This window comes from Cytobacillus solani (assembly GCF_001420595.1).
Classification (GTDB): Bacteria; Bacillota; Bacilli; order Bacillales; family Cytobacillaceae; genus Cytobacillus; species Cytobacillus solani.
This window is the reverse complement of the sequence record NZ_LJIX01000006.1, coordinates 304,361-419,703: the sequence shown is the minus strand read 5'-3', so window position 1 is coordinate 419,703 and position 115,343 is coordinate 304,361. Positions and strand designations below refer to the sequence as shown.

Below are 115,343 nucleotides of genomic sequence, written 5' to 3'. Positions count from 1 at the left end.
TATTAATAGAGGACTCTTTTTTTCCTTGCTTAATTAAATCAACAAAAGCCCTTGCTTCATCATACATCCCATCCCCTTCCTGCATAGTAGAAATAACTTCTTTTTTTCCATCCCGATAACGAATTTCTACATGTCCAGGTGCTGCAATATGATCAATGATCATCGTTCCCTCCTCCCCTTGTATTTCTGAAGGCAAGTTGGAATCTGTAATTTTTGAGTGCATAATAACTGCCTCCATTTCATCATACTTTACAAGAAGGCTTCCCTCTCCATCAACTCCAGAGTCAAGCATGAAACAAGTTGCCTTGACTTCCTTTGGCTCACCAAACAAGACAACCATTGGGTAGATGCAATAAACCCCTAAATCCATTAATGACCCGTTAGAGAAAACAGGGTTAAATGCATTCAAAACGGTACCAGCCTTATAAGTGTCATATCTAGAGGAATACTGACAATAGCTTGCTGCATACCTGCGGATTTTGCCAAGCTTATACAGATTCTCCTTAATAAGAGTAAAATTAGGAAGGAAGGTTGTTCTCATTGCTTCCATCAGCAGTACATCATTCCTTTTGGCTGCTTCAATCATTTTCTCTACTTCTGCTGCATTTGAAGCGAATGGCTTCTCACACAATACATGCTTGCCATGATTTAACAAGGTAATCGCCTGACCTGCATGGAATGAATTCGGACTGGCAATATAGACAGCATCCAGCACCTCACTTATAGCCATTTCTTCAATAGATGTAAATGTATGATGAACCTGATACTTTTCAGCAAATTCACGTGCTCGATCTGAAGTCCTTGAATAAACAGCAGTTAATGAAAAGTCATTCATTTCCTTTACCGCCTGTAAAAATCGATCAGTAATCCAATTCGTTCCTATTACTCCAAAGCGTATCATTTCTTTGCCTCCATTCAGCTATCGGATGAGCAATCTGTATGCATTCCTTATATTCATTAGTTTAGGTACTTTTTCTGTTTTTAAGGCATTAATCTAATAAATTTTGTAATTTCATTCATTTTTATCTATGACAACAAAAACAGCACCCCGCTAAGGAGGCACTGCTAAATAAATCATCTAATATTTTGCTCATGGTAAGCTTGTTTATCTGCCTTAATCTTTTTTGCCTTTTTCGTCTTTGGTCCCATATTATTAAATCGTGCTTGTTCATAAACAGCCGTTCCTACGATTTCAGCCACATCCTCTAGCTTTTCTTTGCTAATTTTATCTATGGTATCTTCTGGTGTATGATACCAAGGCTCCGATGGACTATGAATGAATAATGCGGCAGGGATTCCAGCTTCTGCAAATGGAACATGGTCGCTTCTTCCACCCTGTGAATATGGAGTTGGTTCTCCGTTTAATCTCGTACTAGATGCCTGTGCAAGCTCAGTGACAAGGTTCGGCTGACCATCTAGAGTGGCCATAATTAAATCACCAGCATCCTTGCTTCCTACCATATCAAGATTAAAGTTTGCAATGATACGATTTTTTTCATCATCTGAAAGGTTTGCAACATAGTGTGTTGAGCCAATCAAGCCTAATTCTTCAGCACCAAATGTAATGAAGCGAATTTCGGAATCAGTCGGTAAATCTTTAAATACACGAGCCAGTTCAAGTGTCATAGCAGTTCCGGAAGCATCATCATTCGCTCCAGGTGCACCGGCTACTGAATCGTGATGAGATCCTACTACGATCACATTATTTGTATCCTTCTTTTTATTAGTTGGTTTTTTCGTTGCGATTACATTATGAGAAACACTTTCCCCCGTTCTTGCACCTTCAATCTTTAAAGTTGCTGTGTGTGTTTCCCCATTACTTAAGGAAGCGGCAAGGGCATCCCCCTCTGCTTTCGATAAAGACGCAGCAGGAACATATTGATCATTTGCCTCTCCAAGCGTACCGTTCATGGCGCCTGAAGCATTATTGAAAATCAAAACGCCTGATGCACCTTTATTAGCGGCATTTAACACTTTTTCAGCAAATGAAATATCCCCGCGTTTAATCAAAGCTATTTTCCCAGTAAGATCCAAACCTTCTAAGTCACTTGCTGTACCTAATCCAGCGTATACAAGTTCACCTGATACCTCTCCACTCACTGTATAAGTAAAGGAACCTGGATTTAGCTGTCCATCATAACCGTTTACATCCAGCTCAATTGTATGAGGAGGAGTATAACCATAGAAAGTAAATGGCTGCAAATCTACTTCATACCCATAGGATTCGAACTGCTCTTTGATAAACTTAACAGCCTTATCTTCTGCTTCCGTACCTGCAACCCTAGGAGTCTTCGATAAATATTCAATATTCTTATAAATATTTTCTACATTAAGCTTGTTAATCACCTTATGATCAAATACTTTAACAGGCTGATTTTGAGCAATTTCTGCCGGCTTTGCGAAAACTGCCTGTGAACCGACTGCACCAAATGCTAGTGTACTGGCTAGAACAATTGTTAATACTGGCTTTTTCATATAGTTCCTCCTAATAGATTAATAGATTCTACTTAAGATATTATAATATTTAAATAATTCAAATAAGAGTACTAAATACTAAGTTTAGCTAGTCATAAACTTCTAGTTACAAATAAATATGAACCTTACAGTCCATTAATCATAGGCAAGAACACATAAAAAAAACCAGTCTCTACCAAATTGGTATGATACCGGTTTTGAGCAAATTATTTATTTCATTATGTCATGGTCAACATATCGCTCACCATTTAATTCACTGATTACGTTAATCGCTACTCTTGCGCCATCGCCAGCTGTAATGATTGTATGCATACTTACACCAGCAACTGTGCCTGCTCCCCAGATACCTTCGATATTTGTCTTCCCATTGGCATCCAAGTCTAAGATCGTCTTAATACGCGGCTCTGTACCAGGCTTTGTATGTAAACCAATTTTTTCTGCTAGATCTGTCAGCATCCCAGTTGCAAAGATAACATGCTTCGATTCAAATGATTGATCACCCGTATGAATCGTGAAGCCAGATTCAGTTTTCTCGATATTTTCCACGGTTGCTTTTTTAAGCTCTGCGCCAAATTTAGCTGCCTGTTTTTTACCTGTCTCAACTAACTCAGGGCCAGTAATCTCCATTACTCCATAATGGTTTTCTACCCATGCACGCTTTGTAACACTTTTATCACTATCAATAACCAATACTTTTTTTCCTGCTTTTGCAGCAAATAATGCAGCACTTGCCCCTGTAGGACCAGCCCCAATAATTGTAATATCAAACATGTTCGTTCCCCCTTTGAATATTTTCTATTTATAGACTATATCAAATAATTTTAATTGTAAAACAATGTGTTTTAGAAGACGCAATTACCTTTAATCTTCATCCTTCACATCTACATCTTCTGGAATTGGTTCATTTAGGATTTCTTCTACAATTTCCTTATATTTTTCGACTTGCCGTAAATGAGTAGTAAATTGATCTTTATTGATTAAATATTGCTGTCCATCAAAAATTGCACGAATTCGTTTTTGTTGAACTAGGCCTTCAATATATGATTCTGGATAAGAGAGATACTCTGCTGTTTCTTTAATTGTCAAATACATAGTGAATCATCCTTTTTTAAAAGTATATGAGTCATTATAACAGAAGAAAATAATTCTTATCGGCAGCCTAAAGCAGAAGAGCACGTATGAATCAAATGTTTGATTCATACGTGCTTCTTCAAGGTACTACTTATTGTCATCCTTTAATTTCTATTAGCTTTTGCCTTAAATCACTTTCCATTGCTGCCAGTTCATTTTCAGCAAGACGGCGTTTATGACGGCCTTCCTCTTGAATTTTCAGCGTTTCCTCTAAGGTGGAGATCAGGCTTTCCTGTGTTTTCTTCAATGTTTCAATATCCACAAGCCCTCGCTCATTTTCTCTCGCTGTTTCAATGGTATTCGTTTTAAGCATTTCAGCATTCTTTAGAAGCAGTTCATTCGTCGTTTTAGATACTTGTTTTTGTGCCTCTACTGCATGACGCTGCCTGATTAGAGTTAGCGCAATCGCAACTTGATTCTTCCAAAGCGGAATCGCGGTCATAATCGATGATTGAATTTTTTCAACGAGCGCTTGGTTCGTATTTTGAATCAGGCGAATTTGCGGAGCGCTTTGGATAGTTACCTCTCGGCTTAATTTTAAATCATATAAACGTTTATCTAATCGATCAGCAAATTGGATCATATCATTTACTTCTTGAAACTTCATCTGGTCATTTGAGCTTTCTGCAGCTTTCTTCAGCTCTGGAATTGTTTTTTGATGTAATTCCTCAAGCTTAATTTCTCCTGCTGCAATATACACATTCAAAGCGTGAAAGTACTCTTTATTATTTTCATAGAGTTTTTCAAGCATGACAACATCTGATAATAGAATATTTTTGCTGCGTTCCAGCTTCACACTAATACGGTCGATTTGTGCCCCTGTTTTTTGATATTTGGAAAGAGTTTCTTGGATGGAACTCGATAACTTTCCAAACATCTTAGCAAAGAAGGATGGCGGCTGTGCATGTAATTCATCAGGATTGACCTCATTAAACTTTTGCATTAATTCACTAATTATTTCCCCTACTTCTCCAATATCCTTCTTCTGGACATGCTCTAACATCGTATGAGAAAAGGTTAATAGCTTCGATTGTGCAGGTGTCCCATACGAAATCATTGCCTGGTGGTTTTTCGGATCAATTTGTTCAGCAAGCTGATAAGCCTTTATTCTGTTTTCCTCTGGAATGACATCAATAAGCTTAACAGGCTTTTCCTCCTTGGTTTGCATACTCGGAAGTTCCTGTTTTTCACCAAACGGATTGGAAAGAAGATCATCCATTAAATTTGCCTGACTTGTATTTTTCAACAGGGATGGATTGTTTTCACTCATTTTAATCGCCTGCTTTCATTAAGATTTCGGGAATCTTTTATCGTTTTAATTGAATGCTTTGCCACATCGATTTCGAAATTCAGGTGATCAATATCATCTGAAATGACTTGATACAAATCTTCCTCTACTAATGAAGATAACTGTTCCAATGTCTTACGTGTCTCATATAAAGACTGATCTAACTCATATGTTTTCTTTGGCTGAGCAGATAAGAATACATATTTCTCAGATAGCTCCACCGCCGAATCCAAATGAGAAAAATAAAATTGTTCCGCCTTGTAAAATCGCTTTGGCTCTTTTTTGGTTAGACTGTATATTTTTCGTGTTGTCCGGGTAAAATCCACTCTCTGCTTAAGTGAGGGAATATGGCGAATAGAAAGCAGCGATTTATGCAATCGATTAATTTTCCCTTTCGCTTCATCTAAATTTTTCTTAATATACTGGTATTCTTTCCTTGTTAATTGATGCTTTTTCAAAAAGCGTTTCTTTAGAACCAGTCCACTTATCAAATAAGTGAGATACCCAGCTCCTAGAGAAATAGCACCCGATAGTAAAAACGTTTGATCGAATGCGAAAAAACTTAATAACCAAACAATAAAGGTCGTAGGGATGCTTAGTAACATTCGCACAATAAAGACTAAGAACTGATTCATCACACAATCGACTCCTGACATTTAATCCTTATTATTTATACGTATGAACGAAATCAAAGTTTCAGCTTAAAAATAAAAACAATTCCATCCTTACCAATAAGGATACATGATATACACAATCCCTTCCATAGACCACAACCTTAAATCCAACTAAGACTTAAGACGTATTTAAAAGTGTTCGCGATTGCCTTGCACCACTAGCGGACATTCAATCTTAATCAAGATAAAAGTGGCTTTCCTATTTACACTTTAGTAATAAATGTTATATTGCAAATCAATACAATTTATCATGTAGGATACCGGAATTACAGAACTAACAAACACAACCACTGTATTTAATGATGTTTTACAAAATAGCATGGATAATAAAGAAATGAGCCAGAATACAGAAATGGATATTCAGTTATTGTCTAATCTTCTAATAGAAATTAATGAGGCTGTTTCAACTGAGGAATTAAGGACAACAATTTCAAATTTTTAAAGCATATGGCAAAGCCTCGATAAAGCAGGTTATCGAGACTTTTTAATAAATTTTATGAAAGATTATTTTAATTCAAAACAGAACGATGAATTGCCTCTTCAAAAGTATGAATAATATCATCCACATGCTCAATCCCCACTGAGATTCGGACAACTTCTTCTGTGATCCCTAAGGCTTTACTTGCCTCCGGCGGCAACGCACGATGAGAAGTAGTGAGCGGATGAGAAACCGTTGTTTCTACCCCAGCTAATGTAGGAACAATTTTTATCCAGGAAAGTGATTTGAAAAATTGATGGATGTCCACATTCTTTGCAAGTTCAATTGATACCATCGCGCCGTATCCTAATTCCAGCTCATTAAACGGATAATAAACTTTAGCAACATTCGAGTTTCCTAAAAATGCCTCAGCTAGCTTCCTGGCATTGAATGATTGTGATTTCATGCGCAGTGCAAGTGTTTTTAATCCCCGGCATGTTAGCCATGCCTCAAACGGACTTACATTTGTCCCAAGATTCACTACCTTTGCCCGCGCTAATCTAACTAAGTCTTCCCTTCCAACAACCACACCTGATGTCACATCGCTATGGCCTCCAATATACTTCGTTGCGCTATGGATAACTAAATCAACACCTAATAGATAAGGATTACAATGAAACGGTGTAGCAAAAGTATTATCAACAAGTGTGTGAAGATTGCGTTTTTTTGCAAGATCAATAACCGCTTCTAAATTCTCCACTCTTAGCAGCGGATTTGTAATTGATTCTGTATACAAAAGCTTTGTATTCGGTTTTATCGAATCTTCAACCTTGGAAAGGTTAGAAAAAGCAACAAAGGTTGTTTCAATGCCAAGCTGACTTAATTCCTCTTTTAGCAGATGAAAGCTTCCGCCATATACATCATCAGCTGCTATAATATGATCCCCGCTTTTCACTACAGCAAGCACCCCTGCTAAAATAGCAGATAAGCCTGATGAAGTTGCAACGCCTGCTGGTGCACCTTCAATCGCTGCAACCGCCTGACCCAGTTCATCCGGATTCGGGTTCCCTGTACGAGAGTATAAGTAATTCCCTTCTCCTTGATAAAACCCTTCTAAATCATCTAAATTATCAAAAGTAAATGCAGATGTTTGATAGATCGGTGTAATCTTGCTTTTAATCGGCTTTTTTTCCTTCTTAACACTATGTAATAACATTGTTTCAAACTTTTTCTCCATTACACTCACCTTCCTTTTTAGATGCCTGCCACCACTCGAGATGGATAAAACCTTTAATCAAACGTTTGATTAATGTTTCTATTATAAGCCCATGGGCATACATTTTCATTAATGATAAATGTTTATTTCAAAAAAATAGTTGCTTTCCTCATAACCAACTGGCATGCTTAAGAGACTTTAAAGTAAAAGAAAAGCAGGTGGCATAACTATGATTGAAATCAAAACGTCCACACTCAGTGATGGAGAATTTAATAGAGGCGTATTTGCAACGCGTGATATAGCAAAGGGCGAGCTTATACATGAAGCACCCGTAATTGCATATCCAAACAAAGAGCATGAATTTATCGAGAAAACGATACTTGCTGATTACGCATTCGAGTATGGCAAAAATCATAGCGCCATTCTTCTTGGGTATGGAATGCTATTTAACCATTCATACCAGCCGAATGCCACTTATGATATTAACTTTGATAACCATACATTTGACTTCTTTGCCTACACAGACATAAAAGCAGGAGAAGAAATCCTGATAAATTACAATGGAGATGTCGATGATATGGATCCGTTATGGTTTAATAAAGAACAATAAAAAGAAGGGACATTCATATATCGAATGTCCCTTCTTTTCTTCTTATATTAATTCTCCGCTAATTTTGTAGTAACTTTTTCTTCTGTTTTTTTCACCATCGGGTCTTCCGCTTGTTTTGCCCGCTTTATAAACAAGGCAAGAACAATGGCAACAGCTGCAATACCTGTTGCAACTAAGAATGCATCATTAATCCCTTCCAGCATCGCTTTCATCGCAATTTGCTGTTTCATTTCTGCTAAAACAGCTTCTGTTGGTTGTGCAGTTAGATTTTTCATCGCATCTTCAGCAATTTCAGTTGCATATGTTTCTGTGCGAGTTGACATAACAGTAACTAACAATGCAGTACCAATCGCTCCTGCTACCTGGTTTAGCGTATTGTTCATCGCAGTACCGTGTGGATAGAATCGAGCAGGCAATTGATTTAATCCGTTTGTTGAAACTGGCATCATAACCATTGACATTCCAAACATCCGTACAGAGTTTAAGATAACTAAATAAGTATACGTCGTTTCATCTGTTAATTGGCTAAAGAAGTACGTTGTTACTGTCATAATGATCAGTCCAGTAACAGCAAGAATACGTCCGCCGAATTTATCAAATAGTTTCCCTGTAATTGGTGACATGAAGGCCATGACAAGTGCTCCTGGAAGCATCATTAGACCTGCATCCATTGGGGAAATTCCACGAATCGTTTGAACATAAATGGGAATTAATAGCATACCAGCAAACATAGCCATATTTACAATCATCGTAATCGATGAGGATAATGCAAACATTGGATATTTATAAACCTTGAAGTTAAGCATTGGACGATCCATTTTCAACTGACGTAAAATGAACCACACAAGAGAAATCACACCCACGGCAATTGTTCCATAGACATAAGGACTATCCCATCCCTTGCTGCCTGCAGAGCTAAATCCGTATAAAATTCCGCCAAAACCGATACTTGATAATAATAATGAGAATATATCTAGACGGATATTAACTTTTTCCTTTTTATCTTTAAGTAAGAAAAAGCCAATTAAAATTACAATAATGGCAATTGGCGTAACAAAGTGGAAAAGCATTCTCCAGTCATAATGTTCAATAATCCATCCGGATAATGTTGGTCCAATTGCAGGTGCAGCCATTAAAATTAAACCGAACACACCCATTGCTGCTCCCCTTTTTTCAACTGGGAAGCTTACAAGCATAACATTCATTAAAAGAGGCATCATGATGGCAGAACCTGAAGCCTGAAGCATCCGACCTGCTAATAATAGAGGAAATGAATGTGCGATCCCAGCCACAAGCGTACCTATTGTAAATAAGCACATAGCTACTAAGAATAGACGACGTACAGAATATTTTTCAATTAAGAAAGCTGTTGCTGGAATTAGGATTCCGTTTACAAGCATAAAGCCGGTCGTCAACCATTGTACTGTTGATGCATCAACTTCTAAATCAGCCATAATTGAAGGCAATGCTACATTTAATAACGTATTGTTCAAAAAAGCAATAAAAGCACCAATCATCAGGACAGCTAATATCCCATACGGTGGACGATCAGTCTTTTCTATGGAATGGTCCATGTTGTTTTTTCCTCCTATATACATTAAGTTCATTATTTTGTACTGATGTTTCACATAAGGTATATCATAAACTATGAGTTCAATTTATGCAATTAAAAAATACCTTGATATTTATGTGTTTGTGTTAACCTTAGAAATAATATACTATTAATTTTATACAGGTAGTTCAACAATTATTAAAGGTGATTATATGAACGCTAGGAAAAAGCATGTGATAAAAATGGCTCACCAATTATTTATCGACAAAGGCTTTCAGGCAACTTCCATTCAAGACATATTAGAATATAGCGGCATTTCTAAAGGAACATTTTATAATTATTTTTCGTCTAAAAACGAATTATTAATCGCCCTTTTCAATACAATCTATAAAGATTTAGAAAAGGAACGGAATGAATTATTGATTGGCCAGGATCCTTCTAATATTGAAATCTTTATTAAGCAAATTGAATTACAGTTGAAAACAAATCGAACAAGCAAATTAATATCTCTTTTCGAAGAGGTTTTCGTTTCAAATGATGAAGACCTTAAGCAATTCATTAAGCGTGGCCATTTTCGAATTCTTCACTGGCTATTCTATCGGTTCATTGATCTCTTTGGAGAAGAAAAAAGACCCTATTTATTAGACTGCTCGATCATGTTCATGGGGATTCTTCAGCATAACCTTAAATATGACGCCTTGGCAAACCAATCGCATGCCAGTATTCATAAAGTAGTTCGATATAGTGTAGATCGCATCGTGAAGATAGTTGATGAAGTAGCAGAAGCTAGTGATCAGTTAGTTCGTCCGGAGCTAATTGAGAGCTGGGTTCCTGTTTGCAAGAAACTGGATCGATCTTTTCAGCAAAATCTTTATCATACGGTATTAGCTTTAAAAAAGACGCTTAACCATAATGAAGATAACTCACAGCATATTGAGTTATTAGATTTTATTCAAGAAGAGTTGCTCCACTCAAAGAGCCCACGGAAATTTCTAGTAGATAGTGCGTTATTATCTTTGAAGACAAATAAATTAATTCTTGGAAAAATTGAATTTCAAAAGATTGAACAGCTTGTTTCTGACTTTTTTGCGCAAATAGAAGAATAACATATTAAAAATTTAGGAGCCAGTTTTAGTTGCTACATTCAAAGCAGAAACTGGCTCCTAATTTAATTATTAATGAAATATCCCACTTTCATTCGACTTTTTCCTTAATTTATAAGTAATCTTGTTAATAGGCTCTTTCAAAAATACACCTAAAAGGATAGCAATAACAGCGAAGATAAGGAGGAATAAGATATCCGTTCTGACATTCTCCCATACAATCCCTCCAACCGCTTCACGCATTAAATCAATGGAATAAGTAAATGGCAAAAATGGATTGATCATTTGAAAAAATCTTGGAATTAATTGTACAGGATAGGTTCCACCTGCTCCTGCAATCTGTAAAACAAGAAGAACAATCGCCATCGCTTTGCCAACATTCCCGAATATCGAAACGAGAGTAAAGACAATAAGAATAAAGACAAAGCTAGAAAGCAGCCCAAATAAGAGGAACCAGCCGGGACTATGGATATAAATATCCTTCAATAGAAAAATATCTCCTAAAGTAACGATCAAAGTTTGCAAAAAACTAAAGGTCCAAAAGGTTAACAAACGACCAAAATAAATTTCATGACTTGCATACTCCTCATAGTGTGCTGGATCAACAGACAACAGCGAAATTAATAATAAGCACCCGACCCAAATGGCTAAAACAGTATAAAAAGGATTCATACCTGAACCGTAGTTTGGCAATGAAAATAAGAGATTACTTTCAATTTTCACCGGATTAGCCAAGAAGTTACTTTCTGAATTTGGATTATTTCGCAGGAGGTCTATGAGTTCATTAAGATTTGTTTCGTTCTGCAGCCTTTCTATCGTGTCAGTTAACTCTCCAACTTTTTTGACAATCATTGGATATTGCTTGTTCGCTTCTTGTAAAACCTTCTCCCCTTCATGGAGAGTACCTGCAGCATTATTAATGGCACTTGCTATAGAAGGAAGAGTCACAACTAATTCTTCTAAAATGCCGTTCGCCTTTTGTAGAGTCTGTTTTGTCTTTAGGACTTCATTGTTAATAACTGACTCTATTTTTTGTTTGTCCTCTTCTGTTATCTGATTCACTACTTGCTGAATATTATTAATAACAGATTTGAAACGATTCATTTGATCTAGAGAAGGGACCTCCCCATTAGCTAACATATTTCGTAATTCCAAGGAAATAGCTGCAGCATTTTTTAAATTTGTATGGATCTGTTCGAGATGGTTTATATGCCGTTGCAGATGATTCATTACTTTTTCATTTGCATTGTTATTCTGTGCTATCTTCAAAGCATCATTTACTTTCCTTTGAATAATTCCTGTAACCTCTTCCCCCTTTTTTAGAAGCGGATCAATCTCCTCCAATATCGTTTGTAATTTTTGTGGATCGATTTCCAGTGCTTGAAGCTGATTGATTTTTGTTTCTGCAGAATCAGTTACCATTTTTAGTGTTTGTATATCCTCTTTAATGTTTGGTTTGAAAGCATCTATTTCCGCTTCCGCCTTACTAATAACCTGGTTTGCTTTATCAATAAAGCCCATTCCTTCATTAGCTATTGCTTCAACCTTTGGAACAGCTTGCTGAACCTTTCCTAGAATATCATCCGCACCCTCTGCATAGGACATGGATTGATCGAGCAAAGCCTTAACTTCTGGAAGTTTCTTCTGGAGCTTAAAGATGAATTCTTCAAATTGCTTAATAGCCGGAAGCCTATTTTCCAACTCTATTCCAATCTGATTAAATAAATCAAAAATCACACCATTAACCGTTGCAACAAATTTACTGCTTACTTGCTCGGCAATGGCACTCGCTCCTTTTGAAGTTATTTTTGGAGCTATGGCGTTCTTTTTATCGTTCTCATAATACTCAATTTTTGCCTGCTGCTGTTTGTCATTAACTATCGTTGCAAGATCCTTAGAAAATTCACGAGGAATAATAATGGTAGCAAAGTAATCCCCTGACAAAACCTTTTCCATCCCGCTATTTTTATCAACAAACCGCCAGCCTAAATCTTTGTTGTTCTTTAATTCCTTTACAATCTCCTCTCCCGCATTAATTTGGGCTCCATTAATTTCAGCCCCTTTATCTTCATTAACTACACCAACAAGGATATTTTTTGTATTTCCATAAGGGTCAATCGATGCCTGAATATTGAACCAGGCATATAAGGATGGCAGCAGGATAAGACCTCCGACTAAAATAGCAGCAACCCAATTTGTGCTTGTCTTCTTCAGGTCATTTGAATAAATTCCCCAAATATTTTTCACCTGGCACCATTCCTTTCTTTATCCCCACACATTTCCAGCTATTACATTAATGTGCATCGAATAAACACTTTTATACCCAAGTCAACTCCCCTAGAATGAAAAAAGAGATTAACTTCAATAAGAAGTAATCTCCTCTCTTCCCTTTGTTTATCTAAATAAATTCTGCGATATCCTTTAACGGAATGCGCGTAGTTTTAAATGGCGGTGCTGCTGCTTTCCCTATAGCAATGAGCACCATAGGCATATAACGTTCAGACACATTAAACCTTTCGATAAATTTCACTTTATCAAAGCCTCCCATCGGTACAGTGTCATACCCCTTTTCTTTAGCAATGAGCATGAGCTGCATTGACACTAAACCAGCATCAAAAGATGCGATATTTTTCCTGACTTCTTCAGATATATTTGGGTACAGGCTATTTGCATTGTGCATTAATCGATTCACATTTTCTTCGTCCATAAAACCTGCTTCATAGCCGCTTCGATATACCTTTTCAATATTCATATACATTTCCTTATCACCTAACACTGCTATAACAGCAGAAGATGTCTCAATCGGTTCTTGGTTATTGGCAATTAAACGCAGTTCCTTTTTCACTTCTTCGTTATCAATAATGATAAATCTCCATGGCTGAAGATTACTAGAAGATGGTGCTAAGATGGCTCCATTTAATATGTCTTCAATTTCTTCTCTTGCAATTTTATAATTAGCATCATATTTTCTAACAGAGTGACGTTCTCTGATAACAGTTGATACGCTTTGATCAGTTTTAGGCGACATTCTTATTCCTCCTAGTTGTACATAACTTACTAATAGTAAGTTTAAATATAGCTTACTATTAGTAAGTTAATTGGTCAAGCATAAAAGTATTTATGGTAGAATAGAGAGAATGAAGAAATTAAATGGGGTTTTAATATGAGTGAATCAATGCTTGAAAACAATAAACAAAAGGATTGCCAGAATATATGCAATGACTTCCATAGCACCATCGAATTTCTTGGAAAGCGTTGGATAGGAATAATTATTTATAGTTTATTTAAAGGACCTAAACGCTATCATGAAATTCTGGAAAACATTCCTGGCATTTCTGACAGGTTATTAACCGAACGATTGCGTGATTTAGAAAAAGAAGGATTGATTGTAAAAAGGATTCTAACTACCCCAAAGAGGAAAGTAGAATATGAATTAACTCAGTCTGGAAAAAAACTTGAAGATGTATTTTTAACAATCGTAACGTGGACACAAGCCAAAAATGATTCATAAATTGATTCAAAAAAACCTCCTTATTGATAAGGAGGTTTTTACATGATCTATACAATTATTTCTGTTTGTTCTTCTTAGTCAATCTGCCTAATAGGAAAGCTCCCGCAGCTACGCCAAGGACTGTATTTGTCTTCTTGTTAAATACTTGCTTAGCAACAAGATTTAAATTTTGCGGTCTTTCAGCAAGACGTCTCATGAAATAGCCGTACCAGTCTTTTCCAAAAGGTACATACGTACAGAAGTTATAGCCTTCGCTTGCCAATTGTAGCTGAAGCTCTTTTCTGAAACCGTAAAGCATTTGGAACTCAAATTTATCATTTGGAATATCATTCTTCTTCACAAAATCTTTCACATGGTTAATGATATTATGATCATGAGTAGCAATGGAAGTAAATTTTCCATTTAATAAATGCCATTCAATTAATTTAATAAAGTTAGCATCAATTGCTTTTTTATCTTGATAAGCCAATTCCTCAGGTTCTTTATAAGCACCTTTTACGATACGAAGACGATAATTTTGATATTTTTGAATATCCTCTTCTGCACGGAAGAAATAAGCTTGAATCACTGTTCCTACATTATCATATTCCTTTGATAGCTCATCAAGAATATCAAATGACGGATCTAAATGGCCATGGTCTTCCATGTCAAAGTTAACAAAGATATCGTAGCGGCTTGCTTTATTTACAATTTCTCTTAAATTATTCAAACAAAAATGATAGTCAATATCTAATCCTAGTTGAGTAGGCTTTAAAGAAATATGAGCATCTACTTCATTCTCATGGATCGCTTCGATGACATTAAGAATTTGTTCCTTAGCTTCAGTTGCCTCTTCTTTTTTAAAGACGAACTCTCCCAAATTATCCACCGTACAAGAGATTCCGTGTGCATTTAATTCTTTAATGCTCTTGATGGTTTCCTCTATATTTGTTCCCGCTACGACACTTTGCGCCCCCAATTTTAGCCCGTACTTCTTCGCAGCACTATTTAGTAATTGGTTTTGTGATAGGCCGATAAATAAATCTTTCAACATAGCGATTACTCCCAACTATTTTATTTTTCAGAGTAATTATATCATACGTATTCGACAAAAATCGATTGCTGAAATATTCAAAAAATAATTATATTCGCTCTCCATTTTATGCCTTTTACTAAAATTAGGAAACTATAATATTATTTATCCGTAAATGTAAGCTACAATGTAATTATATCTTTTACCAAAAAAGGAGGAGCTATGAAAACTTTAGTACGCGGTGAAAAAATTAAACTCTCAGATCTTACGGCGCTTACTCAATTACAAATAGAAATCAATGTCACATCCAGCTTTGAAATTGATATTACTTGTTTCGGATTAAATGAGGAAAAAAAACTTCGCGATGATCGTTATATGATTTTCTATAATCAATTACAATCGCCTTCTAACGAAATTCAGCTCCAAGCCCATCGCAGTGGGGGAGGAACATTCTTCATTGATTTATCAAAGCTGCCCATTTCTGTTCAGCATCTAGTATTCACAGCGACCATTGATGGGAATGGAACAATGGGGATGGTTTCATCCGGTTCATTCATTATCAAAGCGAACGGTGAACCAATACTTACCTATTCCTTTAATGGAAATGATTTTAAAAATGAGAAAGCAATCATTATGACAGAAATTTATTTTAAAGATGTATGGAGAGTTTCTTCTGTTGGCCGAGGATTTGATGGAGGGCTGGGAGCGTTATTGAAGGATTTTGGCGGTGAGGTTGCAGAAGAACAATCACAACCTGCCCCTCAGGCAGCACCGTTGCCGACAGCTCCTTCTGCTCCAATCAGCAGCAAAAAAATATTACTTGAAAAGAAAATGGAAGTACAGGCACCTAAGATTCTCGATCTTTCCAAAAAGGCTAAGGTTTCTTTAGAAAAGGTTGGGCTGCAAAATCATAATGCAAAAGTTGCTTTATGCTTAGATATATCCGGTTCGATGTCTGGACTTTATCGATCTGGGAAGATTCAAGAATTTGCGGAACGGATCTTAGCATTAGGGACTCGCTTTGATGATGATGGATCAATTGATATATTCTTATTCGGCGCAAATGGCCATGAGGCAGGAGAACTAACCATTGATAATTTTAACGGATTCATCAATCAGCTGATTAGACGATATCCTTTAGAAGGCAGTACTTATTATGGAAAAGTAATGAAAATGATCCGTCAGCATTATTTTGGCTCAGCTAGCAAGCGAAGTCAGCCGATCTCTAAGGAAATGCCTGTCTATGTTATGTTCGTAACAGATGGAGCAACCTTTGATGAGAAGGATACGATCAGCCATATCCAAAACTCTTCCTACGAGCCGATCTTCTGGCAATTTATGGCCATAGGGAAATCAAATAAAGGACTAAAAGGCCGTGGTTTCTTCCGAGCTTTCCAATCAGACTTTACTTTCTTAGAGCAACTGGATAACTTATCTGGCCGTTATCTTGATAATGCTGATTTCTTTAGTGTCGAGGACCCTCAGCATATCTCAGACAACGAGCTCTATGATTTACTAATGAAGGAATATCCAGAATGGGTGAAAGCTGCTACTGCTAAAGGGCTTATTCACAAGCAGTTTAGCCGATTGGGGTCATGAGATTAATAAGCACAATCCCTTTCGAGTGGGATTGTGCTTTCTTGTTAATAGTTAGATCAAATCGTAAATTTTTTGATCAAACCTTTTAAATCCTCAGCCATTTTTGCTAATAAGGAAGAAGAAGAAGTTACTTCTTCTATTCAATTCGTACTATCACTCCTAATTCACAAAAAAAATAACCCTTCTAAACAGAAGGGTCTCAAAAAATGAAAACGGTCGTTTTCAGCAACTGGCTGGCTTGGTATACTCATCATACTTTAGCCCCTATAGTTTTGCGTCTCTATTTTTCAATAGATTTGCCCCTTACCAAATATCCATTACTATATTACTATATTTTATCACAAACGCATCAAAAAGGCCGGATTTTTATCAGAGGACAGAGGCGGTACAGGTCCCTTGTCCCGTTTTCTTTAAGGCATACGACCAAGCCCGTATAAGGTACAGTAAGTAACAGGTTTTGTGCCAAAAACAATAAATACTCATATGGTATTTATATGAATACTTTGGTGGGAGGTTTTAAATTATGTATTACCACATCATTAAACCCAGAGAAACACTTTGGTCGATTTCCGAGGATTATCGCGTCCCCTTTCAATCTCTTATTCAAGCAAACCAAATAGTTAATCCTAATATGATTAATGCAGGCCAATCCATTATTATTCCGGGACTGCCTAATCCCAATCAAATCCCTTATTCTATTCATGTTTCCGTCAAAAATAAAACATTGACATTAATGCGTAATCAATCTCCGATAAAAACGTACCCTATTGCAGTCGGTAAAATTCTTAACCAAACTCCCATTGGTGACTTTGTCGTAATAAATAAGGCCCCTAACCCTGGTGGACCTTTCGGAACAATGTGGATGTCTCTCTCAAAAAAGCACTATGGTATCCACGGTACGAATAATCCTTCTTCAATCGGTAAAGCCGTTTCAAAAGGGTGTATACGGATGTACAATGCGGATGTCGAAGAGCTGGCACGTACAATTCCGATTGGCACGCGGGTTCTTATTCGGTAATCTGCTAAAACAAGCGTTTCTAATATGAGTATAAATCATAGTTGTTTCAATGGAAGAATGCCCCAATTGTCTTCTTGGCATTGGTACATCATTTATTTCAGCGTGATATCTTGTAGGAAACGAATGGCGCAACTTGTGTACCGATAATGAAGGTTTACCGAAGGCTGCGGTGTATTTTTCTATAAATTTTTCTATAGCTCTTGCTGATAATCTCCTGGTCGTCCTTTGGGAACCATTGGAGCTGAGATAAGCATTGAATTAAAATAAAAAAGTAATCCCCTTAGCTTTGAACTTGGATTACTTTTTTATATCATTTATCAACCCTTAAATAGGTATATTAAGCTTTTTTTACACATTTATACAGTTTGAAGTAGTGGAATTTTGCAAATTATCAGATCTAAGATTATATGAAGCAACTTTCTTTTTCCACTGCTTAACTACAAAAATTTGATCATCCTCACAATAAACAAAGAAATTCATGTCTCTTTTACTATTCTTTACATTAATGATAAATGGAATAATATTAGTCTCTGGGCGTAGAAATAATTTTTCATCACCTGGGAATATATCGTTCCTTTCTAAGAAAGAAGCTTTATTAAAATAGTCAGTAAAACTAATTTTTTCTTCCCCTTCTAAGTACTTTCCATTAAATGATTATATCCGCGCCTACAGAATATGCTTGAACAGCTTAAGTTGGTGTCAAAACGCCTGGTATTGAAATTTTCACAAAGCAATTTGTTATTTGAATGGTCTTTATATCAAAGATTGGTGAGTAAATGAAATCTGAACCCACGTCTATTGCTGATTTTGCGAAGGTATCATCTAATACTGTACCTGTACCAACAAGAACTTTGTCTTGGTATAGATTTTTCATGTTATTTATCATTTGTAAATAACTGGTGTATCTTGTGTAATTACAAGAGCTTTAACCCCTCCATTAACAAGTGCTTCAGCTATCGATAATATTGTGATTGTTTAGGTCTTCGAACAACTGCCCCTAGTCCCGATTCTTCTAAGGACTTTAATTTTCCCCATTTTTTTCTATTTTCCTAGAATAATTAATATTTTAATTGTTAACCATTGGTTTTTTTATTCATTTTTTAGAGTTAACATATAAAAAGTAACTATATTTAATTTTTGGATTTTTAGCTCCAGTTTGGTGAATGAGATAATTCAACCAAAGCGATGACAATATTAATCATAAATATTGCAATGACAATTGGTATAAAAAGAAAAATACTTTTCCCAAACTTTAACCTAATAATTGAAATATAGTAGCCACAAAGAATTAATACAAAACATGCAGTAATAAGCATGATAAGTAAAATAATGTACATAGAGTTCCCTCACTACATTTTATAGTAAAATATTTTAAAGCATTTACTGATTTTATATGTGAAAGGTTATTCCTTAGATCGAAAATAATTGTGAATCTATTCTCACACCTAACCATTTTTTATTGTGAATGTGTATTATGGGTAACCGACTCTTCTATCATAATGAATTTAAAAAATTTTTAATCATCCACTTCAATACTTTTTTACTCATCCATTTTAATAAAAAGAAAAGAGTTCTTTTAAAACAAAAAACCGATTCATTAAATGGAAACGGTTTTTTTAAAAATTATAATGTTTTACAAAATTTTAAATGGTAATAAGTTCTTTTATTCTTGCACTTTAAGGCTATCCATTGGACAAAAGAATTTGAAATTAATCATCTATTTAATTCCTCCTTACTACCTCAGATTCATTTCCCTAACCCATACCTTTTTGATCATGTTTATAAATATAGATTCCGATTGGAAAAAGTAAAAGGTTTAAAAAACAAAATATTAGAACCCATCCATAATTTTGATAGAAAAATTGATGAACCATATTTTGAGTAAAAATAATATTCAGCATTAATAGTCCACAAAGCATAATTAGATTTACATAACTAGGCCTCATAACGCTTAACCCCCACAGCATAGACTGCGCCATTTTCCACTTTTACATAGATTTCAGGAAGCGGTCGTCTTGGCGGACCGGCAATTGGCACACCTGTTTCTACATCAAATTTTCCGTGATGACACGGGCAGAGCATTTCTCCGTCCTCCTTCTTCCAAAAAACAGGACAGCGAAGGTGGGTACAGGCATTTTGATAAGCAACATACTTATTTTCTGATAAACGAATTAAAATTGCGCTGTCATGTTCACCTGGAAAAGCAAAGTCCACCGAATCACCAATAGCAAAAGAAGTGATATCTGTAATTTTCTGCTTAGGATATTTTTTATCACCTAAATCGGATAATTCTTTTGCGGCTATTACTCCCCAAGGAAGGGATGCAACGGCGAACACACCTGCTGCACCAACCAAAGTCTTCATAAAGCCGCGTCGGTCAAGGCTTCTCTCATTATCCCGGTTTATATTATGAGTGTAATGATCTTCATTGAACGGGATATTGTTATTTTTTTCTGCCATGTGAAATCCCTCCTAATACAATTTTGAAATGCCCTGTAAAATTCCAGGGAGATTCACTTTTACATTTGTTTCTCCTTCTAAATAAGGCATACTTGTCACCCATTTACCGTTATCGAGATTAAATTTATTTTGCTTTTGTTCTATTTCTTCATCTGTCAACCATTGTAGCGTGTTGGTAGGACAGACACTCGCACACATTGGCGGGATTCCATCCTTTGAACGGTCGATACAAAGGTCACACTTATACATTAAGTTTTGTTCTGTATCAAACTTTGGAATCCCATATGGGCAAGCAATTGTACAATTTTGACATCCGATACATTTTTCAACCAACGCTGATAAAACGGCTCCCGTTTCATGGATTTGAATCGCCTGTGCTGGACAACTTCTAGCACAGGCGGGGTTTACACAGTGAAGGCACATAAGAGGCATTGTTTGTCTGTCAACAAGTGGATTCACATCGTATACATAATTTCTGTTCCGTTCTTCGTGACCACCGCATTGTGTACAAGCTGCCAAACAGGAACGACAACCTATACAGTTTTCGAGTTCAAGATACAACCTCTTTTTCATTTATTGCACCTTCTTCATTTCTAGTTTTTCAATTTGAGCGGCACAAGCCTTAAATTCCGGCATTTTAGAAATTGGATCAAGAGCTGGATTTGTCAGGATGTTTGCTGCTTGTTCAAAATCCCAATGATAGGGGACAAATAAGGTATCCTTACGTATGGCTTCAGTAAGTTTCACTTTATAAATAACTTCCCCTCGTCGTGTAAACAAACGAACTCTTTCTTCATGCTCTATATCATATTTTTTTGCTGTTTCTGGATGTACTTCGACAAATGGTTCAGGACACATATCTTTTAAAAATTGAATTCTTCTAGTTTGATTGCCTGATAGATAATGGTAAACAACCCGTCCCGTTGTTAAGTGGAGTGGGAATTCCTCATCAGGTTCTTCCGCTGCTGGAACATAAGGGAGAGCTAGTATTTTTGCTTTTCCATCAGGGAAATAGAACTTTTTATCAAGGAACATATGAGGTGTTCCCGGGTCTTCCTCTTTCGTACATGGCCAAAATACACCATCTTGTTTTTTGATTTTTTCCCAAGTAACCCCGTAGTAATCTGCTTTTCCACCTTTTGAGGCTAACCTCAATTCATTAAAGACATCCTCTGAAGTTTTTAAATGAGAAAAGTATTTTCCACGGCCAAGACGTTCCGCTAATTCCACTTGTATAAGCCAATCTGGCTTTGACTCGCCTAAAGGCATTTGAGCTCGATTGATCTTAATAACACGACCTTCAACGTTGGTAGTCGTCCCCTCATCTTCCGACCATGTTGTGGTTGGAAGAACTACATCTCCATACTCTGCAGATTCTGATAAGAAAAAATCAGAAACAACCATAAAGTCGAGCTGTTTTAATACTTTACGAACATAGTTAGAGTCCGGGGCTGAAACAACTGGATTAGAACAAAGAAGATACATAGAACGAATGACCTTTTTCTCCATTAATCCAAATAATTCAAAGGCAGATACTCCTTCTCCTGGCATTTCCTCTGGCTCAATTCCCCACACCTTTGCTACTTCCTTTACATGCTCTGGATCTGTAATCTTCCGGTATCCAGGCAAGGCGTCGGCTTTTTGACCATGTTCTCTTCCACCTTGACCGTTTCCTTGGCCAGTTATCGTTCCAACACCTGCTTTTGGACGACCTATATTACCAGTTACAAGTGCTAAATTAATATAAGCTGAAACATTATCAACGCCTTTCACCTGTTGTTCTATTCCTCTTGCAAACAAGAGTATCGCATTTGGTGCTTTCCCATATAATTCAGCCGCCTTAATAATTTTCTCCGGGGCAACACCTGTAATTTGACTTGTATATTCGGGTGTAAATTGTTTTACCAATTCTTTTGTTTCTTCAAAACCGTTTGTATGTTTTTTTACAAAATCGTCATCTGTGTGACCATTTTTGATTAATATATGCAATATTCCATTCGCAAGAGCCAAATCTGTTCCAGGTCTTAAATCAAGATGGACATCTGCTCTTCTGGCTACTGGCGTTTCCCTTGGATCGACAACAATCAAATATCCGCCTCTTTCTTGAACAGCCCAAACACGAAACATCATCGTTGGATGGCAATCTGCTGTATTACTTCCTGCGAGAAACAAACAATCCGTTTCTGGTATATCTGTCCAAGGTACGGTCGATCCTCTATCAATCCCTAAGGAACGATTGATACCGCTTGCCGCACTTGCCATACAAAATCGTCCATTGTAATCGAGATATTTCGTTTGCAGTGCAACACGAGCAAATTTCCCATTTAGATAACATTTTTCATTTGTCATGGAAACTCCTCCATATACCGAAAGAGAATCTTTCCCATAATCAGCTTGCAGTTGTTTAAACTTTTTCACTATTAAATCATAAGCTTCTTCCCAGCTTGCTTCCCTGAAACCTTTTTTTGTTCCTTTTAAAGATGCATCGTCACGTATTAACGGTTTTAAAAGACGATCTGGATGATTTGTCTGTTGATAAGCTGTAACCCCCTTCGGACACATCTTTCCAAGGGTTACTGGCCAATCGTATCGAGGTTCAACTCCAATAATTTTATTTGTTTTTGTATTTACCCTTAGATTCATTCCGCATTGCATCGCGCAATAACTGCAGTGAGTTGGGACTAGTGTTTCGTCAGGATGATTTATATTTTCAATCTCTTTAAAAAAATTATCTCTGGGATTTTTATAATTATCCATGTGCATTTTGATTTGCCTCCTTGACTTTTAATTGGTGAGTTGCAAATCCTGAAAATCTGGAAATTCGATATTTCCTGCGGCATGGCATGCACAACTCAGCAAGATTAAAGCCGTCTTTCATATTAAAATCGATATCATTGACACCAAGTACTTGAATCACATCGTTTGATTGTTCTACTGATACAAAATGATTGCTGCACACTTTACATTCTTTCATTGCTTCTTTTCCATAATGTTCACGGTAGTTTCTTGCAAATACACTCATCGGACGGAATGGAATATGGGCAAGCTTACCAAATGGTAAATAAATTAGTGTTACGATAACGGAAAACTGGTGGATCAGTGACATTTGTGGCTGCAGCCAGCCATCTAGAAAGACATTTTGAACAGTTAATAAAAGTCCTGTTATCGAAATAAATAATAATAGGAAAAGCGGAAGAAAGTCGTAAATGAATTTTTGCTCAGCTCTAGCCTGCATATTTTTCAACCGTCGGTGTAGTGCCATACAAACACCAGCTGTAACCATAATGGCTGCCACATTTAATGCATTGTAGGACAACCAAGCAATCATCCCATCTGCTTTTACCTTCATTAAATCTAAGCCCATAAGTACGATTGTATATGAGCCATTGTCATTCATTGTAAAGTACATCCAGCCAAATACGAGCGGGAATGTGACAAGACAAGCCAGGATACAACCCCAGCCGATTAAAATATGCTGCAGCCAGCGTTCAACACCCCGTTTTTTAATAAAATCAAAAATAGCTAAATGTTGAACTGCTATTTTCGGTGTTGTTTTTGTAAATAATAGTTTTATACCTTTTTTAATTAAGATTTTTGTTGGCGGTCTCTCCCCCCATGAAATGAAGCGATAGAAAAACCCTCCAATAAACACGAGCGTTCCTACCATATATCCGTAAAGATTTAAATCGATATGGATAAATAGCCTCGTGCCAATAAAAGTTAATACTGTTAAAACAACCACAGTAAAAAACATTGATTTGGCATAATGAGAAGCAAACGCTTTCGTATTGGATTCTCCGATTTTTTTCTTTAATCCATTATGTTCTTCCATAATTAGTCCCTCCTCATTTATGAAATTAGAATTCTATTCAGTAAGTCCTAAACTGTCACTTGCAATTAAAGTTTACACATCCTTAATATTGTAAAAATGTGCTGTTCTTCACATCTAAAAATGGGTTCATAGAATGTTGAAAAAGTTATTACGGAACAAATAATTTTAATAATTGGACCTTTTCAGTTGTAGTCATGTGGACTAGTTACTCGTAATACGGTTCCAACATAATTATCTTGACAATGATAGTTCATATGGATTAAATGATTGTATGTTGTTTATATTAAGATCAGACTGTAAATAACTTTTTGAAGATGGGAAACAATGGTGATAATAATGGAATGGAAACTAGATAAACAAAGTGATATCCCACTCTATCAACAGATCGCTAATTTTATTCAAAAGAGAATTGCTTATGGTGAATATCCTCCTGGAACACTTCTTCCATCTGAAAGGACTTTAGCTAAAGAATTGGGAGTAAACAGGGGGACAGTTGTTACTGCGTATGACGTTCTATATTCACATGGAACGATCGAGCGAATTAAGGGGAGTGGAACAAAGGTACATAAAGACGTGTGGGGATTAACCCGCTCTCGAATTCCTAATTGGGATCTGTATGTTGAGCGGGGATCGTTTCTACCGAATCTCCCAATATATCAACATATTCGTGGAGAAATTCATGGAAAAGATTTAATAAACTTTGCAAGTGGTGAATTGGCACATGACTTGATGCCCTATGATATTTTTAAAGAAATACTAGCAAAAAAGGAGTTTCATCAATCTCTCGGATATGAACATCCCCAAGGCAATCTCGGTCTTCGCGATAGGATTGTTAAACACTTAGAAGATTATAAAAATATAAAATGCTCCAGTCAGTCTGTTTTGATAACCTCTGGTGCACAACAAGCGCTGCATCTTGTTATTCAATGCTTGTTAAATCACGGGGATGCAATCGCGTACGAAGATCCTTCTTATGCACACTCTTTACCCTTATTTCGTTCGGCAGGTATAAAAACGTTTAAACTCCCTGTTGGGCCGAATGGTATAAATCCAGAAGATATTCTTTATTTATATCAAAGGCATAAAATTAGAATGGTTTTTCTTAATCCTATATTTCAAAATCCAACAGGCAGCATATTATCTTTGAACAATAGAAAACGTGTACTAGAAATAGCAAGAGAATTAGGAGTTCCGATTGTTGAAGATGACCCCTATAGCTTAATTTCATTTTCAAATGATATCGATACATCCACACTTAAATCTCTGGATGATAGAGGTCACGTCTTATACATTAGCTCCTTTTCAAAAATAGCAGCTTCTGGATTACGTATAGGTTGGATTGTTGGACCCGATAATGTTATTCAACGATTGGCCGATGCTAAACAACAAATTGATTTTGGTCATAGTATTTTCCCTCAATGGATGGCTGCTGAATTTTTGGATTCGGATTTATTTAGCACAAATATAAAATATTTAGTACATAAGCTAATTGAAAAAAGGGACATATTAATTTCCAATTTGGAGGAAGAATTGTCTGATCATTTATCATTTCATGTACCAGAGGGCGGAATTCATTTATGGTGTCGTTTACGAGATGAAATCAATGAATATCAATTGCTTGAAAGGGCATTACGTAATGGTGTAGCCTTTGTTCCTGGCTCTTTATTAGGTTCTAAAAGTGGTTACATACGGCTAACTTATGGACGCGTAGAGTCTAAATTAATCCAAGAAGGAATAGTAAGGTTAAAAAAATCAATGTTTTAAGATTATAAATTTTTTTATATTAATAAACTAATTTAAAAGGGATTCATGTTTTGTCCTTCATTACCTCGATGAAGGACCGTTCCTTTTTATCTGAGCAAGTTTTGGAATTCATGAGCTTGGAAAATTTGTAATAAGATTAAAATGTCCAAATCACTTTCTTTATTCCCCTCTCCCACCACGAATCTTTACAATACTAAAACCTTCCCTTCACTTCTCCTTAATAATCCCAATATATACTAATCTCGTAATCAAAATTGGGAGGGGAAAAGATGTCTATTAAAAAATTCACTAGAAAACTAGTACCTTTTGCAGTTGTATCTTCAGTTGCACTTGCTGGCTTTAATTTTTCCGGATCATTTTCAACAGTTGAGGCAAAGGAAAATAACCAGAGCAATGGGAAAGCAAAAAATGTTATTTTTCTAATTGGAGATGGAATGGGCGTATCCTATACTTCTGCTTACCGCTCCTTGATAAATGACCCTAAAACAAAATTTGCTGAGGAGACGGCTTTTGACCCTTATTTAGTCGGTCAGCAAATGACTTATCCGGAAGATCCGGCTCAAAACATTACAGATTCCGCTTCGGCTGCAACCGCTATGGCAGCTGGTATTAAAACATATAATAACGGGATTGCTGTGGATAATGATGGAACAGAAGTAAAAACAGTTTTAGAGGCAGCAAAAGAAAAAGGAAAAGCAACAGGACTTGTTGCAACTTCAGAAATCACCCATGCTACACCTGCTTCATTCGGTTCACATGATGTCAGCCGTAAAAATATGAATGCGATTGCTGATGATTATTATGACGAGCTTATTAATGGAAAACATAAAATTGATGTTCTTTTGGGCGGAGGGACAGACCTTTTTGTGCGAAAAGATCGTAATCTTGTAAAAGAATTTCAAAAAGATGGTTTTCGCTATGTAACGAGTCGCGATGAATTATTGAAATCAAAAGACGAGCAGGTTATTGGTTTATTCGCTCCTGCAGGCATGCCAAAAATGATAGACCGTGATAAAGATGTACCTTCATTAGAGGTAATGACAAAATCAGCGATCGACCGATTAAATAAAGATAAAGATGGTTTCTTCCTTATGATTGAAGGCAGCCAAATTGATTGGGCTGGCCATGACAACGATATCGTTGGTGCCATGAGTGAGATGGAGGACTTCGAAAAAGCATTCCAGGCTGCGATTGATTTTGCCAAAAAGGACAAAAATACACTAGTTGTTGCAACGGCGGATCACTCTACCGGCGGATTTTCAATTGGGGCGGATGGAATCTATAACTGGTTCCCTGAGCCAATTAAAGCAGCAAAACGTACACCTGACTTTATGGCAGACCTGATTGCCAAGGGTGCGAACGTTGAAGAGACTCTAAAAAAGTATATTGATTTAGAATTAAAGGCAGAAGAAATTCAATCTGTTAAAGATGCTGCTAAAAAGAATAATTTTACGGAAATCGATAATGCGATTGAGAACATCTTTAATAAGCGTTCCTATACTGGCTGGACAACTGGCGGACATACAGGTGAAGATGTACCCGTTTATGCATTTGGACCAGCAAGTAATAAGTTTGCAGGGCAGTTAGACAATACGGACCACGCAAAAATTATCTTTGACCTGCTTCAAGCAAAAGTTGAAATTAATGATAAATAAGTTAAGTATGAAAAGCGCAAGCGCCTTGGTCATCGCCGTACAAACTGGAAGGACCGGTTCTTTCGATAAAGGAAACACGGTGAGCGAGAGCGAACCGATGTTGACTTATCGTAGGAAGGGACCTGAAGTTTGATAGGCGATAGGCGCTGGAGCTAGACAATTCTCTAACTCCAAAGTTATAAATTCTGATACTATCAAAAAAAGTTCCCGTTGATTGCATATACCAACGGGAACTCTTTGTAAAAATGGATGGGGGTTCTGCTATGAAACAAGTTATTTATCTATGTTTATTATTAATCACATTAACTGGCTGTTCCTTTAACGATGAAAAGTCTGTTGCTGCAAAAACTAGCTCAAATAATACCATTCCAAGTTACTATGATGACTACATTCTTAATCCGCAAGTATCAGATGACAGGCTGCTTCAGGAGGTTGGGCAATTTTCACGCGATAATCGCGGCGAGCTGACGGTTAAGGCGGCAGAACATGACAGCCATACATACAAAGTCGGTTCAATCGATTTAACAATCAGAGAAGCAAAGATTCTTCACTTTAAACCTGATTACAGTTTGATTGATTTCTATCATTCCTATACACATGACCAAGAATTTGATTTCATAAAGTTTTTTGTGGAAATAAAGAACACATCTAATCAGCCGCTTAAATTTGCACCAATCGCCATTCTAAATACAAGCTCTGGCGAAAAGGTAACATTTGAGGATGATATTTACTTAGAAGATTTAAATGGGGAAATTGCGCCAAATGGAATGAAGAATGGCAATCTTGGTTTCATTATTGAAAAATCAAATGTTAATTCCATTGAGATTATGACAAGTGATGTCTTCAATGAAAAGGATGAAATGATTTATGATGGTGAAACAATACGAGTTGAATTTTAACTTATAAATAAACGTCCCTATTCCTCTTTTTATATAAGAATAGGGACGTTTTGTTTTTCCTTTATTCTAAGCCAGTCAGTGCTGCTTCATCAGCAATGATGGTCACATGTGAATGCTTCTTTAATATCGAAGCAGGAAAATCCTCACTTACATCGCCTTGCAGTAACCTTCTCATCGCCTCTCTTTTTCCTTCTCCTGAAGCAATCAGCAATATTTCTTTACTTTCCATAATGGTCGCAATTCCCATCGTAATGGCATGTGTAGGTACATCTTCAAGCTGCTCAAAAAAGCGAGCATTGTCTCTTCGTGTCGAATCAGCCAGTTCAACAATACGGGTTCTTGATTGAAATGACGAGCCTGGTTCATTAAAGCCAATATGGCCATTCCCACCTATGCCAAGCAATTGAAGATCAATTCCCCCACGCTCTTTTATTAATAATTCATATGTATCGCATTCTTTCAAAGGATCCTTCACATTGCCACGAGGAACGTGGGTTTTTGTTTTTTCGATATCAAGATGATTAAACAAATGAGTATCCATAAAGAATCGATAACTATTTTCATTATTGCCGTCAAGTCCAATATACTCATCTAAATTGAAGGTTGTAACGTTCCGATAAGAAGTCTGATTTCCCTTATAATCTTTTATCAAATATTGATACGTTCCTTCAGACGTTCCCCCAGTAGCCAAGCCAAGTATCATGTTCGGTTTGTTCCGGACCTTTTCAATTAAATAGGAAGCAGCTCGTTTGCTTAATGCTTCGTAGTCTTTCACTCTAATGATTTTCATTCGTATGTAACCCTTCCTTATCATAGGAAATTAAACCCTTGCACAATGTCATCTTCACATCGTAATTTTTATCCAAGATGACTAAATCTGCATCCTTTCCTACAGCAATACTTCCTTTTCTATCAAAAATATTTAGCTGCTTGGCTGGATTTGCCGATCCCATTTGAATTACATCTGCTAGTGTGCATCCTGTAAATGAAATCATATTTTTCAATGCGCCACCCATTTTTAAAATACTTCCAGCCAGAGTTCCATCACTTAAAACCGCTTTTCCATTTTGAACGGTTACATCTTGTCCACCTAAATCGTAGGTTCCGTTTTTCAAGCATTTCGCCCTCATTGAGTCAGTAATCAAGATAAGCCGATCATGACCAATTATTTTATATGCCAGTTTTACTATTTCAGGTGTGGTATGTATGCCATCCGCTATAAGCTCTGCTTTTAATTCTTTCTGGAGGAAAACAGCTCCTACTACGCCTGGCTCTCGATGATGGAGACCACTCATTTGATTGAACAGATGGGTAGCATGTGTGACCCCAGCATTAATCGCCTCCTTTGTTTCTTCATAAGTCGAAAGTGAATGACCAATCGAGGCGATTACGTCTGTATCTCTTAAATAATGAATAAGTTCAAGACAACCGTCGATTTCAGGAGCAAGTGTAACAAGTTTTATATTCCCATTGGATAGCTGCTGCCATTTTTTAAATAAATCTACATTTGGCTTAATAATGTACTGAATTGGCTGTGCTCCTGCCATCTTTTTATTAACAAATGGGCCCTCTAGATGAATACCCAAAATCTCTGCCTTTTTTGTAAATAACTGGGTTTCCATATACTTTGCCACATTAATTAGTGCATGTTGAATGGCTTCCTCTGATTGCGTCATCGTTGTAGCTAGGAAGCTTGTTGTTCCTTCTTTTGGAAGTGCAGCAGACATTCTATCCAGCGCTTCTTTTGTGCCATCCATAACATCAGAACCGTCCACACCATGGATATGAACATCAATTAGACCAGGAATAACAGTATAATGATCAAGCATCGCCATTTCATGATAGTCTTCAATCGAAGTCAATTCAGACATGCTGCCTATTTCTGCAATTTTCCCAGTATCTATTTTAATAAATCCATTATTGATGACCCCTGCTTCTGTATAAATCTCAATATTTTTCAGAATAAGTCTATTCCGTTCATGGCTGTCCATATTTTCTCATCCTTACTATAAGTATTGAACACAGATTGTTTTTCTTAATTAAATGGTCTGTGGTACTTATCCAACAATTCTTGTCCCGTGCACTTCATTTATCTTTAAGTTACTTTTAATATAATCTAGATTATGGTTCGTTACCCCCCCACCAGGCATGATCGTTATTCTATCAGAAGCATATTCCAAATACTCCTTTAACCGAGGAAAGTTGTTATGAATTGGTGTAGAGCTTGGTCCCCCATGTGTTAAGATTCGATTTACCCCTTGGCTTGCTAACCAGTCAATCGCTTTCAATTGGTAGTTGGTGTTAATCTGATCAAAAGCCATGTGAAAGGCAACTTCTAACCCCTTCGAACAGTCTAATAGTGTAGATAGCGCAAACTCGTCAATCCAATCTGAATCTGTCAAACACCCAAACACGACACCATCGATCCCCAGCTCTTTTAAATGATAAATATCATTTTGCATAATCTCGATTTCTTCCGTAGAGTAAATAAAGTCTCCACCTCTTGGTCTAATCATGGCCATAACCTTAACGTTATTGCTTTTACAATACTGAATCGTTTTGACGGCTACTCCATGACTAACAGTAGTACCCCCAACTGAAAGGTTATCACAGAGTTCAATTCGATGTGCTCCCCTCATAATTACTTCAGGAACCTTATTAAAATTCTCCACGCACGCTTCTAGAATCATTTATATTCACCTCATATTCTAAAGGAAATCAATTTTAGTAATTTCAAACAAGCATTTCATATTTATTAAAGAAGCTATCGTGAATGGATCATCAACCACGATAGCCTCCCTTACTATTGGAATCTTTCTTCCTGCGAACTATTCCTCAAAACTTTATCAAATCTTTTAAATGCGAAACTTTTTTACGTGTTGTTCTACTTCTGAAGAAGTTTTTAACATCAATACATGTTCCACTAGTTCAGCTAATTTTTCCTTAGACAGTTTAGATAGTAGGCTCCGTGTTTTTAAAATGGAAGAGCTGCTCATTGAAAATTCATCTAATCCTAGCCCCAATAGGATGGGAACCGCTATTTCGTCTCCAGCCATTTCCCCGCACATTCCTACCCATTTGCCATTACTATGAGCTGCATCGATTACCATTTTTATTAGCCTTAATACCGCAGGATGATATGGTTGATACAAATATGAAACTCTTTCATTCATTCGGTCTGCTGCTAGAGTATATTGAATTAAATCATTCGTCCCAATAGAGAGGAAGTCCGCTTCTTGCGCAAATAAATCGGCAATCACGGCTGCAGATGGAATTTCAACCATCATCCCTATTTCGATTTGTTCAGAAACAGCAGCTCCCTCAACCACTAGCTTCTGTTTTTCTTCAAACAATAAAGCCTTTGCTGCTCTAAATTCATCTAAAGTTGCAATCATCGGAAACATGATTTTTAAGTTTCCATACACACTCGCCCGTAATAGTGCACGTAATTGAGTGCGGAAAATTTCCGCTTGTTCTAAACATAATCGAATGGCGCGATAGCCTAGAAAAGGATTCATTTCAGTCAGAAGCTTTAAATAAGGAAGCTCTTTATCGCCGCCAATATCTAATGTACGAACAACAGTAGGTCTTCCCTCCATTTTTGTAAGGACCGTTTTATAGGCATTAAATTGCTCCTCTTCTGTTGGTAATTCATCGCGATCCATATACAAAAACTCCGTACGGAATAGCCCAATACCCTCTCCGCCATTTTCCAAAACAGCATCAACATCTTCTGGCCTGCCTATATTACCAGCAATTTCAACAGACTGACCATCAGCACTCATACTTGGAAGCTTTATGTATTTTTTCAGTAGCTCATTTTCCTCTACCAATTTCCTTTTTAATAGACGATAAGACTCGTGTATTTCTTCTGTTGGATGAACAACTACTTTTCCATCCAATCCATCAATTATAATTGGAGAACCATGGCTTATGATCTTTGTCGCTGTTTTTGTGCCAACAATTGCTGGAATCTCCATTGCTCTTGCAAGAATGGCTGAGTGTGAGGTTTTCCCTCCAATATCAGTAACAAAACCTTTCACATATTGTTTATCTAACTGCGCGGTAATAGATGGAGTTAAATCCTCGGCAACAATAATCACTTCCGAAGATATACGGCTATAATCTGGTAACTCTATATGTAATAAATGGGCAAGCAATCGCTTGGACACATCCCGAATATCTGCAGCACGTTCCTTCATATATTCATTTTCCATTGATTCAAACAATTGGGCATACATGTTAGCGATCTCATCTAGCGCAAATTCTGCATTTACCTTTTCATTTATTTTTGCTTCCAGTGCTGAAAAAATTTCAGGATCTTCAAGTATTAATAAATGAGCTGAAAAAATAGCTGCTCTTTCTTCTCCAAACTTAAGCATGGCAGAATCACGAATTTCCTCTAGTTCAAGCTTAGTTCTGCTAATTGCAGATTTTAATCGGTCCAATTCAGCTTCTATATTCGTTATTTCAAATTTTTCAAAGGACAAATCGGGTTCAACTAGACAATAAGCATTTGCTAGGGCAATACCATTTGAGGCAGCCACTCCTTTAATCTCTAACATTTTTCGCCAAGCCCTTGCGTTACAATGACTTCTTCCACTTTATTAAGTAATTCAGCTTCATCTGGACCTTCTGCAGAAATCGTAACAACTGCTCCAGCAGGTATCCCTTGAGCCATCACGCCCATAATAGATTTTAAATTAACGGACTTGTTGTTATACGTTAATTGAACATCAGCTTTATAAGGTGTAGCCGAGGATACTAATAATGTAGCAGGTCTAGCATGAATTCCCTCAGATGCAGTAATTTTAAATGATTTTTCCATTGATATAGCCCCCAAATATTTTATCTGTAATGAGGATAACAAAGTCCATATAAAAACTGTTTAATATAGGGTTTCATCCTAATTAAACAGTTTTTATATGGTTATAGACTTTTTATCCTTGTGTGGTTATTTATCTTTTTTTGCGAATTTTATTTACTTCGTCAGCAACAAACTGAACATTTGTACCTACGATTACTTGAATGCTTTGTGAACCTGTCACTTTAATTCCATGGACACCTGTCGCTTTAATTTTACTTTGGTCTACTTTGTCCATATTTTCTACCTCTACACGTAAGCGTGTTGCACAATTATCAACTGAAACGACGTTGTCGTCTCCACCTAAGCCATCATATATTTTTGTTGCCATGGCACTGAATTTATTTTCCGCTGTATTCTCAATTCCTTCTTTTGTTTCCTCTTCTGTTTCATCTTCTCTTCCCGGAGTTTTCAGATTGAATTTTGTAATTAAGAAACGGAATAACACATAGTAAATAACAGCAAATACCAACCCTTGAAGGAGCAGCATTAAAGGCATATTAGCAATTGGAATACGTAAACTTAACAAGAAATCAAGAAGTCCCGCACTAAATCCAAATCCTGCAGTCCAATGGAATAATGCAGCAATAAACAATGAAAGTCCTGTTAACAAGGCATGGACAACATAAAGGGCAGGTGCTAGGAACATGAATGAAAATTCAAGCGGTTCTGTTACCCCTGTGAAAAATGCCGCAAATCCTGCTGCCAGCATTAAAGAAGCAGCTTGTTTTTTCCTTTTTGTTTTAGCTGTGTGGTACATCGCTAATGCCGCAGCTGGTAACCCAAACATCATTATTGGGAAAAATCCAGCCTGATACATCCCCGTAACACCTTTTTCACCAGTACTGCTCCAGAAGTTTCCGATATCATTAATTCCAACAGTATCAAACCAAAATACTGCATTTAAAGCATGGTGCAAGCCAGTTGGGATTAACAAACGATTAAAGAATCCATAGAGCCCTGCACCTGCAGCACCTAATCCGCTGATCCCTTCACCAAATGAAACTAATCCACCGTAAACAATCGGCCAAATAAAAAATAACAATGCAGAAACTACTAACATTGACACAGATGACATAATTGGTACGAGACGTTTTCCACTAAAGAAAGCTAAAAAGTCTGGCAGCTTCACATGGCTAAAACGATTATACATCGCTGCCGCAATCATCCCTGACAATATCCCAATAAACGCATTATTTATTTTTCCAAAAGCCGGATCTACACTCTCAACTTCTGAACCTGTTAATAAAGCAACTGTATTTGTCGATAGCATGGTCGTCACGACTAAAAACGCGACCAAGCCACTCAATCCAGCAGATCCATCTTTTTCCTTAGCCAATCCCAAGGCTGCACCAACTGCAAATAATATCGGAATATTATCAAGAATGGCACCACCTGCTTTGATTAAAAAAGCTGCCAGTACATTTCCTGAACCCCAGCCAGTTGGGTCAATATAATAGCCTATTCCCATCAAGATGGCAGCTGCTGGCAAAACCGCTACCGGAAGCATTAATGAGCCTCCAAGCCTTTGCAGATATTTCTTCATAAACGTTCAACTCCTATTCATTATTAATTTAATGAAAAATATATAATTGCTAATCTCGTTGACTTTATCGTTTCCTCAACCGTTCAATATGAAGTGTGATATATCCAAGCTCTTGGTCAGGAAGGTTAATTCCATGTAAATTTAGTAAATCTTTTGCAATTTCTTTTGCATAATTGTATGAAACCGGAAACTTCTTTTGAATCATGACGATCATTTCTTCATCCATCGAATGAGGTGCATACTGACTCAACCTTGTTAATGTAAAACGCAGATGTGTAATTAGGCGATGATATGAAATATCGTTTTCTTCTACAGCAATGGATAAATGATTCTTTATCGATTGAACCATGTCTCTTATAATCGCTGTTTGCCGAACCGTCTGATGTAGATCACCTCCATGCGGCTTCATCGTATGCAGATGAAGAGCGATAAAAGCAGCTTCATCGATAGGCATGTCTACTTGACAAACTTCCTTTATATGTTTTAATGCCCAAAGACCAATTTCGAATTCTTTTTGATATAGTATCTTTATTTCATGTAATAACTTGTTATTTATTTCAATGCCATCTCGAGACCTTTCAATAGCAAATGAAAGGTGATCAGTTAGAACAATATGAATATGCTCATTTAATTTCGTACCCATATGTCTTTCAGCATACGTAATAATTTCTTCTGATATCGTAAAATGTTCTTCTGGAATTCGGCTTAATAATTGTTCAAGCTTGTCATTCTCTCGCATAACAAAAATCTTTTCTATTTTATTTACATTTACAATATCGTTTCGTTTCTTATTAAAAGCAATTCCAGCCCCAACAGCTACTTTTTCCTTCCCATCATCAAGTACGATAACCGCATTATTATTAAGAACCTTTTTAATTTTAATCGTAATTCCCTCCCTTCTAATTAAAATTGGATTACCTATTACTTAGGGGTAACAGTCATTAACACGGTCTCACCAGGGTTGCATTTCTTAATAGGTTCAAGCTGAATTTGTTTCTCTGCACTATTTGTAATGATAATGGGTGTTATAATGCTGGTGGCATTTTCTTTGACAAATTTCCAATCAACTTCAATCAGCAGCTGACCAATTGATACGGAATCTCCCGTTTCAACTAACGTTTCAAATCCTTTCCCATGTAATGACACCGTTTCCAAACCAATGTGAATAAGAAGCTCTGTCCCATCATTAGCTCGAATACCGATTGCATGCTTCGTATCTGCCACAAGGATGACAGTTCCTTCGATCGGAGAGTGGATCCCGCCATCCTCTGGCATGATTGCGACGCCATCGCCCATCATTTTTTCACTAAAAACTGGATCCGGAACCTGTTCTAGTGGAAGCATTTCCCCTTTAACAGGTGCGAGTATTTGCAATTTACGTTTATTAAAGAATCTTGATAGCATATTGTTTATCTCCTTTATATATCTAACTAATAGTGTGGATTGAGCTGACATAACAAAAAAAGGCATGGAGGTAAAAGAAAAAGCCTTTGGCTCTTCCAAATTTACCACCATGCCTGATCGTGTCAGTAACATGTGATCAATATAAAATTACAAATTTATAGTACCACTAAATGAATACTAACGCAATAACATAATGAGTGAATTGTTTGAATTCAGACTTAGTGGTCTAAATGCTGGATAATTTCCTATTGAACAATAAGTGGTAACGATATTCGTTTCCTGCCAATTCATATCATGACTATTTGACTAGACCTAATCTTGATAGCTAGATAATTGCTGATGTGCAGAATTAAGGGAATTAATTGCTTCTTGAATCTTACTTTTGTTTTCTTGCTTTTCTGCAGTGCTAAGTGCTTGCTGCAATGTATGAACCGTTTCTTGTACAGATGAAATTCCTTGATCCACATACTGTTTTGCTTTTGGCATATGTATCTCTCCTTTTATTACGAATCAAAAATAGTATCTGCACAAGTGGTTAGTTTCATTCCTATTCTCATCTAAAAGAATATCCTTTGAAATCGCTACTTTCATACCATAAATTGCTTCATCAGCATGCAAGCTAATTCTGTTAAATGAATTAGATTCTTAAAAACCTATTACACAGCTGCTTCTAATGATAAATTAGGTTTTAATCTTTACATTTTTTTAATCATGTAAACTTGCTCAGTCTTTGATTTAAAGCCAATTGCCTTTAAAATAGAATGGGTTAATCCACTTTGAGCAATCGGTAAGTTAGGAATGACACGATTAATATCATCAGTAAACGATCGAAACACCGCATTAATTAATGATTTTGTTATTTGCTCAGCATCCTTTTGTTCTGGTTCCACTTCACATTGATATAAAACTGTATTTATATGCTTGCCTTCATTATTAAATGTTCTCCGAAAATAAGCATACCCTATTGGATTTTCATCTGAGTCTTTTACAATCATTGCTTCTCCATCCCTTGCACTTTGCCACTGTGTCTGCCAAGGATTCATCCCTTTATAGAATGGAATCAATCCTATTTGCTGTGGAACTGCTCTTTCTATTTTGTATTTATTTAAGGAAATAGTAGAATAATTATTTTCTAATTGCCCGTTTAACCCTAAATATTCTAAGTGATCAACTATTTCATAACCCATCTTTTCATATAAGGAAATGGCTTTAACATTTTCACTTATAGCTTCTAATGAAGCATAATCTACCTTTTCTTCATTAAGGATGGATAAGGTTTCTTCCATTAACATCCTCCCTATCCCTTTTTTTCTTAGATCTAAGGCAACGCCAGTGCCTCCATTCCAGGCTAATTTTTTTCCATTAAACTCACGAATTCCATTTTTTACAATACCAATTGGCTTTTTGTCCATGAACGCAACAATGGAAAGATTGGGTGACAATCCCTCATGTACTAATCTAGTTATGAATTTATCTGCTGTCGTAGTCGCATCGAAATAATACCCCTCAAAGCCGGTATTCCATGCCTCTACGCCCTCTTCAATTGTACAATCTTTTAATCTCTTTATTTCGATCATCGCGATCCCCCGTCTCTTATTCATAAAATCAAAATGCTGTCATACAAATAGGCTTTTGTAAATGCGGGAATAATTGTTTAATCACAGCCATATCTTCTGATTTTTTTATTTTTAATCGCCCATACTGATACAATTTATCAGCACTTATTGCCCCCATAGCAAGGGAAGAAAAATCCGAGATATCAAGCTCTACTTCAATATCCGTACTTTTTAGCACATACTCATCTACTGCAAACTTTCCATTTCCATAAGACAGAAGCCATTTTTGCGGTTCATCCGAATGGAACGAGTCTTTTATCATTACACCTACCTGACAGGCTTGATTGGATAAATGATCAGTAGGAAGGTGTAATAGAAACTTCGGAACGTCAATTATTTTATACATTAGACCGATTCCTGATGTCTTCGTTTCATGATAAACACTGGGTATTAAGTGATTGCTGCCATTTCTCGATTCACTGATTAAAAACTCTATATCATCATCTTGCGTGTTCAGAATGATTCGATTCACTTGGTCAGCCTGTGTGTTTAAAAAATGGCTTATTTGAGTAAGTGCCTTTGGCGTTTCGTAAATGAACTCTTTAATGATTAAATTATTGACTAAGAAGTTTTCGTTATTGACACTTTTAAAGGTGAAGACTAGATAGCCCTTCAATTCCCCATTCTCCATAAATCCAACTAGCTTGTGATCAGGGTTTTTGAACAAGATTTCCAGGTCATGATCTGTCTTCAAAATCATGCCATGAGTTGAACGAGCATATCGGTTTGCACAGCTCTCTATCAGTTCTTTATAAGATGATTCTAAATACATTAATCCTTCTTTTGTTACTTCCTTTGGAAAACTAGCCGGTTCAATTTGGTATTGATTCATCTTTGTCCCATAGCCAAAGCCCATTTTCTTATAAAAATCGGGTCTGAACGGGTACAGCATGACGATTGATGTTCCCTTTTCTTTAAAATAGGAAATGAAATAGTCGATCAGCTCTTTCGCAACCTTTTCCTTTTTATGAAGCAAATCTACTGCAACCAGTCCAACTCCGCCAGCTTCGACTAGTTTGCCATATACATTCATCGTAAAATGATGAATTCTCATGCCACCAGTTAATTTCCCATTGCGAAACAATCCATAAAAATTAACCGTATCAACTTTCTCTTGTATGGATACTAAACTGTCTATATATTTTTGCTTAAATTCAGCAGTATTTCTCGTTGTTCCTGGATAGGCATTTACAACAATTTCTGCAAAGCTTGAAATCTCCTCTTTTTCCAGTCTTCTAATGTTACTTTCCATCACATCTCACCCCAAATCTGGTAATTTAAAAAATTTAGATGGCTGTAAAATAAATTGCCACGAATCTAACTAATTGGTTTATTTTACAGCAGCATGCCTAAATGAATTGTTAGCATTCTAAAAAGCTTAGAATCATCTGTTGATAGTTTTCTAGCACTTCAGTATAAGGGTATTCGTTATTGATTATCGTATGCAGCATAGCTCCGTCCATTAAAGTCCAAAACATATTTGCGATCACTTGAAGTTCAACGTTTCTTCGGAACTCTCCTAATCTTTGACCTTCTTCTATTATTTCTATAATCAATTGAATAAAGAATTTACGCCCTCTTTCTTTGAGAATCTTATTAATCTCATCACTTCTAGACGAATATAATGTAAATTCCAAATGTACGATAATAATTTTTCTTCTATCTTCTTCATAGGGATCCATTCCTATATAAATTCCAAAAAGATAGATTAGTTTTTCTTTAGCTGTTCTTAGATTGATTAGCTTCTCTAGTAATTTTGCATTGTTCGTTTCAGTCTGCTCACGCATTAATTCTAAGTAAATTTCATCTTTACTTTTAAAATAATTATAAATGGCTCCCTTACTAATTCCTGAACGTTTAACAATGTCATCGATTGTTGCCACTTGAAATCCCTTTTTTGCAAAACAATCTAAGGCGCTGTCTAAAATTTCTCTTTTCTTTTTCTGCTTATATTCTTCAGATACGATTGGCGGCAAATGATTCCCTCCATACTATTTAACAAAAACTGTAATAATATTGATTATCAATATAATAAACCGACTAGCCAGTTTATTTCAAGTTATTTTTTAATTTTTCTGAAATCAATAACTGGCTAAATGATAAACAATTTGCCCCTATCCATCATATAGACGGATAGGGGCATCAAATTTTTCGTATCTTTCTAATCCTGATATCCAGTTAATTGCTGCTGAGAAAAATTTAGAAAATAGATTGCATCTTGCAATTTTACTATCTTCCTTCTCTGTATGGTCAAGTGCTTACTGCCATGTATGAACCGTTTACTTTATGTATTCTTCTCTTAGAATACTGTATATTTCTAAATCGACGATTCCTTTCCCTGACCACAATGTTGCTTGCCGTAAAGTACCTTCGTACATGAAACCATTTTTCAGCAAGACCTTCTTTGAACTCTCATTTTGCGGCATGACCTCCGCTTGTATTCTATTCACATTTCCCTCCATAAATAGAAATGTTAACAAGATTCGAACAGCTTCTGTAGCAATGCCTTTCCCCCAATAAGATTCTGCTAAAAAGTAGCCGATTGTGCACATATTTACCTTTTGATTAAAATCAAAGGCTTCGATAATTCCAACCAGCTCATCATTAAAAAAAATCCCCCACTTAATTCTTGTTCTCTTTAGATAATCACGTTCAAAATGACTAATCATTTTTTTCACTGTATCTTTATTATGCTTAGGAATAATCCCACAATATTCGAAGACGCGTCCATTATTGTAAATAGCAAATACACCTTCGAAGTCATTTTCTTCTACTTTTTTTAAGATAAGTTGATCAGACTTCAAAATAGGGAACTCATTGAAAATAGTTTCCATATTCATAAACTCACTCACCGCTTTCATCCTTTTTAGTATTCATTTTCTCTTTTTAATCGGAATGTATAAATCTACCTTGCATTTTCCTTCCGGGTCTTCCATTGGGTTATTCATACAAAACTCTAAACAGGGGCGATCATCCGCATCATACTCACTATTTGGCAGCCATTGTCCAAATAAGCTTTGATAGGTAATCGCAAACTTATCTATCGTATCGTAGAACGTGTACAATGCATAAACTCCACCAGATAATTTTTTAAATTGAACCTCACTCTGATCTTCTTTATTGAAATCAATTGGAATCGTTACACAAGCATCATAGCGACAAGCGAATTCATCAACCATACTCGGATCATCTAAAGAAATGCCAATGAAGTACTGATTTGTCGGAAAAAGATTGTTTTGTTCTGCCCACTTTCCTAATTTACTCCAGGCATGATGCGTATCCAAATAACTTCCAATATGTCTGATATACGCAACTTCGTATTCGGGAAGCTCCTTAACAGAAATATTCATTTTCCAAATCCTCCTTAGAAAATCATTTTTGTTACTTTTATAGTAATTAAGAGGATTGGATAACTCTTCCTGAATTTTGCTAATTTGTAATGGGAAATTGCTATTTTCTTTAAATTCCTTCCTTACTTCGCTTGGTGTTTTGCTAAAGTGTCTTTTGAATATGGCGTTAAAGTTAGAGACAGATTCAAAACCACAAAGACTAGCAATTTCGAGAATTGTCTTATTCGTTTCTAACAAATAAACCGCGGATTTATGAAGACGTTTTTGGTTTACAAATGCAATGGGAGTAAGACCAACGATGGAAGTAAATATTCGAGAAAAATGATATTTTGAAAAGCTAGAGATACTGGCTAAATCTTCAAGGCTAATAGGCTGAAAGCTATTTTCTTCAATAAACTGAATAACTTTTCCTATTCTTTTTATATAATCGTCATTCTCCATTTAACCTGATCCTTTCATATTTTCCTAAATGTTCCATATGTAAATTATACATGGTTGAGCAATTTATTTAATAGCCCAAATTTTTAAGGTAAAAGCAAAAAAGCTCTATGCAAATGCATAAGAGCCTCTTTCAAATTTCAAATCGATAAATAAGCTACGCAAAAAAATTCCTGAACTCAAAAATACTTATAACATTCATTAGTAATATGGATAATAAGGGTAATATGGTGGATAGAACGGATAAGGTCTAGGATAAACAAACGGACTCAACAACGCACCTGCCGCAAGCCCTCCTACAAATCCACCGAAAAAAGGGCTGCCAAATCCAAAACCAAAAGGTCTGTCGAATCCAGGTCTGCCAAATCCAAAACCAGGACGGAATCCATAAGGTCTTCTTAAATCATTCATTCCATTTCCTACATGCATAAAAGCCCCTCCTTTTCTATTTATACACCAAATTATGCTTACTGGATGAATTAGGTTTAAGACAAATGCCTAATAAATGAATTGTTTATGATCTAAGTTTTATAATTTATTTGAAAAACAAAGGGCACTCAGAAATAGAAGCAAAAAAAGCTGAAAATCATGAAGTAATTTTTCTTTACTTTATGATTTTCAGCTTATTGAGCAACCTCTTCAAGTTGCTTATAAATAGTTGATACACCTATCCACCAGTTTGGATCCTCTGCATATTTTCGGTTAATCCACTGAAAAGGATCTTCTTCCTTTGGACGATCCTTACTTACATTTACAATTGTGCGTGCGGCAATTCGACTTGATTCCGAAATGTTCGTATTAAAATCTTCCCAACTATGAAATACATTAAAAGGATTATTCGCGATTTTTTCTGCATTCACATGTTCTCTTGATACAAACCCTTGCTCCTGGCCCGTAATAGCAAATAATAATAGCGGGTCAATATTAAATTCACTCGCAGCATTTATAATGGAAGAATAGTAGGGTTCTTCTGCTAAGATTGATTTCCTTCCATTCAGCCATTCTCTTAACTTCTTATCATCAACCTGTTCGTATTGCAGATAGGAAGGCAAGTTATTAGGTATTCTTTGATTAGTAGCTGCTTCTTTATTTTCTGCTGTTTGCCCTTTTGCATAATCAAGAGGTACTTGGGCCGGATTCTCCACAAAAATTATCATAACAAACGCTATGAATATGATTGCAGTTGCGCCAAGGAAAAGCGATCTATATTTTGGCCATATCCCGCTTTTAAATGTGTTTGTAATGGATATTGGCTCGTTTTCATCAATAGAAATAGGATATGTAATTTCCCTTTTTGGGTAGCTATTAAGAAAACCCGCTATGTTTAATTCTGATACATTTATATCTTTATCTACTTTCTTATATACCCATTTCGGCAGTTCTTGTTCTATTTCCTCGCGTGTTGCCAGCCCTATGCTAGATTCAATGATATCATTAGCCGAGATAGACAGTGAATTGGCAGACAGTTTCTTATTCATCAGCTCCATCCGAATCCTTCTTTTCGTTTCCTTCGAAAAATTGGGCAAGGACTGGTCTATCATTCGATGAATCGTTTTTGCTAGTATACTTGCTTTTTCTTTTGAACTTAATGTCTGATATTGAATATTTAGCTGTTCCTTTATCTCTTTAATTCCTTCTTCACTGATAACTTCTATTTTTAATAATTGTTCATTAAATGGAGTCAATTATTTCCACCCCAACTACTTGTTGTAAATCTATAGTACTATATTATCTAGTAAATAAGTTGAACTTCATACTAAATTAGTCTAATTAGTATAAAAATCAGCAATTGATAATCTTTGAAGGTTCCCCTCTTAGCGATCTCTGTGCACAATATAATCCATTAAATGCTTCAAAAAAACAATCTTACGCGGTACCTCTTCCAATGCTTCCATCGCTAGACAGTAATGATCCCACATCGCTTTCTCGGCTCCTTCAAAACCTAGGACCGTTACAAAGGTTGAATTGTTGTTTTCAGCATCTTTCCCCGTATGTTTTCCAAGTAAATTCAGGTTACCTTCAACATCCAGAAGATCATCCTTAATTTGGAACGCGATCCCAGCATGGTAGGCATACTTCTTCAGTGCATCCATCTCTAGTTTGTCTGCTTGGGCGAGAATTGCCGGCATAATGAGTGCAGCCTCAAATCCAATCCCTGTTTTATAAAAGCACATGGTATTTAATTGCTCCAAAGTCAATTGCATTCCTTTAGACTCCAGATCCATCGCCTGTCCCTTACACATATCCTCTGTTGTTTTGGAAGAATAACGAATCAAATTCAGCACCGCTTTTGAATCAAAATGGTCAAGTGATGCTTGTTCCCTCGTTGCCTTTTGTGTTAAAAAGAGTCCTGTTAATTCTGCAATAGCAATGTTATATACTTTATGAAGAGTTTGGCGTCCCCTGCGAACAGATGCATTATCTTGAGATGGCAAATCATCGAAAATTAGGGATGCTGTATGCATATACTCCAAAGATTTTAGAAGCGGCTCCATAGCCGATTGATTTAATCCATATTCATTCACACCCATAACCCATGTCATGATTGGCCGGAGCCGCTTTCCATCTCCCTCTAGGCTATAATTTGCAGCATCAATAATTGAATCGTTCATTAAAGGATTCTTCTCATTTTTTGAAATAAATAAGACGCTGTTAATCTGCTTCCGTCCTTTTTCAATTGTATTAAAAAAATCTTCCTTTTCTATCCGGTCATTATTCAGATTGGTTATCACATGATCTCGAAGAAGTTTATCAAAGAAATCCACATCATCCGCTTTTCGAACCATTTTTTGAATCAACCGATTAAATTCCGAATTTCCTGAAGCAAATATGTCCATTACTTCATCGTATTTTTTTGCTCCCATTCGTTCTTTAAATCTCTTCAATCCATTGATCGCCCGATCCAGTATGACCTCACGGGACTTTTTATCTGAGTGATAGACATGATGAATCAAATTGGAGATAACCGTCCAGTATAATTCAAAAGGATTGATCAGATCTGAGCGCTTATCATGATATTTCATATAATAGGTATACGGTGTTACCGCTCCATCCTCCATATCCTCAAACATATCCGCAAAATCATCTGCCAGCTGGTTGTAGATCCCATAATAAAATGTTCGGTTATCAATTTCCTCATCCTCAGCAGCATTAATTAAGGAACGAACGATCAATCGTGAAGACGAGGACTTTAAAATAACCGGAATATAAAGCTCTTCATTTGTATAATGCCCATTAGAAAGGTCCTTTGCGCGGTCCACTTCCTGAGAATGATAAAAGACATAGGCTTGCTCGAAAAAATATCGTCTTGTCTCCTTTTGCTGCTGGCTCTTCATATACTCAAAGGCATCCTTAAGCTCCCTATGAATATATCTGATTAGTTCTCTATTCTTTCCTGTCCACTCACCCAATTTATGCACTTTCCCTGTGACTAGAGTGTTACGGATCCATTCAGTATATTGTTTCTCCTCTTTCTCAGATAAAATCTTCGCATCCAAAAGATCATCAATGAAGGGATAGGTCAGTCCATAGGAATATCCTAGCCTAATCGCCCGATCAAGTTTCTGTGCACGCGCTTTAGGCGAAACTTGACCATCCATCTCTTCAATCTCATTCATCACCACTCCGGCGATAATTTTAATAATCTTCCGCTGAGCGTGCGTTGCATCCATCCCTTTAGGAATATTAGAGGAAACCTCTTTTAGTTTATTAATCACCCAGATGATGGTGGATTCGATGCCTTCCTTCTGGGCTCTTCTATATAACCACTTCATGCTATAAATCTCATTTGTTGTTCTTGCAGAATCAGTCAGCTGCCTATTTAAACTGTCAACAATAGTTCTTATTCTGGTCTGTGTAGTAGATGAGTGAAGTGATTTTCCCAAGTCCCTCATAAAAATATAAGAGATGCTGCGATCCAGATAATTATTTAATTTGCCAGTGTGCTCAAGCCATTGAATATAACTTTTATACCCAAGAGAATTAGAGTTCCCCTTTTTCCGAGAAAATAAAGAAAGCAACGAATGATAATGAATGTGGTTGTGCTTCCAGGATTGTATATCCTTTGTCAGAGTTGGAACATATGTCTTTTTCTTAACCTGCTCATGAAGTTTCTTAAAATACTGATTGGCTTTCTGCTCCGCTCTTCGGTAGCTAGCATTTGCATTTTTTTGTATCTCCTCATTCATTCGATCCATTCCCTCTATTTAATGATTTCTTAATATATGTATATAAATCCGTTCAAATAACTAGTAATACTCCAAAAATAACATCTTTCTATTGAGATAGCCAAATTATATATGTTTTCATTGAACTACAACAAAGATAGGTACTCACCTATGTTACCTGCTATGAATATCTTAACCTTAAAACGATATGAATGACGGGGGAATTGTGGTGGGATACTTTGTTCCTGTAGAACCAGGTGTAAATTTATTTGTGGAAGATATTAATCAAGAAGGCAGCAAGACAATCGTGTTTATACATGGCTGGCCACTGAGCCATAAACAATTTGAATATCAGTTTAACATTCTTCCAGCACTGGGTTACCGCTGCATTGGAATAGATTGGAGGGGCTTTGGCAAATCGGATAAACCGATAAGCGGATACACTTATAATAGGCTGGCAGATGATATCCGAATGATTGTTAGCACGCTTCAACTTGACAATTTCTCGCTCGTTGGCCATTCTACTGGGGGAGCAATTGCTATTCGTTATATGTCCCGTTACAGCGGGTACGGAGTTTCCAAGCTTGTCCTTATTGACGCTGCAGCTCCGACTGGCTTTACAAAAGAAACAGCAAAAGACCTATTAAAGGAAACATTAAATGACCGTCCTAAAATGATGCAAGGAATAACAGATACCTTTTTCTTTCAATATATAACAAGTTCATTTTCAGACTGGTTTTTCCAGATGGGGTTAGAGGCTGCAGGCTGGTCGACTGCGGCTATTATTAAACTATTAAGAGATGAAAAGCTGGATGCAGATCTTCCAAAAATAGATAAGCCTACCCTAATTATACATGGGATTCATGACAAAGTGATTCCGTTTGCACAAGCACAGGAGCTCGATCAAAAAATAAGGAATTCTCAGCTTGTTCCATTCCAGTACAGCGGTCATGGTCCTTTTTGGGAAGAACGTGACAAGGTAAACCAGCTATTAACCCAATTTATATAGTAAAAATCAAGGCGAGTATCCTTTGGAATCCTCGCCTTCTTTGATCTATTTTTGTAGTTCCTGCAAACTACGATAAAAGATTTTTACTTAGCCACGGTTTAATCAAAGGCAAAACCGTATCGGGCTGCATAGCTTTAGTATGGTCCATGCTGATGCCTTCTATTATTTCGACATCCCATCCTAATTGTTCCAATTCTCGTTTGTTTTTTTTGATTAAACCGACTACATCAACAGATACATTTCCAAAGTTTTCACCATAAGTAATGGTATCCTTTTCTCCTGCAAATGTGAGTCTAGGAATATACAAACGATCTTGGACTTTTTTATCATGAAACTGCACTAAGCTTTTATACATCGTCACAAATTGTTTCGTCTGATCTGGGTTCATTTGTACCTGAATATTGTCCCAATCTATTTCTTCAGGAAGAATTTGTTCAGAATGATCAGCTTCAGAACTATCTTGATTATATAATGCCTGTTCAAAGGTTTTATTCGTGACTGTCATCATTTCTTTATACGGTCCTTCCATTGGCGGAAAGCCACCCATAATTAAACATTCTAGTCTATTTGTTCTAATAGCCAATTGTAATCCAGCTAAAGCCAACCATGAATACCCATAGTATCCAAACTTTTCAACTTTCATTTCATCAGCGATCAATAAAAAGTCTTTTACAATAGTCTCAGGTGTGAGATTATCTCCATTTGGGTGTTCCATTCGATGCCCTTCATAATCAAAGAATAATACTTGAAACGTGTCAGATAATCCTTCAACAAATTTATTACCAAGCTCAGGGTCTACTCCCCATAACTTCAACGTTTCAGCAGCTTGGCCGAAAACGGATTTTTTTGCTATCGACAGCATGATTGTTTTATTGTTTGAGTTCCCCGTTAAGCCGACTTCTATTTCTGAACCGTCGTTTAATTTAACTACTTTGTTCAATACAATCACTCCTCAAGTGTTTATACTAATATCATATAACCTTCATGCAAGCTTTCAGTCTTTCCTTTTTTTCTATTGTTATCATCGTGTTTTATAGTTTTTAAGTTAACGTAGCACTTGAAGGTTTTACTTTAATCATAAGGAGTAAAAATATGAAATATACACCGGCGCAAATTGCTAATCAGCTCAATGTTAGTACAACCACTCTAAGGCGATATGAAGAACAAAATCTAATTCCAGATGTACCAAGGACACAAAGCAATCATAGAAACTATCTGCCTATCCATTTCCAAACTTTCATTACGATAAGAGCATTATTGAAAGGGTATGAGATTCCCGTTGTTTATGAAGCAATGAGAAAAATTAAAACTGGTGATATTGGGCAAGCACTCTGGTTAATAAATAACCAGCAATACAAAATTGAAGTAGAAAAACAGCGGGTGGACGAAATACTTTTGATGATAAAAAGCACGGATTTTCCTAAATATAAAAATGTTACATTGACGGATAAAATGAGCATTGGAGAAGTTGCAGAAATGGCTGGGGTTAATACATCTTCTATCAGACATTGGGAAAAGGAAGGATTAATTCATTCAGAAAGAAATAATGAAAATGGCTATCGAGTGTTCACCATTCAAGAATTAAGAAAGATATTAGTCATTAGCAGTTTAAGAAAAACGATCTATTATATTGAACATATGAAAAAACTTTTAGATAACCTAGACACAAAAAATTATACACAACTCGAACAATCCTTTCAGCTTGCAAAAGAAAAATTGAACAGTCAGCTAATGATTCAGTTTGAAGGGATAACTGAATTAATGAAATATGTGGAATTAACAAGAAAGGAGCAGGCAAAGAGAGAATAATTATGCCGGTTACATGCATTGTGTTTGCAAAAAACGATATATTCGCCGTTATCACTAATATATTCGCCGTCCATCAAAGTATATTCGCCGTTAACCTTTTATATTGGACAAACACAAAAAATGAACTTAGTAATAAACTAAGCTCATTTTTGTCACTATTGTGATTGATTTCTCTCACAGCTTGTCCTGCTACACAGTCATTTCCCAGTTGGATAATGCCAACCAGTTCTCTTTTTCTTTATAGTCGGGCATTATTTTCCCTACAAGACGCCAGAAGGAACGGTCGTGATTCAGATGGACCATGTGACACATTTCATGAACAACGACATAGTTAATAACCTCAGGGGGCGCCATTGCTAGCCTCCAATTAAATGTTAATCGGTGTTCAGAGTCACAGGTTCCCCACGTATTTTTACTATCAGAAATACGGATAGATCTTGGTTTTGTTTTAAAGTTTTTTTGATAAGATGAGATACTCTTTTCTACTAATGCCTTACACTTCTGATAATAAAATCGTTTCAATGTTTGTCTGATTTTATCTTCATCTAGCTGCTTAACATATATATTTAGCTTATCTTCTTCAAATACAATATGGTCATTCGAAATATTTATATCTTGGAAGATCTTTATCGGGTAGGTATTTCCTAAAAAAAGAAAGTTCTCGTCATTCTTATAGACCTTTTCCTTCGGCCCATTCAGTATTTCCTTCTTTTCTTTTACTTTTCGCCTAATAAGATCCCAGTTTGCCTCTAATACCTTGATTACTTTTTCATCAGGTGTTCCTTTCGGAGCCTGGACTTCAATATTTCCATATCCATCTATCATGATTCCAATGGAGGTTCGGTTTTTGTACTTTATCTCATAATGGATAGTTGCACCTAAGTAAGTATGTGTCATGTCATCACCTATAGAATCCGTTAATCCATTAACCCCTGTATTTAATAGCTAGACCTTTTAAGAAGTTTCTAGCAAAATTATCTAGGCATACTTTATAATTCTTATGTCCTTCTTTTCTTAATAACGCTCCAAGCTCTCCTTTTGTTACCCTTAATCCTGCATTATCAAAGATTTCCAGCATATCCTCAGTCGTTAGTGCCAGCGCTATTTTGACTTTCTTTAATAAGATATTATTCATATTTGGGCTACGTGTAAAAGACGGTTCTGGTTTATCAGGCTGGCCTGGTTTCGGATCTTGTCTCCCTCTCTTATAAATAATGAGCCCATTTAAAAATGCATCCAACATACTGTTGCTGCATTTTATTTGGCTGTCGCTATCATCCTCAAATTCATCATCAACCTTAGTGAGAATTTTTACTACCTCTGGTACTGTTACCTCCATATCACCAAGTTTAAATATTTCTGCCATTTCTTTATTTTTTATTTCTAACGCATATCGCAAGCGAATTAATATATCGTTATTATCCATCATTCGACCTCCTATTTTTATAAATAGTGCTGTCACCTAAAGCAATCAGCCCTAGTTCAGTCTATCTTATTTCATGCTACTCCTTCAATCTCACATAAGTGATGAAAACCTAGCTCCCTAATAATACTACAATTGAAAATAAATTAAGTATCTGTAATTTTCATTTTAGGTTTACCACACCTCTGATATATTGGACAAACACATAAAAAGTACAATGGCTCAAATACATCCACTGTACTTTATTAATAATCAGATGTTATCTGCTTTTCCTTACTCTAATAAAGCCATCAATGATGTCCCACACTAATGCAAATAAGAATAGAATAAGCAGCCATAATGTTGCTTGTTCCCAAATAATACCTATTGTCTTAAATGCATCGCTGTGTGGAACTAGTTGGCCGCTTTCTACCAATTGAGTCATGAAGTTTGGATTCCAAACGGCCGGTTCAGCAATAACAAAGATCAAACCAATAATTGAAATGATATTGACGACAGCTGTAAATAAAACAAGTTGCATCGTCCATCTGCCATAAACCATTTTCAAACATTCTTTTATAATACCAAAACCGAAAATCAGCAGGATAAATAGCAGGTAGTAGCCATAATACTCTTCATTAAAGAATGGAATTACCTCTTTAAACTTTCCATTTTCAAAAAACCATACACCAAAGTACTCACTGGAAAAAACGAAAACCGCAATACATATAATATAGAAAACGATTCCGGTTATCGCTTCTCCTCTTTTTACCCGTCCTTTTGGATGAGGAACTGGTGGTAAATCTGAGGGTTTCCAACTACGCTTTGGTTGCAGCTCTTTCTTCTTAAGATGTGTATTGCCTGCAAATTGAATGACTGCAAAAGCAAACGTCGTCCATCCAAAAGCCATTGGTAATCCAGTTACTAAAGATATAATAAATGAGATAAACGTTTGTAATATAGATGGTGGATCCAAAATGATCCCAATAATAAATGAAACACCCATGACTGCACTTGAAGCAATTAAAGCAATTTTCAACACCATAACATAATGGTCAAATAATTCTGGGCCGATTAAATATCGGTTCGTTCCTCGATATTTATTTGCTAATTTCCGTGGTTCGCCTAGTTCTAATAATACTTCTTCCACATCTTTTTCTGTTACTTTGCCATCTTGTACTCGTTCATCGAGCATATCCTCAATAAGGCTGCGAAGCTCCTTTGCGATGTCCTCTCTCTGAGATTGCGGTAATAATTGAGTAACAGCGTATACATACCGTTCGATCATCTCCATTTTATGATCCCCCTTTGTTTTTAAGCAAATTATCTAAACTATTCACCATATCCTTCCATTCAACAACAAGCTGTTCAAAAACCACCTTCCCACTATCACTCAAAAGGTAATATTTCCGGGGCCTTGTTTCATTTGTATCCCATTCACTTTCCAAAAGACCTTGTTTTTCTAGCCTGCGTAGCAAGGGATACAGCGTTCCTGCTTCCACATGAAAATCCTTTTCTTCTAAAGAGGCTACGAGAGAATATCCATATTGTGGTTCATAAAGCTGACTTAAGACTCCAATTGTTAATGTGCCGCGTCTTAATTCCTGCATTAGCTTATCTAAATGTTCATTTGCTTCACTCATGTCATCAACTCCTGTTTTTATTATACTGTATAACATACACTATTGTGAATCATTTATTATTATTTTTTTCCATATAATAAAGCAACCACATTTTAAAATTGGCATGAATATAGGAGACTGGATTCTCCAGTCTCCTTTTTGTTTACTTAACTATTGGCTGTTTTCGCAAACATTGTTGCAAATTAAATGGGGTTCTTCCCTTAATTCTTAAACTAGTGGAACTTGTGAATGTCCAATATTCGTCGTCGCAATGGATATATTCGCCAAACATTCGAGTATATTGGCCGTCAGCTTCGATATATTCGCCGCTAATACAAATATATTCGCCATTATCGTCGATATATTGAACAAATACTAGATGTCACTTGTTGATAAAATATTCAGTAATTAGTATCATTTATATCTCTCCTCATTTATAGTAACCGTATTGATACAGATAGGAAAAAGACAGCATCCACATTTATTTTTAAATATGCTACATTAAAGTATAAATCGTTAGCAAAAAAGAGGTATCCATCGTGCATTCGCAGTTAACAGCTTATATACCGATATCACGGAACTAAAAAGACTGCAGATGGAGCTAGAGCATCAAGCATACTATGATGACCTAACAAAAGTTTATAATCGTCGTGCCTTTTTCCAGAAATGTGAGCAAGCGTTTGCTGTAGCAAAGAAGGCTTCAGCGCCATTTACGATATTTTGATTGATATTGAGTATTTTAAAAGAGTGAATGATACCTATGGCCATTCTGTTGGTGATCAATTGCTTATACATGCACAGTAAAGGTTTGACAATCACAATTGAAGGAAGACATGCTGTTTGCCCGATATGGCGGAGAAGAGTTTGTTCTTGCACTAAAGGACGGAACAGAAATTGAAGGTGAAGATTTAGCTAATCAGATGCGCAAGTCTGTAGAGGCACAGCCTCTGATTACTGATCAGGGCGATATTTCAGTTACTTTAAGTATGGGGGTTGCTGAGGCTACGATAGATGCAGAGGAGACACTTTATCAGCTTTTGAATAAAGCCGATCAGGCTTTGTATTTAGTAAAAAGAAATGGACGAAATCAAGTGCAGGTCTATACAAAAATCTAGAAGCAGGTTAACCCTTATTGGGAACCTGCTTCTTCTTTTTAAAATATCAAACTATTAGATATATTATATGCGCTGAAAATCCCTGTTTTTAAACACCATACACTGTTCCACCCAGCGCTGTACGAGTTCTGGCGCGGAACCAAAATGGATATGTGTATAGCCGGCTACAAGATTATTTAATAAGAAGCCTTCTTGCTTTGTCCCTCTTGACCCAGTTGTAGTATATGCTGAAGTAAATTCCTGAGATGACTCGAAAGTTGAGTAATGAAACTCATGTCCTCTTGCCCGGTCATTCGGTCCAATTAAGTAATTCTTGTCCATTCCCGTTACATCCCGATAACCAAGTGCGGCAAGCTTCGTACGCATCTTCACCCTGCCAGGAATCATGCCAACCATCGGATATTCCTCTCCGCCAACCGTTTCAATCGATTCGGACAAGAACATGAATCCGCCGCATTCTGCTACCGTAGGCATCCCACTTTGGATAGCCTCCCGAACAGATAGGAGGACATCATTTTGCACTGATAAAGCTGCTGCAAATTCCTCCGGAAATCCACCACCAATATATAGACCATGTACATCTGGAGGGACCTGTTCCCCTTTAAGCGGGGAGAAAAAGACGAGCTCCGCTCCATAGTGCTCTAACAGCTCTAAATTTTCGGGGTAGTAGAAATGAAATGCTTCATCCAATGCAACAGCCATTCTTACTTGACTCTCTTGCTTCAGTGTTCCAAACAAAATATGCGGGGATTCCATGGTTTCTGTGCCCATTATTTGATATAGACGATCCAAGTCGAAGTTCTTTTGAATTGTTTCTGAGAGTAAGTCGAAGAAAGGCGTAAGTTCTCCGCGTTCAATGGAAGGAACAAGTCCAAGATGACGCTCTGGCATGCGAAGCCGATCATCCTTTGATAGATAGCCAATAACAGGAATTCCGCATTCTGATTCTACCGCTTTCCGAATTAACTCGTAATGACCCGCACTTCCCACACGGTTCGCCACAACCCCACAAATACTAACAGAGGGGGATAACGTTTGAAAGCCCTTCACTATTGCAGCTGCGCTTCGTGCCATCCCGCCGCAATCAACTACAAGCAGCACTGGGCTATTAGTAATCATGGCAATTTCCGCAGCACTCCCTGTATCAGAAAGCGGGTCCTTCCCATCAAATAACCCCATTACCCCTTCGATAATAGCCACATCCGCTCCTTGACACCCCCGTAAAAAAATCTCCTTTACTGCTAAGGAACTGCACATCCAGCTGTCTAAATTTCGAGATTTTCTACCTGTCACTGCGGTTTGATAAGTCGGATCGATATAATCAGGGCCGCATTTAAACCCTTGCACCGTATAACCCTGCGCTTTATAAGCTGCCATTAGGCCGATAGCTACAGTCGTTTTCCCAACACCACTCCCCGTTCCTGCTACTACAATTCGATTGATGGACATAACCATTCCTCTGCTTTCTGCTCATCATAGGCAGGAAAAAGGTCCGGATGAAGCAAAACACCTAGTTTTTGTATACCGAGTAATAGTCGTGGAGATGGTCTGCAATAAAGGGATTCCTCCATTACAATTATCTTCTCATCCTTGATTGCCTTCATTTCGGGCCAATCGGGCCGTTGTTTAAGCAATCTCGGTTTCATTTGTTTTTCCTTTACACCAACCCACGCCATCAAAATATAATCAGGATTACGCTTGCGTACATCCTCCCAATCCGTCTTAACACTTGCCCGCTCGTTGTCTGCGAATACATTATAACCACCAGCTATATGACTGATTTCCGTTAACCAATTCGTCCCACCCGGAGTGAATACAGGCTTGGGCCACCATTCCCAATATAACCGCGGCCGTTCCTCAACCTTCCGTCCAAACTCCTTATACGTCTCCAACAATCCATTATATTTATGGGATGCTGCCTCCCCAATCGCTTCTTGTCCTGTTGCTTTCCCCACCTCAAGCATATTATCCCCAATATCAGCCAAGCTCTTTGGATTAAGCGTGATAAAAGGCAGTCCCCTCTCCTGGAGGCCCGCGATGTTATTCTCCATGCCAGGCACCGATAATGAAGCAAGAACTAAATCTGGCTGAAGAGCTTCAACAGCAGCCATGTCGATATCTAAATCAGAACCTAGTCGAGGCAAACTATTAATCTGTAAAGGCCAGTCTGAATAGTTATCCACACCTACGATATTTGAAGTCAACCCCATAAATCCGAGAAGCTCGGTATTACTTGGACATAATGATACAATTCTCATCAGAACGGTTCTCCCCTTTCTTTTTTATACGCTTCTTTTTATCACTTTATCTCAAAGCTCTATACCCATAACAGCTGGTATTCCCTCATCATAATAATGCTTTGATACAGTCACGTCTGAAACAAGATCAGCCGCTTCAATGAGCTTTGAATTTGCGTTTCTTCCCGTAAGAACAAGATGCATCCCTTGTGGGCGTTGTGAAATGAGATCAAGTACTTCTTGAAGTGGCAGCACATCGTCAATGGGAAAACTATTGATTGCCAGTGCGTTATTGATTTCATCTAAGATGACAAGATCATGCTCACCTGCCATCACTCGCTCCTTCGTATATGTCCATGCATCTTTAAGTGCAGCACGATGCTCTTCAGGCGTCTTTGTCCAAGTAAATCCAATCCCTTTTTGGATCATTTCAATTCCTAGCTTATCAAAAACAAGTTTCTCCCCATACGTACGCTGGGGAGATTTAATAAATTGAATCATTAGCACTCGTTTCCCCCGACCATATGCCCTTACGGCAAGCCCTATCGATGCCGTAGTTTTTCCTTTGCCATCTCCTGTGTAAATAAGTGTTAATCCTCGTTCCTTACTTGGTTTACTCATACAAATCCCTCCTCTTATCTATAAAACGCATAACTATTAGAAAAATTCGAAGCTCACTTGTACAACTTCCAATGTATCGGACAATTATTGGATGATCTCCAGCTTTCCTACTCTCTTCTTTGCAGGGTCCTTCCGCTGGCTAATACTATCCCCCTGAAGGATAATTTGCGGTAATCCATAAACAGGGTGTTGCATCACTATAGGTGCAGTACCATATACTTCCTCAATCAAATCAGTTCGAATGATATCCTCTGGAGATCCAGTTGCTACAACTCTCCCATTATGTAAAAGCAACAATCGATCACAATAGAGGGCAGCTAAATTTAAATCATGCAGAACCGAAATAACTGTCAAATCATCCTCCAGCTGCCATTCCCGAATCCGATCCATTAAGAGTACTTGATGGCCTATATCGAGATAGGTGGTTGGTTCGTCAAGCATCAAGAGCTTTGGCTGCTGTGCCATTGTCTTACCAAGGGCTACTCGCTGCCGCTCTCCGCCGCTTAAGTTTTCAAGTTGGCGATCACTCAAATCATTCAGCCCCATTTTATCGAGAATCGCATCGATAAGCCGATCAATGTCTGTTGTTTCTTCTCCAAGCCAATTTTGAAAAGGAAATCGTCCCATCTCGATTACTTCTCTAACTGTAAATCCAATCGGAGGCAGAGATTCCTGCTGCAAGACAGCCATCCATTTGGCTAGTTCTTTTCGAGTATATTGTTCAATCGGTTTCCGATTAATTTCAATTTTTCCAGTCATTGAAGTTTCCACACCTGACAATAGCTTTAGTAACGTGGACTTTCCGCTTCCATTCGGTCCAATAATCCCCAGGCATTCTCCACGTTTAACTGAAAAGCTAATTTCCTCAAGCACTGACTGGTTGTCAAACCGTTTACTCAGCCTATCGACTTCAATAATCATCCATCAATTCCCCCCTGACATTTGCTTGTTTCTACGAAGCAAGTATGCAAAGAATGGTGCACCAAGAACGGCGGTCACAACCCCGAGTGGAATCTCCGTCGGGCTAAGTAATGTACGGGCAATTGTATCAGCCCAAAGCACGTATATTGCACCGAAGATCACTGTCAAGGGGAGTAATAGTCGGTAATCTGGTCCAACTATTAATCTCACTAAATGCGGGACAACAAGTCCGACAAAGCCAATCGTCCCAACGATCGATACTGCAGCAGCAGTAATTAAGGTGGAAACGATCAATACAACTAGCCGTGTACGCTTAATATTGACACCTAAATGCGCAGCCTGTCTCTCTCCTAATGCGAATAAATTTAATGTTCGTCCATATGATAGCAACACGACAATCCCAATGGCTAAATAAGGCATGAGCACAAAGGTAAATGACCAGCCTCTAAGAGCTAAACTCCCCATTAGCCAAAAGACGATTTCATTCACCACCTGATCGGACATGGACACCATAAAGGAAACAATGGCACCTAAAAAAGCAGAAACAACAACACCAGATAAAATGATGGTTTCTAATTTATACTTTCCTTGTACATTGGCTAATCGGAGCACAACAAGCAAACTGATTAGCCCGGTCACAAATGCAACAAGCGGGATGGTCCAAGTACCAAATAAAATTGTATGAAACCCGAATAAAATTAAGAAAGCTGCACCTACTGCTGAACCAGATGCTACCCCAAGCGTATACGGGTCAGCTAACGGATTGCGCAATACTCCTTGAAAACCAGCCCCAGCAAGTGATAAACACGCTCCAACAAGGATAGCAAGAAACACCCGCGGCAAACGAACTTTTAGAATAATTTGCTCCGATGAGGCCGCCCAGTTTGTCTCTATGACATCTTCTAAAAATGGAAGCTGGTGTAGTATAATTCCCCACACATGCGAAAGAGGCAGATTGGCTGATCCAAGTGACAAACTAACAACCACTGAAAGAAGAAGGAGAACGAAACCCGCTCCCCCCCATAGTGCTAATCTTCTTTTCATTTCTTAAACAAATCCGGATAAATGGCCTCAGCCATTTGTGTAAGTGCATCTGTTATTCTCGGACCAGGTCTAGACATTATATTCCCTTCTATTCCTGTCAAGCTGCTGTCTTGAATGGCTGTAATCTTCTCCCAACCATTTCTTGATGTAATTAGTTCTTCTAGCGGTTTGCCAGACTTATCATCAACAGTACCAGCAGTATACAAAATCACATCTGGGTTATCCTGGATGATTTTTTCTTCATTGATTGCGTTCCAGCCTTCCAAATCTGAGGCAATATTTACTCCTCCGGCCATCGTAATCAATTCATCCATAAATTCACCCTTGCCCACCGTCCAGCCTGGGGAAAATTCGATATATACTTTTTTCTTATCTTCTTCTTTAATAGTTGCAGCTGCTTCTGTTACTGTTTTAATATCTTCCTTCATTTGTGCCACTAGCTCTTCTGCTTTTTGCTGCGTGTCTGTAATGACGCCAATCTGGATAATATTGTTTAAAATATCGTCTATCTTTTTCGGCTCCGTTTTATATAAAGGAAGACTTAACCCACGAAATTTCTCGACAATATCATCTTTCATTGAAATGCCGCCTATCACTAGATCTGGATCGGCCGCGATAATTGCTTCCTCATTCGGCTTTGTTACCCCTCCAACTTTCGGCTTTGTTAACGCTTCTTTAGGGTAATCATCAAAATCTGAGACTCCGTAGATTTTATCGCCCAGGCCTAAAGCAAACAGAATTTCCGTCTCTGACGGAGAAGTGGAAACAATACGCTCAGGTGCTTTTTCAAAAGTTAATTCCAGACCCGTTGCATCCTTCACTGTAAGCGGGTAGACCGTTGCTTTCTCACTTGTTTCGTTTTCGGAACTTCCGTTATTTTCAACTTCTGACGATGCTTTTTGAGCAGAGCTGTCCTTTTCTGCCCTATCATCTCCTGACCCACAAGCACTGATAGTCATCGCTACTAGCATGGTCAATAGTAATGCCAAAAACTTTTTCATACCCATTCCTCTTCCCTTCATTTATGGTTCGAGATGAGCTTGATATCTTGAAGTCTTGTCCTGAACAACGAAAAAAGCCCTGCTTCCATTCGGAAACAAGGCATGCGAAAACCAGACAAATAAAATAAATTTATACTGATTAAGCCTATCCTTTTCCACGAAGGATTTCGTTGGCAAGCTAAATAGGCAGGTTTCCTGGCTTACGGGTAACATGACTTCCTCTCCTTCCCATTCCATATCTGGAACAGTGGTACTGCGAGGTTATCCCCGAATAACAGTGGCGGGACCGCGCCGGATTCACACCGGCTTCCCTTTTAACCTTATCCAACGACAAGGCACCTACTAGCTATGTAAGATTCAATTGGTCAAGCAATATTCTCAACTCGTATTATAGCATTGTTTTGAGTTATTTGAATATGGAGTTTAGACAAGCAAATCAAACGAGTTTGAAAGTCTTATGAAGAAACTAATATATTCGCCATGCTTTTGTGGATATTGGCCGTCATCCTCAAAATATTGGCCGTTCTTTCGAGTATTTTGGCCGTCATCTTCAATATATTGGCCGTCTTTACGATTATATCCGCCATTATCTTCATAAAGAACTAAAGTTAAAAAACGATAAGCTATCAAAACAAAATGAAAAACTAAATAAAGAATGAAAGAGATGTCAACTAAGGTTTCAGCTGTTGAAAGTGCGGAAGCTGAAAAAACGAATCTAAACAAACATATCACAGAGCTGGAATCTAAAAATAAATCGCTAGAAAATGAGGTAAGCAGCTTAAAGGATCAGCTTGCAAGTATGAATACATCAACAGCTAGTTCTAATGCTAATGAATCATCCACTAGCACAACTTCTTCAAGTGGAGGAAGCGAGTACTTTTCAAATTGTACAGAACTTAGACAAGTATATCCAAATGGTGTTTCCTCTGATCATCCAGCTTATCAGTCTAAAATGGACAGAGATAAAGATAATTATGCCTGTGAAAGATAAGAATTGCCCTTTTGGGCTTTTTTAATCAAAGCAAAAAAAAGTGGACGAATCTTTTTATCGTGACTCGCCCACTTTTCTCAATTGCCTTATAATCCTCTATCTGTTGCCATTTCATACTTTGCTGCCTTTTTCTTTAACCATGGCTTAGATAACCAGCGTCTTAGCGCAAAGATTCCACGAATCCATTCATCAAAACCTTGAGCTATCCAAATTCCAAGTAACCCTAATCCAAAGATAATTCCGAAAAGGTAGCTAAATATGACCGCGACTCCCCACATGCAAATAATGCCTATAACAACAGGGAAACGAACGTCGCCGACAGATTTTAAAGACCCCATCAATACAATATTCATCGCACGTCCAGGTTCAATAAATACAATGGCCCAGAGAACAGGGAGTCCAATCGAAATAATGCTAGATTCGTCTGTAAACACGGCTAATACTGGCTCGCCAGTAAGGGCAATTGCTAGCGACACAACTAACGAAACAACCATCGATATTTTTAATGTCTTAAGTCCTCGTTTTAAGGTTCTATCATAGTCCTTCGCTCCAATATAACGCGCAATCAGCAGCTGAGTCCCTTGTGCAATCGCCATGGTGAATAAATAGCAGAGCATAGAAAGATTAATAATATACACACGAGCCGCCAGCGCATCGTCTCCAATCATGGCAACAAAGCTTGTGATCACAATTTGCGAAAGCTGGTAGGAAAGATTTTCTCCAGCTGAAGGAATCCCGATGTGAAAGATTTCCTTAGTATCTGTTTTACTAATAGAAAAAATATCTTTTATAGAAAACTTTAAATATAAAATTTTATAAACAAAGTAAAGCAAAGCTAGAACGAGAAATATCCTCGCAATAATGATAGAATACGAAACGCCTGCAACCCCTGTTACTGGTATACCAAACCAGCCTTTAATTGCAATAAAGTAACCTGTAACACTTATAATATTCATCATGACCGTCATAACCATTGCTTCTTTTGTATGACCATAGCTGCGTAAAACAGCACTCAATGCAAGGGAAATAGCTTCAAGTACGAGCGAGCAGCCTGTAATGGTTAGAAATGTAAGAGCAAAATCATAAATCTCCCCACTTAACCCGTAAAATCGTAAAAACACATCACCAAACAATACAACAACAACAGTCATCACGACGCCAACCCATAAATTTATACCAAAAGCGGAACGCGCAAGCTGGCGTGCCCGTTTCAATTGGTTTGCACCTAAATTTTGACCAATTAAAATCATTGCCCCAATGACAGTTACATTAAAAATTAAGATAAAGATATTAATAATCTGATTAGCTACCCCAACACCCGCAACAGCCTTATCCGAATATCCACTTAAAATTAATGTCGCAATAATCCCAACACTCATATGCAGAGAAATTTCAATAAATAACGGCCATGTAATACTAAACAATGATTGATTTTGGTACTTGTTATTTTCGCTTGACAATAGTTAAACCTTCTTTTCTAAGAGAATATGAAATTTAGTTTACCTAAATTTCGTATAAAAGGAAATAGACAAGATTATTGAAACTGCCTCATAGAATGGTTCTGCAAGACAAAAGATAGTAATAGGAAAAGGAAATTGTCTCATAGGACGGTTCTATGAGACTAAAGGTAGTGATAGGAATAAGAAACTGTACCATAGAATGGCTCTTGCTTATTTTAAGCATGTTACTATTTATTTGTGGTACTTGATATTATATTTTTCATTCCAAATTATATTACCCTTTTACTTCTAATTCCTTTAACGTATTCGAGCAGATGCGTAGGTCAATTGAGCATCATAGGTAAATATTTTATTTTCCTAAAAATAAAATGGCTCAGTTTATTAGAAACTGAACCATTTTAAATCTCTCTCTTTTCATTTTTATTGCTGGAAATTCTTATAATAACCATCTTTTTTTATTTTGTTATCTGTTATGCAAATTTCTTTAAGCGTCCTACAAGAGGAACTACAATTATACCTGCTATTACGACCTGCATAATGTTTCCGGGAATAGAACCAAATGGAAGTACCCAGTTACCATAAATAATTACTTCGGTAAAATAGTAGCCAACAACTTTTATTATAAGTGCAGCTGCAACTGCTAAAGAGTTAACTAGGACTCTTTTGCCAGGTGCTTTTTCGGAAATAAATCCAGCTAAAAAGCCCATTAAACCAACAATGATAAATGTAAATGGTGCCCATACTGCCCAGCCAGATATAAGATCAAAGAATGCCATTCCAAAGGCACCTGCTATAGCACCTGTTTTTTTTCCGTAAACCAAAGCTGCTATGAATAGTGGCACGTTGCCCAGATGGATTAGACCACCGTTCCCCATAATTGGGAGCTTTATGTTAATGAACATCGTGGCTACCAAAGTTAATGCAATGAAAAGTGCATTAATGACTAAGGCTTTTGTTTTAGTTGTTTCTGTCGGAACGAATGATGTATTCATATGATAAACCTCTTCTTTTTTAAAAAAATAATATCATACAAACATATAATTAATAAATGGGAAAAACTATTAATTATTTTCATATTTGTATATTAGTTAATAGCTACTGACTTGAATCCAAATTACAGTTCTCCTGCTTTTAAAAAAAAGAAAGAAGAGCCAGCGATGGAAATGCAGACTCTTCTTCTATTTTAAGTCATTTTACAAGGCTGAATGTTCTGAATGTTTATGCCCTATTGCTACTTATGGTAAAGGTCTAGTCGGTCTATCTCCGCCAGCTTGTGCAACGGCAGCCGTTATTGTCACTGTGTTCTCACCGTATGTGACAGTTATATCTGTAATCCCAGCTGCCTTACCCAAGATAACACCATCCTTAACCGTTGCAACCTTTTCGTTGGCGACTTTATAGGTAGCTTTGGCTGTTACATCTTCTTCAGTTGTTTCATCACCAATTGTTGTTACTTCTGTGATTTTCACACTGCCTGTCTCGCCTTCATTAATGAGAATGTAGTTCTTTTCAGCCTTCAGGCTAACAGTTTTTTCTGGTTCAGGTTCACCTTTAACCACTGTCACGGCTACCGTTGCGGAGTTTTTGCCGTAAGTAATTGTAACCGTTGTTTCACCAGTAGCTTTCGCCTTAATGACCCCTGCTTCTGCAGTTGCGATTGACTCATCGGCTACTGAATATGTGGCTTTAGCTGTTACATCTTCTTCAGTAACTTCGTCGCCATCCTTCGTTGTTTGGGTTACTTTAATCGCCTCCGTTTGGCCTTCTTTAATCGTTACTGCTGATTTATCGACGGATAGGCTAATTTCTGGCTCTGAACCTGGCTCTCCATCAACAACAGTAACAGCTACTTTCACTTCGTTTTTGCCATATGAGACTGTAACAGTTGTTTTACCCGCAGCTTTTGCAGTAATGACACCAGCTTCTGCTGATGCAATTGCTTCATCTGCCACTGTATAAGTAGCTTTAGCTGTCACATCTTCATCCTTTGATTGGTCGCCATCTTTCGTTGTTTGTGTTACTTTTACTGTTGCGTTTTTACCTTTTTCAATTGTTACATCTGATTTGTCTACTGATAGGCTGATTTCAGCTGCATCTACAGTGAAGTCTGCTTTGCCTTTGTTTCCAGAAGCATCTTCTACATTTACTGTAACTGTTTCTGCTTCTTCAGTTAGTTCGATTTCAAATGAACCGTCTTGGTTTAATGTTAATGGTACTGCCGTGCCCGCCTTACCATCTTTTGTGATGACATAAGAAGCCTTAAGTTTTGTATTGAGGTCGTAATGAAGCCCATACGGTTTTAGGACATCATTGTAGTCAATGTACTTATCTGTTACTTGGCCGGTCAATTTATTCTCTGCCACTTTACCCTCAATTTCAGGTTTTGTTGATTTTACAATAATTGGGCCAACATAATCACTGAGTACGTTTCCTGATGCTGCCTGTGCATTATAGTCAATTGTATAAAGTCCATCAGGAATGTTTTCTGCCCCAGTTCCTCCCCAAGGACGATATTGTCCATTGATGCCTAATTGATAAGAGCCTGCGCCTAATGAGTTAGCTGCATGTAAGTAGCCAATATAGCCATCGCCATATTCTCCGCCCTCAGGATTTTGAATATCCCAAATTTCAATATAGTTAGCTAGGACATCTCCTGTAATGGTGAAGTAAAGCATAGCAGAATCTTTTATTCCGTCCCCATTAAAGGATAGATCTGTTTCTGTAATTCTCATATCTTTTATTTCAACGGCTGGTGCTCCGCCAAAGTCAGCAGCAAATGGCAAGGATACATGATTTTCGCCACCGTTAACATGGATATAGCCTAAGTATTCGTCTCCCGCTTTTGCTGCAGCGTTTTGCGAAGCTGTTAATGTTACGTTTAATAGCTGTTCGCCATTTGGCGCTAATGTAAAGGACGACTTGTCAATTGATAATGCTGCATCAGCAAATGACTTTGTTACGTTCACCTCCACACTGAAGTTTCCACCCGCTCCTTTAAGGTCTTTCACACGAATTTGCTTCGTAACTGAAATGTCATTGTCCAGTTTTTGCGGACCAAATGTCACGGTTCCTTTCAGGTTTGGCACAATTTCACCGCTTGCATCAAGCACAGCTTCATCCTCTGCATAAGCAAGTACACTTGGGAATGCTGCAGCATAGGCATCCACACGTCCTGCCCCTTGTGAAAAGACATCATATTTGCTTGTATCTAGGATGTTTGCAGTATTAGAAAGGGCTACTTTTACATCAAACGCATCCCAAGTTGGGTTAGCTTGTTTGATTAGTGCGGCAATTCCAGCGATATGTGGTGTTGCCATTGACGTTCCTGTAGAACGATCATAAGATTCTTCATAGCTTGCTTCAGGGAAATCCCATTTGTAAGCTGGTACAGAAGACATGATATTCGTTCCAGGTGCTGTTACATCTGGTTTAATATCAAAGTTCGGTGTGGACGGGCCACGTGAACTAGAATCATTGACTTCATCACCTTCAGAGCGCTCCTGGTCGAAGTTACCGAATGTGACAGTACCTTTTCCTGCCTTAAGTGCCTCACGAATAGCCGTTCCATCTGTTGTAGACATATCGATTGACGGAATGAATGCAAATGAATCACCTAAAAATACATCTGATACGCCTGGTGCATTCGTTCCACCTGAGGAGTTATGAATAATTGTTGCGACTGCACCGTTTTCCTTTGCATTGGCAATTTTATCAACGAATGCAATATCCCCACGGGCGATGAGAGCAACCTTTCCTTCTACATCAATGCCGTTAAAGTCAGCCTTATTACCTACTCCTGGGATAGCAACAAGCTCAAACTCTCCAGCTAATTGATTCTGTAACTCTTGTCCAAATGTTGTACCCATGAACTTCAATTGTTTAGCAAAGCTATAGTCGTTACCAACTTTAACCGTTACTTCCCCATTGTATTGCGTTTCTGGATTTGTCGAGTTTCCAACCGCAATTCCAAGACGAGCTGTTGATGGAGTTCCCATTGTCCCACGGTTTGGTCCATCGTTACCTGTTGCGATGACAGAGATCACTCCAGCCATCATGGCATTGTTAATCGCAAATGATCCTCCGTCCGTTTCTGAGTTAGGGCCACCACCAAGTGAAAGGTTAATAACATTCATTTTTTCATTAACTGCATGTTCGATGGCTGCGATAATTCCTGACGACGATCCGCTTCCATATGCTCCAAGTACGCGGTAAGCATATAGGTCGATTTCAGGGGCAATTCCTTTAATTCCATATTCATTGGCACCAATAGCAGCAATTGTTCCTGCAACGTGTGTGCCGTGATCCGTATAGAAGGCACGACCCTGTGCATTAAATTCTGGCTGGTTAGCCGGGCGCTCTTTCGGTGAAGTTTCACGTGCATCATCATCTGCTCGTTCGCGAGTATAAGTAGAGCTATTCGGAATAAAGTTTTTTCCACCCTTATAAATTCCTTGGAATTCTGGGTGGTCCGGATCTATCCCTGTATCAAGTACAGCAACTTTGATTCCCTTTCCTTTGTACCCCTTATCCCAAAGCTTCTCAATCCCTAGGAAGGAGATGCTTGTATTCATCTTTGCCTCATAATCTACTACCTTTTCAAGGTCAGATGATGAATCCATTGGCTTCTTATCATCTAATGCATGAACGATTGCATCTGGTTCTACTAATGTAATACCTGTAATTTCTAGAAGTTTTTTGAGGTCATCCGCTTTTACTTTGGCAGCAAAGCCGTTAAGAACAGTATCATAGGCAAAGCCTTTATCAAATGAGATGCCCTTAACTCTCATTTCTCTATCGACAGATGCTTGCTGTCTCGTTATTTTACTGCGGATTTGTGAAAGCTGTGAGTTTGATAGTGTTTTTCCTTTTAGCTCTCCAATCCCTTTTTCTAGTGCTACAGGCTTTTCCGATAGGTGAATGATAACTGGAATCTTTTCAGCACCTGATTTATCCTGTAAATCTTTATGCAGCTGTGGTAACCCTTCAGAGGCCTCCAGTTGTTCTGCGATTGCTGCCTTTAGCAGCATGTTTCTTTCACTCTGTTGCTGTTGCTTGAATGCTTTCTGCTCGGTAGTTTTTGTTCCCGTTTCTGTTTCTGTCGCCGATACAGGCATTACTAGTGATAAAACCATAATAAAAGCTAGAATACTACTAAATAGCTTTGTAAACTTTCTTTTCCCCAATTGACTTCCTCCTTCTCCTCTTTTGTCCGTTTTGACGAACACTATTAATCTATTCACTTCCCTAAGAATTAGAATCTATTTCATTCTCTAAAGTTAAAGAATGAAGAGATTTGATGCAAAAGTTTTCAGCCTCCCCTTCATTTTTTATTTACCAGTTACAATAATTCTCACACCTCCAATTGTTCTTCATAAAGAACACAATGGTCAAAAAAATGAAATGAACGTAAATTCGTTTCATTTAATTGAATTATACAACAATATTCCGAAAATAAAAACATTAAAACGAATGTTTTTTTCTTTATTAAGAACACACAAGTCGTATATAGTCAGAAAGACTTATTTCTTTCTTATCAGGCGCTTTTTCTTGATTTGTAACGCCAATTTTCAACACTAGATTTACTTAATGCTAATTACCCCATTAATTTCTAATTCTTGGATAGAGTATGGTTGTGTTTTTATAAAAAAATCGTTAAAATTAACATTGCGTTCACTATTAAGAACAATAAGACTTAAACTTGCTTCACTCCCCCCTTAATGAATGCTGAATATCTGAATTACAAATTAGAAAAGCTGATAGAGGAGGAAAAAGGATTTTGCAAAAGTATCATTGAATGTTCTTTTCTATTTTCCTTGAATAAAGATAATGATGGTTGTGTTTTTCACTAGGTTATTCCTATTCTCTATAGATTTAAGAAAGTGGAAAGGACCTAATTATAATAATAGGAGGATGATACAATGAACAAAAAGAAGTTAATTGGCTGCATCCTGACAGGGGTATTATCAGTTGGGATTGTTGGTGGGATGGGAGTATCGGCATTTGCGGCGGCTACTCAGGAAAACGATAAAGTGAAGCAATCTGCAAAAGATGTATCGGATACTTTAACGCAAGAAAGGATTCAAAAGATTAAGGATGAGCTTAAAGCACTCAAAATTACTTTCCCTGAAGAAGTGGATAAAGATGTATTTCTTGCTAATTTAGATCCAGCTACAAAGGAAAAATTAGAAGCCATTGCTGAACAATTAAAAAGGAATAAGTTGACATCAGGAGAAGCATTAGAGATTAGGAAACAAAGAATTAACCTTCCGAAACAAGAAAAAGGAACCGAAAAATTCACGAATATAGATGCGGAAACACAGGCAAAAGCAAAGGAGATTTTGGAAAAAGTAATAGCCGGTGCCATGACAAACGATGAAGCTATCACACAGCTAGAAAAGCTAGGAATTCCACTTCCTAATCTAGAAGAAATACGCGACCTGCTTGCTCATTTAGCTGGCCAAAAGCTTACCGATAAGACTGAAAGTTCTAAAGTTAGACCTCCAAGGCCTTAAGAGAAAAAAAGATAACCACTTGTTTTTTCAATCTACAAAAGTATTATTCCGGTTGTATTCGTTTAATTGTATGTTTAAAACTTTACACCAATAAAAAGGCGATTTCCATTTAACCAAATGGAGACCGCTTTTTTTATCCGGGGATCGAGCCGAAATTATTTTGTTATTCCGGTAGACGGATCGTCAAAAGGCAACCGCCCAGAGGGTTAGCTGCCTTTCTTTAAAATGAGTTGTGCTACACACTCCACGTGCATCGTCATCGGAAACATGTCCACCGGCTGTACCTCAATCGTTTGATACCCGCCATCTTCCAATATCCGCAAATCCCTTGCCAATGTCCCTGGATTACAGCTGACATAAACAACCTTTTTAGGCTTCATATCAATAATCGTTTGCAAAAGGGCTTCATCGCAGCCTTTTCGCGGCGGGTCAACGACTAGTACGTCTGCACTATTGCCTTCACTGTACCATTTAGGAATGACGGTTTCTGCTTCTCCCACAGCAAACTCTGTATTTGTAATGGCATTAAGTTCTGCATTTCTTTTTGCATCTTCAATGGCCTCTGGTACAATTTCAACACCGAATACTTTTTTTGCTTTTTGGGCGAGGAATAGGGAAATCGTGCCGATTCCGCAGTAGGCGTCGATGACATTTTCTTCTCCGTTTAGGTCAGCGTATTCCAGTGCTTTTTCGTATAATACTTTTGTCTGCTCTGGATTGACCTGGTAGAAAGATCGCGCAGAAATAGCGAATTTTATGTTGCCGATGAAATCGTAAATGACTTCTTCTCCCCAGAGGACATTTGTTTTGTCACCAAAAATGACATTCGTTTTTTTCGAATTGACATTTTGGCAAATCGATTTCACTCCTTTAATGCAGGAAACGATTTCTTCGATGATCTTATTTTTATGAGGCAAATCCTTTGTTCTTGTAACAAGGACAATCATCACTTCCCCTGTAACAAGTCCGTAGCGTGCCATGATATGACGCAGGTCGCCTTTATTCCTGCTTTCATCATAGGCACGGACACCATAACGGCTGCAAATTTCTTTCACCGCTTGTACGACTTCATCATTTTTTTCCTGTTGGATGATGCATTCCTTCATGTCGATAATTTGATGGGTGCGCTGCTGATAGAATCCACCGATTAATCCGCCTTCATGCTCTCCAACAGGAACTTGCGCTTTATTTCGGTAACGCCATGGGTCCTGCATGCCAAGCACTGGATGAACCTTCACGTTCTCAAGCTTGCCAATACGGGTTAACACATCTCGCACTTGCTTTTCCTTTGCTTTCAGCTGTCCCTCATAGCTTAAATGCTGGAGCTGGCAGCCACCGCATTCCTTGTAAATAGGACAGGGGGCTTCTACTCGATAAGGACTTTCTACGTACGTTTCAATTAACCGGCCAAAGCCGTACCCCTTATTTGCCTTTATCACCTTTATCCTTGCTTTTTCCCCAGGAAGGCCATTTGGCACAAACAATGGATAGCCGTCAACCTTCGCTACGCCTGCTCCTTCATGGGTTAAATCTTCAAAGACAACATCTATATAATCATTTTTTTGTACGGGTATTGTTTTATTCATTATTTTCTTCCTTTGCTTGTGAATGACTAGAGAAAGTGTATCACAAATTGGGCAGGAATACGAAATGCTGTTATTAGAAGCTTTATGTCATTTGCAAATATATTCAAGCATTTGCAAAAAGCGTCGACTTTTTGCAAAAATAATCTATTTTATGCAAAATTAATTAGGTTTTTGCAAAATAAAGTCTCCTTTTTGCAAAAATATCTTAAATATTACTTACAAAGCCAGTTTTTTCGTAAATAGTCTTCGGTTTCTGCAAGAATCCCTTTGAAATCGCAAAAAAATATATGTTTTCTTACAAATAAAAAGCCCACTCCTATTCAGAGCGAGCCTCTTCTTTTCTCCATTCATCAGGTAAATCTTGTTCACGAATTTTATTTATTGGAACGAAGACATTTAGGTGCCTGTACAAATTAACAAATTCTGCAGGCAGCAGTCCGCCAAATTCACCGTCCAAATTGAGCTGAACCTTTTCTTTTGAATGTACTTTAATCCGGTTTGCCTGGGTGTAGATAACATGTGGATCATTTACATGCTCTCCGCGTATCGCTAATGTAGCTATACGAATAAAATCGGCAAGGTTTGTCTTCTTCAATATCAATAAAGAGAATAGCCCATCATTGATCGATGAATCGGGTGCTAGTTTTTCAAATCCTCCGACAGAGTTCGTTAAGCCAACGAGGAAAAGCATCGCCTCTCCTTCAAATAGCTTTCCATCATATTCAATACTTACTTCTGTCGAACGGATGGATGGAAGCATTTCAATTCCCTTTAAATAATAAGCGAGCTGGCCGATCATAGTTTTCAGCTTGCTTGGCACTTCGTATGTTAATTCTGTCAGCCGGCCGCCGCCAGCAATATTAATAAAGTATTTGTCATTAATGCGTCCAATATCAACAGGAATCGTGTCTCCCTGAACAATAATTTCTGTGGCTGCTACAACATCCCTCGGTATATGAAGAGCTCTCGCAAAGTCGTTTGTTGTTCCAGTAGGAATAATTCCAAGCTTCGGACGATATTCTTGTTCAGCAAGTCCATTGACGACCTCATTGATCGTCCCATCTCCACCTGCTGCAATTACAAGATCGTACCTGCGTTCTACCGCAACCCGCGCTGCCTCTGTTGCATCCCCTTCACATGTCGTTGCATGACAGGAAGCTTCATATCCCGCGATCTCTAATCTTTGCAAAACTTCTGGCAAATGCTTCTTAAATAACTCTCTGCCTGAAGTTGGATTATAAATTATTCTTGCTCTTTTCATCGCCCATCATCCTATTATTCATCTTAATGTTTTTTATTTCCGTTTTCCCATCATTTAACATCATAACTAAATGGATTGAACTTATCAATTTTTATGCAATTTAACCATAAGGTGAATTATACCCTAAATTACTCTATCCATTCACTAGAAAAATACCCGAATCTTTATCCGGGTACACTTCTATTTTTTATTAATCAACAGTACTAAAACTTAACTGATAGCTATTCGTTATTGTAAGGCTATGTTCACCTTTGCCCGTTTGGAATGTCGCAAGCTTAATGACAGGCTCTTCATATGGATGCTCGCCCTGCTTTTCTTCTGTCATCTTCCACATTTCACGATTGCCATGAAATTCTTGTACGTCTGTTGCTGTCACTTTCACATCACTGCTGTTCTGAAGCTGAACAGACAAGTTGGAAGCTTGATCGATGGTCCAATCGCTTATAAGCGTACGCGGCTTGAGGGTGATTGTATTATCATTCCCATTTACTTCAAGCTTTACATCATTAGGAATGAGGAGTGTGGCAGACATATCCTCATATCTATCAAAAGGTCCAGCTGTTTCACTTGGTAAACCTTTTATCTTCACATAAAGGGTATCGCCTTTCTCCTGAATGGATACATACTCCTCTGCATTTGATAGTAACTTTTCCTTCTTCCCTAATAAAGCTCTGTATGTCCCAAACATCGAGACTTCTTTCGCTGATGTGCCTTCAATCGTTAATGGATAGTGTCCTGTATCTTCTACCACTACTCTTTGAACTCCTTCGCTCAGCTGCTTTTCAAGAGCTGGCAGATCCATCGTTCTCTCTTCTCGTTTTAGCACATCATCGATCTTGTCCATAATGCCTGTTGAACTAAGTAACGCAAAGCCAATACCAACTGTACCAAGAATACCAACAAAGAAAATGCTTAGAAAATCATATTTTAAAAACGGCTTCTCCTGCCTTGATAGAAATAAGAAAAGTAATATTTCAACCCCGAGAACAACCAATATGATTGGCCACCAAGAAATCATTACGTGCATAAGGTCCATTCCGAAAAATTGAGATAATAGAAGAAAAATTCCGAGAAAAAGGAGCGAAGCCCCCATAGAAAACGTCCCGACACGCCATGTCCTCATTAAAATCCCGCCTTTCTATATTTAAATAACTGGCATAATTCGTTGTTCAGAACTCTACTCATCCTGCAATTCAACTTTCTTCTCCCGTTTGCCAAATAGAAGCTTTAAGCCCCCGCCAATTAAGAGAATACAAACAACACCTGTTTGGAAGTAGCGATCAAACCAATATCTAATATCAATATCTATCATGTCATAAATCATCGGTGAAATAACTGGCAGCAAAATGCTTGTTGTTAAATAATATAATCCAAGCAGGACTAGCCCGATGCCAATCCACTTTTGCTGATTAATAAAATATGAAATAATTGGTGTATCGTCCATCGGCTCATCACCGTATTTAGAAGCCTTTTGCAATCCATCAAAGAAGCTATAGAACCAAATGATAGGAATTAAGAACAAGAAAATTCCTAATCGCAATACATCCAATATATAAATCGAGAATAGAAAAGCTGCCATCAGTTGTATGCCACGTTGCTGCAGTCCAAGATATAGATGACCTGCTCCTGGGAAAATCGACAAGAACGTCGCAATCGCTTTGCTTTTCTTGCCATCCTCTCTTCTCGTTTCGAAATCATCGAGGATTGTTCGGTCAACAAGCGTTTCTCCTTGCTGCTTGCGATTCAATTGCTGCATGGCATCAAAGAAGCCATACACCCAAATAACAGGCAGGATTGCTAGAAATACTAGGAATTCGCCACGATGAGTTAATGCCGTTACAAATAGTACCATAACCCCTAATCCTAGGAATGCAGTCAGCAATGTCATCCCGCGATTCATTAATCCTAGTTGAAAATGGCCAATCCCCGGAATAAATGATAAGAGGAGAGTACGGAATCTTTCATACTCGAAATCATTCGCCGGTGACGCACTAGGTTCAGCCAGCACCTTTTTATGTTGAAAAAGCTTTGATGCGGTGATGCCTGTATCAACTAAATTAATAATATAAAGAATCACTCCTAATACAAAAATGGCAAATCCCACTTCTCCCTCTCCGTTTGCAAATGCTAATAGGAAGACGGAAATCAGGAAAAATTCCCCGAACATATAAGCAATTCCCCGTAAAACTTTCCCTAAATAGAGCAGCCCTCCACCTGGAAAAAATGCCAATATAAAGGCAATAATTGGATTTTTCATCGTTATCTGCCTGCCTCCTTATTTTTCATTTCTAAGGAATCCATCCATGCAAAGGTTTTATCAACAAGACCTTGTGTCATTGATGGTTCTTCCTGAAGATTAGGATTCTGCACATTTTCAGCATATTGTGTAATTGACTGAAATACACCTGTAGTCATTAATAGAATCGTCACTGCCGCAGCAATCGAATAATGGAAAAAAGCCGATTGATAGATGGACTTTTTCTTTTGTCCCGTCTGCGGCTTCTGCGCTATCTCCATCTTTACATCCGCAATTTGAGCCATGACAAGATCAGTAAAGTCTGCCCCATTTGAAATGATTGGTAACTCATCTTCCTCCGCCTCAACCGCCATTAGATAACTTTCCAAACATTGGTCACAGCTATAAAGATGATTCTCATAATCCTCCCGGACATCTTTATCCAACTCATTCTTCACGTATTTCATCCACTCTTGCTCTGAATAATGCATCATGAAAAGTCGTCCTCCTTCCAATGCTTTTTCATCCATAGACGCGCACGGTAAAGCTTCGTCTCTATCGTTTTGATTCCAACATTCTGTTCCTCAGCCATTTGCTGATAGCTTTTTTCAGCTATATAAAAATCATAGATCACATGACGATAATTTGCAGGCAGCTCATTTAGCTTTTTATGCACAAGAGTCCGCCTTTCTTTATTAATGATTTCAGCTTCCACACTTTCACTTTGGCTTCCCTGAAAATCATATTCTACTATTTCCAGCGTGTCTTCCTGCCTTCGATCACGTTTTCTTTTAACATCAATTGCGTGATTTACGGCAATTCTTGTTATCCATGTTTTAAAGCCTTGATCCTCATATTGGGGGAGAGAGGTATAGATCTTTAAAAACACTTCTTGTGCAGCATCTTCCGCTTCTTTCTGATCTCTTAGCACGGCAAAAATCGTCCGGAACAAATCATTGCGATACTTTTCGACCAGTAAGCGAAAGGCATGGTCATTGCCGCTCTTCACTTTTTGGATAAGAACTTGGTCGCTAATCTCTCTCCCCCCCTTTCTTATAGCTTCCACCTTAATAGACGAAGAAAAGAGATTGTATCCCTACACTGAAATTAACTTTTTTATTATTTTTTTGTGCAGCTCTTTCAAACAGTAAAAAACGCCAGGAAGAATAATTATTCCTAAGCGTTTCTATCATACATTATTCGCAGTTTTCATTACTTTTTTACCCACTTCAATTAAACCAAATATAAAAACCTAATGCAATGAATGATATGATGGTAACAATAATATATATTAAAGAAAGATTGGTTGTATTTCTTTTTGAGGAGCTTCCGTAATTCTCATCTCCTCTTTTCATAAAAACAATAGTGAATACACCTGCAAGTGCCGTCAAAATAATAACTAAAATAATGGCTATTAACATCAGTACACCTCTATTACTTATATTTACTTTCTATTATACTTCCAATTTTAATTAATGCACCCACTTAACCCATAACATGATAGAATGAAGCTAAACTTACAGAAAAGCGCAAGCACCTTGATCATCGCCGTACAAACTGGAAGGGTTCTTCCTTTCGATAAAGGAAACACGGTGAGCGAGAGCGAACCGATGCTGACTCAATCGTTGCGGAGGAGACCTGAAGTTTAATAGGCGATAGGGGCTGGAGCTAGACAATTCTCATATTCGGAAAAAATATACTTACTATAAAAAAGGATGATAGGATGACTCTATTACTTTTTCTAATTGCTTATTTACTTGGTTCCATCCCAACAGCACTTCTTGTAGGCAAGTATGCATTTAATATAGATATTCGTGAGCATGGGAGCAACAATCCAGGAGCAACGAACACATTAAGGGTACTCGGAAAAAAAGCCGCCATCGTCGTGCTGCTAATTGATGTCAGCAAAGGAGTGCTTGCTGCATCATTGCCTGCTTTGCTGGAAGTAGATATTGACCCGCTATTGCCGGGACTTATCGCTGTCGTCGGCCATTGCTTTCCGATTTTTGCAGGCTTTCGCGGCGGAAAAGCCATCGCGACAACTGCAGGTGTCTTGCTTGTGACGAACATCTGGATGTTTTTAGCCGCTTATCTTGCTTTTATTTTTGTTATATTTGTTACTAAGTATGTTTTTTACGGTTCCCTTACTGTGGGACTAACCCTATTGTTTTACTCATTTTTTACACCAGGTCTCGAATATGAACTCATATTTTCTATCTTTCTTTTATTGTTAATTTTTCTCCACCGCTCAAATATTAACAATTTCATTCATCACTTAGAGCCGAAAATTAATGACAAGAGCTTGAAGGATGACCGCATCCCGCCGAAGATTAATCGAGTGTAAGTGCTTATGATTCCCGAATATTGGACTAGCCAATACTCGGGTTTTCTTATTTCTTGGACTTAAATGCCCCGCGGTATTTGGCTTCGCGCAGCTCAAATGCATAGGCTTCCCAATTCGGTAAACCCATTTCTTCTGCTATCGCTAATTCCTTTTCGACATCATAAGGGACACGAACAATTTCAATTGAAAAGGGAGCTGGGTCAGCTGATAAGTATTCACCATGCAGGATGGCATATGTTGCTTGCGGAATATCAAGAGAGTTCCCGACACTTCCACAATTGAATAATGTTTTATATGGATGAACAGGTTCAATTAACGCAGCATGAATGTCCCCATACCCAACGACATCAGGGACTTTTCCTTCTTCATTTCCGGCGATCCACTCTGTATTTTCAAACATGGCTAGTTTTTCCTCATACGAATCCCTCATCGGAACGACCCGATGATAAATACTTTTTGCAGAGGCATGATAAAGACGAACATATTTGCCGCTCATATAAAAATCATAGTGAAAGGGTAGTGTTCCTAAATAGGCGAGGGAATCCTCACTTAACTGATCCTGATGCCACTCAACCTCTTCAAACTCAACTGGCTTTTGAATAAAGTCATCCCAATTCCCCAATATTACTACATCACAAACTTCACGAATCCGCTCTACTGACCGTTGTGAATTCGGACCCTTTCCAATCAAATCACCTAAACAAAAGATAGTATGTATTCCCCGATTTTTAATATTTTCTAATACCGCTTCTAATGCAGTTAAGTTTCCATGAATATCTGAAATAACAGCGATGCTTCCCACCTGTTCTCCTCCTTAACTAATTATCTATGCTTTCTCCAACCGCTTATACTTCCCCTTTATTTTATATATAAAAAAAAGTAATATCAGTCGGCATACTGAACTAGCCTTTTTAAGGGTAGGCTTAATAAATTTGTTTCATTTTACCTTTTTCGCAAAAGATATTTTTCGTAGAGGTTAATTTCCGCTCCAGTTGCTCGCTTTCCGTGGGGTGGGCGGTGAGCCTCCTCGTCGCTGGCGCTCCTGCGGGATCTCACCTGTCCCACTACTCCCACAGGAGTCTCGCACCTTACGCTCCAATCAACTAAGTATTTTTGAAATAGTATTCATCTTACAATTGATACAAAAAACACTCCTTTTGAAAAAAGCCTAATTCTCAAAATTAGAAACCTCCTACAACCTAATCTAGTAGGTGGTTTTAAAGTTTCATTATAGGATAACAAATAATTAATAATCCGCATCTTATAATAAGCAATTTCGGTGTTTAGTACTCATAGAAAAATATTTAAATTCCCCTCCTTGAACTTCTTCTAATACTATATTAAAAGTTTTATAAGCAAGGTCATATTGTTGTTGAGTAATCCATTTATTGTTAAGTGCCTCTTCTAATTCATCTTTATCTTTTTGAATCACTTCACCAGTAGGAAATACAATTAAATCTAAAAATAAATCATCCATATAAGGCATATTATTTTCTACACCATTCTCATATGTGATATCTATGTACCATTGAATAATTTCTCCAGCCCCATTAAACATTGTCGTAATTGCATAATGTTCATTCAACGGCAATTGTTGTAACCAGGAATAATTATTGTCAACAATACAAATCTCTTGTTCTAAATGTTTAGTTATAAGTGGCTGAGATACCTCATGCATTTGAATAAGTGAAATATAACCCACAAAATCATTATCTTTGATTTCTTTTTCCTTGTAGGTTCTTTTAATAATTCTACTCCAATCTTCCCTATGCAAAAAACGTCTTTTCAACATATATTCTCCTTTACTGCCCTTTTGTTTATTAAACAACAAATCTAAGTGAAGGTTTTCAAGCCCATTTAGTTTTTTTAAGAAGAATAAATAAAGTTGATTTTTTCTAATCCTGTATATATGGTAAAATAACTACAGGCTTTTTTGCCCTATTCTATTTAATCAAGGAGACGGATTATGTCAAAAGTATTTGTATTCGGTCATAAAAACCCTGACACAGATTCCATCTGTTCAGCCATTGCTTATGCAGAATTAAAAACGAAACTAGGCGTTGACGCAGAGCCTATTCGCTTAGGACAAATAAATGGAGAAACAAACTATGCTTTAGATTACTTCAAAAAAGAGGCACCTCGTTTCGTTGAGGCCGTTTCTAATGAGGTTAGTGAAGTTATCCTTGTGGATCATAATGAATTCCAGCAAAGTGCGGATGACATCCGTGATGTGAAGATTCTTGAAGTAATTGACCACCATCGCATCGCAAACTTTGAGACAAGCGATCCATTATATTACCGTGCAGAACCAGTTGGATGTACAGCTACCATTTTGAAAAAAATGTATAAAGAAAATGGAGTGGAAATTAGTAAAGAGACAGCTGGATTAATGCTTTCTGCTATCATCTCTGATTCCCTTTTATTTAAATCACCAACTTGTACGGAAGAAGACGTGGCAGCCGCTCGTGAACTAGCTGAAATCGCTGGTGTGAATGCAGAGGAGTACGGGTTAGCTATGCTAAAAGCAGGTGCTGACCTTAGCGACAAGACACTTGAAGAGCTCATTTCTCTTGATGCAAAAGAATTCCAAATGGGCAGCTTCAAAACGGAGATTGCACAAGTAAATGCGATTGATTTAAACGATGTATTAAGCCGTAAAGATGAACTTGAATCGATTCTTTCAGATGCAGTAAATAAGAAGGGACTAGATTTATTCCTTTTTGTTCTAACAGACATCCTTAACAGTGATTCAGTTGTTATCGCTATTGGCAGCGAAACAAAAGCAGTAGAAGAAGCTTATAATGTAACACTTGAAAACAACAGTGCCCTTTTAAAAGGCGTTGTATCCCGTAAGAAACAAATTGTGCCAGTTCTTACGAAAGTATTGGCTGAAAAATAATACACAAAAATGAGGAGTAGCCAAAATGGCTGCTCCTTTTTCATCTTTCTGCCAGAAGTTCCTCCATCAATTGTTTGACTGTCGTTTCCTTCGCCATTCTTACACCTTGCCCAGCCCATAGAGACATGAATTCTGGCTGTTTCAGCATGGCAGCTTTCTTTCTGATAGAGGCTGTCAGATCATTTTGAAGTGGAAACGGCATGCTCATCTGATCAGCCATCTCATGAATAAATCGATTGCCAATTCCTCGAGCAAGTTTCCCTGAAAATGCCTTTGTAAAGGTTGTTTGTTCTTCCGTGCTATTCAAGAGTGTTTGCTTATATATCTCTGCTGCTCCACTCTCCTTGCATGTTAGAAAAGCTGTTCCAAGCTGAACGCCTTTTGCACCTAGAGCCATTGCAGCAGCAAATCCTCTTGCATCCATAATGCCGCCTGCTGCAACGACAGGTGTGTGAACAGCATCAGCTACTTGAGGAATGAGAGCCATTGAACCAACCAATCCGCTATCTTCCTCATGAAAGGTTCCACGATGGCCTCCAGCTTCACTCCCTTGAGCCACAATAATGTCCACACCGCTCTCTTCAAGCTCCCATGCTTCCTTTACATTTGTAGCTGTTCCCACAATAACTGTTCTGTTCTTCCTAAGCTCTGTCACTACCTCTTTATTTGGTATTCCAAAGGTAAAGCTGGCAACTGGCACCCTTTCCCTGAGAACTTGCTCTATTTGATTCTCATATAGGGTCCTGTAGTTTTTCACTTGATTGCTGACCGGAGCTTCAATTCCTAATTCTTTTCCAAATTGATTTAATAGGACTGTCATCGCTGTTAATTCTTTTTCATCGAAGTGAACTTCCCTCTCATTTGGAATAAATAAATTCACACCGAAGGGCTTAGCTGTTAAACTTCTAATCTGTTTGATTGCTTCTTTGATCTCCTCAGGGTTCATATACCCCGCGCCAAGATTCCCCAGTCCGCCGCAGTTTGATGTTTCGCTTATTAATTCAGGGGTTGTGATTCCTCCTGCCATCGGGGCTTGAAAAATGGGATAGGCAATATTAAGCATTTCCGTTAACTCATTTCGCTGCCAGATCAATGATCATACACCTCACAATGATTTAGCCAACTAATTTATCGCAAATACTATTTGCTACTGCATGCCACAAATTTTCGTCAACTTGATAAGATTTTACTAAACTTTTGTACATCGCCTTTTGTTTATCTGTGAAATCAGGGTCATCCTGTGAAGGGAGCTTACTCCTTTCTTGATCAACAAGGTTTTGAAGCTTCTTCGCTCTCGGTCCCCATACGGCCAGTTCTTTCCCATCCTTATTGATAAAAATATAGATCGGAATCGCACGTGATGTTCCATTCGTTAAATATTGATCCATCAATTCTAGATTTTGATCTCTTAATAAAAAGCGCACGTCCATTTCAATTTCATCTGCAATTTTTAACAGAATGGGGTTATTTAAAAGCGCATCTCCACACCAGTCCTCTGATAAAGCAATGACCTTCAATCCTTTTCCTTTAAGAGGAGCCAATCTTTCCTTTTCTTCAGCCGATAAGGAAAATTGTTCAGAAATCTGTTTCGTCCCTGCTTGATTTACACTCATTCCTGAAATATACTGTTCAGCTGTTAATCCCTTTTCAAACCATTGATTTAAATTCATAAATAACCCTCCATTTCTTATATGTATTTCTTCCTTATTATTACATATTCCATTTATTAATGCGAAGCATCGATCTCCGATTGAAGTCTGCTGCGAATTTTGTCGAAAAGAGCTGTCCTTTCCTGGGAAATAAAAGGATATTATGTAATAGGAAAAAATAGAAAGGCTGATGGAAGATCCATCAGCCTTTTAAATAGTCGGTAATAACTAACATAGTGAACAGTAACCCACCGACAGTCAATACATTCAATATGTTGAATGTATGATTAATCCATCATTCGTTTCTTAAATGTAGCATACGCCAGTAGAAAGGAAGCAGCAATCCATGCACTTATTACTGCAAGATATGTCCAAACATCTCCAAATCCCCCACCTGCTTCAACTGCCTTTGCCAATTCAACTAGCTGGCTATTCGGCATATATTCCGCAACTTTTAGAATCGGGAATTTCTCAGCTAATCCAGCAGCAAATGACCCGAAAGTAAAGATAAAGAAAAATGGCATAATGACAACAGAAGCTTCCATGACTGACTTCGTGACAAGACCAAGGAGAGTTCCCAGTCCGATATAAAAAATAGCTGACAATATCATACCAACCGCAACAAGACCCATACTCTCAGGTTGATAATCGACAATATAAGCAGACAGAACAATGATAATCATCGTAGTAATAAAAGTGAGGAGACTCTTCCCCGCCAGAATTTCTAGTGTACTAGCTGGTGAAAGCATTAAGCCACGCAGGGTATTTTTCTCTTTTTCTTCTGCTATTAACGAACATTGAACATATGCCCCTACTAAAGACAGTGTCATATTAAATACAACATAGTGCATATCAATTGTCATATTCCCTTGCCAGCCATATAGAAAGGCCATAAATATTGGGATCACCACTGTAAAAGACACATACATATTCTTGCTGACATCTTTATAATCCTTTTGAAAAATCGCCATCGTCCGCTTCAATGAAAAAGTCATGATAATTTCCTCCCTGTAATTTCTACGAATATATCTCCAAGAGTCGGTTCATTCGAGTGCACAGATATAACTTTATTTTCACTCATTAGTTGATACATTGTTTGTGCACCTTTTTCTCCTTTATGAAGAATTTCAATCTTGCCATCTGCAAGCTCTACAGTTAGCGTGTCGTCCGCATACTTTTTCCGCAGCTCTCTTGGCGGGCCAATCAATTGGATTTTTCCATTATTTAAAAAAGCAACTCGATCACAAAGCAGCTCAGCCTCATTCATATCATGTGTTGTCAAGAAAATCGTCGTCCCATTCTCTTTTAGCTGCTCAAGCCCTTTATAAATATGCCTAGAATTAACTGGATCAAGCGCAGAAGTCGGCTCGTCAAGAAACAATAGCTCAGGCTTATGTAGAAAGGCTCTTGCTAGTGTTACCCTTTGGAGCATACCTTTTGAAAGCTTCGAAACGACCTTCTTTTTGTTATCCTTAAGGTTTACCATCTCTAGTACTTCATCAATTCTTGATTCATTTACATCATATAGACCGCAATAAAGCTTCAAGTTATCCAAGACCGTTAATCTTTCATATAGTCCGCTGTTATCTGTCAATACGCCGATTTTTTTGCGATAACGAGCTTCCTTTAGCTTTGAAGCTGAAACACCGAAAACATATGCATCTCCGTCCGTTTGAGCTAATTGTGCAGTTAAAATTTTTATTGTCGTTGTTTTTCCGGATCCACTTGGACCTAAAAATCCAAATGTCTCTCCTTTTCTTACATTAAATGAAACATCCTTTAATGCTGTTTGATTGGCAAACATTTTTGCTAATCCCGCAACTTCTATAATGTTCTCCATTTTCATCCTCCTGGCAAATTTGATTTGTAAATTATCATGTATGCATCGGCACTGTATGGCGCCTCCGCTTTCGTATGATCTAATCTTATGAAACAAATCTTTGCCATGCATTATTATTTGGATGAAAAGAGCATTTAACAGACTGAATGGAGCATTATTCACATGGAGTGGAGCATTATTTAAGACCTAACATGCCCTTTAGTTCTGCCATTTTCGTCTTTGATAACGGGATAGATGACTTTTTCGCATCACCTAATACTAAAGTAAAGCTATTTCTTGTCCAAGTGACTACCTCACGAACCTTTTGCAAATTCACAATGTAAGAACGATGACATCTAAAGAACCCATATGGATGCAGGCGGTTCTCAAGTTCGGTCATTGTAAATACACTTGGATACATTTCTCCTTTAATATAAATATTGGACTGTCCTTCATTGCTTTCTATGTAATCTATTTCTGGCGGATCAAATAAAACGATTTTGTCATTCACCTTTGTAGGAATCTTTTCAAAGCGGACAGGCTGGATAATTATTTCTTCTTCAATTATTTGATCCTCAGATTTAAATTCTTCTTTTGATGGTGCATCAGTTGTTTCTTCGTCAAAAACGACATCCAGTACATGCAAACCCGTTTCGTCTAAGCGGCAGACCTTATCTGTCACTGAAAGTGCACTCTCCATGTTTCCGGTTAGTACAAGCACGCCTTTGCCTTTTTCACTCAGTTTTCTTACAAGCTTTAAAAATACTCGTTTTGTTTCCAAATCAGTATTCTGGTCAGGTTCTTCAAATATAAACAGGGCTGGATTCTGAAAAAGCAAGCGACCAAAATGAACTCGTCTTTTTTCGGAAGCGGTTAGCCTGCTAAGGCGAATATTCCGTTTAGGCTCTAGCTGAGTCATGCGCAGCGCTTCATCCATTGAAAGCTCCGAGCCATATAGTTTTTGGAAAAAGGAAAAGTGATCCTTTACACTCAATCTTTCGTATAATCCATCATCTAAAAGATACATGCCGACTTGATCAAAGTAAGCATCTTTTGATTTCGTGAGTTCTTGCCCATTTATGCTTAATTCTCCACTTGAAACAGGTAGCTCTCCTAAAAATAGCTTTACTAAAACGGTCCGCACATTCGTACTCGAATGAATAGCTACCACCTCATGCTCCGATACCTCTAAACAAAAGGCGGGAAAAACTAACGAATGCTCCTCATGTTTTTCTAAATCATTGATTTTCAAAATACTCACTGTGATCACCTAATGTTCATATAAAATATCAATAAGTTGTAAAAAGGAAAAAGACAATTTTTTACATTTTTTTCTTTTCATATTATAACTTTATTATTTTACATTTTCACTACTATCTATTAGTTAATAGGACATATTTTTGTAGATTGTTATCTTTTCCTGGGAAATATAAGAGGTATTTGTCGAAAAAGGGCTGATGGAAAAATCCACCAGCCCTTTGCTGCCTTATCTTTTCTTTATTTCCTCTAATAATATCTTGTTCACTAATGGCGGGTTTGCTTGACCTTTTGTTGCTTTCATGATTTGACCCACTAGGGAACCAGCCGCCTTTTCTTTTCCGTTTTTGTAATCCTCAATAATTTTTGGATTATTATCTAGTACTTCTGTAACAATTTTCAAGAGGGCGCCTTCATCTGAAATTTGGACAAGTCCCTTGTCCTTTACAATTTGCTCAGCGCTTCCGCCATTCTCGATTAATTCTTTGAAGACCTTTTTCGCAATCTTTGAGGAAATCGTTCCGTTCTCAATAAGTTTAATCATTCCGGCAAGACCTTCAGCAGTCAAAGCTGTTTCAACCAGCTCCTTTTGTTCGGCCTTTAAGTAGGCTGACACTTCACCCATGATCCAGTTCGACGCTTGCTTAGCTTCTGCGCCAGCATGAACAGTCGCTTCAAAGAAATCAGCCATTTCCTTTGTTACCGTCAAAACAGCTGCATCATAAACAGGTAGGCCAAGCTCTTCGACATACCGTTTTTTCCGCTCATCTGGAAGCTCAGGAATCTCCGCACGAATTCGGGCTTTCCAGTCTTCATCAATATGAATGTCTAAGAGGTCTGGCTCAGGGAAATAACGATAATCATCAGATCCTTCTTTCACACGCATCAAGATCGTCGTGTTTGTTGCTTCATCATATCTAAGTGTTTCTTGTCCGATTTCGCCTCCAGCAAGCAAAATTTCCTCTTGGCGTTTTTCTTCATATTCTAATCCTTTACGGACAAAGTTAAAGGAGTTTAAATTTTTTAGTTCTGTTTTCGTTCCAAATTCTTCTTGCCCAACTGGACGGAGAGAAATATTGGCATCACAGCGCAATGAGCCTTCTTCCATTTTACAATCTGATACACCCGTATATTGAATGATTGACTTTAATTTTTCAAGATAGGCATATGCTTCGTTTGGTGTACGAATATCTGGTTCTGAAACAATTTCAATCAACGGTGTTCCTTGACGATTATAATCGACTAATGAATATCCATTGCCATGTGTCAGTTTTCCAGCATCCTCTTCTAAATGGATACGGGTAATGCCGATTTTCTTTTTATATCCGTCCACTTCAATTTCAATCCAGCCATGCTCGCCAATTGGTTTGTCAAACTGGGAAATCTGATATGCCTTTGGATTATCAGGGTAAAAATAGTTCTTTCGGTCAAATTTCGTAATTGGAGCGATCTCACAATTAAGTGCCATCGCTGCTTTCATCCCATATTCAACGACCTTCTTATTCAGAACCGGTAGAACACCTGGGTAGCCAAGATCAATTACTGTCGTATTTGTGTTTGGTTCAGCTCCAAAATGGTTCGGGCTCGCTGAGAAAATCTTCGAATCTGTTTTTAATTCAACATGGACCTCTAGTCCAATAACCGTTTCAAATTTCATTCCTTCTCCCCCCTTACAATCCAGGCTTTTGCTTATGAAATTCTGTTGCCTGTTCGAAAGCATGTGCCACACGATAGACCGTGCTTTCATCAAAGTGCTTGCCGATGATTTGCAATCCCAGCGGCAATTCGTTTACAAATCCACATGGTATAGAGATTCCAGGTACACCAGCAAGGTTCACTGGAATCGTTAAAATGTCATTCGCATACATCGTTAACGGGTCTTTTGTATTTTCATCTAGTTTAAAAGCTGGTGTAGGTGTCGTTGGCCCAATAATGACATCATATTTCTTGAATACTTCTTCAAAGTCATTTTTGATTAATGTACGAACCTTTTGTGCTTTTTTGTAATAGGCATCATAGTAACCCGAGCTTAGGGCAAATGTTCCAAGCATGATTCGGCGTTTTACTTCTTCACCGAATCCTTCTGCCCGAGTCTTTTTATATAAATCAATTAAGCTTTCCGCATTTTCTGTCCGATATCCATAGCGCACACCGTCAAATCTGGCAAGGTTTGCGGATGCCTCTGATGAAGATAATAAATAATAAGCAGCAAGTGCATATTTTGAATGCGGCAGTGATACTTCTTCCCATGTCGCACCAAGGTTCTCCAGCACCTTTAAAGCGTCTAATACTGATTGACGCACTTTTTCTTGTACGCCTTCGCCTAAATATTCCTTCGGCACGGCAATTTTCAAGCCTCTAATATCACCTGTTAAGGATTCAACAAAGCTTGGTACAGCAACATTTGCAGATGTTGAGTCCATCGGATCCAAACCAGATATCGCCTGCAATAAATAGGCGTTATCTTCAACCGTTCTTGTAATTGGGCCAATTTGATCAAGCGACGAAGCAAATGCAACAAGTCCAAAACGAGAAACGCGGCCATATGTAGGCTTCATTCCAACAACGCCACAGAAAGAAGCTGGTTGTCTAATCGATCCGCCTGTATCAGATCCTAAAGAGAATAATACCTCTCCTGCAGCAACAGAGGCAGCTGAACCACCGGAAGATCCTCCAGGAACTCGATCTAGATTCCATGGGTTTCTTGTCTTCTTGTAAGCTGAATTTTCATTCGATGAGCCCATCGCAAATTCATCCATATTTAATTTCCCGATCGTAATCGTCTCTGCCTGGTGCAATTTATTAACAACTGTCGCATCATAGATTGGATCAAAATTCTCTAATATTTTGCTAGCACAAGTCGTGCGCAATCCCTTTGTAACAATATTGTCCTTCACACCGATAGGCATTCCAAACAGAAGCCCTTTTGATTCATCCGTTCCTAGCTTATCATCCATTTGTTTTGCAGTTTCACGTGCTCTTTCTTCATCTAAAGTCAAAAACGCTTGTACTTTTTCTTCAACCTCACTAATGCGCTTGTACGATTCATCTACTAGATCGGTCACTTTCAACTCTTTTTTATGTAATTGCTCATGAAGCTCTGATACTTTATGATCAAATAAACTCAAAACCTTTCCCCCCTTATTCCATAATGGACGGTACTTTCACTTGACCGTCTTGATGTTCTGGTGCATTTTTCAGCACTTCAGACTGTGGCAATCCCTCTTGCGGGACATCTTCTCGCATCACATTTTTCATATCTAAGATATGAGATGTTGGTTCGACACCATCCGTATTTATTTCATTCAATTGTTCAGCAAAAGAAATGATCGCATCCAATTGATTCGTAAATTTCTCTGTCTCTTCTTCCGTAATTGCCAGTCTCGCCAAGTTTGCCACATGCTTAACCTGATCAGCAGAAATTCTAGACATGTAAGCCACCTCCAAATATGTTCTTTTCTTCACACAATATGATTTATCATATCAAACTTTCATGCGTTAAACCACTACCTGATTTGACATAATATCCGATCCTTCTGCCTATTTTAACATGATTTGCAGTCATTACGCAGTTAATACTCTATATATTAAAAAAAGCTGTACCCTATTGGATACTGCTCTTTTACCGATGAATATTATAGACTCAAGTTAGAATCTGGAAAAACATCATAGCTATTCATTCAGTTCACCGCCAACTGTACCTTTTTATTTTTTAAATTAACATGAATTTTATATTTTTGGCAGTTTATTTGCAATCATCCTTATTTATTTGCAAATCATTATATTTTTTTGCAAGATTACTTCTTTATTTGCAGCCTCTAGTATATTTGCAAGTTTCCTCCTTTAGTTTGCAAACAAAACGAAAGGAGTCCTATTGGCTCCTTCGTTTAAATACATTCGAAAGTATTGTAAAGGCACCTTTTTTCTCCTTGGCCTTTTCCTGTTTTTGCACTCCCGTTTCCTTTTGTACATAAATATCTTCTTTATCAATCGCATGGTCGTATGCAAGGACGAGACCAATTTCCGAGTTATGATCTTTATTTGTTACGATTGTATAATCTACTTTGTAATCTCCCGCAGCTTTTATATATTTTGAAAACTCGCCATAGCTCATATTTCCATTCAGGTACAGATGTGCCTTTTGATTTTCTTTTAATGCCGCCTCTACCTGTTTATACATTCCTGATTCTCTTACTTGCGACTGGGTTAGCGCAATAATTATTCGTTCTCGCAGTGTTCCGAGAAATTTCCTTCGTTCATCTGGCTTCGTTTGTTTTTCCCCATAAATCCCTTGCTGAATATAATCATCTACATTTTTTGACAAAGTCACATACCTCCCATTTATTTAAGGAAAAGAAGGGCTATTACTATGTATGTATTCATTTTAACAGTTGTGCTAGTATAATCATTACCTTTTTATACAAAAAAATCCTCCCTTCAAATGAAGAGAGGTGCAAAATAGGAGAAAAAAGTTAAAATCACGATAGAATGGATAAAACATATTGAAGGCTCTGAATCCTTCATACTTTCAACATATTGTTCTTGCAAAAGGGAATTAAACCTCTTGCTTTGCAGCAGTAAATTGCTCTTCTTCAGTAGACCCTTTTAGGGCTGTTGTTGAAGAAGTTCCACCAGTAATTGTCATAGAAACTTGATCGAAATAGCCTGTCCCCACCTCCCTTTGATGTCTTGTTGCTGTATAGCCATATTCCTCACTTGCAAATTCAGCCTGCTGCAATTCCGAGTATGCAGCCATGCCATAAGCCTTGTAACCGCGTGCTAATTCAAACATGCTATGGTTTAGTGCATGGAAGCCAGCTAATGTAACGAATTGAAATTTATACCCCATTTTTCCAAGCTCCACTTGGAATTTAGCAATGGTTTCTTCATCTAGCTTACTTCTCCAGTTGAAGGATGGGGAGCAATTATAAGCTAATAGCTTGCCAGGAAACTTTTCATGAATCGCTTCAGCAAAACGTCTAGCTTCTTCTAAATCAGGTTCAGAGGTTTCACACCATACAAGGTCAGCATATGGCGCATAGGCTAATCCTCGGGCAATCGCTTGTTCTAAACCAGCCTTCGTCCGGAAAAATCCTTCAGGGGTACGGTCGCCAGTAATAAATGGAGCATCATGTGAATCTACGTCGCTCGTAATTAAGTCAGCAGCATTTGCATCTGTACGGGCTACAATTAGAGTTGGCACGCCCATGACATCGGCTGCTAATCTAGCAGCAATTAGGTTTTTTACTGCAGTCTGGGTAGGCAGAAGCACTTTGCCGCCAAGATGACCGCATTTTTTCTCTGAGGAAAGCTGGTCTTCAAAGTGCACGCCGCCTGCACCCGCTTCAATCATCCCTTTCATCAATTCAAACACGTTTAGCTGCCCGCCAAACCCAGCCTCCGCATCTGCGACAATTGGAGCAAACCAGTCAATCGATTGATCCCCTTCCATATGGTGAATTTGATCGGCACGCTGCAGTGCCTGATTAATTCTTTTCACAACACTCGGCACACTGTTTGCAGGATATAGACTTTGGTCCGGGTACATATGACCAGACAGATTAGCATCTGCCGCGACTTGCCAGCCGCTTAAATAAATTGCCTTCAATCCCGCTTTCACTTGCTGTACAGCTTGATTTCCAGTTAACGCACCTAATGCTGGAACGAAATCCTCTTCATTAACAAGCTTCCAAAGCTTCTCCGCTCCCTTTCGTGCAAGTGTATATTCAATGTCAATCGATCCTCGCAGTTTAATTACCTCTTCAGCAGAATAAGGTCTATCAATTCCATTCCACCGCTCATCCATTTCCCAGCTTTCTTGTAATTGCTGCACTCTTGTTTCTGTCATAATTAAGTTCCTCCTTTAAAAATTCCGATAGATTTTTTGTGTGAGTAACTAGCTATGGGTTCATTTAAGGAATGAACATCTTTGTTGTTATAATACAGTTATCAAACTATGTTATTTATTGTATAACAACAACGATATTTTTGGAACAGTTAATTTTAAAATTTTCAGAAATTTAATTCGACATTCTTCGATAGGAACAAAAAAAGAGTGATCTGCCTAAGGCAAATCACTCTTTCATCTATTTGTTTTCTATTAGAACATTTCAGAAGTTGTTTTCGCTTGCATGTGAAGCTGGATGTAGTCAGGTCCGCCTGCTTTTGAATCTGTTCCTGACATATTGAAGCCGCCAAATGGCTGGTATCCAACGATTGCACCTGTACATCCACGGTTGAAGTAAAGGTTACCGACATGGAAATCTTCACGTGCTTTTTCGATATTCTTACGATTATTTGTGATAACTGCTCCTGTTAGACCATATTCTGTGTTGTTCGCAATTTCAATCGCATGATCGAAATCCTTCGCTTTTGTAAATCCAACGACAGGGCCAAAGATTTCTTCTTTCATAATGCGAGCTTCTGGGTCAAGGTCTGCAAAAATAGTTGGCTTAATGAAGTAGCCTTTGGAGTCGTCTCCTTCTCCACCTGTCATTAGCTTTCCTTCTTTTTTGCCAATTTCGATGTAGCTCATGATTTTATTATATGCACTTTGGTCTATTACTGTAGCCATGTAGTTATTCGGATCAGTTGGATCCCCTTGTGTTAATTCATTTGTTAATTCAACGGCACGATTTAACACTTGATCGTACACATCTTCAACGATGACTGCACGAGAACACGCAGAGCATTTTTGTCCAGAGAAGCCAAATGCAGATGCAACGATTGAAGTTGCAGCTAGCTCAAGATCTGCTTCCTTATCGACAACGATTGTGTCTTTTCCGCCCATTTCTGCAATGACACGCTTCATCCAAACTTGGCCTTCGCTTAATTTAGATGCACGTTCGAAAATACGAAGACCAACATCACGAGACCCCGTAAAGCTAATGAAACGTGTATCCTTATGGTCTACTAGGTAATCCCCAACCTCTGCACCACTTCCAGGTACAAAGTTTAGAACGCCCTTCGGAAGACCTGCTTCTTCCATCACTTCAACGAATTTCGCAGCAACAACTGGTGTTGTAGAAGCTGGTTTTAGAAGAACGGTATTCCCTGCTACGATTGCGGCAACCGTTGTTCCAGCCATAATCGCAAGCGGGAAGTTCCAAGGAGAAATAATGATTCCTACTCCTAACGGAATATAGTCATAACGGTTATATTCATTTGGACGGCTGTTTACAGGCACTCCGTCTTTAATGTTTAGCATTTGTCGCGCATAGAATTCAAGGAAATCAATCGCTTCTGCTGTATCTGCATCCGCTTCATTCCAAGGCTTTCCTGCTTCTTTTGTTAAAAGGGCAGAGAACTCATGCTTGCGGCGGCGAATGATGGCAGCTGCTTTGAATAAAACGTCCGCACGTGTTTCTGCTTTTACTTTTTTCCACGTTTTAAACGCTTCTACTGCAGCTTGCATCGCTTTTTCAGCAAGATCACGGTTGGCTTTAGACACACGGCCAATTACTTCTGTTTTATTAGCAGGATTATAAGATACGATTTTGTCTTCTGTAGAGATGCGCTCTCCGTCGATCACTAGATCGTAATCCTTTCCCAAATAACTTTCAACTGTTTTTAAACCAGTTAAATAGGCTTGGTGATTTTCTTCCAATTTAAAATTAGTAAATGGTTCATGTTTGTATGGTTGTACCAAAGTTTCCGCCTCCTATGTATTAATACTACACCCTTTTTACCAGATGCTATCCCTTTTAAGTATTAGTATATCTCTTAAAAAGGCTCCCAATCCAACAAGCTTATCTTATCATGTTTCATTTCACTACTTCAAACATTCTGTGTAAATGAATACTATACTACACTAATAATTGGAGATAATAGTGTGATTCTTACAATCAGTCATATTATCTCCAATTTTCTTATTGATATATATGAACAAATGGCTCGTTTTGATCTGCTTTACGGACAATAAGCCCTTCTGGACCATTCACTGATGAAATTTCCACTTGCACAGAAATATAAGCAGGAAAATGCTTCACAACAAGGGCGGTCACATATTGTGTGAAGCCAATTCCTTCTGCTTTTCCATAGAATTGAATAGGAATACTAATATTAAGCTCCTGAAGTTGTCCATCTGCATAAAAAGCCTTCCCTATTACTCCATTAAAATTAGGAAAATAGGCTTCTACATCCTGTTTAAAATTGAGAAAAGCATTTGCATCGTCTCGATAGCTCTCCGATGCTTCTGTTGATGGGAATTGGAGGTATTTCTCATTTACCTTTTCCCAGCCTCCAAGATTGGCACTTCCCTTTTCTGCATTCGCATAGGTAAAGAAAGTACCCGGAACAACGGATGTCCTGCTTTGTTGTTCAAATAAAGCAATTGTAATAGGAACATCCTTTAATTTATCTATTTTACGTAATCGCTTTAATACTTCATCGGCAAGCTTTTTTCCTTCTTTTTCTAGCTCTGCATGATCAATTTTCGTTTCATACCAAGCGCCGAATTGAACTTTTTGATAATAATATACCGAGTTCAAGGCTAGACCAACAACTACTCCACCTAATTTATATTTTCCCTCTTCAATTTTCTCATAATAATCATGCTCTAAAATATGTGCAAGATATTTTGGTGTTTCTTCTTTTCCATTATCAAGAGGATTAAGACCGAGGTTGTCTTCTTCCTCTAATTTTTTTTCCTTTAATTGTGCAGCCGAATACTTGCGATTTAGCCAAAGACGTACTTGATCGCTTTCTATAAATTGCCCTTCTTGAAATACATATTTATCTGTATCATACATATTCTGAGCCACTCTCATTAGCCCTGTCTCAAATTCAGTAAGATTAAATTTCGAATTAATATTATTAACGACAAGCCCTCTTGACTTACTTGGTTTGAAAGGCAGAATTGTTTGATAGTAATTATCTGAAATTTTGTAGTTTGGTATGATCGCTTTCTCTTTTGCGTCTCCTTTATCCTGAACGACCTCCTCCTGCTTATTAAAGTTCGGCGCACAGCCTGTAAGCAGAAGAACAAGAGACAGAGATAGCATTATTATTTTCTTCATGGCATTTCCACCTCTTACACATTTAATTCTTCAATCAGTCTCTCCTCGTCCCAAATCTCAATTCCTAATTCCTGTGCTTTTGCAAGCTTTGATCCTGCATCTTCACCAGCGATAACAATATCTGTTTTCTTGCTGACACTACCAGATACATTGCCGCCTAGAGCTTCGATTTTGTCCTTTGCTTCATTTCTCTTCAGCTTCTCTAACTTTCCAGTAAGCACGACTGTCTTTCCGGCAAAAATCGATTCTGATTGCTCTATGGATACACGCTTTGGCCCGGTATATTCCATGTTGACTCCCGCAGCTTTCAATTCATCTATCAGCGCTCTTGCTTCTTCCAATTCAAAATAACTGACAATGGAATCCGCCATTTTCTCCCCTATTTCATTAATTGCCGTTAATTGTTCGTAGCCTGCATTCATTAATTCATCCATCTGTACAAATTGCTGGGCCAATGTTTTGGCTACTTTCGCGCCTACATGTCGAATCCCCAGACCAAATAATAGCTTTTCAAGAGAATTAACCTTGGAGGCTTCTATTGCTTCCAGCAGATTATTTGCAGATTTTTCACCCATGCGTTCAAGCCCAATAAGCTGTTCAAAGGTAAGCTTATATATGTCAGCTACATCCTGTATTAGATTTTTGGAAAATAACTGGCTGATTACTTTTTCACCAAGACCGTCAATATTCATTGCATTGCGGGATACAAAGTGGATTAAACCTTCTCGTATTTGTGCAGGACACTTCGGATTTATACAGCGCAGAGCAACCTCGCCATCCAAACGGACGAGTTCACTTTCGCATTCCGGGCAGTGAGTTGGCATGTGAAACTCAACTTCTTCTCCTGTTCTGCGTTCTGCTAAAACATTGACTACCTCTGGAATAATATCCCCAGCTTTTTTTATAACCACTTGATCACCCATTTTGATATCCTTCTCACGAATAAGATCTTCATTATGAAGGGAGGCACGTTGAACCGTTGTTCCTGCTACACGTACAGGCTCAAGAATCGCAGTAGGAGTAATCACACCTGTTCTGCCCACACTCAACTCGATCGACTTTAAAGTCGTGACGACTTCTTCTGCAGGAAACTTATAGGCAATGGCCCAGCGCGGACTTTTCGCTGTTGTCCCAAGCTCCTGCTGCTGATCAAGAGAATCTACTTTGATTACGATCCCATCAATATCATACACGAGGTTTGGCCGCTCGCTTGTCCATTTTTCGATAAATTCCAGGACTTCTTCTATATTTGCGCATTTTTTCCGTTCTTTATTTGTCTTGAAGCCAAGTGTATCTAATAAATCCAGTGCCTCACTATGGGATTCAACACCTGTCTCACCTGTATCTGACACTCCATATAGAAACACATCAAGATTTCTTGATGCTGCTATTCTCGGATCCAGCTGTCTTAAAGAACCTGCTGCAGCATTTCGAGGATTTGCAAAGGCATCCTCTCCTTTTTCAGCCTTCAGCTTATTTAAAGCCTCGAAAGAACGTTTCGGCATAAATGCTTCTCCACGTACTTCCATGGATAGATCTTTATTTAAGCGCAAAGGAATGGAACGAATGGTTCGTAAATTTGCAGTAATATTTTCACCTATTGAGCCATCTCCGCGCGTTGCCCCGAGGACAAATAAGCCCTCTTCATAGCGCAGGGAAACTGCTAATCCATCGATCTTCAATTCACATACATATGAAACATTTTCCCCTGCAGACTGTCGAACTCGACGATCAAAGTCCCTAAGATCCTGTTCATTAAAGGCATTTCCCAGACTTAGCATTTGAGATTGATGCTGTACCTTCTCGAACATATCAAGGATTTCTCCACCAACACGCTGAGTTGGAGAATCTGTCGTTTTCAGTTCAGGATATTGAGTTTCTATTTCTATCAGTTCTTTAAGCAGCCGGTCATATTCTGAATCCGGAACAGATGGCTGGTCAAGGACATGGTACTCATAATTATATTGATTGAGCAATGTTTGTAATTCTTTTACTTTTATTTCAGCAGTCTGAAGGTCCATATATCCAACCCTTTCTAGATAACATTAGCCTTTTGTAATCGGTGCAAATTTAGCCAGTAACCTTTTAATGCCGATTGGTTTTGGAAAAGCAATATCAAGTTCGGTGCTCTCTCCATCTCCTTTAACACTAACAACTGTCCCTGTTCCCCATTTGCCGTGAACTGCCTTATCGCCAACCTTCCAGCCGAGTTCATCCCCGCCAGTTGTATTCATCGCAGGGCGAATAACTGGCTTTCTTTGCGGCTGTCTTGAAGATGCAGTGCCAAATGATGAAGCTCCAAAAGGTGAAGCAGTTTTTTGAGCAGGCTGCACGCCGTCTAATAGTTCTTCAGGAATTTCTTTAATAAAGCGTGATGGCAGATTCATATTTGTTCGTCCGAACAATGTACGCATCTGAGCGTTTGTAATAAACAGTTCTTCCTCCGCTCTTGTGATTCCTACATAGGCGAGACGGCGCTCTTCTTCCATTTCCGCTTCTTCCATTAAAGAGCGGCTGTGAGGAAATACCCCTTCCTCTAAACCAATTAAAAAGACAACTGGGAATTCCAGTCCTTTTGCTGAATGAAGGGTCATTAGTACAACTGCATCCGCTTTTTCTCCATCATCATCTAACTTATCAATATCTGCGACAAGTGCCAAATCGGTTAAAAAAGCAACAAGGCTTTTGTCTTCACTGCCTTCTTCAAAATTTTTAGTCACGGAAAGAAATTCTTCCAGGTTTTCAAGTCGGCTCTGCGCTTCAATTGATTTTTCCGCAACAAGCATTTCTCTGTAGCCTGATTTCTCCAATATTTCCTCGACAAGCTCTGTTACAGAAAGGTATTCCTGCATTCGAGTATAACTTTTGATTAGATCTCTAAATTCAGCTGCTGCTTTTGTTATTTTTGGACTTAGACCAATTAGATCGATTGAATCCAGCGCATCAAACATTGTCATTTCATGGAGCAAAGCGAAATTGGCAATCTTATCAATGGAACCAGAGCCGATTCCACGCTTTGGTACATTAATGATCCTTTGAAGGCTGATATCATCATCAGGATTGGCAATTAAACGCAAGTAGGCAAGAATATCCTTAATCTCTTTTCGATCATAGAACTTGATTCCGCCAACAATTGAGTACTCCATATTCGATTTTAGAAGCACTTCCTCCATCACACGTGATTGTGCATTCGTTCGATATAAAATGGCGATATCAGATAGATTTCGATTCCCTTCACGCATCAATTCTTTAATTTTTCCAACAACAAATTGTGCCTCACCTTGTTCACTATCTGCTCGGTAATAGAAGATTTTATTTCCTTCCAAATTCTCCGTCCAAAGATTTTTCGGCTTTCGATTCATATTCCTTCCGATGACTTCATTGGCTGCTTGAAGAATTCTTTTGGTGGAACGGTAGTTTTGCTCGAGCAAAATGACCTGTGCATTTGAGTAATCCTTCTCAAATGAGAGGATGTTGGCAATATCGGCCCCTCGCCAGCGATAAATGGATTGGTCTGAATCACCAACAACACAAAGATTTCTAAAACGTGCAGCAAGAAACTTTACAAGCATATATTGAGCCCTGTTCGTATCCTGATACTCATCCACGTGAATATACTGGAATTTGCGCTGATAATATTCAAGTACTTCTGGCACCCGCTGAAATAACTGAATCGTTGTCATAATTAGATCATCGAAATCTAATGCGTGATTTCTTCTCAATCTTTTCTGGTATTCAGTATACACATCACTGATTACATTCTGAAAATAGTCGCCTGCCGTTTTTGCGAATTCCTCAGGTGTTGTTAACTCATTTTTTGCTGAGCTGATTGATCCGAGTATTGCACGAGGATCAAACTTTTTCGGATCAAGGTTTTTATCCTTTAATATTGATTTAATAACTGATTGCTGATCCGTCGTATCGAGAATTGTGAAATTCCGGTTAAAACCAAGCCGATCAATATCTCTTCTTAAAATTCGTACACACATCGAGTGAAAGGTAGAAATCCAAATTTCATCCGCTGCTCCACCCATCATTCTTTGAATCCGTTCTCTCATCTCTCTTGCCGCTTTATTTGTAAAAGTAATCGCCAAAATATTATAAGGGTTTACCCCTTTTTCAACCATTAAATAAGCGATTCGATGAGTTAATACTCTTGTCTTTCCACTGCCTGCCCCTGCCATGATCAAAAGGGGGCCATCTGTTGCCTTTACCGCATGCTGCTGCTGTGGATTCAATCCATTTAATAGTTTATCTGATAAATAATTCATCGACTTTCTTCACCACCATACAAACATATGTTCTTGAATTGATTCTAAATCTTCTTCTATTACGAATCAAGTTCTATAAAAGAGTTTTTTTATAAAATTTCTCACACACAAACCTAACTAATTTGTCCGAGAGGTGTACTTTTTACTGCGGGTACTGTTTTAAGTGCAGCACTTACATCTGTATATATAATGTTTCCAACGACTATGACATCTGAAGCCGCAGCCATTTCCTTCGCCTGCTCTGCTGTTTCAATCCCACCGCCGTAAAACAAAGTAGTCTTCTCTAATATTTTTTTCACTTCAGATACTGTTGCTGGATCGCCATATGTTCCACTATATTCTAGATAAAAAATCGGCAGCTGGAACATTTTTTCTGCCATCATCGCATATGCTTTAACCTCATCTATTGATAATGCTGTCTTCGCATTCGTAAGTTGGGCTGCCTTGCACTCTTCATTAAGAATACAATAGCCTTGGACTAAAATTTCTTCCCAATTCATCACTTCGCCAAATTCTTTAACTGCCTCATGATGAAGCCCTGTAATCCATTTTGTATCCGTACTATTTAAAACAGTCGGAATAAAGTAGAAATCAAATCCTGGTGTAATTGAATCAATCGCAGATACCTCAAGTGCGCAAGGAACTGTATACCTGCGGACTCGTGACATTAAATCAAGCACCTTTTCTAAAGTAACGCCATCCGTTCCACCAACAATTATCGCATCTGTTCCTGATTCACAAATCATTTCTAAGTGTTCATCAGAAATACTTTTATTCGGATCGAGTTTAAACACATGTCGCCACTCGCGGACATTATACATCCATACTTCCCCCATTCTATCATTCCATTTCACCATTATATCATTAGTATAATGATGAAAAAAGTAAAGCGCAGACGCCTTGATTTGCACTGACAATCATAAGAGGAACTGGCAGGAAGGGGTGGTTCTTTAACCTGTATGATGTACGGTTCAAGTTGGGACTTCCTCTCACTTATGAAAGACTTTTTTTCGGCGGCCTGAGCAATTTTGGTCTTCATTCCTATTATGAGTGACCTTTTTCTATGGGTTTACAAGAAAATCAAAAAAGCCTGAAACAACGAATGTTCCAAGCTTTCTTCGCTTAACCTGCTAACAGACATTTATAAACTGACTTCACCTTTGCAAGTCTGTCCTACCCATAAATTATTCTGCTGTTTCTGCATCTTCTTTCTTTATCCGTTCTAATGCCATTTCATATGCGTCATTTCCGTAGTTTAAGCAGCGCTTGACGCGAGAAATTGTTGCTGTACTTGCTCCAGTTTCTGTTTCAATTTTATGATAGGTTTTCCCTTCGCGGAGCATGCGGGCAACCTCTAGCCGCTGGGCAAGGGATTGAATCTCATTGACCGTACATAAATCATCGAAGAAACGATAGCATTCTTCTAAATCATTTAATGACAAAATTGAATTAAAAAGCTGATCGAGTTCTTTTCCTCTTAGTTTATCAATTTGCATGCATGTATCCCCTTTGTATAAAATTACTATTCCTTTACATCAAAAGAAACCGTTTGTTCAAGACCAGGGCTTGAAGGAATGATATTAATCCAAGTCCTTCCGGGTACAAGCCCTGCTTGTTTTCCATTTATGACAGGCAGAATTTTCCCATCGACATTTTCCCATTTTACTTCTTTCCATTTCCCTTTTTGAAGTAAATACGCCCTGCCGCCTGAAGTTAAATCAATCTTTCTGCGCCCTGCATTATCAATCACTTTATGATCAGTTTCGACAATAAAAATATTATCCAGCAATACTGGCTCTTCGGACTCATAGTCCTTAGTCAGTTCTCCATTTGTATACCGTTTATACTTTTCAAGCTCTTCATCATATTCATAAATGGAATTAAAAATATTGCTGTTAAAATAGGATACCATAACCGATAGTGCTTCTTCTCCATTTAGATTTTCTAACTCACTTTCATTCAAGAAAGTAAGCGCAGATGGTGCATCATCCATTTCATAGCTTCTTTTCTCTGCTCCCTTAAGGATATTTTCAAATGAAATATAAGAATTATGAGGAGCCTTCCGGAAACTTGCACGCTTAAAAAGTGTTCCATCATAGGTAATCCCATTTAAGTTATCAATATAGCCTTTATCAAGCATATCCTTCGCCTCTGGACTATACCCATGGGCAATATATAGACTGTCATACCCTTTTGCTAACTCAATATAATAATCCCTTGCGCTTCGTATAGGACCAATTTTCTCTGGCTGTTCACTCTGGTAAATAGCAAGAAATCGCGTTATATTTCCTTCCGCCAATAATTCATAAACGATATCTGCTTTCTCAAGTCCTGATTGCGGACGGGCTTTCGGATCATTATTGATCATAACCGCAACCGCTCGGCTATCCGATTTACTTTCTGTCCCAACACCAGTTAACGGAAATTGATAAGGAAGATCTTCTTCACTAGAATCCACAATAGATTCTTCTTCCGGAATCTCATTCAATTCATCTTCATTTTCAACGGCTGTATGATCATTTTTGCTGCAGCCTGCAATTAAGAGTAAGACAGCAATTGAAACAGCCATCCATCTATTAAACATAGAGCACCTCGGTATTTGATCTCGTCGTTTATTTAAGCTGAATATGTTGCAAAATTAATGAATCAATTTCATGATACGTATTGGTAAATCATCAAACTCTTTTATATTTTAACGCATTATCGTTGGAAAGAGTACTGTTTTATTCATCACATCATACATTCCTTGCTGAGTGATCCGAATATACGGCAAATGAGTGGATGAAAAAAATAAAAGTGAATAAATCGGATCAGAAAATTGATAGCCTCTTTCTCTCAAATAGACAAGAAGTTTCTTTTCTTGTTCAATTAACGTTTCAACTTTTTGATCAGACATTACACCTTTGACTTTTAGAGGAATTTCTTGAACAATTTCCCCTTTGTCAGAAACAACGATGCCTCCTCCAAGCTCCTTCATTCGATAAAAAGCCTTCATCATGTCTTCCTTGTTTTTGCCGATTAGTATAATATCACCAGTATTAGAAAACGAGCTCGCTAAACCATCTAAACGATCAGCAAATCCCTTTAATAATGTATTCATCCGCCATCGGCCATTTTTATCAATTAACACGAAAAAACATTCATCGTTCGTATCATTCAACCGATCAACTGAGGCATCAATCGATATGGAATATGGTTTTGTAATGACTGCGTTTTCCATTTTTATCCCGAATGGCATTGAGAACTGCAAATCTTCCGGATAAAGATTCCAATTTATCGTTAAAGGTTCAAACCCCTTATCTCCCCAAGAAATATCGGGATAAGCATCCAATGGCAGTCCATCCTTTTTCACCCATTTCCCCTTAGCCAGTACGGAAATGGGTGTCGGGTCTGTTTCAGAATAAAGGAAATTTATATTCGCCACTCTTCCGGTTGCAATCGCTCCATGAAGATGATTGATTTGATAATAACGAGCAATATTAATCGTCCCCATATTATAGGCATCAATCACCGGAACACCCTTTTCAATCGCAATCCGAATCATATGATCAATCATTCCCTGCTCATAGAAGGAAGAGGAAGAACCATCCGTTGTAAAAATCATTTGATCATAATAATCAATTCCAAGCTCATGCATTTCATCCAGAAGTACCGGCAAATCTGGACGGATCGAAGAATATCGTAAAGATACGGTGTAGCCTTGCATTAACCGGTTATATACTTCCTTCCCGGTCATCGCTTCATGATCACAATCTGCCCCAAGCAGCATTAATTTTGCCAACGTTTTTTCTGATGCACCCGGAAAATGGCCTTCAATTTTCTTTCTCATTCTCTTCGCTTCCTGTATCCAATGAAGCATTAAGTCATCGCCAGCTAATAATTTCGGCCAGGCTGTCAGTTCTCCTCCCTGAAGAACAGCCTCATGTTCAAGCCATGATTTTACATTCCGATGAGAAAAGATCACCTCTTCATTTTGAATTTCTGTTTGTGCATCAAATCTGCACCACCAATACATAGTTGAAGGAAGATTCCTTAATTCACTTAAAAAAGAGAACGCTCTATTTTTATCCATCTGCAATGCAAGGACCATATTATCATTAATTAGCGTCGTTGTACCAAACTGAGATGCATAGCTCGCAAACGAATGGGGATTATATAATTGAAACGGGTGGGCATGGGGCTCTATATAACCTGGAACAAGCATTAAGCCTTCACAATCCACAACTTCACAATTTTTGATGGTTACAGGCAGCATTTCCCCCACATAAACGATGCGGTCATTATATATCCAAATATTTGCCGTCATCCACTTACGAAATGCTTGATTAAGATAACGTGCATTTTTCAGTAATAGCGTCGGGGAAAGTTTTCCATCTAATACAGAAACATGATCACGTAAATATTTGTTTTTCCAACGGTAACGCTGTTCCAGCACAAGAATCCCTCCCTCTAGTTTCTTTATTTATCTGTATTTGTTATTAGTTAAAATGGCTATAAATCAAACAAGAAAGCCCTTTCATAGTTTGTTTTATATTACCATAATTCACTATTTAACGCATTAAAGAAATAGAAAAGTTTATGAAATATTCAAGAGGAGGGTAAAGGAATGAATATCAAACCGAATATCGGGATTGTCAATGCATTAATCCGCATTACTTGTGGGCTCACACTAGTGGCTTGCAGTACAGCAAAGCTTACGAAAAAACCTTGGCGTGAATCATACATGATCCTAGCATTTCTTGGAGCAATGAAGGTGGCTGAAGGAATTGTCCGTTTTTGCCCAATAACCGCTCTTTTTGAAAATAGACAAGAACTTCTTGGTTCAATGAACCAAAATGGGAACGGGGAAGATATCGAAATCAGCGATATCCTTCCATATAACCCTTCGTAAGTGTATTCAAAATAGCCCCCATCAATTGGGGGCTTCATAAAAAGGAGCGATTCATATGTTTTGGGAGTATTTAACTGATATGTCATTTGTATTGATTGCGTTGATTGGCAGTATCGTTGCTTTGCTATTTGTATTTATTCGAAAATCTAATAAAGGGCGTGCTGAATAGCCCGATGCCCAATATCCTTACGATAAAAGATGCCTGTGCAATGGACTTTTTTCAATTGAGCATACACCTTGTTTTGCGCTTCTTCCAGTGTCTTTGCCTTTGCACCAGCTAATAGGACACGTCCGCCATTTGTGAGAAAAAGTCCTAGATTATTTTTGTCGGTCCCCGCATGGAATACGTAAACATCGGAATTTATTTCATCTAGCCCTTCCAGTACGGCACCTTTTTGGTATTCGTCTGGGTATCCGACTGAAGCTGCAACAACACCAAGCATAACTTCTTCATCCCAAATGATTTCAGGTGTATTTCCATTGATAACTGCTAGCAACACGTCAGCCAAATCAGATTTCATTCTTGGAAGGATTACCTGTGTTTCGGGATCTCCAAATCGTGCATTAAACTCAATTACTTTCGGTCCAGATTCTGTAATAATTAATCCGGCATATAAAACTCCGCAAAATTCTCTTTCTTCTTGGACAAGAGCTTTAGCAGTTGGCTGCAGAATTGTTTTCACAGCCTCTTTAATAATCTCATTACTTATATGCGGTACAGGTGAATAGGCACCCATTCCGCCTGTATTAGGGCCTAAATCCCCATCATATGCGCGCTTATGATCTTGAGCAATTTCAAGTGGAATGACGACTTCTCCGTTCACAAAAGCCATAAGAGAAATTTCCTCACCTGTTAAAAATTCCTCCATGACGACTGTTGTAGAAGCGTTGCCGAATCTTTCATCTAAGAGCATTTCCTTAAGGCTATCTCTCGCTTCCTCCATTGTCATCGCAACAGTGACTCCTTTTCCAGCTGCTAAGCCATCTGCTTTAATGACAATCGGTGCACCTTTTTCTTCCAAGTAAGCAAGAGCTTCCTCATAGTTAGAAAATACCGCATACTCAGCCGTTGGAATCCCATACTTTTTCATTAATTCCTTGGCGAAGGATTTACTTCCTTCTATAACAGCTGCCTCTTTTTTCGGACCGAAAACGGTCAATCTCTCACTCTGAAAATGATCTACAATCCCAGCTAATAAAGGAACTTCTGGGCCAATTACCGTTAAACCAATGTCATTTTCTTTCGCAAAATGGACTAGCCTTTCTTGGTCACTTTCCTGAATATCCACTAACTGAGAGACATCTTCCATTCCTGGATTTCCGGGTGCTACAAATACTCGCTCTACTGTTGGACTTTCAAATAGCTTTCTGCAGATTGCGTGCTCACGGCCGCCTCTGCCAATGACTAATACCTTCATTTCTGGCACACCCCCAAAGATTCGATTAATGCTTAAAGTGCCTTACCCCTGTAAAAACCATAGCAATTCCGTACTCGTCTGCTTTTTTGATCGAATCCTCGTCTCTTACAGAGCCGCCTGGCTGAATGATTGCTGTAATGCCTGCCTTTGCTGCTGCTTCAACGGTGTCATTCATTGGAAAGAAAGCATCAGATGCCATAACCGCTCCAGCAGCCTTTTCGCCTGCCTGTTCAAGGGCAATTTTTGCAGCACCTACTCGGTTCATTTGGCCAGCTCCAATCCCAAGCGTCATGTCTGCATTATTCACGACAATTGCATTTGATTTCACGTGTTTTACGACTTTCCAGCCTAGCTTGAGCGCCTTCCATTCCTCCTCAGAAGGCTCCCTCTTTGTTGGCACAGATACGTTAGCATGATCCAATGTGTATTGATCATATTGCTGAACAAGCAATCCGCCTTCAACCGAAGTAAGTCTTATTTCTTCCTTTCCACTTGTAGGAAAAGGGATAGTTAATAAACGAAGATTCTTTTTCCCAGTTAATATAGCCAGTGCTTCTTTTGTAAAGGCTGGGGCAATAATGATTTCAAGGAAGATTTCATACAGCTTTCTGGCCGTTTCTTCATCAACCTCCCGATTAAAAGCGATAATTCCGCCAAAAATAGAAACCGGATCAGCTGCAAACGCCTTTGAAAACGCATCATAAACGGTTGTTCCGCTGCCAATTCCACATGGATTCATATGCTTCACAGCTACAGCGGCAGGCTCCGTAAACTCTTTAACGATTTGCAGGGCAGCATCGGCATCATTAATGTTATTATAGGAAAGCTCTTTTCCATGCAGCTGCTCTGCGTTAGCAATTGAAAATTCAGAACCAAGGGGCTTACGATAGAAAGCTGCCTTTTGATGCGGATTCTCTCCGTATCTTAGTGATTGCTTTCGTTCAAAAGTAACTGTAAGCTTTTCTGGCACTTCTTCGTTTACAAGGTTTGTCATATAGTCTGCAATCATCGCATCATATGCTGCTGTATGACGAAAAACCTTTGCGGCAAGCTTCCTGCGGGTTTCCTTTTCAACTCCACCTTCAGCTTTTAATTGAGATAGAACCGTTTCGTAATCTGCTGGATCCACAACTACAGTTACATGCTCATGATTTTTAGCTGATGCTCGCAGCATGGCAGGTCCGCCGATATCAATATTTTCAATCGCATCTTCTACCGTTACATCTGGTTTAGCGATCGTTTGCTGGAAAGGATATAAGTTAACACAGACAATTTGGATAGGCTCAATATGATGTTCTTCAAGCTGTGCCTTATGGGCAGGCTCATCAAACTTAGCCAGAAGCCCCCCGTGAATCATTGGATTTAAAGTTTTTACTCGCCCTTCTAGAATTTCTGGGAACCCCGTTACATCACTCACTCCGATTACAGGAACGCCACTTTCTTCCAATGCCTTTTTCGTACCGCCAGTCGAGATAATTTCATAGCCTTGCTCACTTAATTGCTTGGCGAATGCCGTTACACCTTGTTTATCGGACACACTGATAAGCGCTCTTTTTTTCATTTGTTATCCTCCTGACTAGTTGTAAATAATCGCTGCAATACTTGCGGGTATAATTTATGTTCAATTTCATGTATTTTGGCTTGGAGACTTTCAATTGTTTCATTTTCACTCAGCGAAACAGATTGCTGTGCAATAATTGGACCAGTATCCATCCCTTCATCAACGAAATGAATGGATACACCGCTCTCCTTCACCTTTGCTTTAAGCGCTTGGCCGATGGCATCCTTTCCCGGAAAGGCAGGCAAAAGAGAAGGATGAATATTAATAATCCTGCCCTCGTAGTTTTTAAGAAGCGTTGGACCGATTAAGCGCATATAGCCTGCCAGGACGACATAATCAATCTCTAATTCTTTTAATCTCTGTAAAATCTCTGTCTCGTACTCTTCTTTACTTGCATACTCTTTTGCCGTAAATACAAACGATGGGATTTTTTCTTTTATCGCTCTCTCAATGCTGTATGCGTCTTGGCGATCACAGACGAGCAGCTTAATAACTGCAGATAGCTTATCTGTCTTTACAGCATCTACAATCGCCTGAAAGTTTGTGCCGGTCCCGGAAGCAAATATGGCGATATTTTTCATAGGGTACCCCTATATATTTCAACACCTGGTTTCTCTACTACTTTACCAATGACATAAGCTTTTTCACCTAAGCTATTAAAATGAGCCATCACTTCATTTGCTCTTGCCTCATCTACTGCAATGACCATACCTGTTCCCATATTAAAAATATTGTACATTTCCTTACGATCCAGCCCGCCAATTTCCTCCATCAGCCTGAATACAGCTGGCACCTCCCAGTTGCTTTCAATCAGTTCAGCACCTAATCCCTCAGGCAGCATACGGGGGATATTTTCAATAAATCCACCGCCAGTAATATGGGCCATTCCTTTAATGGGAAACTTATCCAATGCAGATAAAATTGATTTTACGTAGATTTTTGTCGGGCGCAGCAACTCCTCCCCTAACGTGCAGCCTAATTCATCCACATACTCTGTTAATGCTATATTTGCTTTCTCAAAAAATAGCTTTCTTACAAGCGAGTATCCGTTGCTATGAATGCCACTGGAAGCTAGACCAATTAATACATCACCTGACTGAATATTTATACCATCAACCAGCCGTGATTTTTCACAGGCACCAACAGAAAACCCAGCGAGATCATATTCTTCCTCACTATACATGCCTGGCATTTCCGCCGTTTCTCCACCAACAAGTGCACAGCCCGCCTGTTCACAGCCTTCAGAAATCCCCTTAACAATGGCCTCAATTCTAGCTGGTTCTGCTTTTCCGCATGCAATATAATCTAAGAAATACAAAGGCTCTGCACCTTGTACAACAATATCATTTACACACATTGCAACTGCATCAATCCCGATTGTATCGTGTTTATCCATCTGAAAGGCAAGCATCAATTTCGTTCCGACACCGTCCGTACCTGAAACAAGTATAGGCTCCTTTAAATTTAAGACAGATAGATCAAACATACCCCCAAAACCGCCTAAACCACCAAGCACCCCTGGGCGGATGGTCTTTTGCACATGTTTTTTCATACGGGAAACCGCTTCGTAACCAGCTTCAATGTCCACACCGGCTTGTTTATAAGCATTCGCCATTATATTTTCCTCCTATAAGAACAGCGCAAGCGCCTTGATCATCGCCGTACAAACTGGAGGAGCTCTTCCTTTCGATAAAGGAAACACGGTGAGCGTGAGCGAACCGATGTTGACTTATCGTAGGGAGGAGACCTGAAGTTTGATAGTTATAGTCCGCTTGCGCTAGACAATTCTCCAACTTTATGTTTTTGCACTTTTTGAAAAGAAAAACGACATCTTGCCAATGCCGCTTTCCTTTTCATATGTCATTAAACAGTAGGAACCTTATCCTCTGAAGAGACAGGGTAGATCTCCGTTGGATACTTTCCAGTAAAGCATGCAAGGCATGAGCCGCGTGTTTCCCCGTCTTCCTTTCGTCCAATCGCTTCTACCATGCCCTCTACACTAAGAAAAGTGAGTGTATCTGCACCGATTATCTCTCTAATTTCTTCAACTGAATGGTTAGCAGCAATCAGCTCTTCTTTTGTAGAAGTATCAATCCCATAGAAACAAGGATTTTTAATGGGCGGTGAACTAATTAATACATGTACCTCTGTTGCACCTGCTTCTTTAAGCATAGAAACGATTCTTCTGCTTGTCGTCCCGCGGACAATGGAATCATCTACCATAATGACTCTTTTTCCATCCACCACACCTCGAACAGGAGAAAGCTTCATTTTCACCCCTTGCTCCCTTAACGATTGGGAAGGCTGAATGAATGTACGGCCAACATATTTGTTTTTGATTAGTCCCATTTCGTACGGAATCCCAGATGCCTCGGCATAGCCAATCGCAACCGATATGCTGGAATCTGGAACACCTGTGACAACATCTGCCTCAACTGGAACCTCGATGGCTAATTGTTTTCCAAGATTTTTCCTTGCTGTATGAACATTAATTCCATTAATATTGCTGTCAGGACGAGAAAAATAGATATATTCCATTGTGCACATAGCGATATTAGAAGCAAATGCAAACATTTCTGAACGGAATCCTTGATCATCAATAATAAGCAATTCACCCGGCAGCACATCGCGCACAAATTCGGCTCCAACGATGTCAAAGGCACATGTTTCTGATGCAACAACATAGGCATCGCCAATTTTCCCTAAAGAAAGTGGTCTCATCCCGTTCGGATCTAGTGCTACCATCAATTCTGTTTCCGTCATAATGAGAAAGGCATAAGCACCCTTAACCATAGATAGTGCATTTTTCACCCTATCTTTAAAGGAAGAGAAGCCTCCACGTTTAATTAAATGAGCCAGCACCTCTGTATCCGAGCTTGTTTGAAAAATGCTTCCTTGAGCCTCGAGCTGACTCCGTAATGCAGTGGCATTAATTAAATTCCCATTATGGCAAAGAGAAAGGCTCCCGCTTTGAGAATTGAACAGCAGCGGCTGGACATTTTCATAACCGCCGCCTCCTGCTGTGGCATACCTTACGTGTCCGATAGCAGCGTTTCCTTCCAGTTCCTGAATCGCTTCAGAAGTGAAAATTTCTGAAACAAGCCCCTCTCCTTTTTTCCCCTTCAATTTCACACCATCTGTTACAACAATACCTGTACCTTCTTGGCCACGGTGCTGCAGGCTATGAAGCCCGTAATAAGTAATTTGCGAAGCTTCAGGATGTCCCCAAACACCAAAGATGCCACATTCCTCATTCAATCCTTTTAATTCAGCAAGCATTGGATTGCTCCTTTCCAGGCTTCTTTCAATACTTCAACCTGCTCGGCAAGCACTAGCCCTTCCTCTGAAGAAATTTGAAGGACAGGCAAATCTGTGACTTCTCCAATTAGCCTAGCATCTACTAAGCTTTCAAACGCTTGCTGATGCTCTTTTTTCACTGATAGCAAGAATCTGGATTGGGATTCACTGAACAATGCAGATACCGTATTACCTGCAATATTTATATTTGCTCCAAGGCCATCCGAACCCATAAGACTCTCCGAAGCAGCAACAGCCAATCCACCCTCAGCGACATCGTGAGCAGAAGCAATCAGACCCTCACGAATGGCTTGTAATACTTGATTTTGGAACTTGGCTTCTTTTTCTAAATCAAGCTCAGGTGCTTTCCCAAATATCTTGCCATATGTTAGCTTTTGCAGTTCACTTCCGCCAAACTCATCCTTCGTTTCTCCTAACAGATAAATAAGATCTCCAGCTGATTTAAAGCTCTGAGTTGTCGCATGCTCTATATCTGCAACAAGTCCGACCATCCCAATAACAGGTGTTGGATAAATAGCTGCTCCATTTGTTTCATTATATAAAGATACATTTCCGCCAATAACAGGGGTGTTTAAAATACGGCAAGCTTCACTAATTCCATCAGCTGATTTTTCAATCTGCCAGAAAATTTCCGGTTTTTCTGGGCTGCCGAAATTCAAGTTATCCGTTATAGCCAAAGGCTCTCCTCCAGAACAAACAATATTTCTAGCCGCTTCTGCGACAGCAATCTTGCCGCCTGTTTCTGGATCTAAGTACATATAACGTGAATTGCAATCCGTTGTCATTGCTAGACCTTTCCGTGTTCCGCGAATTCGGATCACCGCAGCATCAGATCCAGGTGCAACTACTGTATTCGTACGAACCATATAATCGTACTGATCATATACCCACTCTTTGCTTGAAATCGTCGGCTGCTGAAGCAATTTGATCAGCGTTTCCTTATAATCAGCAACTGCAGGAATTTCATTTTCCATTGCTTGAAATTCACGATAATATTCCGGTTCACGGGATGGTTTATAGTAGACAGGTGCCTCTTCTGCAAGAGCATCCGCAGGAACATTTGCTACGATTTCTCCGTTATGGATAAGGCGAAGCATTTTATCATCTGTAACCCTGCCTATTGCTACCGCTTCAAGTTCGTACTTGGAGAACAGATCCACAATTTCTTGCTCCCTGCCTTTTTTAACGACAATTAACATTCTCTCCTGTGATTCAGAGAGCATCATTTCATAAGCAGTCATGCCTGTTTCTCGCTGAGGAACAAGGTCGAGATTCATTTCAATGCCTGATCCTGCCTTACTCGCCATTTCAGCTGATGAGCTTGTCAGACCCGCTGCTCCCATATCTTGAATACCCACTAGGGCATCTGATTTCACGAGTTCAAGACACGCTTCAAGTAAAAGCTTCTCCATGAAGGGATCACCTACTTGAACAGCAGGACGCTTTTCCTCTGATTGATCGGTTAATTCCTCAGAAGCGAAAGTCGCTCCATGAATTCCATCACGTCCGGTTTTTGCTCCTACATACATCACTGTATTGCCAACACCATGTGCCTGGCCTTTTTGAATATCCTTATGATCAATTAATCCAACACACATCGCATTAACTAATGGGTTTCCTTCATAGGCTGATTCAAATTGTATCTCCCCGCCGACTGTCGGAATCCCAATACAGTTTCCATACCCTGCAATACCAGCAACCACTTCTTTAAACAGATACTTCGTACGTGCATTGTCCAGCTCCCCAAAGCGTAAGGAATTAAGCATAGCAACAGGACGTGCACCCATTGAAAAGACATCACGGATAATTCCGCCAACTCCTGTAGCCGCTCCTTGATAAGGCTCGATTGCTGAAGGGTGGTTATGGCTTTCAATCTTAAAAACAACAGCCTGCCCGTCACCGATATCAACAATCCCTGCACCTTCTCCCGGTCCTTGGAGTACCTTCTCACCGGTAGTTGGGAACTTTTTTAAGACTGGCTTGGAATTTTTATAGCTGCAGTGCTCGGACCACATAACAGAAAACAGACCGATTTCTGTATAATTTGGCAGACGCCCGAGAATCTTTTCAATCATCGCAAATTCTTCATCCGACAATCCCATTTCTTTGTATACCTTCTGTGCCTTTAATTGTTCTGGATTTGGTTCAAGCATTAACGACATGTGCTTCCCTCCATTGTTTTACGATCGATTGAAAAAGTTTCAAGCCATCTGCTCCTCCTAAAAGCTCATCCACTGCTCTTTCAGGGTGCGGCATCATCCCAAGAACATTTCCTTTTTCATTGATGATACCCGCAATATCTTCTAAACTTCCATTTGGATTGCTGCCGTTATAAGTGAAAACAATTTGGTTGTTTTCCTTCAATTTAGCCAGCGTTTCTTCATCACAATAATAGTTGCCTTCACCGTGGGCGATAGGGATTGTAATCACTTCATTTTTTTCATATGCAGACGAAAACATCGTATGGTTATTTTCAACCGTCAATTCTACTTGGCGGCAAATAAACTTCAAGCTTTCATTTCTTCTCATTGCACCGGGCAGAAGTCCTGCTTCTAATAAAATTTGAAAGCCATTGCAGACGCCTAAAACTGGCTTCCCTGCTTCTGCGGCTTTCACAACCTCTTTCATTACATTGCTAAAGCGAGCAATCGCACCGGAGCGGAGGTAATCCCCGTAAGAAAAGCCTCCGGGAAGAAGAATGCCGTCATACTCATCTAAGCTTTCTCTGTCATGCCAAACATATTCCACTTCAGCACCAAGCTCATCCTTCACGGCATGATACATGTCGACGTCACAATTGGATCCAGGAAAAACAATGACCGCAAATCTCACTGAGCAACAGCCTCCTCAATTTCATAACGGTAATCTTCAATGACAACATTGGCTAGTAAACGTTCACACATTTCCTTCACTGCTTCATCAATTGGCTGATCAGACTTTTCAATCGTCAATTCCATGTATTTACCGATACGGACATCTGTAACTTCCTGATAATTTAGCGAATGGAGCGAGCTTTTCACTACTGTTCCTTGAGGATCTAGCACACTTTCTCTTAATGTGACGAATACCTTTACTTTGTACATACTGATTGGCCTCCCAGTCTGGCTAGAATATTTTCATAAGCATCTGTCAAATTACCCAGGTCTCTGCGGAATACATCCTTATCTAGCTTCTCATTCGTTTGAATATCCCAAAGCCTGCACGTATCAGGCGAAATTTCGTCAGCTAGCAGAATATGTCCATCTTGGTCTTTCCCAAATTCAAGCTTAAAGTCGACAAGGCGAATGCCTAGCTCTTTGAATAAATCAGATAACACTTCGTTTACTTTCAGTGCCTTTTCTTTTAAAATTTCGACGTCATCTTTGCCGGCAAGCTGAAGGACTTCAATATGGTCCTCTGTTAGAAGGGGATCTCCCAGTACATCATCTTTTAAATAAAACTCTACGATTGGCCTTACGAGTGGGGAGCCTTCTTCTACTCCCAATCTTTTGGCAAAGCTTCCAGCGGAAATATTACGGACAACCGTTTCAAGTGGTATAATTTCTACCTTTTTTACAAGCTGTTCCGTTTCTGAAACCTTTTTAATGAAGTGGGAATCAATCCCAAGCTCTTGAATCTTCGAAAATAGCAAACTAGTAATCTCGTTATTCAAACGGCCTTTCCCGGTAATGCTTGCCTTCTTCTCTCCGTTAAAAGCAGTTGCTGAATCTTTATACTCAATCCAAACAATACGCTGATCGTTTGTTTCGTAAATTTTTTTAGCCTTGCCTTCATATAACAATGTTCCTTTTTCCACTTGGAAAGCCTCCTATTTTAAGAAGATTGGGAATTTTATTTTTATTAAAGAGGTAAGAAATGCTCTTACCTCTTATTTTTTATTAGATACGAAAATATAACTTTGGAGTTAGAGAATTGTCTAGCTCCAGCGCCTATCGCCTATCAAACTTCAGCCCCCTCCCTATGATAAGTCAACATCGGTTCGCTTTCGCTCACCGTGTTTCCTTTATCTCAGTCGCGGTCCTTCCAGTTTGTACGGCGATGACCAAGGCGCTTCCGCTTTTCTTATAATCCTAAACGATCAAAAATGGTATCTACATGTTTGATATGATAGTTATAGTCAAAGCAATCATCAATTTCTGCTGAAGATAGCTTTGCCGTGATTGTTTCATCCTGCTCAATGAGACTGCGGAAGTGAACTTGTTTTTCCCATGCCTCCATTGCTTTAGGCTGAACAGTATCATATGCCTCTTCACGAGTTAAGCCTTTATCAATTAGTGCAAGAAGAACACGTTGGGAATAGATTAAACCAAGTGTACGATCCATATTGCGTTTCATATTTTCCGGGAAGACCGTTAAGTTCTTCACAATATTGCCAAATCGGTTCAGCATGTAATTCAATGCAATTGTTGCATCCGGAAGAATGATTCTTTCAGCAGATGAATGGGAAATATCACGCTCATGCCATAATGCTACATTTTCATACGCTGTCATCATGTACCCGCGAATGACCCTTGCCATTCCTGTCATATTCTCTGAACCAATCGGGTTGCGTTTATGCGGCATGGCAGATGAGCCTTTTTGGCCCTTTGCAAAGAACTCCTCTACCTCACGCGTTTCACTCTTTTGCAAGCCGCGAATTTCAGTTGCAAATTTTTCAATGGAAGTCGCAATGAGTGCGATCGTGCTCATATAATGTGCATGACGATCACGCTGCAATGTCTGTGTGGAAATTGGCGCAGGCTGCAGGCCGAGCTTTTCACATACATATTTTTCAACAAATGGGTCAATATTTGCGTATGTTCCAACTGCCCCTGAAATCTTCCCATATTCTACTCCTGCTGCTGCCTCTTTAAAACGCTCAAGATTTCGCTTCATTTCCTCGTACCAAAGAGCAAGCTTTAATCCAAAAGTAGTCGGCTCCGCATGAACCCCATGTGTACGACCCATCATAACAGTATGCTTATGCTCTTTTGCTTTATTTTTTAATATCTCAACAAAACGCTCTAAGTCCTTTAACAAAATGTTATTTGCTTGTTTAATTGTGTAGGAAAGTGCGGTATCTACTACGTCCGTTGATGTTAAACCGTAGTGAACCCATTTGCGCTCTTCACCAAGTGTTTCTGACACGGCACGCGTGAAAGCAACAACATCATGTCTCGTTTCTTCCTCAATTTCTTTAATTCGCTGAATATCAAATGATGCCTTTTCACGGATTTTTTGGACATCTTCCTTTGGAATGTCACCGAGTTCTGCCCAAGCTTCACATGCTAGAATTTCAACTTCTAGCCATGCCTGAAAACGGTTTTCCTCTGTCCAAATAGCCCCCATCTCTGGTCTTGTATAACGTTCAATCATGTTTTATCCTCCGATCTTTTCTGTCACATCGGCCCATATCTTGCTTTTCTCCATTTCAGCCAAAGCCTCTTCAACTGAATCACGTAAAAGCGTGACATGGCCCATTTTGCGTTTATACTTGGCTTCTTCTTTACCGTATAAATGAATTTTCCAGTCGGACAATGAAGGAATCTGATCAATGATTCCTTGCTGATGTTCTCCTAATATATTTACCATTACTGCTGGTTTTAATAGCCTCGTTTGTCCAAGCGGCCAATTACAAACCGCGCGAATATGCTGCTCAAATTGAGAAGTTTCACAAGCTTCGATCGAATAATGTCCTGAATTATGAGGTCTTGGAGCTAACTCATTAATGTAAATTTGACCATCTTTGGTCAGGAACATTTCTACTGCTAATGTTCCAACGAGTTCCAAGTTCTCTGCCAGCTGCTTAGCAGCTTGTACTGCTTGTTCCTCAACATGCCTTGTTACTCTTGCTGGCGCAATGGTCTGATGAAGAATGTTCTCTCTATGGATATTTTCTGCCACTGGAAACACAGCTATTTCAGCTTTGCTGTTTCGGCAAATAATTACTGAAATCTCCTTTTCAAAGGGAATCCATTTTTCTAGAACACATATGCCTTGATTAAGAAGCTGTTTTGCCTCTGTTATCTCTTCTTTGCTTTTTATTACATATTGACCTTTTCCATCATAGCCGCCTCTGGAAGTTTTTAATACCGCTGGAAGCCCGAACTTATCTATATTATCATAAATTGCCTCTTCCGTTTCGATTACGGCATATGGTGCGACCACTAAGCCAGCACTTTGGATAGCAGCCTTCTCTTGTATGCGATCCTGAGTAATTTCCAATAAAGCAGTTCCTTGTGGAACATAGGCATTCCTGCATAACCAGCTTAGAGCCTCTGCATTTATATTTTCAAATTCATAAGTGATTACATCACTCATCTTTGCAAGTTCTTGGATTGAATGAAGGCTGTCATACTCACCAATAATCTTGTAGTCAGCAACCTGCCCGCACGGAGAATCCTCAGCGGGGTCTAGCACAGCAATTCTGAATCCATTGGCCTTGGCTGCAATCGCCATCATCCGCCCTAACTGGCCCCCGCCAATAATCCCTATTGTTTGGCCTGGTAAAATGACCTTATTAGACAAGTTCATCACTACTTTCTAAAACTTCCTGTTTTGTATTCTCTCTTTTCTGTTCTAAACGGTCAGCAATGATAGCATCTTGTGTACCTATAATCTGTGCAGCAAGCAATCCCGCATTCGTTGCTCCAGCTTTTCCGATTGCTACCGTTGCTACAGGAACTCCCCCCGGCATTTGCACAATAGATAACAAAGAATCAAGACCATTTAATGCCTTGGATTGAATAGGAACCCCTATTACGGGCAGGGTTGTTTTTGCAGCGACCATTCCTGGAAGGTGAGCAGCTCCACCTGCTCCAGCAATAACCACCTTTATTCCTCTTCCTCTTGCACTTTCCGCATATGAAAACATTAAATCTGGAGTGCGGTGTGCGGAAACAACCTTTTTTTCGTATCCCACTTCGAGCTCATCTAGTACCTTGCAAGCATGCTTCATTGTTTCCCAGTCTGACTTGCTTCCCATGATTACAGCTACTTTTGTCACCATTATTCTCCTCCAGTTCATCTATAAATCTATCATTTTTCAATAAAGTGAAACCGGGCATTTACGGCTGTTAGATCCCACACTTAGAATTTTTTGTTCCCTCAACTTCTTGAAGTGGGGGTCTTACATCCCGTTAATCTACGGTACAATATAAAAAACCCGGACAGACTCTTTCTACAATGAGAGAAAGTAATCTGACCGGGCACAAATAAGCATAATGAATAGAGTATCCATACTTCAATTGGATAACTTTCTTCATTCGCCGGGCTTATCGACTTTCCCTCATAGTCCAATAATTTACGGTTATCGGGTAGAAACTTATGGGCCATATTCCCATTATTATACGAGGGTATTCAGTTCATTTTTAACTTCTATATTCATCTTATCAACTTTATATGAGTCATGTCAACCTAAAATCGAACATTAACAGAAGTCATACATCTATCGTTCGTGTTTTACGATTGGATAACTTTCGCTTCGAAGATAATTTGCCGGCCTACTGGTTCATAGGTTACAGTCGCACCATTTTTAATTTCTTCAAAAATCGGCTTCTCCGTTCTTTTTACAGGCATATAGCCAGCTTTTTTTATTCGATCAAGGCACATATCTATTGTTTCATTTTCCTGTACCTCAAATAATATTTTCTGTTTTTCCTTACTCACGAAACAACTTTCCTTTCTTTACTGATTTCACCCAGAAACCGCCATGAATCGTTTTAGGCTCGTATGCGATAATAAACGCCTTTGGGTCTAGCTCTTTAATTGTTTGGTAAAGCTTTAATTCATACTTTCTTGGCGTTAAAATTTGCAGAGCCATTCGATCACCTTCTAAACCGTTTGCAGCCCAATTTGTTACGCCATACCCTTTATCCCTTAACATCTTCGGAACATCTTTATCATATTCCTTCGTAATCACATTTACAGTAATATAACCAAGCGCAAGCTTCTCCTCAATCTTCATGCCAACTATGACACCAATCCCATAACCAACGGCATAGGCAATCAAATTCTTTATTTCATTTAGATTATCTAGAACAAGCCCAAGTCCAATCACATAAATGACCACTTCAATTGTGCTAATGAATGCCGCAAGATATCTTTGCCCTTTTAGTGTCAAAATCATCCTGATTGTAAAAAAGGAAACATACACGATATTGATCACAAGAATTATCACGACCATTATAAAACTATTTTCGAGCAATGAAAATCCTCCTTTTAGGGTAATGGATTCATCCTTAGCAGCTAAGGCTCAGTGAGTTCTTATTTTATAGAATAAATGGGTGTTTGCGTACCTTTTAAAAAATTTACTAGTCATATATTTATTTTAACCTGTTTTATAGCTCTTGAAACGATAAATACAAATAGAATACTTCCATCGTGAGTTACATCCCGGAAGAGTTTGTTGATGTAGGATACTCATTTTTTCATGTAACTAAAAAGTTACTTTGCTGACTCTAAGCCTTTCTATACTCGCTTTTTCATTTATT

At 38.4% G+C, this 115,343-nt stretch carries 106 protein-coding genes, 4 pseudogenes and 3 riboswitches (1 of these 113 cut by a window edge); of the genes and pseudogenes, 18 read left to right on the top strand and 92 right to left on the bottom strand.

Annotated elements, in window-relative coordinates:
• The 7 genes from AN957_RS03915 to AN957_RS03885 form a co-directional block, all read right to left on the bottom strand.
• Window positions 1-901, bottom strand: the 5' portion of a protein-coding gene (locus AN957_RS03915; RefSeq protein ID WP_056682409.1) for a Gfo/Idh/MocA family protein. The gene continues 98 nt to the left of window position 1, outside the view; only the first 901 of its 999 coding nucleotides appear in the window; it begins with the start codon at window positions 899-901; its stop codon lies off the left edge, out of view.
• Window positions 902-1,074: 173 nt separating this feature from the next.
• The gene (locus tag AN957_RS03910; protein WP_056682406.1) at window positions 1,075-2,475 is read right to left on the bottom strand and encodes a M20/M25/M40 family metallo-hydrolase; all 1,401 of its coding nucleotides are present in this window, start codon (window positions 2,473-2,475) and stop codon (window positions 1,075-1,077) included.
• A 210-nt stretch (window positions 2,476-2,685) separates the two neighbouring features.
• Window positions 2,686-3,246 carry an FAD-dependent oxidoreductase gene (locus AN957_RS03905; RefSeq protein WP_056682401.1) on the bottom strand — a complete coding sequence of 187 codons (561 nt, stop codon included), beginning with the start codon at window positions 3,244-3,246 and terminating at the stop codon, window positions 2,686-2,688.
• Window positions 3,247-3,336: 90 nt separating this feature from the next.
• Window positions 3,337-3,567, bottom strand: coding sequence for an excisionase family DNA-binding protein (locus AN957_RS03900; RefSeq protein ID WP_056682398.1), 231 nt, complete (start codon window positions 3,565-3,567; stop codon window positions 3,337-3,339).
• Between the two features lie 136 nt (window positions 3,568-3,703).
• Window positions 3,704-4,876 (bottom strand): toxic anion resistance protein, encoded by a 1,173-nt coding sequence (locus AN957_RS03895; RefSeq protein WP_053479205.1) that lies wholly within the window; start codon window positions 4,874-4,876, stop codon window positions 3,704-3,706.
• Window positions 4,873-5,529, bottom strand: a complete 657-nt coding sequence (locus AN957_RS03890) for a 5-bromo-4-chloroindolyl phosphate hydrolysis family protein (protein WP_053479322.1) — start codon at window positions 5,527-5,529, stop codon at window positions 4,873-4,875. Before AN957_RS03890 ends, AN957_RS03895 begins: the two co-directional genes overlap by 4 nt.
• 548 nt (window positions 5,530-6,077) lie before the next feature.
• Complete coding sequence (locus AN957_RS03885; RefSeq protein WP_056682395.1) at window positions 6,078-7,223, bottom strand: trans-sulfuration enzyme family protein; 1,146 nt, start codon at window positions 7,221-7,223, stop codon at window positions 6,078-6,080.
• A gap of 208 nt (window positions 7,224-7,431) precedes the next feature.
• Here AN957_RS03885 and AN957_RS03880 point away from each other — a divergent pair, with 208 nt between their 5' ends.
• A complete protein-coding gene (locus AN957_RS03880) occupies window positions 7,432-7,812 on the top strand; it encodes an SET domain-containing protein (protein ID WP_056682392.1) in 381 nt (126 codons plus the stop codon).
• 47 nt (window positions 7,813-7,859) lie between these two features.
• Here AN957_RS03880 and AN957_RS03875 read toward each other — a convergent pair whose 3' ends face one another.
• Window positions 7,860-9,386: a DHA2 family efflux MFS transporter permease subunit gene (locus tag AN957_RS03875; protein ID WP_056682389.1), complete on the bottom strand. Its 1,527-nt coding sequence runs from the start codon at window positions 9,384-9,386 to the stop codon at window positions 7,860-7,862.
• 190 nt (window positions 9,387-9,576) lie between these two features.
• On the opposite strand from AN957_RS03875, the gene AN957_RS03870 reads away from it, so the two are divergent.
• Window positions 9,577-10,470, top strand: coding sequence for a TetR/AcrR family transcriptional regulator (locus AN957_RS03870; protein ID WP_053479210.1), 894 nt, complete (start codon window positions 9,577-9,579; stop codon window positions 10,468-10,470).
• A 69-nt stretch (window positions 10,471-10,539) separates the two neighbouring features.
• Here AN957_RS03870 and AN957_RS03865 read toward each other — a convergent pair whose 3' ends face one another.
• A complete protein-coding gene (locus tag AN957_RS03865; RefSeq protein ID WP_056682386.1) occupies window positions 10,540-12,714 on the bottom strand; it encodes a YhgE/Pip domain-containing protein in 2,175 nt (724 codons plus the stop codon).
• Window positions 12,715-12,865: 151 nt separating this feature from the next.
• The gene (locus AN957_RS03860) at window positions 12,866-13,495 is read right to left on the bottom strand and encodes a nitroreductase family protein (RefSeq protein ID WP_056682379.1); all 630 of its coding nucleotides are present in this window, start codon (window positions 13,493-13,495) and stop codon (window positions 12,866-12,868) included.
• A 135-nt stretch (window positions 13,496-13,630) separates the two neighbouring features.
• On the opposite strand from AN957_RS03860, the gene AN957_RS03855 reads away from it, so the two are divergent.
• Window positions 13,631-13,978 carry a winged helix-turn-helix transcriptional regulator gene (locus AN957_RS03855; RefSeq protein WP_056682377.1) on the top strand — a complete coding sequence of 116 codons (348 nt, stop codon included), beginning with the start codon at window positions 13,631-13,633 and terminating at the stop codon, window positions 13,976-13,978.
• A gap of 55 nt (window positions 13,979-14,033) precedes the next feature.
• Here AN957_RS03855 and AN957_RS03850 read toward each other — a convergent pair whose 3' ends face one another.
• A complete protein-coding gene (locus AN957_RS03850) occupies window positions 14,034-15,011 on the bottom strand; it encodes a proline dehydrogenase family protein (protein WP_056682374.1) in 978 nt (325 codons plus the stop codon).
• A 201-nt stretch (window positions 15,012-15,212) separates the two neighbouring features.
• On the opposite strand from AN957_RS03850, the gene AN957_RS03845 reads away from it, so the two are divergent.
• Both AN957_RS03845 and AN957_RS03840 read left to right on the top strand, forming a co-directional pair.
• A complete protein-coding gene (locus AN957_RS03845; protein WP_056682373.1) occupies window positions 15,213-16,589 on the top strand; it encodes a VWA domain-containing protein in 1,377 nt (458 codons plus the stop codon).
• 221 nt (window positions 16,590-16,810) lie between these two features.
• A riboswitch (cyclic di-GMP riboswitch) is annotated at window positions 16,811-16,900 on the bottom strand.
• 212 nt (window positions 16,901-17,112) lie between these two features.
• Window positions 17,113-17,607: a L,D-transpeptidase family protein gene (locus AN957_RS03840; protein ID WP_056682369.1), complete on the top strand. Its 495-nt coding sequence runs from the start codon at window positions 17,113-17,115 to the stop codon at window positions 17,605-17,607.
• Here AN957_RS03840 and AN957_RS27315 read toward each other — a convergent pair.
• The 8 genes and pseudogenes from AN957_RS27315 to AN957_RS03810 form a co-directional block, all read right to left on the bottom strand.
• Window positions 17,521-17,864, bottom strand: a pseudogene (locus AN957_RS27315) (tyrosine-type recombinase/integrase); the annotation flags it as partial. The gene AN957_RS03840 and the pseudogene AN957_RS27315 sit on opposite strands and share 87 nt — an antisense overlap.
• A 91-nt stretch (window positions 17,865-17,955) precedes the next feature.
• Window positions 17,956-18,249: pseudogene (locus tag AN957_RS29065) on the bottom strand (YfmQ family protein); the annotation flags it as partial.
• A gap of 46 nt (window positions 18,250-18,295) precedes the next feature.
• A complete protein-coding gene (locus AN957_RS27520; RefSeq protein WP_172797613.1) occupies window positions 18,296-18,481 on the bottom strand; it encodes a hypothetical protein in 186 nt (61 codons plus the stop codon).
• A gap of 271 nt (window positions 18,482-18,752) precedes the next feature.
• The gene (locus tag AN957_RS03835; protein WP_053479217.1) at window positions 18,753-18,944 is read right to left on the bottom strand and encodes a hypothetical protein; all 192 of its coding nucleotides are present in this window, start codon (window positions 18,942-18,944) and stop codon (window positions 18,753-18,755) included.
• Window positions 18,945-19,542: 598 nt separating this feature from the next.
• The gene (locus tag AN957_RS03825) at window positions 19,543-20,067 is read right to left on the bottom strand and encodes a Rieske 2Fe-2S domain-containing protein (RefSeq protein WP_056682366.1); all 525 of its coding nucleotides are present in this window, start codon (window positions 20,065-20,067) and stop codon (window positions 19,543-19,545) included.
• Window positions 20,068-20,079: 12 nt separating this feature from the next.
• Window positions 20,080-20,640 (bottom strand): 4Fe-4S dicluster domain-containing protein, encoded by a 561-nt coding sequence (locus AN957_RS03820; protein ID WP_053479220.1) that lies wholly within the window; start codon window positions 20,638-20,640, stop codon window positions 20,080-20,082.
• On the bottom strand, window positions 20,641-22,830 hold the full coding sequence (locus AN957_RS03815) for a molybdopterin oxidoreductase family protein (RefSeq protein ID WP_172797612.1): 2,190 nt from the start codon (window positions 22,828-22,830) through the stop codon (window positions 20,641-20,643).
• Entirely contained in the window at window positions 22,817-23,899 is a 1,083-nt protein-coding gene (locus AN957_RS03810) for a hypothetical protein (protein WP_056682359.1), read from the bottom strand. The genes AN957_RS03815 and AN957_RS03810 overlap by 14 nt, the downstream gene beginning before the upstream one ends.
• Window positions 23,900-24,235: 336 nt before the next feature.
• Between AN957_RS03810 and pdxR the strand changes: the two genes are divergently transcribed.
• The 3 genes from pdxR to AN957_RS03795 all read left to right on the top strand — a co-directional run bounded on the left by pdxR (window position 24,236) and on the right by AN957_RS03795 (window position 28,217).
• Window positions 24,236-25,663: a MocR-like pyridoxine biosynthesis transcription factor PdxR gene (gene pdxR, locus AN957_RS03805; RefSeq protein WP_053479222.1), complete on the top strand. Its 1,428-nt coding sequence runs from the start codon at window positions 24,236-24,238 to the stop codon at window positions 25,661-25,663.
• 269 nt (window positions 25,664-25,932) lie between these two features.
• Entirely contained in the window at window positions 25,933-27,318 is a 1,386-nt protein-coding gene (locus AN957_RS03800; RefSeq protein WP_056682357.1) for an alkaline phosphatase, read from the top strand.
• A 263-nt stretch (window positions 27,319-27,581) separates the two neighbouring features.
• Entirely contained in the window at window positions 27,582-28,217 is a 636-nt protein-coding gene (locus AN957_RS03795; protein ID WP_056682355.1) for a hypothetical protein, read from the top strand.
• 61 nt (window positions 28,218-28,278) lie between these two features.
• Here the strand turns inward: AN957_RS03795 and nagB are convergent, their stop codons facing one another.
• The 18 genes and pseudogenes from nagB to AN957_RS03715 all read right to left on the bottom strand — a co-directional run bounded on the left by nagB (window position 28,279) and on the right by AN957_RS03715 (window position 45,631).
• Window positions 28,279-29,007, bottom strand: a complete 729-nt coding sequence (nagB, locus tag AN957_RS03790; RefSeq protein ID WP_056682353.1) for a glucosamine-6-phosphate deaminase — start codon at window positions 29,005-29,007, stop codon at window positions 28,279-28,281.
• The gene (gene nagA / locus AN957_RS03785; RefSeq protein ID WP_053479226.1) at window positions 28,994-30,208 is read right to left on the bottom strand and encodes an N-acetylglucosamine-6-phosphate deacetylase; all 1,215 of its coding nucleotides are present in this window, start codon (window positions 30,206-30,208) and stop codon (window positions 28,994-28,996) included. Before nagA ends, nagB begins: the two co-directional genes overlap by 14 nt.
• Window positions 30,209-30,274: 66 nt before the next feature.
• Window positions 30,275-30,907 (bottom strand): copper homeostasis protein CutC, encoded by a 633-nt coding sequence (locus AN957_RS03780; RefSeq protein ID WP_053479227.1) that lies wholly within the window; start codon window positions 30,905-30,907, stop codon window positions 30,275-30,277.
• Between the two features lie 165 nt (window positions 30,908-31,072).
• Entirely contained in the window at window positions 31,073-32,782 is a 1,710-nt protein-coding gene (ptsP, locus tag AN957_RS03775) for a phosphoenolpyruvate--protein phosphotransferase (RefSeq protein ID WP_056682351.1), read from the bottom strand.
• Window positions 32,776-33,045 carry a phosphocarrier protein HPr gene (locus AN957_RS03770; RefSeq protein ID WP_053479229.1) on the bottom strand — a complete coding sequence of 90 codons (270 nt, stop codon included), beginning with the start codon at window positions 33,043-33,045 and terminating at the stop codon, window positions 32,776-32,778. Before AN957_RS03770 ends, ptsP begins: the two co-directional genes overlap by 7 nt.
• A gap of 130 nt (window positions 33,046-33,175) precedes the next feature.
• Window positions 33,176-34,627: an N-acetylglucosamine-specific PTS transporter subunit IIBC gene (gene nagE / locus AN957_RS03765; RefSeq protein WP_053479230.1), complete on the bottom strand. Its 1,452-nt coding sequence runs from the start codon at window positions 34,625-34,627 to the stop codon at window positions 33,176-33,178.
• A 64-nt stretch (window positions 34,628-34,691) separates the two neighbouring features.
• On the bottom strand, window positions 34,692-35,510 hold the full coding sequence (locus AN957_RS03760) for a PRD domain-containing protein (RefSeq protein WP_053479231.1): 819 nt from the start codon (window positions 35,508-35,510) through the stop codon (window positions 34,692-34,694).
• A 38-nt stretch (window positions 35,511-35,548) separates the two neighbouring features.
• On the bottom strand, window positions 35,549-36,031 hold the full coding sequence (locus AN957_RS03755; RefSeq protein WP_053479324.1) for a PTS sugar transporter subunit IIA: 483 nt from the start codon (window positions 36,029-36,031) through the stop codon (window positions 35,549-35,551).
• 312 nt (window positions 36,032-36,343) lie between these two features.
• Complete coding sequence (locus AN957_RS27980; RefSeq protein WP_172797611.1) at window positions 36,344-36,517, bottom strand: hypothetical protein; 174 nt, start codon at window positions 36,515-36,517, stop codon at window positions 36,344-36,346.
• Between the two features lie 209 nt (window positions 36,518-36,726).
• Window positions 36,727-37,608 carry a GNAT family N-acetyltransferase gene (locus AN957_RS03750; protein ID WP_053479232.1) on the bottom strand — a complete coding sequence of 294 codons (882 nt, stop codon included), beginning with the start codon at window positions 37,606-37,608 and terminating at the stop codon, window positions 36,727-36,729.
• A gap of 28 nt (window positions 37,609-37,636) precedes the next feature.
• Window positions 37,637-38,899, bottom strand: coding sequence for a GNAT family N-acetyltransferase (locus tag AN957_RS03745; RefSeq protein WP_056682348.1), 1,263 nt, complete (start codon window positions 38,897-38,899; stop codon window positions 37,637-37,639).
• 109 nt (window positions 38,900-39,008) lie between these two features.
• Window positions 39,009-39,623: a TetR/AcrR family transcriptional regulator gene (locus tag AN957_RS03740; protein WP_056682342.1), complete on the bottom strand. Its 615-nt coding sequence runs from the start codon at window positions 39,621-39,623 to the stop codon at window positions 39,009-39,011.
• 303 nt (window positions 39,624-39,926) lie between these two features.
• Window positions 39,927-40,487 carry a GNAT family N-acetyltransferase gene (locus AN957_RS03735; protein ID WP_053479325.1) on the bottom strand — a complete coding sequence of 187 codons (561 nt, stop codon included), beginning with the start codon at window positions 40,485-40,487 and terminating at the stop codon, window positions 39,927-39,929.
• Between the two features lie 33 nt (window positions 40,488-40,520).
• Window positions 40,521-40,997: an AraC family transcriptional regulator gene (locus AN957_RS28960; protein WP_053479326.1), complete on the bottom strand. Its 477-nt coding sequence runs from the start codon at window positions 40,995-40,997 to the stop codon at window positions 40,521-40,523.
• A gap of 129 nt (window positions 40,998-41,126) precedes the next feature.
• Window positions 41,127-41,438, bottom strand: a pseudogene (locus tag AN957_RS28955) (helix-turn-helix transcriptional regulator); the annotation flags it as partial.
• 198 nt (window positions 41,439-41,636) lie between these two features.
• On the bottom strand, window positions 41,637-41,864 hold the full coding sequence (locus AN957_RS03725; protein WP_056682341.1) for a hypothetical protein: 228 nt from the start codon (window positions 41,862-41,864) through the stop codon (window positions 41,637-41,639).
• Window positions 41,865-42,058: 194 nt separating this feature from the next.
• The gene (locus AN957_RS03720; RefSeq protein WP_053479236.1) at window positions 42,059-43,120 is read right to left on the bottom strand and encodes a hypothetical protein; all 1,062 of its coding nucleotides are present in this window, start codon (window positions 43,118-43,120) and stop codon (window positions 42,059-42,061) included.
• 129 nt (window positions 43,121-43,249) lie between these two features.
• Entirely contained in the window at window positions 43,250-45,631 is a 2,382-nt protein-coding gene (locus AN957_RS03715) for a polyprenyl synthetase family protein (protein WP_172797610.1), read from the bottom strand.
• Between the two features lie 199 nt (window positions 45,632-45,830).
• Between AN957_RS03715 and AN957_RS03710 the strand changes: the two genes are divergently transcribed.
• On the top strand, window positions 45,831-46,610 hold the full coding sequence (locus AN957_RS03710; RefSeq protein WP_053479238.1) for an alpha/beta fold hydrolase: 780 nt from the start codon (window positions 45,831-45,833) through the stop codon (window positions 46,608-46,610).
• A gap of 67 nt (window positions 46,611-46,677) precedes the next feature.
• Here the strand turns inward: AN957_RS03710 and AN957_RS03705 are convergent, their stop codons facing one another.
• Window positions 46,678-47,550 (bottom strand): alpha/beta fold hydrolase, encoded by an 873-nt coding sequence (locus AN957_RS03705; protein ID WP_053479239.1) that lies wholly within the window; start codon window positions 47,548-47,550, stop codon window positions 46,678-46,680.
• A 152-nt stretch (window positions 47,551-47,702) separates the two neighbouring features.
• On the opposite strand from AN957_RS03705, the gene AN957_RS03700 reads away from it, so the two are divergent.
• Window positions 47,703-48,419, top strand: coding sequence for a MerR family DNA-binding transcriptional regulator (locus tag AN957_RS03700; protein WP_053479240.1), 717 nt, complete (start codon window positions 47,703-47,705; stop codon window positions 48,417-48,419).
• Window positions 48,420-48,608: 189 nt separating this feature from the next.
• On the opposite strand, the gene AN957_RS03695 is transcribed toward AN957_RS03700, so the two are convergent.
• The 4 genes from AN957_RS03695 to AN957_RS03680 form a co-directional block, all read right to left on the bottom strand.
• A complete protein-coding gene (locus AN957_RS03695) occupies window positions 48,609-49,316 on the bottom strand; it encodes a M48 family metallopeptidase (RefSeq protein WP_056682339.1) in 708 nt (235 codons plus the stop codon).
• A gap of 28 nt (window positions 49,317-49,344) precedes the next feature.
• On the bottom strand, window positions 49,345-49,845 hold the full coding sequence (locus AN957_RS03690) for a YehS family protein (protein ID WP_053479242.1): 501 nt from the start codon (window positions 49,843-49,845) through the stop codon (window positions 49,345-49,347).
• A 256-nt stretch (window positions 49,846-50,101) separates the two neighbouring features.
• Window positions 50,102-51,115, bottom strand: a complete 1,014-nt coding sequence (locus AN957_RS03685; protein WP_056682337.1) for an HAAS signaling domain-containing protein — start codon at window positions 51,113-51,115, stop codon at window positions 50,102-50,104.
• 1 nt (window position 51,116) lies between these two features.
• Window positions 51,117-51,464, bottom strand: coding sequence for a PadR family transcriptional regulator (locus tag AN957_RS03680; RefSeq protein WP_053479244.1), 348 nt, complete (start codon window positions 51,462-51,464; stop codon window positions 51,117-51,119).
• A gap of 726 nt (window positions 51,465-52,190) precedes the next feature.
• Here AN957_RS03680 and AN957_RS28740 point away from each other — a divergent pair.
• Together AN957_RS28740 and AN957_RS27305 are read left to right on the top strand one after the other, a co-directional pair.
• Window positions 52,191-52,247, top strand: a complete 57-nt coding sequence (locus tag AN957_RS28740; protein WP_252240183.1) for a hypothetical protein — start codon at window positions 52,191-52,193, stop codon at window positions 52,245-52,247.
• A gap of 17 nt (window positions 52,248-52,264) precedes the next feature.
• Entirely contained in the window at window positions 52,265-52,558 is a 294-nt protein-coding gene (locus AN957_RS27305) for a GGDEF domain-containing protein (RefSeq protein ID WP_252239658.1), read from the top strand.
• A 63-nt stretch (window positions 52,559-52,621) separates the two neighbouring features.
• On the opposite strand, the gene AN957_RS03670 is transcribed toward AN957_RS27305, so the two are convergent.
• The 6 genes from AN957_RS03670 to AN957_RS03645 form a co-directional block, all read right to left on the bottom strand.
• A complete protein-coding gene (locus AN957_RS03670; RefSeq protein WP_053479246.1) occupies window positions 52,622-54,007 on the bottom strand; it encodes a cobyrinic acid a,c-diamide synthase CobB in 1,386 nt (461 codons plus the stop codon).
• Window positions 53,986-54,816: a cobalamin-binding protein gene (locus AN957_RS03665; RefSeq protein ID WP_053479247.1), complete on the bottom strand. Its 831-nt coding sequence runs from the start codon at window positions 54,814-54,816 to the stop codon at window positions 53,986-53,988. Before AN957_RS03665 ends, AN957_RS03670 begins: the two co-directional genes overlap by 22 nt.
• 51 nt (window positions 54,817-54,867) lie before the next feature.
• Window positions 54,868-55,416: a cob(I)yrinic acid a,c-diamide adenosyltransferase gene (locus AN957_RS03660; RefSeq protein WP_056682334.1), complete on the bottom strand. Its 549-nt coding sequence runs from the start codon at window positions 55,414-55,416 to the stop codon at window positions 54,868-54,870.
• 84 nt (window positions 55,417-55,500) lie between these two features.
• The gene (locus AN957_RS03655; protein ID WP_082446481.1) at window positions 55,501-56,337 is read right to left on the bottom strand and encodes a heme ABC transporter ATP-binding protein; all 837 of its coding nucleotides are present in this window, start codon (window positions 56,335-56,337) and stop codon (window positions 55,501-55,503) included.
• Between the two features lie 3 nt (window positions 56,338-56,340).
• The gene (locus AN957_RS03650; protein ID WP_053479249.1) at window positions 56,341-57,381 is read right to left on the bottom strand and encodes a FecCD family ABC transporter permease; all 1,041 of its coding nucleotides are present in this window, start codon (window positions 57,379-57,381) and stop codon (window positions 56,341-56,343) included.
• Window positions 57,378-58,382 (bottom strand): ABC transporter substrate-binding protein, encoded by a 1,005-nt coding sequence (locus AN957_RS03645; RefSeq protein WP_053479250.1) that lies wholly within the window; start codon window positions 58,380-58,382, stop codon window positions 57,378-57,380. Before AN957_RS03645 ends, AN957_RS03650 begins: the two co-directional genes overlap by 4 nt.
• 168 nt (window positions 58,383-58,550) lie before the next feature.
• Window positions 58,551-58,739: riboswitch (cobalamin riboswitch) on the bottom strand.
• Window positions 58,740-59,244: 505 nt separating this feature from the next.
• Here AN957_RS03645 and AN957_RS28360 point away from each other — a divergent pair.
• A pseudogene (locus AN957_RS28360) lies at window positions 59,245-59,373 on the top strand (excalibur calcium-binding domain-containing protein); the annotation flags it as partial.
• Between the two features lie 86 nt (window positions 59,374-59,459).
• Here the strand turns inward: AN957_RS28360 and AN957_RS03630 are convergent.
• From AN957_RS03630 to AN957_RS03620, 3 genes are all read right to left on the bottom strand, one after another.
• Window positions 59,460-60,833, bottom strand: a complete 1,374-nt coding sequence (locus tag AN957_RS03630; RefSeq protein WP_053479253.1) for an MATE family efflux transporter — start codon at window positions 60,831-60,833, stop codon at window positions 59,460-59,462.
• Between the two features lie 470 nt (window positions 60,834-61,303).
• Window positions 61,304-61,825, bottom strand: coding sequence for an ECF transporter S component (locus AN957_RS03625; protein WP_053479254.1), 522 nt, complete (start codon window positions 61,823-61,825; stop codon window positions 61,304-61,306).
• Window positions 61,826-62,068: 243 nt separating this feature from the next.
• Window positions 62,069-66,016, bottom strand: a complete 3,948-nt coding sequence (locus AN957_RS03620; protein ID WP_056682333.1) for a S8 family serine peptidase — start codon at window positions 66,014-66,016, stop codon at window positions 62,069-62,071.
• A gap of 735 nt (window positions 66,017-66,751) precedes the next feature.
• Here AN957_RS03620 and AN957_RS03615 point away from each other — a divergent pair.
• The gene (locus AN957_RS03615) at window positions 66,752-67,345 is read left to right on the top strand and encodes a hypothetical protein (protein WP_053479256.1); all 594 of its coding nucleotides are present in this window, start codon (window positions 66,752-66,754) and stop codon (window positions 67,343-67,345) included.
• A 206-nt stretch (window positions 67,346-67,551) separates the two neighbouring features.
• Here AN957_RS03615 and rlmD read toward each other — a convergent pair whose 3' ends face one another.
• The 7 genes from rlmD to AN957_RS03580 all read right to left on the bottom strand — a co-directional run bounded on the left by rlmD (window position 67,552) and on the right by AN957_RS03580 (window position 73,849).
• Window positions 67,552-68,931 carry a 23S rRNA (uracil(1939)-C(5))-methyltransferase RlmD gene (rlmD, locus tag AN957_RS03610; protein WP_053479257.1) on the bottom strand — a complete coding sequence of 460 codons (1,380 nt, stop codon included), beginning with the start codon at window positions 68,929-68,931 and terminating at the stop codon, window positions 67,552-67,554.
• A 316-nt stretch (window positions 68,932-69,247) separates the two neighbouring features.
• Complete coding sequence (locus AN957_RS03605) at window positions 69,248-70,192, bottom strand: diacylglycerol kinase (protein ID WP_053479258.1); 945 nt, start codon at window positions 70,190-70,192, stop codon at window positions 69,248-69,250.
• A 190-nt stretch (window positions 70,193-70,382) separates the two neighbouring features.
• Window positions 70,383-71,315, bottom strand: a complete 933-nt coding sequence (locus AN957_RS03600; protein WP_053479259.1) for a hypothetical protein — start codon at window positions 71,313-71,315, stop codon at window positions 70,383-70,385.
• A 54-nt stretch (window positions 71,316-71,369) separates the two neighbouring features.
• A complete protein-coding gene (locus AN957_RS03595) occupies window positions 71,370-72,449 on the bottom strand; it encodes a hypothetical protein (protein ID WP_053479260.1) in 1,080 nt (359 codons plus the stop codon).
• 2 nt (window positions 72,450-72,451) lie between these two features.
• Entirely contained in the window at window positions 72,452-72,922 is a 471-nt protein-coding gene (locus tag AN957_RS03590; protein WP_053479261.1) for an anti-sigma factor, read from the bottom strand.
• On the bottom strand, window positions 72,919-73,494 hold the full coding sequence (locus AN957_RS03585) for an RNA polymerase sigma factor (RefSeq protein WP_053479262.1): 576 nt from the start codon (window positions 73,492-73,494) through the stop codon (window positions 72,919-72,921). The genes AN957_RS03590 and AN957_RS03585 overlap by 4 nt, the downstream gene beginning before the upstream one ends.
• Window positions 73,495-73,657: 163 nt before the next feature.
• Window positions 73,658-73,849, bottom strand: a complete 192-nt coding sequence (locus AN957_RS03580) for a hypothetical protein (RefSeq protein ID WP_053479263.1) — start codon at window positions 73,847-73,849, stop codon at window positions 73,658-73,660.
• 302 nt (window positions 73,850-74,151) lie between these two features.
• On the opposite strand from AN957_RS03580, the gene plsY reads away from it, so the two are divergent.
• The gene (gene plsY, locus AN957_RS03575) at window positions 74,152-74,772 is read left to right on the top strand and encodes a glycerol-3-phosphate 1-O-acyltransferase PlsY (RefSeq protein WP_053479264.1); all 621 of its coding nucleotides are present in this window, start codon (window positions 74,152-74,154) and stop codon (window positions 74,770-74,772) included.
• 46 nt (window positions 74,773-74,818) lie between these two features.
• Here the strand turns inward: plsY and AN957_RS03570 are convergent, their stop codons facing one another.
• Together AN957_RS03570 and AN957_RS03565 are read right to left on the bottom strand one after the other, a co-directional pair.
• Window positions 74,819-75,574 carry a metallophosphoesterase family protein gene (locus AN957_RS03570; protein ID WP_053479265.1) on the bottom strand — a complete coding sequence of 252 codons (756 nt, stop codon included), beginning with the start codon at window positions 75,572-75,574 and terminating at the stop codon, window positions 74,819-74,821.
• A gap of 459 nt (window positions 75,575-76,033) precedes the next feature.
• Window positions 76,034-76,564 carry a ribonuclease FAU-1 family protein gene (locus tag AN957_RS03565; protein WP_075209075.1) on the bottom strand — a complete coding sequence of 177 codons (531 nt, stop codon included), beginning with the start codon at window positions 76,562-76,564 and terminating at the stop codon, window positions 76,034-76,036.
• A gap of 174 nt (window positions 76,565-76,738) precedes the next feature.
• On the opposite strand from AN957_RS03565, the gene AN957_RS03560 reads away from it, so the two are divergent.
• Entirely contained in the window at window positions 76,739-77,671 is a 933-nt protein-coding gene (locus AN957_RS03560) for a manganese-dependent inorganic pyrophosphatase (protein ID WP_053479267.1), read from the top strand.
• A 40-nt stretch (window positions 77,672-77,711) separates the two neighbouring features.
• On the opposite strand, the gene AN957_RS03555 is transcribed toward AN957_RS03560, so the two are convergent.
• The 18 genes from AN957_RS03555 to AN957_RS03470 form a co-directional block, all read right to left on the bottom strand.
• Window positions 77,712-78,764, bottom strand: a complete 1,053-nt coding sequence (locus AN957_RS03555; protein WP_053479268.1) for an NAD(P)H-dependent flavin oxidoreductase — start codon at window positions 78,762-78,764, stop codon at window positions 77,712-77,714.
• A 22-nt stretch (window positions 78,765-78,786) separates the two neighbouring features.
• Window positions 78,787-79,341 (bottom strand): thioredoxin family protein, encoded by a 555-nt coding sequence (locus AN957_RS03550; protein WP_053479269.1) that lies wholly within the window; start codon window positions 79,339-79,341, stop codon window positions 78,787-78,789.
• Between the two features lie 266 nt (window positions 79,342-79,607).
• Entirely contained in the window at window positions 79,608-80,315 is a 708-nt protein-coding gene (locus AN957_RS03545; protein WP_053479270.1) for an ABC transporter permease, read from the bottom strand.
• Window positions 80,312-81,160: an ABC transporter ATP-binding protein gene (locus AN957_RS03540; protein WP_053479271.1), complete on the bottom strand. Its 849-nt coding sequence runs from the start codon at window positions 81,158-81,160 to the stop codon at window positions 80,312-80,314. The genes AN957_RS03545 and AN957_RS03540 overlap by 4 nt, the downstream gene beginning before the upstream one ends.
• Before the next feature lie 175 nt (window positions 81,161-81,335).
• Entirely contained in the window at window positions 81,336-82,400 is a 1,065-nt protein-coding gene (locus tag AN957_RS03535) for a LytTR family transcriptional regulator DNA-binding domain-containing protein (protein WP_053479272.1), read from the bottom strand.
• A 225-nt stretch (window positions 82,401-82,625) separates the two neighbouring features.
• Window positions 82,626-84,053, bottom strand: coding sequence for an Asp-tRNA(Asn)/Glu-tRNA(Gln) amidotransferase subunit GatB (gene gatB, locus AN957_RS03530; protein WP_053479273.1), 1,428 nt, complete (start codon window positions 84,051-84,053; stop codon window positions 82,626-82,628).
• 13 nt (window positions 84,054-84,066) lie between these two features.
• Window positions 84,067-85,524 (bottom strand): Asp-tRNA(Asn)/Glu-tRNA(Gln) amidotransferase subunit GatA, encoded by a 1,458-nt coding sequence (gene gatA, locus AN957_RS03525; protein WP_053479274.1) that lies wholly within the window; start codon window positions 85,522-85,524, stop codon window positions 84,067-84,069.
• Between the two features lie 13 nt (window positions 85,525-85,537).
• The gene (gene gatC, locus AN957_RS03520) at window positions 85,538-85,828 is read right to left on the bottom strand and encodes an Asp-tRNA(Asn)/Glu-tRNA(Gln) amidotransferase subunit GatC (RefSeq protein ID WP_053479275.1); all 291 of its coding nucleotides are present in this window, start codon (window positions 85,826-85,828) and stop codon (window positions 85,538-85,540) included.
• 439 nt (window positions 85,829-86,267) lie between these two features.
• A complete protein-coding gene (locus tag AN957_RS03515) occupies window positions 86,268-86,720 on the bottom strand; it encodes a YueI family protein (RefSeq protein WP_053479276.1) in 453 nt (150 codons plus the stop codon).
• 231 nt (window positions 86,721-86,951) lie between these two features.
• Window positions 86,952-88,244: an isocitrate lyase gene (gene aceA, locus AN957_RS03510; RefSeq protein WP_056682331.1), complete on the bottom strand. Its 1,293-nt coding sequence runs from the start codon at window positions 88,242-88,244 to the stop codon at window positions 86,952-86,954.
• A gap of 252 nt (window positions 88,245-88,496) precedes the next feature.
• A complete protein-coding gene (gene pruA / locus AN957_RS03505; RefSeq protein ID WP_053479278.1) occupies window positions 88,497-90,044 on the bottom strand; it encodes an L-glutamate gamma-semialdehyde dehydrogenase in 1,548 nt (515 codons plus the stop codon).
• Window positions 90,045-90,264: 220 nt separating this feature from the next.
• Window positions 90,265-91,413: a CamS family sex pheromone protein gene (locus AN957_RS03500; protein ID WP_056682330.1), complete on the bottom strand. Its 1,149-nt coding sequence runs from the start codon at window positions 91,411-91,413 to the stop codon at window positions 90,265-90,267.
• Window positions 91,414-91,427: 14 nt separating this feature from the next.
• On the bottom strand, window positions 91,428-93,434 hold the full coding sequence (gene ligA, locus AN957_RS03495; RefSeq protein ID WP_056682327.1) for an NAD-dependent DNA ligase LigA: 2,007 nt from the start codon (window positions 93,432-93,434) through the stop codon (window positions 91,428-91,430).
• Window positions 93,435-93,458: 24 nt separating this feature from the next.
• Entirely contained in the window at window positions 93,459-95,684 is a 2,226-nt protein-coding gene (pcrA, locus tag AN957_RS03490) for a DNA helicase PcrA (RefSeq protein ID WP_053479281.1), read from the bottom strand.
• A 113-nt stretch (window positions 95,685-95,797) separates the two neighbouring features.
• Complete coding sequence (pcrB, locus tag AN957_RS03485; protein WP_053479282.1) at window positions 95,798-96,505, bottom strand: heptaprenylglyceryl phosphate synthase; 708 nt, start codon at window positions 96,503-96,505, stop codon at window positions 95,798-95,800.
• Between the two features lie 363 nt (window positions 96,506-96,868).
• Window positions 96,869-97,180, bottom strand: coding sequence for a YerC/YecD family TrpR-related protein (locus AN957_RS03480; RefSeq protein ID WP_053479283.1), 312 nt, complete (start codon window positions 97,178-97,180; stop codon window positions 96,869-96,871).
• 26 nt (window positions 97,181-97,206) lie between these two features.
• Window positions 97,207-98,268: a DUF3048 domain-containing protein gene (locus AN957_RS03475; RefSeq protein WP_056682325.1), complete on the bottom strand. Its 1,062-nt coding sequence runs from the start codon at window positions 98,266-98,268 to the stop codon at window positions 97,207-97,209.
• A 108-nt stretch (window positions 98,269-98,376) separates the two neighbouring features.
• Window positions 98,377-100,119, bottom strand: a complete 1,743-nt coding sequence (locus AN957_RS03470) for an adenine deaminase C-terminal domain-containing protein (RefSeq protein WP_056682322.1) — start codon at window positions 100,117-100,119, stop codon at window positions 98,377-98,379.
• Between the two features lie 171 nt (window positions 100,120-100,290).
• On the opposite strand from AN957_RS03470, the gene AN957_RS03465 reads away from it, so the two are divergent.
• Together AN957_RS03465 and AN957_RS28950 are read left to right on the top strand one after the other, a co-directional pair.
• Window positions 100,291-100,575 (top strand): YgaP family membrane protein, encoded by a 285-nt coding sequence (locus AN957_RS03465; RefSeq protein WP_056682320.1) that lies wholly within the window; start codon window positions 100,291-100,293, stop codon window positions 100,573-100,575.
• A 55-nt stretch (window positions 100,576-100,630) separates the two neighbouring features.
• Window positions 100,631-100,744, top strand: a complete 114-nt coding sequence (locus tag AN957_RS28950; RefSeq protein WP_342668460.1) for an EYxxD motif small membrane protein — start codon at window positions 100,631-100,633, stop codon at window positions 100,742-100,744.
• On the opposite strand, the gene purD is transcribed toward AN957_RS28950, so the two are convergent.
• The 14 genes from purD to AN957_RS03395 form a co-directional block, all read right to left on the bottom strand.
• Window positions 100,722-101,993: a phosphoribosylamine--glycine ligase gene (purD, locus tag AN957_RS03460; protein ID WP_056682318.1), complete on the bottom strand. Its 1,272-nt coding sequence runs from the start codon at window positions 101,991-101,993 to the stop codon at window positions 100,722-100,724. The genes AN957_RS28950 and purD overlap by 23 nt on opposite strands.
• 25 nt (window positions 101,994-102,018) lie before the next feature.
• A complete protein-coding gene (purH, locus tag AN957_RS03455) occupies window positions 102,019-103,554 on the bottom strand; it encodes a bifunctional phosphoribosylaminoimidazolecarboxamide formyltransferase/IMP cyclohydrolase (RefSeq protein WP_053479288.1) in 1,536 nt (511 codons plus the stop codon).
• Window positions 103,551-104,135 (bottom strand): phosphoribosylglycinamide formyltransferase, encoded by a 585-nt coding sequence (gene purN / locus AN957_RS03450; protein WP_053479289.1) that lies wholly within the window; start codon window positions 104,133-104,135, stop codon window positions 103,551-103,553. The genes purH and purN overlap by 4 nt, the downstream gene beginning before the upstream one ends.
• Window positions 104,132-105,169: a phosphoribosylformylglycinamidine cyclo-ligase gene (purM, locus tag AN957_RS03445; RefSeq protein WP_056682316.1), complete on the bottom strand. Its 1,038-nt coding sequence runs from the start codon at window positions 105,167-105,169 to the stop codon at window positions 104,132-104,134. Before purM ends, purN begins: the two co-directional genes overlap by 4 nt.
• A gap of 248 nt (window positions 105,170-105,417) precedes the next feature.
• Window positions 105,418-106,833 (bottom strand): amidophosphoribosyltransferase, encoded by a 1,416-nt coding sequence (gene purF, locus AN957_RS03440; protein ID WP_056682314.1) that lies wholly within the window; start codon window positions 106,831-106,833, stop codon window positions 105,418-105,420.
• The gene (purL, locus tag AN957_RS03435; RefSeq protein ID WP_056682312.1) at window positions 106,818-109,034 is read right to left on the bottom strand and encodes a phosphoribosylformylglycinamidine synthase subunit PurL; all 2,217 of its coding nucleotides are present in this window, start codon (window positions 109,032-109,034) and stop codon (window positions 106,818-106,820) included. The genes purF and purL overlap by 16 nt, the downstream gene beginning before the upstream one ends.
• Window positions 109,018-109,704: a phosphoribosylformylglycinamidine synthase subunit PurQ gene (gene purQ, locus AN957_RS03430; protein ID WP_056682310.1), complete on the bottom strand. Its 687-nt coding sequence runs from the start codon at window positions 109,702-109,704 to the stop codon at window positions 109,018-109,020. Before purQ ends, purL begins: the two co-directional genes overlap by 17 nt.
• Complete coding sequence (purS, locus tag AN957_RS03425) at window positions 109,701-109,955, bottom strand: phosphoribosylformylglycinamidine synthase subunit PurS (RefSeq protein WP_056682309.1); 255 nt, start codon at window positions 109,953-109,955, stop codon at window positions 109,701-109,703. Before purS ends, purQ begins: the two co-directional genes overlap by 4 nt.
• Entirely contained in the window at window positions 109,943-110,668 is a 726-nt protein-coding gene (purC, locus tag AN957_RS03420) for a phosphoribosylaminoimidazolesuccinocarboxamide synthase (protein WP_053479295.1), read from the bottom strand. The genes purS and purC overlap by 13 nt, the downstream gene beginning before the upstream one ends.
• Before the next feature lie 266 nt (window positions 110,669-110,934).
• Complete coding sequence (gene purB / locus AN957_RS03415) at window positions 110,935-112,227, bottom strand: adenylosuccinate lyase (protein ID WP_056682307.1); 1,293 nt, start codon at window positions 112,225-112,227, stop codon at window positions 110,935-110,937.
• A 3-nt stretch (window positions 112,228-112,230) separates the two neighbouring features.
• The gene (purK, locus tag AN957_RS03410; RefSeq protein ID WP_172797683.1) at window positions 112,231-113,385 is read right to left on the bottom strand and encodes a 5-(carboxyamino)imidazole ribonucleotide synthase; all 1,155 of its coding nucleotides are present in this window, start codon (window positions 113,383-113,385) and stop codon (window positions 112,231-112,233) included.
• Window positions 113,372-113,860, bottom strand: a complete 489-nt coding sequence (gene purE / locus AN957_RS03405; RefSeq protein WP_053479297.1) for a 5-(carboxyamino)imidazole ribonucleotide mutase — start codon at window positions 113,858-113,860, stop codon at window positions 113,372-113,374. The genes purK and purE overlap by 14 nt, the downstream gene beginning before the upstream one ends.
• Before the next feature lie 262 nt (window positions 113,861-114,122).
• Window positions 114,123-114,224: riboswitch (purine riboswitch) on the bottom strand.
• Between the two features lie 88 nt (window positions 114,225-114,312).
• Entirely contained in the window at window positions 114,313-114,519 is a 207-nt protein-coding gene (locus tag AN957_RS03400) for an NETI motif-containing protein (protein ID WP_053479298.1), read from the bottom strand.
• A complete protein-coding gene (locus AN957_RS03395; protein ID WP_056682304.1) occupies window positions 114,512-115,057 on the bottom strand; it encodes a DUF2179 domain-containing protein in 546 nt (181 codons plus the stop codon). The genes AN957_RS03400 and AN957_RS03395 overlap by 8 nt, the downstream gene beginning before the upstream one ends.
• Between the last annotated feature and the right edge of the window lie 286 nt (window positions 115,058-115,343).

What these genes read in the sequence shown, in the direction of transcription:
- plsY (WP_053479264.1), top strand. Translation starts at nt 74,152, where the DNA reads ATGACTCTATTACTTTTTCTAATTGCTTATTTACTTGGTTCCATCCCA.
- AN957_RS03715 (WP_172797610.1), bottom strand. Translation starts at nt 45,631, where the DNA reads ATGGATCGAATGAATGAGGAGATACAAAAAAATGCAAATGCTAGCTAC.
- AN957_RS03560 (WP_053479267.1), top strand. Translation starts at nt 76,739, where the DNA reads ATGTCAAAAGTATTTGTATTCGGTCATAAAAACCCTGACACAGATTCC.
- gatB (WP_053479273.1), bottom strand. Translation starts at nt 84,053, where the DNA reads ATGAAATTTGAAACGGTTATTGGACTAGAGGTCCATGTTGAATTAAAA.
- AN957_RS03905 (WP_056682401.1), bottom strand. Translation starts at nt 3,246, where the DNA reads ATGTTTGATATTACAATTATTGGGGCTGGTCCTACAGGGGCAAGTGCT.
- AN957_RS03770 (WP_053479229.1), bottom strand. Translation starts at nt 33,045, where the DNA reads ATGGAAAAATCATTTAAAATTACTGCATCTGAGGGAATTCATGCTAGA.
- AN957_RS03645 (WP_053479250.1), bottom strand. Translation starts at nt 58,382, where the DNA reads ATGAAAAAGTTTTTGGCATTACTATTGACCATGCTAGTAGCGATGACT.
- purD (WP_056682318.1), bottom strand. Translation starts at nt 101,993, where the DNA reads ATGAAGGTATTAGTCATTGGCAGAGGCGGCCGTGAGCACGCAATCTGC.
- AN957_RS03850 (WP_056682374.1), bottom strand. Translation starts at nt 15,011, where the DNA reads ATGTTGAAAGATTTATTTATCGGCCTATCACAAAACCAATTACTAAAT.
- AN957_RS03810 (WP_056682359.1), bottom strand. Translation starts at nt 23,899, where the DNA reads ATGGAAGAACATAATGGATTAAAGAAAAAAATCGGAGAATCCAATACG.
- AN957_RS03475 (WP_056682325.1), bottom strand. Translation starts at nt 98,268, where the DNA reads ATGTTTAATAGATGGATGGCTGTTTCAATTGCTGTCTTACTCTTAATT.
- AN957_RS03880 (WP_056682392.1), top strand. Translation starts at nt 7,432, where the DNA reads ATGATTGAAATCAAAACGTCCACACTCAGTGATGGAGAATTTAATAGA.
- AN957_RS03480 (WP_053479283.1), bottom strand. Translation starts at nt 97,180, where the DNA reads ATGCAAATTGATAAACTAAGAGGAAAAGAACTCGATCAGCTTTTTAAT.
- purM (WP_056682316.1), bottom strand. Translation starts at nt 105,169, where the DNA reads ATGGCGAATGCTTATAAACAAGCCGGTGTGGACATTGAAGCTGGTTAC.
- AN957_RS03755 (WP_053479324.1), bottom strand. Translation starts at nt 36,031, where the DNA reads ATGCTATCAAGATTCTTTAATAAACGTAAATTGCAAATACTCGCACCT.
- AN957_RS03650 (WP_053479249.1), bottom strand. Translation starts at nt 57,381, where the DNA reads ATGAAAAGAAGATTAGCACTATGGGGGGGAGCGGGTTTCGTTCTCCTT.
- AN957_RS03845 (WP_056682373.1), top strand. Translation starts at nt 15,213, where the DNA reads ATGAAAACTTTAGTACGCGGTGAAAAAATTAAACTCTCAGATCTTACG.
- AN957_RS03685 (WP_056682337.1), bottom strand. Translation starts at nt 51,115, where the DNA reads ATGGAGATGATCGAACGGTATGTATACGCTGTTACTCAATTATTACCG.
- AN957_RS03655 (WP_082446481.1), bottom strand. Translation starts at nt 56,337, where the DNA reads ATGATTATTGAAGTCGATAGGCTGAGTAAACGGTTTGACAACCAGTCA.
- ptsP (WP_056682351.1), bottom strand. Translation starts at nt 32,782, where the DNA reads ATGTTAGAGATTAAAGGAGTGGCTGCCTCAAATGGTATTGCCCTAGCA.
- purE (WP_053479297.1), bottom strand. Translation starts at nt 113,860, where the DNA reads ATGGTGACAAAAGTAGCTGTAATCATGGGAAGCAAGTCAGACTGGGAA.
- AN957_RS03910 (WP_056682406.1), bottom strand. Translation starts at nt 2,475, where the DNA reads ATGAAAAAGCCAGTATTAACAATTGTTCTAGCCAGTACACTAGCATTT.
- AN957_RS03580 (WP_053479263.1), bottom strand. Translation starts at nt 73,849, where the DNA reads ATGTTAATAGCCATTATTTTAGTTATTATTTTGACGGCACTTGCAGGT.
- AN957_RS03565 (WP_075209075.1), bottom strand. Translation starts at nt 76,564, where the DNA reads ATGTTGAAAAGACGTTTTTTGCATAGGGAAGATTGGAGTAGAATTATT.
- AN957_RS03600 (WP_053479259.1), bottom strand. Translation starts at nt 71,315, where the DNA reads ATGAGGACATGGCGTGTCGGGACGTTTTCTATGGGGGCTTCGCTCCTT.
- nagE (WP_053479230.1), bottom strand. Translation starts at nt 34,627, where the DNA reads ATGAAGAAATATCTGCAAAGGCTTGGAGGCTCATTAATGCTTCCGGTA.
- AN957_RS03550 (WP_053479269.1), bottom strand. Translation starts at nt 79,341, where the DNA reads ATGAATTTAAATCAATGGTTTGAAAAGGGATTAACAGCTGAACAGTAT.
- AN957_RS03795 (WP_056682355.1), top strand. Translation starts at nt 27,582, where the DNA reads ATGAAACAAGTTATTTATCTATGTTTATTATTAATCACATTAACTGGC.
- AN957_RS03545 (WP_053479270.1), bottom strand. Translation starts at nt 80,315, where the DNA reads ATGACTTTTTCATTGAAGCGGACGATGGCGATTTTTCAAAAGGATTAT.
- ligA (WP_056682327.1), bottom strand. Translation starts at nt 93,434, where the DNA reads ATGGACCTTCAGACTGCTGAAATAAAAGTAAAAGAATTACAAACATTG.
- AN957_RS03855 (WP_056682377.1), top strand. Translation starts at nt 13,631, where the DNA reads ATGAGTGAATCAATGCTTGAAAACAATAAACAAAAGGATTGCCAGAAT.
- AN957_RS03835 (WP_053479217.1), bottom strand. Translation starts at nt 18,944, where the DNA reads ATGTACATTATTTTACTTATCATGCTTATTACTGCATGTTTTGTATTA.
- AN957_RS03895 (WP_053479205.1), bottom strand. Translation starts at nt 4,876, where the DNA reads ATGAGTGAAAACAATCCATCCCTGTTGAAAAATACAAGTCAGGCAAAT.
- AN957_RS03800 (WP_056682357.1), top strand. Translation starts at nt 25,933, where the DNA reads ATGTCTATTAAAAAATTCACTAGAAAACTAGTACCTTTTGCAGTTGTA.
- AN957_RS03690 (WP_053479242.1), bottom strand. Translation starts at nt 49,845, where the DNA reads ATGGATAATAACGATATATTAATTCGCTTGCGATATGCGTTAGAAATA.
- pcrA (WP_053479281.1), bottom strand. Translation starts at nt 95,684, where the DNA reads ATGAATTATTTATCAGATAAACTATTAAATGGATTGAATCCACAGCAG.
- purK (WP_172797683.1), bottom strand. Translation starts at nt 113,385, where the DNA reads ATGAACTTGTCTAATAAGGTCATTTTACCAGGCCAAACAATAGGGATT.
- AN957_RS03680 (WP_053479244.1), bottom strand. Translation starts at nt 51,464, where the DNA reads ATGAGTGAAGCAAATGAACATTTAGATAAGCTAATGCAGGAATTAAGA.
- purB (WP_056682307.1), bottom strand. Translation starts at nt 112,227, where the DNA reads ATGATTGAACGTTATACAAGACCAGAGATGGGGGCTATTTGGACAGAG.
- AN957_RS03860 (WP_056682379.1), bottom strand. Translation starts at nt 13,495, where the DNA reads ATGTCGCCTAAAACTGATCAAAGCGTATCAACTGTTATCAGAGAACGT.
- gatC (WP_053479275.1), bottom strand. Translation starts at nt 85,828, where the DNA reads ATGTCTAGAATTTCTGCTGATCAGGTTAAGCATGTGGCAAACTTGGCG.
- pcrB (WP_053479282.1), bottom strand. Translation starts at nt 96,505, where the DNA reads ATGTATAATGTCCGCGAGTGGCGACATGTGTTTAAACTCGATCCGAAT.
- AN957_RS03735 (WP_053479325.1), bottom strand. Translation starts at nt 40,487, where the DNA reads ATGAATATGGAAACTATTTTCAATGAGTTCCCTATTTTGAAGTCTGAT.
- AN957_RS27520 (WP_172797613.1), bottom strand. Translation starts at nt 18,481, where the DNA reads ATGAAAAATCTATACCAAGACAAAGTTCTTGTTGGTACAGGTACAGTA.
- nagA (WP_053479226.1), bottom strand. Translation starts at nt 30,208, where the DNA reads ATGGACAGCCATGAACGGAATAGACTTATTCTGAAAAATATTGAGATT.
- AN957_RS03840 (WP_056682369.1), top strand. Translation starts at nt 17,113, where the DNA reads ATGTATTACCACATCATTAAACCCAGAGAAACACTTTGGTCGATTTCC.
- AN957_RS03670 (WP_053479246.1), bottom strand. Translation starts at nt 54,007, where the DNA reads ATGTCCATCAATCGAATTGTAGTAGCAGGAACGGGGAGTGGTGTTGGG.
- AN957_RS03890 (WP_053479322.1), bottom strand. Translation starts at nt 5,529, where the DNA reads ATGAATCAGTTCTTAGTCTTTATTGTGCGAATGTTACTAAGCATCCCT.
- AN957_RS03780 (WP_053479227.1), bottom strand. Translation starts at nt 30,907, where the DNA reads ATGATTCTAGAAGCGTGCGTGGAGAATTTTAATAAGGTTCCTGAAGTA.
- AN957_RS03665 (WP_053479247.1), bottom strand. Translation starts at nt 54,816, where the DNA reads ATGAGAATTGTATCATTATGTCCAAGTAATACCGAGCTTCTCGGATTT.
- AN957_RS03605 (WP_053479258.1), bottom strand. Translation starts at nt 70,192, where the DNA reads ATGAAAAGAGCAAGAATAATTTATAATCCAACTTCAGGCAGAGAGTTA.
- AN957_RS03900 (WP_056682398.1), bottom strand. Translation starts at nt 3,567, where the DNA reads ATGTATTTGACAATTAAAGAAACAGCAGAGTATCTCTCTTATCCAGAA.
- pdxR (WP_053479222.1), top strand. Translation starts at nt 24,236, where the DNA reads ATGGAATGGAAACTAGATAAACAAAGTGATATCCCACTCTATCAACAG.
- AN957_RS03825 (WP_056682366.1), bottom strand. Translation starts at nt 20,067, where the DNA reads ATGGCAGAAAAAAATAACAATATCCCGTTCAATGAAGATCATTACACT.
- AN957_RS03750 (WP_053479232.1), bottom strand. Translation starts at nt 37,608, where the DNA reads ATGATCGAAATAAAGAGATTAAAAGATTGTACAATTGAAGAGGGCGTA.
- aceA (WP_056682331.1), bottom strand. Translation starts at nt 88,244, where the DNA reads ATGACAGAAACAAGAGTGCAGCAATTACAAGAAAGCTGGGAAATGGAT.
- AN957_RS03885 (WP_056682395.1), bottom strand. Translation starts at nt 7,223, where the DNA reads ATGGAGAAAAAGTTTGAAACAATGTTATTACATAGTGTTAAGAAGGAA.
- purH (WP_053479288.1), bottom strand. Translation starts at nt 103,554, where the DNA reads ATGAAAAAAAGAGCGCTTATCAGTGTGTCCGATAAACAAGGTGTAACG.
- AN957_RS03695 (WP_056682339.1), bottom strand. Translation starts at nt 49,316, where the DNA reads ATGACACATACTTACTTAGGTGCAACTATCCATTATGAGATAAAGTAC.
- AN957_RS03595 (WP_053479260.1), bottom strand. Translation starts at nt 72,449, where the DNA reads ATGAAAAATCCAATTATTGCCTTTATATTGGCATTTTTTCCAGGTGGA.
- AN957_RS28950 (WP_342668460.1), top strand. Translation starts at nt 100,631, where the DNA reads ATGTTTTGGGAGTATTTAACTGATATGTCATTTGTATTGATTGCGTTG.
- purN (WP_053479289.1), bottom strand. Translation starts at nt 104,135, where the DNA reads ATGAAAAATATCGCCATATTTGCTTCCGGGACCGGCACAAACTTTCAG.
- purS (WP_056682309.1), bottom strand. Translation starts at nt 109,955, where the DNA reads ATGTACAAAGTAAAGGTATTCGTCACATTAAGAGAAAGTGTGCTAGAT.
- AN957_RS03870 (WP_053479210.1), top strand. Translation starts at nt 9,577, where the DNA reads ATGAACGCTAGGAAAAAGCATGTGATAAAAATGGCTCACCAATTATTT.
- AN957_RS03625 (WP_053479254.1), bottom strand. Translation starts at nt 61,825, where the DNA reads ATGAATACATCATTCGTTCCGACAGAAACAACTAAAACAAAAGCCTTA.
- AN957_RS03700 (WP_053479240.1), top strand. Translation starts at nt 47,703, where the DNA reads ATGAAATATACACCGGCGCAAATTGCTAATCAGCTCAATGTTAGTACA.
- AN957_RS03590 (WP_053479261.1), bottom strand. Translation starts at nt 72,922, where the DNA reads ATGATGCATTATTCAGAGCAAGAGTGGATGAAATACGTGAAGAATGAG.
- AN957_RS03500 (WP_056682330.1), bottom strand. Translation starts at nt 91,413, where the DNA reads ATGAAGAAAATAATAATGCTATCTCTGTCTCTTGTTCTTCTGCTTACA.
- AN957_RS03875 (WP_056682389.1), bottom strand. Translation starts at nt 9,386, where the DNA reads ATGGACCATTCCATAGAAAAGACTGATCGTCCACCGTATGGGATATTA.
- AN957_RS03540 (WP_053479271.1), bottom strand. Translation starts at nt 81,160, where the DNA reads ATGGAGAACATTATAGAAGTTGCGGGATTAGCAAAAATGTTTGCCAAT.
- nagB (WP_056682353.1), bottom strand. Translation starts at nt 29,007, where the DNA reads ATGAAAATCATTAGAGTGAAAGACTACGAAGCATTAAGCAAACGAGCT.
- rlmD (WP_053479257.1), bottom strand. Translation starts at nt 68,931, where the DNA reads ATGAATAAAACAATACCCGTACAAAAAAATGATTATATAGATGTTGTC.
- AN957_RS03815 (WP_172797612.1), bottom strand. Translation starts at nt 22,830, where the DNA reads ATGCACATGGATAATTATAAAAATCCCAGAGATAATTTTTTTAAAGAG.
- AN957_RS03725 (WP_056682341.1), bottom strand. Translation starts at nt 41,864, where the DNA reads ATGCATGTAGGAAATGGAATGAATGATTTAAGAAGACCTTATGGATTC.
- purF (WP_056682314.1), bottom strand. Translation starts at nt 106,833, where the DNA reads ATGCTTGCTGAATTAAAAGGATTGAATGAGGAATGTGGCATCTTTGGT.
- AN957_RS03745 (WP_056682348.1), bottom strand. Translation starts at nt 38,899, where the DNA reads ATGGAAAGTAACATTAGAAGACTGGAAAAAGAGGAGATTTCAAGCTTT.
- AN957_RS03660 (WP_056682334.1), bottom strand. Translation starts at nt 55,416, where the DNA reads ATGAGTAAACCAAGTAAGGAACGAGGATTAACACTTATTTACACAGGA.
- AN957_RS03615 (WP_053479256.1), top strand. Translation starts at nt 66,752, where the DNA reads ATGAACAAAAAGAAGTTAATTGGCTGCATCCTGACAGGGGTATTATCA.
- AN957_RS03820 (WP_053479220.1), bottom strand. Translation starts at nt 20,640, where the DNA reads ATGAAAAAGAGGTTGTATCTTGAACTCGAAAACTGTATAGGTTGTCGT.
- purL (WP_056682312.1), bottom strand. Translation starts at nt 109,034, where the DNA reads ATGTCGTTAATGCTTGAACCAAATCCAGAACAATTAAAGGCACAGAAG.
- AN957_RS28960 (WP_053479326.1), bottom strand. Translation starts at nt 40,997, where the DNA reads ATGAATATTTCTGTTAAGGAGCTTCCCGAATACGAAGTTGCGTATATC.
- AN957_RS27980 (WP_172797611.1), bottom strand. Translation starts at nt 36,517, where the DNA reads ATGCCAAAAGCAAAACAGTATGTGGATCAAGGAATTTCATCTGTACAA.
- AN957_RS03465 (WP_056682320.1), top strand. Translation starts at nt 100,291, where the DNA reads ATGAATATCAAACCGAATATCGGGATTGTCAATGCATTAATCCGCATT.